The sequence below is a fragment of the Hydrotalea sp. AMD genome (genome assembly GCF_004100315.1).
Lineage (GTDB): Bacteria > Bacteroidota > Bacteroidia > Chitinophagales > Chitinophagaceae > Hydrotalea > Hydrotalea flava.
In genome coordinates, this window is sequence record NZ_SCKY01000004.1 from 115,343 (window position 1) to 230,685 (window position 115,343).

A 115,343-nucleotide genomic window follows, 5' to 3' on the forward strand; every position below is an offset into this window, starting at 1 on the left:
CTCAATTGCGGGTGCAAATTTACAACTATTTTTTATAACTACAATAATTTTAATTGATAAAAGCATTGTTAATATCACTTTTAGGTAATTCTTCGTGTTTATTTAGCTCTTTCATATTGTTTAGGCCATTGAATAGGTTCTTTAAAAGTTTTTGCTGCGAAGAGTGGGAAGTATGGATTCCGCAATATTTCACGGGCCATAAAAACAAAATCTGCTTTTTGTTCCTGTAAAATATTTTCAGCCTGTTCCGCATTGGTTATTAAACCAACCGCTCCGGTTAACATGTGGGAGCCGGCTTTAATAGCTGCAGCAAAAGGCACCTGATATCCAGGCGCCACCGGAATTTTTGCATGTGCCACATTTCCACCGGAAGAACAATCTATAACATCCACACCCCTTTCTTTCAGTATGGAAGCCAATACAATGGAATCATTTAATTGCCAGCCATTTTCAATCCAATCGGTAGCTGAAATGCGAACAAAAAGTGGCAAATCATTAGGCCATTCCTGCCGAACTGCATCAACAATTGCTAAGAGTAATTGAATTCTGTTTTCAAAACTTCCTCCATAAGCATCGGTACGTTGATTACTGTAGGGTGATAAAAACTGATGAATTAAATAGCCATGTGCTGCATGTATTTCAATTACTTTAAACCCTGCTTTTAAAGCACGCCACGCTGCTGATTGAAATTGGGACACAACTTCCTGAATTTGTGGAACGGACAAAGCAATAACAGGAACCTGTTCTTCTTTAAATGGAATAGCACTGGGTGCTAATACTGGCCATCCGCCCTCTGTTTCATTTAGTTGCCTGCCTCCCAACCAAGGGGCAACGCAACTGGCTTTACGGCCTGCATGTGCTAATTGAATACCGGGCACAGCACCCTGTTGGGTAATAAATGTGGTAATGCGTTGCAGCATGGCAATATGTTCATCTTTCCAAATGCCTAAATCACCCGGACTTATTCTTCCCTCCGGGCTCACTGCAGCTGCTTCTGTAAACACTAATCCTGCACCACCTACTGCTCTGCTGCCTAAGTGTACCAGGTGCCAATCGTTTGCAAATCCATCTTCTGCAGAATATTGACACATGGGCGATACCACAATTCTATTCTTAAAATTGATAGATTGAATGCGAATAGGTTGAAATAAAATCGACATATAAATATTTTATGGGTATAACACAAAAGCCCCTACGTTGTTGCAGGGGCTTTAACTATTTTTTTGAAATAATAATTCAAACTATTTTACTTCTTCAAACTGAGCATCTTCTACTGTATCGCCTCCAGCCTGTTTGCCTGAAACATTTTCAGTAGAATTTGCTTCAGCACCGCTGCTCGGTTGTGCACCTGCAGCCTGAGCTTTATAAATTTCTTCGCTGGCGGCAGTCCAGGCAGTATTTAAAGCAGCCATAGCTGTATCAAGATTGTTGATGTCTTGATTTTTATGTGCTTCTTTCAGCTTATTCAATGCTTCTTCAATTGGTGCTTTTTTATCAGCGGGCACTTTATCACCAAACTCTTTTAATTGTTTTTCAGTTTGGAAGATTAAGCTGTCGGCCTGATTTAATTTTTCGATTTTTTCTTTAGCAGCTTTATCTTCTGCTTCATGCGCTTTGGCCTCTGATTTCATTTTTTCTACTTCTTCCTTACTCAAACCACTTCCGGCCTCAATTCTGATTTTTTGTTCTTTTCCGGTGCCTTTGTCTTTTGCACTTACATGCAACATACCATTGGCATCTATATCAAAAGTTACTTCAATTTGCGGAACACCTCTTGGAGCCGGTGGTATGCCATCTAAATTAAACATACCTAAACTCTTATTGTCTTTTGCCAACGGACGCTCACCTTGTAATACATGAATTTGTACACCGGGTTGATTATCACTGGCGGTAGAGAATACTTCTGATTTTCTGGTAGGAATAGTAGTATTAGCAGGAATCATTGGTGTTAATACACCGCCCATGGTTTCAATACCTAAGGTTAATGGGGTTACATCCAATAACAACACATCCTTCACTTCACCGGTTAATACCGCACCTTGTATAGCAGCACCTACGGCTACTACTTCATCCGGATTTACGCCCTTATTAGGTTTTCTTCCAAAGAATTTTTCAACTATCTCCTGAACTTTAGGAATACGGGTAGAGCCACCCACCAATATTACTTCATTGATTTGTGATGCAGTATATCCGGCATCTTTCAATGCAGCTTCACAGGGTTTTAAGCAACGTTCAAACAAACTATCAGATAATGCTTCAAATTTTGCACGTGTTAATTTCTTAACCAAATGTTTGGGAACGCCATCTACTGCAGTAATGTAAGGCAAATTAATTTCAGTTTCTGAAGAGGAACTTAATTCAATTTTTGCCTTTTCGGCTGCTTCTTTTAAACGCTGTAAAGCCATGGGATCTTTTCTTAAATCAATGGCCTCATCTTTTTTAAACTCATCTGCCAACCAATCCATGATTACTTTATCAAAATCATCACCACCTAAGTGGGTATCTCCATTGGTTGATTTTACTTCAAAAACGCCATCGCCTAGATCTAAGATAGAGATATCGAAAGTACCACCACCTAAGTCAAACACAGCAATTTTCATGTCGTGTTTTTTATCTAAACCGTATGCCAAAGCGGCAGCAGTAGGTTCATTTACAATACGGCGTACATTTAGTCCGGCAATTTCACCGGCTTCTTTGGTAGCCTGGCGTTGTGCATCGTTAAAATAAGCAGGTACGGTAATTACCGCTTCGGTAACTTCCTGCCCTAAATAATCTTCTGCAGTTTTCTTCATTTTTTGAAGAATCATGGCAGATATTTCCTGAGGTGTATATAAACGTCCATCAATATCAATACGAACGGTATTATTATCGCCTTTTACCACTTTGTAACTCCAGTGGCTGATTTCTTCTGTTACTTCATCAAACCTTCTACCCATGAAACGTTTTACACTGGCAATGGTATTGTGAGGGTTAGTAATGGCCTGGCGTTTTGCAGGATCACCAACTTTACGCTCTCCATTCTTTAAAAAAGCCACAACAGAGGGTGTAGTTCTACGGCCTTCATCGTTCGCTATCACTACGGGCTCGTTACCTTCCATAACGGCTACACAACTGTTGGTGGTACCTAAATCTATTCCTATAATTTTTCCCATAATAAATAAATTTTATTGCTGATTATTTATTCAATTTTGAATTCGTTATACATTGGCAACGATTATGCCACTGACAGAAAAAATGCAAAATTGTCAGCTAAAAAATATGCTCATTGAATGAAATAAACTAATCAACCGATGAAACTGCCTTGAATGTATAATGTTTTTGAGAGAGGTAACTGAATGCCACTACAAATACCGTGGTAGCAACCTTGGCAGGTGTGGGATACCAGTGCAAAACCTCAATAAACAATTTGAGAAAGATATAATTCAAAAACAAGCAACCCATCACCACCATAAAATATTTACGTAATTGTACCGTTTTTTTGGCTTCGGTTTGTTGAAAAACTACATAACGACTTAAATAAAACCCAACCGGAAAAGTAACCGTAAAACTGAAAAGAAATGATGCAATAGGGGCTGAAATTGAAATAATTGGCGTTTGAACAGGCTTTTTTAAAAAAATATAGTTGTAGGCAATAAAAAATAAAGTGATATCGGTTAATGTATTAAACCCGCCACAGGCAGCATATCGAAAAGTTTGCAATGGCATAATTTTTTTAAACCAGGGATAAAACCAATCAATCAACTGTAACACCGAACCTCTTATATAATTGTGCATACGCCTCATAAACGGCGGCGAAGGTAGTATATAAATCCTTTAGATTTGCAGACCGAAAATGTTAATAATGCATATTGTAGAAACGATTAAAGTACATACTTCAGCAGCACTGCAACAAATATTTCAATACACTACCAACCCCGATCAGGTATTGGTCAATGACACCAAACCTGAATTTACCGGCGATTACACCATTGTATTATTTGCCTTTACCAAAACATTACAAGTTTCGCCCAACCAAATTGGCGAGCAAATTGGCAACTACCTGCTGCAAAACCATGCCGAACTTTTTGCTGGTTACAACATCATTAAAGGCTTTTTAAACTTAACCATTCAACCGGCATATTGGCAGCAATTTTTGAACCATAACTGGCAAAATGTACAATTTGGGCTATCTACCCCTAAACATGAAAAGATTTTGGTGGAGTACTCCTCACCCAATACCAATAAGCCTTTACACCTGGGGCATTTACGTAATAATTTTTTAGGATGGGGCATTGCAGCCATTTTAGAAGCCAATGGATATGATGTAATTAAAACCTGCATTGTAAACGATAGGGGTATTCATATTTGTAAGAGTATGGTTGCCTGGTTAAAATTAGCTAATGGTGCTACTCCAGAAACTACCCATACCAAAGGCGACCATTTTGTGGGTAAATACTATGTTTTATTTAACGATTTATATAAAGCCGAAGTTGAAAGTTTAATAGCCGCCGGACATAGCCGTGAATGGGCCGAAAAAAACGCACCCATTTTGCTGGAAGCACAGCAAATGCTGGTAGAATGGGAAGCCGGCAATAAGGAAGTAATTGCCTTATGGAAAAAAATGAATGAATGGGTTTACCAGGGATTTGATGAAACCTATCAAAAAATTGGCAGCGATTTTCAAAAAATTTACTATGAAAGCAAAACCTATATTCTGGGTAAAAAACTGGTAGAAGAAGGTTTGGCAAAAAAAATATTTTATACCAAAAAAGATGGCAGCGTATGGATTGATTTAACTGCAGATGGTTTAGATGAAAAAATTGTACAACGAAAAGATGGCACTTCTGTTTATATAACGCAAGATATTGGTTTGGCTGAACAACGAGAAGCAGAGTTTCACCCGTCTAAAACCATTTATGTGGTAGGTGATGAACAAAACTACCATTTTAAAGTGCTCAAATTAATTTGCGAAAAATTAGGATTACCCTCTGCCCAACAAATTTATCATTTAAGCTATGGAATGGTTGAATTGCCGCATGGTAAAATGAAAAGCAGGGAAGGTACAGTAGTAGATGCCGATGATATTGTAGCAGAAATGATACAAATTGCCCAACAAAAAACAGAAGAACTGGGCAAGGTAAATGATTTTACCGCAGAAGAATTACAACAATTATATCACACCATTGGTCTGGGTGCTTTAAAATTCTTCCTGCTTAGGGTTGACCCTAAAAAGAAAATGATTTTTAATCCGGAAGAAAGTATTGATTTTCATGGTTTTACCGGCCCGTTCATACAGTATACCTATGCCAGAATTAAAAGCATTTTAAGAAAAATTAACCAACAGGAAGCGCTACAAAATACAAGTGCTACCAGCTTGCAATTAAGTGCACTTGAAATTGAATTAGCTAAATTATTAGAACAGTTTCCCGGGTTTATTGCCGATGCCGCCAATACACTCAACCCATCTGTTGTAGCCATTTATGTGTTCAATTTATCCAAAATATTCAATTCATTTTATGTAGATCATCCCATTGCACAGGAAACCAACCCCATGCAAAAACAGTATAGAATTCAATTGGCTACCTTAACTGCACATGTTATCAAAACATCCTTACGATTGCTGGGTATTCAGGTACCGGAAAGAATGTAGAAATAAAATAATAATAGCCAAAAACTAAATTGCAGGCAAACATTCAAATACTTATTTTTGCGCTCCTGAATACAATAGCTGCGGAGGTGGCGAAATTGGTAGACGCACTACTTTGAGGTGGTAGCGCCTTCACCGGCGTGGGAGTTCGAATCTCCTCTTCCGCACATTTTCTTCAAAACATACCAACCATTGTTGTAACCAACAGTGGTTTTTTTGTGTCTTTATTTTAATAGAAAGCAACCCACCACTTCCCGGCTCCTCTTGAATTATGTTTACATTTGTCCAGGAATAAAAAATAAGCATATATGTCATCTTTTATCATTACTTGCCCCAAATGCAATCATCAGTTCGAGCCCGGCGAATCAATCAGAGAAGAAATTCAAAACGAATTGCGTAAACAAATGGTGGAATGGCAAAAAACAAAAGATCAGGAATACAAAAACAAGGAGGCTACTCTTCAAAAACAATTAGAAAACAGAGAAATTGAATTTAATAAAATTTTAATTGAACAAAAACAAAAATTACAAACAGAATTAGAAAACAGCATTCAACAACGCATTGCAGCAGACTTTGAAAACAAATTGCAATTGTTGCAAAAAAGCGAAATGGAAACCCGCGAAAAATTAAGAATTGCCAACGAAAAAGAAATTCAATTTTTACAAAAAGAACAAGCCTTACAGCAAAAAGAAACGGAATTAGAATTAACCATACAGCGAAAATTGTTAGATGAAAGAGAAAAAATAAAACATGAATTGCTGCAGGTAGAACAGGAAAAAATGAATTTAAAAGAAGAACAATACCAACTGCGGATGAAAGAATTAGAAAAACAAATTGAAGATCAAAAAAAGTTGGTAGATGAAATGAAACGCAGAGCCGAACAGGGCTCCATGCAATTACAAGGCGAAGTGCAGGAATTGTTGTTAGAAGATGTATTAAGAAACACCTTTCCTTTTGATGTGATTAGCGAAGTGGGCAAAGGGGTAAAAGGGGCAGATTGTATTCAAACCGTACGAAACCAAATGGCGAATACTTGCGGAAAAATAATTTATGAAAGCAAACGAACAAAAGATTTTAATAAAGAATGGATTGAAAAAATTAAAATTGACATGCGCAATTTAGGTGCCGATGTTGCAGTAATTGTAACACAGGCAATGCCAAAAGAAATGGACCGCTTTGGTGAAAAAGAAGGCATTTACATCTGCACTTTTTCTGAAGTAAGAAGTGTGGCCTTATTATTAAGAAATGCATTAATCAAAATTGCAGAAGCCAAAAAAAGCCAGGAAAACAAAGGTGAAAAAATGACCATGCTGTACGATTATCTTACCGGGGCCGAATTTGGAGAACAATGGAAGGCCATTAGTGAAGGATTCATTCAAATGAAACTTTCCATTCAACAGGAAAGAATTGCCATGGAAAAACTTTGGAAAGCCAGAGAAAAACAATTGGAAAAAGTTTTGCTAAATGCAGCACATATTAAAGGTTCGGTAGAAGGTATTGCAGGCAGCGGAGCAGTAAACCTGAATTTAATTGACGATGAATTCAACCTCTTATTACCCGATTAAAATTGGATATGACAAAAGAAAGTATAGAAACCGCTGAAAACTTTTATAAACCCAGCAGAAAGAAACCAATTTATCCAATTCAAAAAGAATTAAGGCATTATTTAATGCGCTTTGGTAGAGAATTGCAATTGCCGGCTCTATATAACGATTTAACCCGATTTACCTACACTTTACCCATTAAAGATAAAAGTGGAAATGATACTTTTTGGGAAAGTGCTATTTATGATATGCGTGATTTGGAGCTTTTGAAAGAAAACTTAGTAAAAAATTATGCCATTTTAAAAACCAAAGGCGATTATAGTTTTATTAATCATTTAGATGTTGCAGGTATTGATTTTTGTTATTTTGGCAACAGTCAGCCTTTCCGAATAAGAATCATTAATAAGTTCAACGACAACCAGGATCACTATTATATTAAACAAGCAGATGCCAGCCGGGTATATGGACTTGAATTGGAACATTTGTTATCGCCTAACCGTATTACCTATTTTACCTGTAAAAACACATTAATTGAAGAACATATACCAGGCATTCCAGGCGATAAATTTATTTCCAATTACTTACATGCACCTGATTTAAATGCTATTCGACTGGCAAAGGAATTTGTAAAATTTAATGAACGTTGTTTTACCCATTTATTGGGCGATATGCGCAGCTATAATTTTGTTGTGAATATTACACCCGATATTGAAGGTTATCAATACCGTATTCGTGCAATTGATTTTGATCAGCAATCCTATGAAGGAAGAAAAAACTTGTACCTGCCACAATTTTTTAAAGAAAATAATGCCTTTGTTGCTTTGGTAGCTAAGTATTTGAATAAAGAATCCATTTCGCAATACCAGGCTGAAGAAAAAACACTGATGGCTTTCAGGTTATCTTCCGCTAAATATAGAATCAAAGAATTATTGGATATTATGAGTAATGACATGATTTCAAAACCGGAAAAAATTAACCAGCTGAAACAAGAGTTGAGCGAACATTTTGAACAACCTGTATTCTTAAAAGCACATACAATGGGGCAAATTGTAAAAATGCAACTGAAACAAAACCTCAAAAAAAGTTTGGCTTTAATACCTAGGCAAGCTACTCCCGGAAAATCATTGTAATGCCGGCGTAGTAAGCCATACCATACACAATTGTTGCAAAAAACGATAATGAAGTAATAATGGTTGTGTTATATCCAGATTTTGAAAGTTGGCATGCAGGGTTTGGGTAATACTGTCTGTTGATTCAATACGCAACATTTCTTTAAAATCAATTTTACCCATCCCCCACCATTTGTACATGGCTTCTTTGGCACTCCACAATAAAGTTGTGGTCGCAATTAAATCGCCACCATACCGAACAAATAAAAATTCATCGGGGTGCATGAATTTGGTACTAATGTTTACAATCTTTTCTTGGGGCATTTCAATATCAATTCCTACTCTTTCATACCTGCTAACAATGGCCGCGGCATAATTACCACAATGCGAAATAGAAAAATGGTATTGTTCATCTGGTAAATAGGGCTTTCGGGTATCGGCTATTAAAATTTCATCATAAGGAAAATCATCAAATAAAAAAGGCAGTAAATATCTGCCAGCGGCATGTTGCAGCTGTTTATGTTTATGGGTAACTTTATGCTGAACAGGTATTTCTTTCAAAAAAAAATCCAATGGTTCTGTTATTTGCCAAATGGCCAGTCGGGTATTTTCGTTAATATTTTGTTGATAAAACAAGGGCATAAAAAAAGGAATAGTTCTTCATGCAGAATTACGAATTATATTGCACTATACAATGTAATTAAAACAGGAATGGGTAATTGGCCATTACATAAAAATGCTTTGAATCAACCATTTAAATAGTCAACACACATGATTTTATCGGATACACGAATTTTGGAAGAGATGGAAAAAGGTACTATCAAAATTGTACCCTTCCAACAAGACTGTTTAGGGAGTAATAGTTATGATGTGCATCTGGGCAGTACTTTAGCCACATATAAAGACCATATTTTAGATGCAAAACTACACAACACAATAGAGTATTTTGAAATACCCGATGAAGGCTTTGTATTGTATCCGCATATATTTTATTTGGGTGTTACTGCTGAATATACCGAAACCCATGCTCATGTGCCATTTTTGGAAGGCAAATCATCCACCGGACGGCTTGGTATAGATATACATGCCACTGCAGGTAAAGGAGATGTTGGATTTTGTGGCAACTGGACACTTGAAATTTCAGTAAAACAACCGGTTAAAATATATAAAGGAATGCCCATTGGTCAATTAATATATTTTCCTGTTGAAGGTGATATTGCTGTGAAATACAACCAAAAATTAAATGCAAAATACAGCCACCAACCCAATAAGCCCATTGAAAGTATGATGTGGAAAAACAGTTTTTAGTTTAACATAATAGCTCCGTTCAATATGGCTGCAAAACTTACCCAGGCAATATATGGTATTAATAACCACGCTGCCCATTTTTGAACGAAGCGCTATAAATGATGGTCAGTAAAATAAACAACCGCATCAATAGTATTTCTGCAAGCGCCCATCCGGTTTTATGCAAATAAAAAATATAAATGACCAGGCAATATTTAGCAAGAATTGTATAACAAACAATAATATAGCCTTTTGCTTTTTAGGTGAAGCAGCACTATTTTAAAGCAAATAAAAAGAAACGCCCATAGAGGCATATAAAAATGTCCACACCGGAGCAAACAAACCATTGGGCGGATTAATAAAGGGTTTATTCAAATGGGCATACCAATTTGTGGTGCAGTAACAATGCCACCTGCTGCCCCTAAAACCATAATAGTAATGAGTGCAACAATGAATTTTTAAGCATTAAATTTTTTTATATTTTTTTTGAAAAGCTATTAACAAACCCACTACTTCATTATAACTGTTAATACCGTTCTTTTGTTGATTCGCTCTTAAATAAACATCATACAAATCCATTATCTGTGGGGCAATACTGTTTTGTTCCTGCATAAAAAACCGATTGACCCGCTTAAAATCATTTCTAACCAAGGTATCTAAAGCCGGAGTAGCATCCGGAAAGGTATTTCTCAACAATAATTCATTGTATACATATTTATACAATTCACTGTAACAGGAATAAGCAACATAGGCATTTCCAGATTCTCTGGCAACCAAATAGCCTACAAAATTGGCTTCTTCTTCACCGGCATAACCAATTTGATGTGCCATTTCATGCAATACAGTGTAAGGAATTAATATGCGGGGCATATCGGCCCTTATCTGTGCTTCGCCGGTAAAGGGATTATAATACCCCCCCCATCCAAAATATTTTGCCCACGGTGTAAACAAACTGTTTTTAATACTTCGGTAATGGTATTGAATAAATGGATACAGTTTTGAAGCCTGTTGATAGTATGTTGGTGCCTGCCAATATAAAGTTATTAAATCAGGAGATGGCAATATTGAATCCTGACCTATTTGTTGTCTTAGGCTGTTTAACTTTACAGCTAAACTGTCTCGCAACACACACAATTCATCATTTGTATAAGGATTTACCTGTAAATGTAGCTGATAAGCAATACCCAATCGATGATAATTCAATCCCCAACTCAACATAAACCAGACATAGGCAACCACAACAATTTTCAATAAATTTTTAAGTATTAGCCAAATTTGTGCGCCATTTTTTCGAACCAGGCAGATTTTTATCAATCGAATAACTGAATAACACAAATAAAGACCTATTAAAATATACAAAACATCACCCAAACTAAATGGCAACCAGCCGGTTAACCATCTTAATATTTGGGCATACCCAACATATAGGTGTGTACTGTATAGTTTTTCAACAAAATTTGGATAAAATGTGGCGAACTGAATACTGCCAATCAGAATAATGAGAACATTCCAGATAAAATTTTGCTTTACCAAAAACTGTTTATTTCTTAATTTCATTATCAATTTACCGGGTCACTGAATATGGTATAATAATTTCCTTTTGCTCTTTCAATACGATATTGTACCTTTGCCCACCCTAAAAAACAAACCATGAGCCATAACAGGGAATTTGAAATAGCTTTTGTTGGGTTGAAATCAGGGCTTCATGTTTTTGAATATAGGGTTGAAGATAAGTTCTTTACAGCTTATGGGCATCAGGATTTTACCAATTGCAATGCAAATATCAAACTAAGCCTCAATAAAAAGAATGGCTTTATGCAATTGAAATTTGATATTGATGGCACGGTAGATATTCAATGCGACCGGTGTGGCAACCCACTAACCAAACTACTTTGGGATGAATTTAATATTGTAGTGAAAATGGTGGAAGAACCTGATTTAATGAATCATCAGGAAGAAGACCCGGATGTATTTTATATTGGCAAAGGTGAAAGTCATTTGCTAATTGCAGACTGGATTTATGAATTCATTAATCTTTGTTTGCCCATTCAAAACATGTGTAACCCCGATGAATACGGCGGAACATTATGTAATAAGATTGTTTTAGAACAACTCAAAAAAATGGAAGAACAGGTCAATAACGGAAACAATCCCCTATGGAAGGGATTGAATCAAATAAAAGGTTTAGAATAATTTTTTGAAAGTATAAATTTTAGGTTATGCCCAATCCAAAACGCAGACATTCTCAACAACGTAGTGCAAAAAGAAGAACGCATTACATTGCAGAAACCGTTACTTTAAGTAAAGACACCACTACCGGTGAAACGCATGTACGCCATCGTGCACATGTAAGTGAAGGTAAATTGTATTACAAAGGAAAATTAGTAGCTGAAAAAGCACCCTTAAAAGCTTAATTTTCTATTACATAAATGCATACTGCTACTTGTTTTGTAACGAATAGCAGCTTTTTTTGTTTTTATCAATACCTTTACCGAAGCATATATTGTCTACAAACCTTACAGTAGTAGATTTTCAGCAATATAATATTCATCAACGTTTAAACGTTTAGCCACACAGAGTTCCATAACAGGCATTTCTTGTTGAGCAATAAAACAGACTGAATCAAATGAATATAGGAATAGATTTAATGGGTGGAGATTATGCTCCTTTAGAAGCTGTAAAAGGCATTCAAGAGTACTTGCATTCCGGTAATTATCCGCATAAAAATAATATTACCATCACAGCCATTGGTAACGAGGCCACGATAGCTCCTTTATTATCTGCCCACGAATTAAATAACATTCCTGTTGTTCATGCAGATGAAGTAATTGGATATCACGAACATCCCACCAAAGCTTTAAAAGAAAAAAACAAAAGTTCAATAGCCATTGGTTTTCATTTGCTGGCAACCCAAAAAATTGATGCTTTTATCAGTGCCGGTAATACCGGTGCCATGCTCGTAGGGGCACTTTTTAGCATTAAAGCTATTGAAGGGGTTATCAGGCCAACTATAGCCACCATCATTCCTAAAATAAACGGCAGTACAGGTGTATTGCTGGATGTAGGTTTAAATGCAGATTGTAAACCAGAACATCTGGATCAATTTGCTGTTTTAGGTAGTTTATATGCACAACATATTCTACACATTACGCAACCAAAAGTTGGATTGTTGAATGTTGGGGAAGAAGAAGGCAAGGGAAATATTTTGGCCCAAACTACCTATCCCCTTTTAAAAAACAATCCGCACATCCAATTTTCCGGAAATGTTGAAGGGAGAGATATTTTTGAAGACAAAGCAGACATTATTGTATGCGATGGATTTACCGGCAATGTGGTATTAAAATTAGCCGAAAGCTTTTATGATATTGCCAGTAAAAGAAATTTACAGAATGATGCTTACCTAAAACGCTTTCATTACGAAAATTATGGAGGTACCCCTGTATTAGGTGTTTCAAAGCCGGTAATCATTGGGCATGGCATTAGTAATGCCAAAGCTTTTGCCAATATGATTGATGTAGCTGAAAAAATGATTGAAACTGAACTCTGCAAAAAAATCCAAGCAAGTTTTAAAGCTTAGCCGGATCTTGGGTTCATTCATATATCAGCCTGTTCTGAACCAGTTTCCCAATATTACTGCTTTTCTGTTATAAAAGGAATTTCGTTTTGATTTGCATTGGCCAGATAGATGGTTTGTGATGGGAATGCAAACTCTATCCCCTCTTTTTCAAATTTTTCAAATACAGCTAGATTTATGTTCTGTACTGTATTCATATATATCAAATAATCCGGTGTTTCTATATAGTATACATATTCAAAATTGATTGAAAAATCACCAAACGACTTGAGGTGCGCCCGATCAAAAGTGGCACCTGCAGTGCGTACAATTTCCTGAAGCATACCGGGCAATTGACGTAAATGTACCGTACTGGTATTATACACTACACCAATTGACGATACCACTCTGCGCCGTTCCATCCTTTTATAATTATGTATGGTAGATTTCACCAATTCTGCATTGGGCATTACCAATTGCTGACCATCTAAACTTCTGAGATGAGAGGTTTTGATTCCAATTCTTTCAATCACCCCACCGGTATTCCCTACCACAATAAAATCACCAATTTCAAAAGGTTTATCAAAGAAAATAACCAGATAACTAAATAAATCACTCAAAATATTCTGTGCAGCCAATGCTATGGCAATACCTCCAACCCCTAAACCTGCAATAATGGTGGTAACATTGTACCCCAAATTGTCTAATAACATAATAAACCCTGCACCCCAAATCAATACTTTAATTAAAACCAATACACCATTTAATTGCTTTACGCGTTCAGTCGGTTCATTTTTAATGCTCATATACAACAAAACCAGACTATGAAACAGGTAATTGATTAACCGAACTGCATAATACATGGTTACAACAGACAGGCCGGCAGAAAAAATTTTGTCTATTTTGGGAGAAAGGGTAAGCGTATTAATAATGACATAATTGATAAAAAGATAGCTATAGGGAATTACGAACCTTTCTGCAGCTACCACTATCTGATCATCGAATTTATTTTCTGTTTTACTTGTAATTTTTTTAAGAAGCTGGATGATATATCTTTTACAGATCTTAAAAATCATCCAGACAAAAATCATCCAACCCAGCACAATGGCATAATCCAATACTTTATTTTTCCAGAAAATTTGTTTCAGAAAATCTTGCATAACCAATAGAATTTATCTTCAAAAAATAACCACAGCTCCTGAAGTCAGTTCAACAAAAAGAAATCAACCCCCATCAAAAGCGTTATTGCATTAACCTGATTTATCCAGTGTCATTTTCAAACAAATCAAAGAACTGCAAACCATAGGTAATTAAACTCCAGTTTGCAATACATTAATAGTATTGGGACCTTCGCAGCAAATAATATCAATACAACTTAAATTTTTTTGAAAGCCAATTTTGGCCTCAAAAACCTGCGGATAATAAACAGGTTGATCAATATTTTGGAAATTATTAGGGCTAAACCTGTTTCTGTAATCTGTTACAAAATTAGGGTATTGTGGTAAAAAGCTATCAGTATACGTCAAATTGACAGAAAATTTTAAACACTGAATTGCCCATTGTAGAGTAGCCAGATTCAGTTCAAACAGCAAAGCGTATTCCTGAAAAATTACCTCACGAAGTGAATCGGCATAATATTCAAAAAAGGGAGAACGATTGTAACAAGACACAATAGTTCGCCAATGCTGTTGCTGCCATTTGGAACGATAGTCAATTTTAACCAACTTAAATAATCCTTTTTGATCCCGTCCTTTTAGAACAGGAACTGTTAAGCCAATCAGTCCATTAGCCCCGGCAACCATACTCCGATTGCGAAAACTCATTTTTTGCCAGTTATCGCATATTTCAATTTTAACATTTGAAAAATTAAGTAAAGCCTTAAATAATTCAACGTTTATAAAATACTGATTATCAATTACTAATGTTAATTTATTATTCATTTATTCATATAATTTAATTTTTTGTAAATATTGTTCTTTTTAACATTAAATTACCTATTTTTTATTTCCAGTAAATAATTATAAATAATTTATAAACAAGTATTTATGTTTATTTTTATCAACTAAATTTTATAGCTCTAAATTTTTCAAACGGGTATTGAAAAAAATCTAAATTATTTAGCATCAAAAATAAGCCAAATTTTCTTTCAATTGCGTAACTGAAATTTTTGACTACTTTTCATGCAAAATTGTATAGCGTGAAAAATACCATACTCCTATCCTTTTGCATTTTCCTGTTTTGGAGTTGCCAGCAACCTCAGGCCTTTGTTTTTCGTTCTATCCAAAATGTTGCTATGCTGCCAAAAGCAAAAGATTCAATCGGCGTTCGATTGAATCTGGCATTTACCAACCCGAATAATTTTAATGTGGTACTAAAAAAAGTAGAGGGAAATATTTTTGTGAACGGCAATTTTATTGGCCATTATTGTTTAGATACTTTATTAAAAATTGCCAAAAAGTCAGCTTTTGAATTACCGGCTGCAATCACCATTTCTAAACAAGTACTTTACAAAAATGCCTGGAACAGCCTTTTGCAAAAAGAAATTTTGCTGGAAGTAAAAGGGTCCAGTAAAGTGGGCAAATCGGGAATTTTTATCAATTTGCCGTTCGATTATAAAGGGAACCAGCGCATTCCTTTTTTCTAAAAAAACTATTGTATGGGTTGTATATGGCAGGGTTTTCCTTTTTGCGGGCCGCCCCCATCTGCAGCTCGTTTACAAATAGGCGGTAATTTTTGATAGGCATCCGGTTCTGCTTTTTCATTATCGGCATCAAATCCGGCATTATTTAGAGCCGTTTTAATATCATCCACAGAAACCCTGTCGGGTATGTATTGCACCCTGATTTCGCCGGCTAATAAATTTATCTTCCACTGTATCATCCCTTTTTGCATGTTGGCATTGTTTTCAATAATCAGATATTTATCCAGCTGCTCTTTACATTGCCAGCATTTTAAATTATCAGATTTAATGGTAACCCATTGCGGCCTTGCGGCCATTACCTGACTTTGAGCGGAATGAACAATTAAACTCAAAACAAAAACAAGTGCAATTTTTTTAAGCATAATACGAAAATTTCGATGTGTACATTAACCTTATTATTGTTGCCAGTTGGCCGGATCTGTTCTCCAATTTAGCAATAATTGTTCAGTTGAGGCATCTACCAGCTTTTTTTCGATGGATAGATCAATTAAAACGCTATAATTGGTTAACGAGCGATATACTATTCCAGCTTCTTTAAAAGCTGTTGCTGCTGCTTCAAAACCATAAGTAAATATAGATACCATCCCTACTACTTCCATGCCTGCATCCTGCAGTACTTTTACCACCAGCAAACTACTTTTTCCGGTAGATATCAAATCTTCTACCACCACCACTTTTTTGCCGGGCAGTACAGCACCTTCTATCTGATTGCCCAACCCATGTTCCTTTGGTTTAGGGCGAACATATAAAAATGGTAATTTTAACTGATCGGCTGCCATAGCCCCCCAGGCTATTCCGGCAGTAGCTACTCCGGCAATGGCCTCAGCAGCATCAAATTCACTAAACAATACATTACACAGTTCACTTTTTATAAAGTCACGCTCATAGGGATAAGAAAGTATCTTTCTGTTATCGCAATAAATTGGACTTTTCCACCCACTGGCCCAGGTAAAAGGCTGGTTTGGACTTAATTGTATGGCTTTAATCTGCACTAATTTTTCGGCAACTGCCCGTTCGTTTGTTTGCATATTTACTTTCATTTATTCGCAAAAATCAATCAAATTTTACGCTAAATTAAGCTTAGCCGCCACGATGAAATATTTACCTTGCGTAATATTATTCACATTCTATTAATAAAAGGGATATGAAAAAGAAAATTATAGCTGGTGGCGGATTGATTACCAATGAAGATGATGCAGTTTTAATGATTTACAGAAGAGGTAAATGGGATTTACCCAAAGGCAAGAAAGAAGAAAATGAAACTATTGAAGCTTGTGCACTTCGTGAAATAACAGAAGAAACCGGCTTACAAAATTTGTTAATTGAAGCAGAAATTACTGTTACAGTGCATGAATATATTGATCCATTTTCAGGAGAAGCCATTGAAAAGCACACCCATTGGTTTAAAATGCAAGCCGGTAAAAAGGAAAAATTAGTGCCCCAAAGTATTGAAGATATTGTTGAAGTGAAATGGATTGAGCGCAACGAATTAAATACTTATGTAAAAGAAACTTATCCCACTTTAATAGAAGTATTTCAAAAGGCCGGCTATCTGAATTAGTGTTTTTTAAGAATAGCTACCGTTAACCGGCTGATGCAAATTAATTGATGCTTTTCATTCGTTATACGGATATCCCAAACATGTGTAGTGGCTCCAATATGCAAAGGCGAACAGATTCCGGTAACAAACCCTTCTTTTACCCCTTTTAAATGATTGGCATTAATTTCAATGCCCACGCAAATTTGCTTATCCGGATCAATAATGAGTGCAGAAGCAACGCTCCCCAACGTTTCGGCCAATGCTGCGGATGCGCCGCCATGTAATAAACCATATGGCTGGCGGGTATTTTGATTAACGGGCATGGTAGCTTTCAGATAATCACTACCTACTTCTGTAAATTCAATACCCAACACCTCGCCCATAGTATTTTTACCAAGGCTATTTAAGTTAGCAATACTAAGCTGTTCAAGGTACCAGATGTGCTTTCTCACTGAATTAATGATTAATGGTTGCAATCACTTCATCGGGTAAAAACGGGGCAGCATTTCCGCCATTTTTTAAAATATCGCGAACAATAGTAGATGCTACAGATGTATATTTTGGTTCACCGGTTAAAAAAATGGTTTCAATATTCCGATTCATTGTTCTGTTGGCATCTGCAATTGATTTTTCGTATTCAAAATCGCTAACAAAACGAATACCTCTTAAAATGAAGCGAGCACCAATTATGGCACAAAAATCAATGGTTAGGCCTTCGTAACAAATACTTTCCACTTTGGGTTCATTTTTATAAATGGCTTTAAACCAAGCCATACGTTGTGCTGCTGAAAACATTGGATTTTTTGCGGCATTAATACCTATACCAACAAAAATTTTATCGAATAATGGTAATGCCCGGTTAATAATATCTACATGCCCTAAGGTTACCGGATCAAAAGTTCCGGGAAAAAGACAGATTCTTTGCATAGCATTATTTTTTTCTGAATAAGAATATCTACTCTTTTTCAGTGTTAAGCATTACGGTTCGATAATAAATATAAAGCAGCCATACGCACCGCTACCCCATTTTCTACCTGGTGTAAAATTATTGAAAAGGGACCATCGGCCACATCGCTATCTAACTCAACACCGCGATTAATAGGTCCTGGGTGCATAATCACAATTTCTTTACCCAAATTTTCTAATAACCGGCGATTAATGCCATAGCTTAAATTGTATTCCCGTAATGATGAAAACAAGGGTTGATTTTGCCGTTCTAATTGGATGCGTAACACATTGGCCACATCGCACCACTGCAAAGCTTCTTTTAAACTGTAGGTAACTTTTACACCTAAAGCAGTTGTAATATAAGGTGGAATTAATGTTGGAGGCCCGGCTACCATTACCTCTGCTCCCATTTTGTTCAATAAATAAATATTGCTCAATGCTACACGGCTATGCATGATATCACCAATTATGGCCACTTTTAAACCTTTTAAAGAACCAAATTTTTCAGTCATGGAAAAGGCATCTAAAAGGGCTTGTGTTGGATGTTCATTGATACCATCACCGGCATTAATAATAGCTGCGGGAATATGGCGGGCTAAAAAATGGGGGGCACCACTGGCGCTATGGCGCATCACCACCATATCCACCTTCATACTTAAAATATTATTCACCGTATCTAACAGTGTTTCACCTTTTGCAGCCGATGAACCACTGGCAGTAAAATTGATGGTATCTGCACTGAGCCTTTTTTCAGCCAATTCAAAAGAGATACGCGTACGGGTAGAATTTTCGTAAAATAAATTTACAATGGTGATGTCACGAAGAGAAGGAACTTTTTTTACCGGCCGCTGCAATACCTCTTTAAATTGTGTTGCAGTATGCAGAATAAGTTCAATATCTTCTTTTTGAAGATCCTTAATACCAAGGAGATGTTTGGTAGATAGTGCCATTAAAAAGCGAAGATAATGTTTTCACAAATTAGCTGTCTAATAATTCTACATATTCCTCTTCATCTGTTTCTAACCAATGTACTTTTACCTTTTGGGAAACAATGGTATCAATAGATCGGCCAATATAATCGGGCTGTATCGGAAATTCTCTGCTGAATCTTCTGTCAATCAAGACACATAAAGCTACTTTGGCCGGCCTGCCAAAATCAACCAATGCATCTAAGGCAGCTCTAATTGTTCTGCCGGTATATAGCACATCATCTATCAGTATTACATTTTTGTTTTCAATATTAAAAAGGATATCTGTTTTATTGGCACGGTGCAATTCTTTTCGAATATCGTCCCTGTAAAAAGTAATATCTAATTTTCCATAATGAAATGTTTGTTGTGGCAATAATTGCTGCAATGCCTGCGCTATTTTATTGCTAAAAAAAACCCCACGGGGCTGTAAACCTATCAACACAGTATCCTGCAAATCGGGATAATCTTCTCTAATTTGGCAAGCCAAACGTTGAACGGTTAAATGCAATTGTTCCTTTGTTAGTATTGTTTTCAAACCCTGCTATTTTTTTATAAAAATACGTGTTTCAATTTATCCTGCTTATTTTGCAAATCTATCATGCTTTATTTGAAGAAGATATCATTATTTCAATTTAAAAATTACGGCAGTAACAGTTGGGAGTTTACTGAAGCTGTAACCGGGATATGCGGACCAAATGGTACCGGTAAAACCAATTTGCTGGATGCAATTTATTATTTGTGTTTTACCAAAAGTTATTTTGCCCGACAGGATACATTTTCAGTTCAGCAAGGTAAAAAGGGTATGCGTTTGGAAGGTTTGTTCGAAAATAATAATCAATCTTTTGAAACTGTTGCCATTTTGCGGGAGAATAATAAAAAAGAATTTTTATTAGATCAGGAAACTTATAAAAAATTTTCTGAACATATTGGCCGGTTTCCCTGTGTAATGATTGCTCCCGATGATGCTGCAATTGTTGTAGGACTGAGCGAAGAAAGACGAAGGCTGATTGATACCATTTTATCACAATACAATGCTACTTATTTAGAAGCACTGATTCAATACAATAAATTACTACAACAACGCAACAGTTTATTGAAACAAATAGCCGGCACCGGGCAGCACGATATTACTTTGTTGGAAGCCATTGATACCCAGTTTGTGTATTATGGCAGCATTATTTACCAACACAGAAAAAAATTCACTATTGAATTCATTCCAAAAATTTTGGAAAACTATCAATTAATTGCAGGTAGCGGTGATGGTATTTCAATCAGCTACATCAGCCAATTGAATGAAAACAGTTTTAAAGATTTACTGAAGGCTTCGTTACAAAAAGATATGCTGTTACAAAGAACCAATTCCGGCATTCATAAAGATGATCTTGAAATAACCATGCAGGAAAACAGTTTTAAAAACAGGGCATCGCAGGGGCAGAGAAAAACATTGTTGTTAGCCATTAAGCTGGCAGAATTTTCTGTTTTAAAAGAACAAAAAAAAGTTGCTCCCATTATGTTGCTGGATGATGTGTTTGAAAAATTAGATGAGCAACGAATGCATCAGTTATTTTATATAGTTTGTGTACAGGAAAACTGTCAGGTATTTATTACGGATACGCATGCCGAAAGGCTCAGCAATTATTTAAAAAAAATGCAGGTAAATTTTAGTTTAATTACATTATAACCAAAGTATCTTTACAGCATGGGAGAATTTAGTATTAGAGATGCGCTCCATCAGTTTGTAAATAAAAGCAATTTACGCAATGGGCTGAGAGCCGTTCAAATTACCCAAATTTGGGAAGAAGTGATGGGTAAAACAATTGCTAAGTACACTACAAAAATAGAGATTATTAATAATACATTATTTGTATATACGCCTGTAGGCCCATTAAAAAATGAGTTACAATATCAAAAAAGCCAAATTATTGAACGTATTAATGAGGCGTTGCAGGAAAAACTTATTACTGAAGTAGTTATTCGCTAACTCCAATATTAAGCATAGGTATAATCTTCATTATACTTTAAATGTTGTTCTTCTGCAGTTTCCTTTAAAATGTCATAAATACTTAGAACACCTAAAAATTTATGTCCTTTAAAAACCGGCAGATATAAAATCTGGAAACTGTTCATTAATTCCATACAACGTTCTGTACTATCTTCCGGTTCAACAATCGGGAAATCTTTTATCAAAATATCTTTTACAAAAGTTTTTTCCGGACACAGTCCGTTCAATGCAATTTTATGCAGGCAGTCTTTTTCACAAACAATACCTTTATACTGGTCATCATCCGTAACAATAACATAACTAACATTCGCCACCTTCATTAAAACAAGCGCTTCCAGAACAGTTGCTTTGCTGCTAATATAATTAAATTTAGCAGTTTGTTTTTCTAACAATTCATGTACATTTTTCATACGTAAGAATTTGTTTTATTACATGCGGCATTCACAAATACATATATATATTATTTTATAAAATAAAAATATATAAGTATAGGATTTGTTTAAAAACCACATGTAAGAAGGTGATTGCAGAATTGCATGATAAAGGTAGTAAAAACGATTATGTAAGAAATGATAAAAATCAGTTAATTAGAACTATGTTATTTTACTCTGGGATCAATCCATGCATACAAAACATCGGAGAGTATATTCATTACAATAAAAAAGCAAGCTGTTAACAAAACACTGCCCATAACTACCGGAAAATCAAGTTGTTCCAGAGCATCTACCGTAACTTTTCCAATCCCATTCCAACCAAAAATATATTCCACAAAAAATGCGCCTGCCAGTAATTCCGCAAACCAACCGGTTATGGCAGTAATAATAGGATTCAATGCATTTTTTAACGCATGAACAAATAATACTTTAGTACGAGCTAATCCTTTGGCATATGCTGTTCGAATATAATCCTGTTGCAACTCATTCAATAAACTACTTCTGGTTAATTGGGTAAAAATGGCAAGCGGTCGTATACCCAAAGTAATGGCCGGAAGAATTAAGTTTTTCAAGTCTAGTTGCTTTCCTTTAAAAGGATCAATATAATATAAACTGCCCAGCATGTGCAGACCGGTATATTGAGACAATAAAAAACCAAACAGATAAGCTATTACAATTCCTGTAAAAAAAGAAGGAACAGAAATTCCCAATATGCTGGTAAATACAGTGGTTGTATCTATCCAGCTTCCTTTCTTCACAGCAGCCAAAACACCTAAGCTAATGCCTAACAAAAACGCCATAAGTATAGCCGCAACAGTGAGTAATATGGTATTGGGAAATGCCTCTGTTAAAATTGCTGTTACCGTTTTCCGGCTTTGATAAGAACGGCCTAAATAAGGCAGTTTGATACCAACTTTATAATGGCCACCAATGAAAAAGCCATTTAAATTTTTTTGAAAAATGGCCTTTTCGGGATAAATAGAAAGTGGGGAAACATCATTGATGTAAATTAAAAATTGTTTCCATTTGGGTTCATCCAATGCCAATTCTTTCCGAATATTTTGAATGGTGGCTTTGTCAGCAGTTTGCCCCATGATTAATCTTGCAGGATCACCTAAACCTTGAAACAGTGTGAATACCAGCAACAAAACACCCAATAGTACCAGCATTCCATATAATGATTTTTTTAGAATAAAAATTGCCATTATTCTTTTTTTAGAAAAGCCAATATGCTTTGTGCATCTGCAAAACTTATTTTATTTTTTACAGTTGGACCTTGCATTATAATATAAGTTGGATTTACTCTTGCAGCGGTTTTCATCACTGTTGCATCGCACTGTAATACGTTAACATTTGGGAACAAACGCTTTCCTTCCGCCAGGTCAGCCGTAACGATAAAAACAGGAATATGCATACTGCCAGCATCCTGGTATATTTTCTGAAACATCTCTTCCCACTTTTTTACATTCGAAAAATCACGGGAAAAAAGAAGAATATACCTGCCTTTTGTTTGTAAAAGGGCCTGTGTAGTATCAGATCCATCAGCGGTTTGTAATGCAAAATCGGCAATGGCGGCCGTTAACCCATTGCCTTTTTTAATCAATTTGGCAGATCTGTCAACAAATACATAACTGCTATCTAAATCATCCGGAATACTGTCTTCAGCAAACTCAATCATTTTTCCATCTTTTTGATATTGAAAAGTATAGGTGTAAACATCCGAAACTGCATTTTCTGGTGTTTTCATTTCATCTAACAGATTGTTCCCAATTTTATAGGGCAAACAATCAACAAAGGGTAAATGCCGCAAAACATACCATTGTGTAATAGCTAATATCAGCACTACGCCAATTAATGTAACGAATGCAACGCCTGATGAAAAGAAAGGCTTTACATATTTAGTTGTGAAAACAAGAAAAATAATGAGTATTAATAACAATACGTCCTTCGTAAAAGTTTGAATGGGTGTTAAAGGAATACAATCTCCAAAACAGCCACAAGCTTTTATTTTGCCACTGAATAAGACGTAGCTGGTTAAAAATGTAAAAAATACAATCAGTATCAATAATAACTTGCTAAAAAACCGAGCCTTCCAGCCAATAATAATGGCAACGCCGGCCAGCACTTCCAAAAGATTCATACCAAATGCCATGTACAATGAAAATGAATCGAAAAAATTCCAATGCCATGCCTCAAAAAATTCCTGCATTTTGTAACTTAACCCAAGTGGATCATTGGCTTTTACCAAACCTGAAAAAATAAATAACAGCCCCACCAACCACCTGACAATTATTATTAAATATTTCATGGCAGTAATTTTAATTCGTTAATCTGTTAATAAAATTCAAATGGCAAAATGAAAATTAAAAAATATTTTTATAACCAAGTTTCAAACAACTTGATAAAAGCTAGCTTAATTTATATCCTGTATTTATTCATGCATTAATATTAATGCAAATACGGCATAATTGATAATATCAATAAAATTGGCATCAATTCCCTCGCTTACAATCGTTTTGCCATCATTAAATAAAATCTGCTTGATGCGCATCAATTTCATTAGAATTAAATCGGCAAAACTTTCCTGACTCATTTCTCGCCAGGCCTCACCATAATCATGATTTTTATTTTGCATAATGTTTTTGGCAATCTGTATTTGCTTTTCATACCACTCTTCTACCTGCGTAACCGGAATTTCTTCTACTTTGGCATCTCCAATTTCAAGTTGAATTAATCCAATCACTGCATAATTCACAATGGCTTTAAATTCAGAGGCGATATCATCTGCTACCAATTGTGTTTTTTTATCTTGTATCGTTCTAATGCGCAATGCCTTAATAAATAACTGATCTACCACAGAAACAATTCTTAAAACACGCCAGGCTGTTCCATAATCTGCCGCTTTTTGAACAAAAATTTTTTTACACTGCTGTATTACTGCATCGTACTGCTGGTTAGTAATGTTCATATTCATTTGTTAAAGGCCTGAGTATATAACCCGGTTATTCTATTGAAATAAAGAATGCAATATAATTTTGATGAAAATATCAATTATTTTCAATTAGAACAAACAGACTGCTTTACTATTAATTTTGTTGCAAGATAAATGAAAGCAAAGAATGTATACGCTCAATTGTAATGGAAGGTTATTGGTAATTGAAAAACCCATCATTATGGGCATTATTAATGCAACACCCGATTCTTTTTTTAAAGACAGCCGGCAAACCACCATACAAACAGCAGTTGAGCAGGCAGAAAAAATGACAAAAGAGGGGGCTGTTATTATAGACATAGGCGGACAAAGCACCCATCCTAAAAGTAGTCTGCAAACAGCTGCAACAGAAATGGAACGCATTATTCCGGTAATTACACAAATTCGTAAAACGTTACCTGAAGTTTTTATATCGGTAGATACTTTTTATGCCTCTGTAGCCAAAGCTGCTGTTGAGGCAGGTGCTGATATAGTGAATGATATTAGCGGTGGAAATTTAGACCCGAAAATGATTGAAACGGTTGCAAATCTGCATGTACCCTATATTTGTATGCATATGCAGGGCACACCTCAAACCATGCAAAAGTATACTTCATACGAGGATATTTGTTTAGATATTGTAGACTATTTTATCAAAAAAGCCACGCTGGCAAAAGAGGCCGGAATTATAGATATGATAATTGACCCCGGCATTGGATTCAGCAAAAATATTCAGCAGAATTTTTTATTGATTAAACAACTCAGTATTTTTCAGATACTGCATAAGCCCATTTTGTTGGGCATTTCAAGAAAGTCTTTTTTATATAAAACACTTCAAAAAGAAAATGCCAGTGAGGCACTTAATGCAACAACAGCCATGCACATGGCGGGTTTAATAAATGGTGCAAACATTTTACGGGTGCATGATGTAGCTGCTGCGCAGGAGTGTATTACATTGTACAATGCTTATATGGCATCATAAAAAAAGCCCCCTTTCAGGAGCTTTCAAAAACTGAACAATCTATACTTTTTATTTAACTGGTTTCACTGAACCGGGTAATAACGGAGCAGGTGCTTTTTGTGGAGCTGGTATGGTTACATCCGTAACTTCAATATCAAAAATTAAATTGGTGTATGGAGGAATCACCGGAGGACTGCCCTGTGGACCATAACCCAACATAGCAGGTACCAATAAACGGCCCTTCCCTCCTTTTGCAAAATATTTCAATCCATCATCCCAACCCTGAATTACATTGTGTTTGCCAACAACAAAGGTAAAGGGTGGCTTTTTAGCAGTAGCCGTATCCATATTGCCATCAAATTTTTTCCCATTTTCAAGGTAGCCTTTATAATATACAGATGCCTGCATGCCTGAATCGGCTTTTGGCCCTTGGCCTTCTGTTTGTACCTCTACCAAAACTCCATTGGGTGATTGGATAGTTTTAATATTATTTTTTGCAGCATAGGCCTGTAAATCTTCAATTTCTCTGTTTTTCTCCTCTTCCATTTCTTTTTGGTAATCAGCATTAACTGCTGCATCATTATTGTAAACTTTCAAAATATCCACCCTGCCATCTATAGTACCGCCTTTTTTAAACAGTTCATTGTATTCAGGAATCATGCCCAGATTTTTGAGTGTATCAATACTCATTACAAAATTAATTTTATCGCCCGGAGCACATTGCAATAACACTTCAGTAAAGCTATGTTTACCAAAAGATGCAGTATCAATTTTTACAAATGCAGGAATATGCCCGAAAGTAGAATTCAAGATAGAGTCTTTCCCTCCCACTTTCATTTTGTATTCAATATTAAATTTAATAATATCACCTTGTTTTAACAGCACCTTACTATTGCCATGTATAATTTTATATACCAGGCCCGTTTTGGTTTTGTTGTACTGATGACAACCTGCAAGCAGCAGCGCAACCCCCAGAATTGTTGTTGAAATTTTCATTGGTTTATGTATTGTTATTGTTTACAATTTAGTTAGAACAAATTTTAAAACATTATTGCAGGGCTCCCTTGTAAGCCGGAATAACATTGTAAAAATGTTCTAAAGTTTTTTCTAAAGTATCACTACTTCTGCCCCCGGCTGCATTTTTGTGTCCGCCGCCTTCAAAATGATTACGGGCAAATATGTTCACATCAAAATCTCCCTTACTACGAAAACTCCATTTTCTTTCTTCATTCCTGTCAATTACAATGGCCCCAAACTTAATGCCTTTAATGGTTAATAAATAATTTACCAAGCCTTCCGTATCGCCCGTTTTAATATCATATTGAATGATATCAGCTCTGGGGATTGACATGACTGCCGTATTGTATTCGTACAATACCTCCATTCTGTTCAGTAAAGCATTCCCAATAAAACGAAGCCGATTTTCTAAAAAACTATCATAAATGTTATCATGAATGGGCGTATGCTGTAAGCCTAAATCTTTAAAATGTGCCACCATTCTGTGTACTGATGCTGAAGTTGCAGGAAACCTGAACGAGCCGGTATCAGTCATTGTACCAGTATATAAACAAGTAGCAATAGTTACATCTAATAATTCAGGACGTTCAGATTGCATAATAAAATCATACACCATTTCGCAAGTAGAACTTTTGGCAGTATTACTAATGCCAAATTGAAATGCCGATTCTTGTGGTTGTTCATGATGATCAATCAGTACTTTAATCCCTTCGGCTGCTTCTAAATGTTTTTCGAGGTGTTTGGTTCGGTGTAAAACATTAAAATCTAAACAAAATAAAATTTCAGCAGATTGAATGAGCACAAGTGCTGCATCTTTTTTTGCTTCAAAATCAATAACTTTATCCGCATCCGGCATCCAATCTAAAAAATCTGCCCAATTGGTGGGTGTAATAACAGTAACATCGTGTCCGGTTTTTACTAAAAAATGATATAAACCAAGGGCTGAACCCATGGCATCGCCATCAGGTTTTTGATGTGTTGTAATAATAATTTTTTTGGGCGTTCTCAATAGTGGATAAAATGCTTCAATTGCTTTCATAATCAGGTGGGCAAAAATAGAGTAAATCTATATGCCATTAACAGCTTTTTAAAAAGATAAGCATTTATTTAGCAGGAATATTGGAAGCACTGTAACCTAAATCATTAATTTTGCAGCCAAATTGAATAAAACATTTATGAGTAACAGAACTTTTACGATGATTAAGCCCGATGCAACTGCAAAAGGTTACACCGGTGCCATCTTAAACCAAATGATTGAAGCGGGTTTTACTATTAAAGCCATGAAGTGGACAAAATTAACCACTGAGCAGGCTGCCGAATTTTATGCCATTCATAAAGAACGTCCGTTTTTTGGAGAGTTGGTAACTTTTATGAGTAGTGGTCCCATTGTTGCTGCTATTTTAGAAAAAAAAAATGCAGTGAATGATTTCAGAAAATTAATAGGTGCTACCAATCCGGCTCAAGCGGAAGAAGGTACCATCCGAAAAAAATATGCCGCATCTGTTGGTGAAAATGCAGTACATGGTAGTGACAGTGATGAAAATGCATTGATTGAAGCTGACTTTTTCTTCTCAAAATTGGAAAGATTTTAGTAACCTCCTCAAAGTGGCATGATTTTTTCTACTATTTGAATGTTTTTTAAGGGTTTAGGGTTGAAAAAAGGCTTCTGTAAATTGAAGCCTTTTTGAATAAAGTAAATTGAAGTACTTACTTAATATGCATTTCTTCTATAAGTGCGGGTTTTGGGTGCGAACGGACCACCACCGGGATGGCTAGTATAATATCCGCCAAGAAAAACATTATCTAACCGCACTGAGAAAGTAACCTGAAAAGAATAGAAAGCATCTTTATTATGAGGATTACCACGTGGCATATACAAAGGTGGTTTAGCACCGGGACTTACCTCAATCACCTCTAAACGATAATGAAGCAGCTTCTAACTGACCTGCAGCAATTAATGCGTTGGTTGCATATTTTGGTGTACTTACGTCATCTAAATAATCGGTAAAAAGAATGCGATAATTAAATTCAAAACCAACTGCAAATGCGTCTGTAACCTCATAGCGCACTCCAGCTCCAAAAGGTATATTTAACTGTGTACGATGATACGGTTTGGGATAACCGGGTTGATTTAAATACTGCCCTTCAGTACCAATATCGTGCAGATAAACCTTATTCCCATTTCTGTCATAGGTAGTAGGATTAAAATGAAATAGTCCAAATCCACCAAATACATAAGGCACAATGTTATAGACATTCCTATCAAGGATATCGTATTCCATCATATTAGAAATTTCCCACACAAAACTTTTAAAATTTAAGTTTCTGGCTCTTAAATCGGCTCTTGGGGACAAAGCATCATTCCCTTTTACACCCAATAAAGACAATCCTAAACGATAGCGTATTTTTTCACCTAAATCGTAGGTTGCACCTCCCATAACATCAGGAGAAACTTGTTTTAATGCAGGGGGACCCTGTATTAAATCGCCCAGATAAGCGCTAACGCCTAATCCACCAAAAGCACGAACACGTTGTGCCAAAGAAGGGGAACTTAATGCTAAAAAAGTAATTAGCAGAAATGTGCGATAGGATGCTTTTAAATGCATTAAAAAGAGTTAGTGGTTTGTAATTGATGATGTACCTAACTCAGGTTAATTACTTTTCGAATATATTGATTTTGTACAATTGTTAGCAATAACTGTTCCAATTATTCAAAAAATGCATAGGAATCATAGCTTCATCTTTTCAATCAAAAAAAATAGTATTTCCCCCATCTGTCTGCATTAAAGCTTCGGGGTTGTTTTATTTACTTTTTTCAGCCAGCCATTTGGCGCGACCATACCCTTTTAAAACATGCTTTTCACTATGGTAAGAAGAACGCACCAAAGGGCCACTTTCTACATAATCGAACCCAATTTGATAGCCAATTTCTTTTAATTCAGCAAATTCATCCGGATGTACAAAACGCTGAACAGGCAAATGTTTGGCAGTTGGTTGTAAGTACTGCCCTAAAGTTAACACATCACAATCAACAGTTCTTAAATCATGCATAGTTTGTATCACTTCTTCTTTGGTTTCGCCAATACCTAACATTAAACCTGTTTTGGTGCGCATACCACCTGCTTTTAAAGTTTTTAACACTTCTAAACTTCTGTGGTATTTGGCCTGTACCCGAACTTTTCGGGTCATTCGTTCTACTGTTTCCATGTTATGGCTTACAACCTCAGGTGCAGCATCAATAATTCTTTGTATTTGATTGGATATGCCTCTGAAATCGGGAATTAATGTTTCCAGAGTTGTTGCAGGGTTTAAGGCTTTTATGGCTTTTATGGTATTGTGCCAGATAATGGAGCCGCCATCTTTCAATTCATCTCTGTCAACACTGGTAATTACTGCATGTTTTACTTTCATTAAGTGAATGGCTTCTGCAACCCTTTGAGGTTCATCCCAATCAACCGGTGCAGGCCTGCCTGTTGCTACAGCACAAAATCCACAACTGCGGGTACATACATTACCTAAAATCATAAATGTTGCAGTACCTTCTCCCCAGCACTCACCCATGTTGGGGCAGTTTCCACTTTCACAAATGGTATGTAATTGATGGGTATCAACCAAACCTCGAACATGTTTGTAACTTTCGCCAATGGGCAGTTTTACCCTTAACCAATCAGGTTTTTTTATTCTTATAGCATTTGTTGTTGCTGAAATAACCGGTAATTCTTCCACAAAATCTGTTTTTATAAAATAATTGCAATACTGCTGTTCATTTGCTATTTTAAAATATTTGCTTCCCAAACTTTGTACATGAAGCAATGTATATTTCTGATAGCCGTAAAATGAATCATCCTTCGCTCAAATAAAACAATATACGTAATAAAAGGATGTGCAAATTTACATTACTTTCTTCTTCCAAATACTATAGCAGCATACGCATTAAAGAATAATTTTCTATCAGAACTATTCACCATAATGGGCATATTCTGTGTATAGTATTCCAGATTAACGCCTAACTCTAATGCAGAAAGTAATTCGTTATACCTTCCATAATCAAACCGAAGTGCTGCCCGTGCCTGCACACCGGGAACATATTTTATTTCATTCAATCCTTTACTAAATCCGGATGAGCCTTGAATAAGCGTATAATCGAGAAATGCAGTTGGATTATCTGAATATTTAATATCGTTTACCTGATTGGCATTGTTTGGATCCTGAACCTGCAAATAGTATGGTTTTAACATGCCTAAACTAAAACCACCGCCATAAATTGCTGAAACAGCAACGCCGTTTTTATTACCCTTACCACCAATTAAACGTTGCTGGCCAAATCCTAATTTAAAACAGTAGAAATTATTCTGCTTTCCGTAAATGTAGGGATTACCCAAAAAAACAAATCCACCCCCTACCAATGGTACAGATGTTTTTTCTTCGTGTTTGTCTTTATGCTCACCTAACTCCATCCACCACAAATTGGTTTTAGTAATGGTTTTATATTTTCCATGTTCATAAAAAATACCATACCCATCGGTATTCAATTTCACGCCAAATGCTCCTTGTTTCTGATAAATGAGTGCCCCTTCTTCTTCCTGCTTAATTAAATTATTAATTCTTTCTCTACGTTCTACAGCTTTTTGTTGTCTGCTGGTAAGTGCATTTGTACTTTGTGCAAATAAAAAAACTGGTGCCAGGGCTAAGGTTAATACAATTAATTGCTTCACAAGAATTATTTTAATGCTAATTTAGATAAAAATTTAACCTATGACTTCAATTGTATTGTATAAAGGAAATTTAAGAACAGAATTAACACATTTACAAAGTGGAACGTTAATTGAAAATGATGCACCCACCGATAATCAGGGGAAAGGGGAAAGATTTTCACCAACCGATTTGGTAGCTACTGCTTTGGGTAGTTGCATGATTACAACAATGGGCATTAAAGCCAATACAATGAACATTGATTTAACCGGTACCAAGGCTGAGATTACGAAAATTATGAAGAGTGATCCCAGAAGAATTGGTAAAATCATTACCCATATCATATTTCCAACTTCTTTGCAGCAACTGGATGAAAAACAAAAACAAATTTTAGAAAATACGGCGCGTACCTGCCCGGTAGCAAGAAGCCTGCACCCGGATTTAGAAACAGATATTCAGTTTACTTGGGAATAATTACTGGCTGGTTTGCTTTAGTATTTTATGACCAACCATACAGGATAAACATTTTTTTTCTGAACAATATTGTCGGGATAAATGAATGAATGCCTGCGAATCGAATGCATTTTTGTTAGGAATTTGATATTGTAACCAGTTACTGGTAATCAAATTTTTTTCGGCAGGAAGCAGCGTTAACCATTGAATTACTTTGTTTTTATAATTGTCGTCATTATGATAATGCCCATATGCAAACAACATGGGGCTTACAGTATTAATGATTAAAGTATTGATCATTTGCCTACCTAATTTTTTGGGTAGATATGCAGTTGGTTCATCAGTTAAATTGTAATGATAATGCCAGTAATCATTTGCAGTAACGTTAAATAATGCGCTAACCTGTTGGATAGTAGTGGCTTTCTTTACCGCATCAAACAAATGAAAAGATTGATGAATGAGCATGGCCAATTGTGCCAAACGAACGGTTGGAAAATTTGCAGGTCGCATCCTTAAAAATTTAGGTAATGCATTTGCCGGTTTCAGGGAATATTTTTTTTGCAGAAATAGATACTCCTTTTGCAGCATCTGAACATATTTATCTTCAAAATCATTCCTGTTCAATAAATTGGCCTGACCAAGTAACAGCGCTTCTAATTGTTGAATATTGTTTTTGTGCTTTGCCAATATATTTACAGGTGTTAATGCTGCCATTTCCTGAAACAGCAATGCGTTTTGTGTTAGTCCAAAATTATAAGCCAAAACCTGCCAAAAAACCGCTTCCCAATGGCCTTTGGTTGCATGTAATTTTTGAATGATTTTTTCAGTATTTCCCATTAACTTTTCAACGGCCAGTCTTTCTTTCCATGCCATCCATTCTAAATAACTCAATGCAGGTAAATGAAGTGAACAGGGTATTTTTTGCGGGGTTTGTAATAATTGCTGATAATGTTCTAATAATAGTTTAGACACCCGGTTGCACAAACTTAGCGTGTGCATTGAATTACCGGATGCATCGGGTATTGCTTTGTTATTCTGCCAAACCACATGTAAAATAACATTTTTAAAATGCGGATCATTTTCGTGCTGATGTGCTAACCAATCGGAAGCCTGCACATGAATTTCTACATTACCTACCAAAGTGATTTGATTGATTTGAATAACAGCCTCTAAAAAATCGGGGCCTTGATGGGTATTGTATTGCCCCGGTTTAATAACTTTTACAGGCTCGCCTGCATCTGTTACTAATGATGCAGAATTATAATATTGAAACTGCCATATAAAATGCAGCAAACGTTCATTCAGATATTGAAGCTCAGGCATAAGTTATATCAATTAAACTTCAATATATCCAATAATTTTTATTTACACAACAAGTTGTAAATTTTATTGATGGGTAACCCCATTACATTATAAAAATCACCTTCAATGGCTTTAATACCAATAAGGCCAATCCATTCCTGAATGGCGTATCCACCCGCTTTATCAAATGGTGCATAATTGTCTACATAATAAGCTGCTTCTTCTGGTGTAAATGCATTAAAACACACATTAGTTACTTCAGCAAAAGCAATTTCCTTACTTCCGATTAACAAAACTACCCCTGTTATTACCTGATGCTTGCGATCAGATAAACTTAGTATCATTTGAATGGCTTCTGAGCGGTTCGCCGGTTTTCCTAAAATATCATCATCTACTACTACAATGGTATCTGCTGCCAAAATAGATTTATGATTCAGTTCACCATGAAAATCGGCAGCAATTTTTTCTTTTACTGCAAGTGCTTTATTTCGGGCAATATGAATGGCTACTTCATTTTTAGGAAGCGAAACAGGAAAAGATTCGTCGGTTGTTTTTGTAACAACAATAAAGGGTATCCCCACTTTTTCCAGTAATTCTTTTCTTCGGGGGGAGTGAGATGCTAAAATAATTTCTTCCATAATTTTTTGATATACTGATGCAAATTAAAGTATTACACCATATTTACATGGGATGCCCGAAAAATAACATAGAAACAATACCTGTAAGCATGATGATTTTGACCAAAGTACTTAACCGATGAAAATCGGCAGCTGATTGGGCTTTAATTAATAACCGCACTACTTGCAATAATGGAAGTGTAATACATACAAAGCCATACAAGGCGGTTACCCACCATCCAATAAAAGTTACATATAATTGCAAAAGCAGTAAAGCTGCCAATAACACAATTACCCAAACCAATGTAAATATTTTTGTACTGTTTATTCCCCAAACAATGGGCATGGTTTTACAACCATATTTTCGGTCGCCTTCTACATCTTCCATATCTTTAATCACCTCACGAATTAAAGAAATAATAAATGCAAACCCTGCATATAAAATTGTAAACCGAAAAAATTTATGGGTATCTAAATTTGTTATTGGGGGAAATACAAAAAAATAGCGTTGCTCTGCCCACCAAAGAATTAATACTGACCAGGCAGTGAGTAAAGAAATGAGCACATTACCCAACAGAAATTTTTTTTTCAGTGAAGCGGAATAAATGAACAACAACAAAACACTCAAAAAATTGAATATCCCTATAAAAGAGGACTGGGTTGTCTTATCAATATAAAAACCTAACGCAATGCCCACAATACTTAATATAAAATGCCAGAGTATTACCCAACGGCGGCTTATTGTATTGTCAACAACAAGTCGTTTGGGTTTATTGACTAAATCAATATTTAAATCAAAATAGTCGTTAATTACATAGCCGCCGGCTGCAATGCAAACTGAGCTGAATGCTAAGAGAAAGAAAGCTGAAGTATTTAATACATTATCAACCCCTGCTGCAGTAAATAAAGGCTTTACAATGCAATACTCAAACATTACCTGGGTTAAAAAAATAAACAGCAGGTTGGGCCAACGAATGAGTTGCAGAAATGCGTTGATAATTTTCAATTGATTGAATTTATGCGAATGATATTTTTAAATTTAATTTTGATGACAGCATCACGAAAATAAACGGGCTCAACCCGTTCTTGCTCAAATTTATTCTTAATCTTATACAAGTCTTTCCATTTTCGCAGCAAAAATATTGGAAACATACTGATGTTAAGGAATTTAATGCTACTTAATTAGGATCATACAATTAAAAACAATGGGTTTGTAACGATACTGCAAAGAACAATTGTCCACATGGTTGTACAAAAAAATAATTTGGTTTATACAAAAAAAATTATATTGTGTGTACGTTTACGTTCAATTGCTTGCCAAAAAGTCCCTCACGGTTATCCGTTGAGGGATTTATTTTTTAAAAGTTCGTCACGAATACATTCGGTAAACAAATCATACAATTTTGCATATTGAGGTTTTTGCACCAATAAAGCCTGCTGCTTTTGAATAGTAACAGAATCGTTTCGAATGGCCGGACCCGTTTGCATTGCAAAAGGTTCAATAGAATCATGAATTCTTACAGCAGTTTCATGTATCAAAGGAATTAATAGGGAAAAAGGAATGTTTTGTTCCCTACAATATGCAAATGCCATTTGATATAGATAGTTAGAAAAATTGGAAGCAAATACAGCCGCAAGATGCAATTGCCTCTTTTCTTCATCATTCAATACAACAATTTGTGCATCAGTTAAATCATTACACAATTTCATTAAATCTGATAAAACAGACTGGTTACCTATTGTAATGGCCAACGGAAATTCAGGCAATTTTTCAACATGTGCATTCAGGCTTTGTATTGGCCATAGTACACCAAAACTTTCAGTAAAATTTTTGAATACTGCAGCAGGAATACTGCCCGATGTATGCACTAAAAATTTGTTCTTAAATACCGGATGGGCTGCTGTTTCCTGAATCAAATTATCGGGTAATGCAAATAAATATAAATCGGCCCGGGTATCAACATCTTTAATATTTGTTGTAAATGTTGCCTGTAATTGCATGGCCAATGTTGCTGCATGTGCCGGCGTTTTGCTAACAATTTGCAGAATTTTGTGTTTTTTTTGAAATAGTAATTTACCGAATATAGTAGCTACATTACCAGCACCAAGAATAACAATATCCATATATTTGTTTTAGGATGAACAAGAAAACAAAAACCAAACTAAAGGCAATTTATTATATTGTACTGATAAAATTGATTGCAGTTTTCAGTGCCAGAGCAGCCGCCCTAAAAGCATTTAAGGTATTTTCAACTCCCTATTCGGGAAAACCCAAAAGAATACCACCGGCCGAATTTTCTTTTGCTACCCCACTAACGCTGCCCTTTGAAGGTAAAGTATTAAGGGGATGGCTATGGCAACCTGAACCAGAAAAAAATAATGGAAAAAAAATATTGATTGCACATGGCTTTGATAGTTGCAGTTACCGCTTTGCACATTTTATTCAGCCCTTTCTGCAGCAGGGGTTTACGGTTATTGCCTTTGATGCACCTGCACACGAATTAAGCGATGGTAACACTACCAATGTATTAGAATATAGAAATGCCATTGTAGCCATCAAGAAAAAATTTGGCCCATTTGAAGTAAATGTCGGGCATTCGTTAGGCGGAATGGCCATTACGTTAGCTGCTGAAAAATTACAGGACACTTCAAAGTTAATTTTAATTGCGCCTGCAACTGAAACATTTACTGCCATTCACGCTTTTTCAAAGCTCCTGCGTTTAAACGCAAATATAAAATCTGCCTTTGTTCAACACATCAAAACAATATCAAACCATAGTATTCATTATTTTTCTGTTAGCAGGGCTATTGCACATATTCATGCGCCTGTTTTATGGATTCATGATGAATCAGATATTATTTGTCCTTTTAAAAATGTACTTCCCGTACAGGAAAAGCAATATCCGCATATTTCATTTTATTGCACAAAAAGCCTCGGGCACAGCAATATTTATAGAAGCAAATCTGTTAAAAATGCCATTATTTCATTTAGCAATAATGAATAATCGTTTTTGTGATTTAAAGCTTTCAACTAATATTGCATGTACTTTATTGAAAAAATGGCAAAAAAACCATTATTTAACGATTCATCCATAGATTCGTTCGTATTGTTCACCATATATTAAAAATTAGAATGGCAAAGAATTTATTAATCGTCGAATCACCCGCAAAGGCAAAAACCATAGGCAAAATCTTAGGGAATGATTTTGAGGTGAAAAGTTGTTATGGCCATATCAGAGACCTGGAAAAAGATGATATGGGCATTGATGTTAATAAAAACTTTGAGCCACGCTATATTGTTCCGGATGAAAAACAGAAAGTAGTTAAAGATTTAAAACAATTGGCCGCCAAAGCAGCAGAAGTCTGGTTAGCATCGGATGAGGACCGTGAAGGAGAAAGTATTAGCTGGCATTTGGCTGAAGTACTGGGGTTAGACCCGAATAAAACCAAAAGAATTGTATTTCATGAAATAACCGCACCTGCCATAAAAAAAGCTGTTGAAAATCCAAGACTCATAAATATGAATCTGGTGAATGCACAACAGGCCAGAAGGGTATTAGACCGATTGGTGGGTTTTGAATTAAGTCCGGTTTTATGGAGAAAAATTGGCATGCAACGCAGCCTGAGTGCAGGCCGTGTGCAAAGCGTAGCAGTTCGGTTAATTGTAGAAAGAGAAAGAGAGATTAACCAGTTTATTCCGGAAAAAAGCTTTAAAATAGAAGCAGCATTTACGGCACCTGATATAAACCAAAAACTCGTAATTTTTAAAGCCGAGGGCCCTTCAAAAATTGCTACCAACGAAGCAGCCAACCAGTTTCTACAGCAATGTATTGGCGCTAATTATACTGTTAAGCAGGTTGAAGTAAAGCCTGCTAAACGTACACCGGCCGCACCTTTTACAACCTCTACACTACAGCAGGAGGCCTCCAGAAAATTAGGATATGGAGTTAGCAAAACAATGTTACTGGCACAAAAATTATACGAAAGCGGTTACATTACTTACATGCGTACCGATAGTATTCAGCTTTCTGATACTGCATTAACTGATATTAAAAAAGAAATTAACGAGTATTACGGCAGTCAGTACCACCAGCCTCGTAAATTCAAAAACAAAAACGAAAGTGCGCAGGAAGCCCATGAAGCCATTCGGCCAACCTACATGAGCAGACATACCATAGATGAAGCTGATACCAAAAAATTATATGAACTCATCTGGAAGCGAACCATTGCTTCGCAGATGAGTGATGCCGCATTTGAAAAAACCATAGCTCAAATAGGCATTTCTACCAATGCGGAAACGTTAACAGCCACTGGAGAAACGTTGAAATTTGATGGTTTTTTAAAAGTATATTTTGAAGGACGGGATGATGAAGATGAAGAAGATACAGAAAAAATGTTACCACCATTATCAGAAGGCCAAAAATTAGAATTCAAAGAAATGATGGCAACAGAAAAATACAGCCGCCCTCCGGCAAGATATACGGAAGCATCACTTGTAAAAAAATTAGAAGAGCTGGGAATTGGAAGGCCATCCACTTATGCGCCTACCATTACCACCATTGTTAAAAGAAACTATGTAGAAAAAAGAGACAAAGAGGGTGTACCCCGGCAAATTACCTTACTAAAACTTACACCCGAAAACAACATTGAAAAAAATATTATAACTGAAATTACCGGTGCCGAAAAAGGGAAATTGTTCCCAACTGATTTGGGTATACTGGTTACTGATTTTTTAAAACAGCATTTTCAAAAAATTATGGATTATGGCTTCACAGCTAAAATTGAAGAAAACTTTGATGAAATTGCTGAAGGTAAAATTCAATGGAATAAAATGATTGATAATTTTTATCAGCCATTTCATGTAGATATTGAACATACTTTAGAAAATGCAGAACGGGCTAAAGGTGAACGCGAATTAGGCATAGATCCGGGTACCGGGAAAAAAGTGATTGCCCGAATGGGTCGTTATGGTGCTATGGTGCAAATAGGCACTGCCGAAGAAGAAGAAAAGCCGCGTTTTGCTAAACTAAACCCCAATCAAAGTATTGAAACCATTTCATTGGAAGAAGCACTTGAACTATTTAAATTACCCCGCATTTTAGGTGAATATGAAAATCAGGAAGTGAGTGTGAATATAGGCCGGTTTGGTCCCTATGTTAAATGGGGCGATCAATTTATTTCATTGCCTAAAGGCGTAGATTTAACTGAAATTGAATTAGATAAAGCCATCACATTCATCACACAAAAAAACCAGGCAGATGCACCCATTGCTACTTACAAAGATTTGCCGGTTACTAAAGGAAAAGGAAGGTTCGGTCCCTTTATAAAGTGGAATGATATGTATATTAATGTACCCAAAAAATACAATTTTGATACATTGAGCAAACAGGATATTGAAGAATTAATTGAGGCGAAGATGGAAAAAGAAGCCAATCGCTTTATACAACAATGGCCACAAGAAAAAATTTCAATTGAAAATGGTCGTTGGGGACCATTTATTCGCTTTCAAAAGAAAATGCTGAAGCTGGGCAAAAAACCCGATGGCACAAAATATGAACCAGCAGAATTAGAAACGATTACTATAGACACTGTAAAAGCCATGATTGCAGAACAAGTTCCGAATGCTTTTGCAAAAAAAACAAAGGCTGCTGCAAAAAAATCGGCAACAACAAAAACAAGAAAATAAATACAATAAAAAAACCGGAAGCATCACAGTCTGTTTTTTTACATGTTAATTTTTCTGAAATACTTTAATAGTACCTGCCCATTTTTCTCAAAAAACGAACATGCGCAGCAACAGCACCCCGTACAGTAGGATATTCAATATACTGCAACTGATATTCCTTACATACTGTTCTAACGATTTTACTGATAGCCGGATAATGCACATGCGAAATTTTAGGGAATAAATGATGTTCTATCTGAAAATTTAATCCACCCACCAACCAACTTACTAATTTATTATGGGTGGCAAAATTGGCGGTTGTTTTTATTTGATGCAAAGCAAATTCATCGGGTAATTTACTGCTTACCGGATCAGCTTCAGGAAAATCGGTACCTTCAACAGTATGTGCCAACTGAAATACAATGCTTAAAATAAACCCTGTTACACAAGCCATAGTAAAGAAACCTGCCATCCAGTCTATCCAACCAACAAAATAAATCGGGATAACTACAAATGCCATAAAATGGAATGCTTTGATAAACCAAAATCCAAGATGATCGCATATCTCCATTTTTTTCAGGGCAATATTGCCAATTTTACCGGAAAAATATTTTTTATAATCTGCAAAAAATATCCAGAAAACATACAATAGCATATATAGTACAATAAAGTAAATATGCTGAAAACGGTGTACCCAGTATTTTTTTTGTGTTGGTGCCATTCGCATTAAAAAGCCAACTTCTATATCATCATCTATCCCATCAATATTGGTAAAACTATGGTGAATCATATTGTGTTTTACATTCCACATAAAGTGATTGGCTCCTACCAAATTCACTGAACGTGCAGCTAAGTGATTCAGCCATTTACTGCGGCTAAAGCTGCCATGACTGCCATCGTGCATAATATTAAAACCAATGGCAGCAACTACACCCCCCATTATGATTAACTCAGGAATAGCAAAATACCAGTTGGGGGTAAAAAAAATAAGATGCACATATAAAAAGCCAAAAAACAACATTAATAAAATAGCTTTTGTAAATAAAGCTGCGTTGCCAGTAGCTTCAATACCGTTTGTTTCAAAATATGCATTTACTCTGCGCCTTAGCTCAGCATGCAACGAATCTTTAACAGCAGGAAATTTAGGAATCATTCTATTCAATTTATAAAGTAAAAAACAAACTGCAAGGTACATGAATTAACGCTATCCAATACGTTAAAACGCAATGAACGCCACAAAATCAAAAACATTGTATTCGTGTATAAAAAATATTTCCACAACAATAGAATAACTTCTGCTTAAAAAAACAAAAAAAGAGCTTAGTTTGGTATTGTAATTAAAACATACTGCCATTCAAACAACTACTACGATAGCCTATATGCAACAAACGAAAGAAATAAATGCTTTGTTTTCGCTGATAGACGACCCGGACGAAGAAGTATATCATACCATTGCTGAAAGAATTGTTTCTTTTGGAAAAGGTATTATTCCCAATTTGGAAAATCTGTGGGAGAATACTCCCAATACGGAAGTGCAGGAGAAAATTGAAATGCTGATTCACCAATTGCATTACAAAGACTTAACAAACGATTTTATTGAATGGAATAAAAATCCTTATCACGATATATTATTGGGTGCATTATTAGTGGCAAAATTTCAATATCCCGATTTACACACAACTCCGGTATTACAGGATATAGAAAAAATAAGAAGAAATGTATGGCTGGAACTGAATAGTTATTTAACCCCGCTGGAACAAGCCAATGTATTATCGAGCATTATTTATAACTATTATAATTTAAAGGGCATAGAAATTAGCTATAACCACCCCGATGATTTTTTTCTGCATAAAGTAATAGAAACCAAAAAAGGCAATACCATTACCAACAGTATTATTTATCAGGTATTGTGTAACCTTTTAGAAATTAATGCCCGAATTATTAATATTCCAAGGCAAATGGTCATTGCTTATTTTCATTCAGATTATGACGCAACCACCTATAAAGGCCACCCACAGGAAAAAATTCATTTTTATGTAGACAGTATTAGCGGGCAAGCCTATTCACATGCAGATATTGAAACTTATTTCAAAAAAATTTCAGTACCACCGGTTGCTTCCTACTTTAAACCAATGCCGAACCAACGTATTATTCAAATTTTATTGCAGGAAGTTGCCAAATGCTTTACCCTTCCTTCTAACCAATACAAACAAGATGAATTATTGGCATTAGCAGCCTTATTAGATGATTAAATCATTTTTATTATATAAAATAGTTTGTATATTCCAAAATGATTCATTTTCTATTTTTTAAAATAAGGATTTAAAATTTCACCTACCTAATCCAATACCACTTTGCAATTGAAGCAGCATAGAAGACGAATAAAATTCTAATTGTGAAAATGAAAGCAGCTCATTTCGTAATTTTACTACATATCCATTGTTAGCAATGATTACCACACATCATGAATGAAAATTACTATACATATTACGAAAGTCCGATAGGCTTAATAAAAATAGGGGGCACAGAACAATACATTACCGAATTAAGTTTTATTGATAATAGCCAGCAAATTGCACATGGCATTCCGGGCATCAGTGATTTATTGCATCAATGCACGGAAGAATTAATTGAATTTTTTCAGGGAAGAAGAAAAATTTTTGATTTGCCGGTTTACCAGGAAGGTACTCCCTTTCAGGAAAAAGTGTGGAATGAACTTTTGGCCATCCCATTTGGTAAAACCATCAGCTATATGGATTTGGCAAAAAGAATGGGTGATCCGAAATGCATACGGGCAGCAGCAACTACCAATGGGAGAAATAAAATTGCAATTATTGTTCCATGCCACAGAGTAATTGGCAGCGACAAAAATTTAACGGGTTATTCGGGTGGTTTGTGGAGAAAAAAATGGTTGTTACAGCATGAATTCAAAATTGTACATGGTATTCAAACCCTTTTTTAATGCTACTAAAAACGAACAGCCTTTGGGCATTTTAATTTTTTGGTATTATCATTCCCTCCATAAATACCTGTTTTAACCAAAGAAATTTCATAAGCCCCCTGCGAACCATTATAACCACTTAATGAAGATGTAGTAGCATCATAATTAAACGTAACTTTTATATTACTTACCTGATACCCAATCATGGGGATAGCAGCATCGCCCAAACGATAGTACATTCCCAGAATTAACTGACTGTTTCCATCACCACTTAAATTTCTATTGGCATTCATACCTATTACCGTTTCAGTTACATTACCCATTTTGCTGAAGTACATATTGGGATTGAGTATCCACAAATTTTGAATTTTAATATTCCCATTCATAAAAAAATTGTAACGCGGATCAACGGTATTGTTACTTACTGAAGGAGCAAAAAAACTTTCTTTTGGCCGATTGAAATGTTGAATACTTACACCCAGATTTAAATAAATATTATCAGTTGCAAAATAGGCATAATTAATCCCAGCATTTAGATCCATATAATACACAGATGTATAATAAAATGGCTCGTTAGATGGGATAGCAACATCAAAAAATTTACCATTCCATTGATCATTAAAAGTTAGTTTACTGGCATCTACCCGTTTATTTACACCACCTACACCAAAACCTATACTTAATAACCCATCATAACCCAATACCTGGTGGTAAGCCAAAGATGCATACCCTTTGGTAGAAGTGAGTGAGCCATCTCCGGCAGCATCGGTTAACAACACACCGCCTATACCCACCCACCCATTTTCAAAACGATTGTTAAACAGCTGGGCATCGCCCCACATGCTCATGGTTTTATAAGGGTTGCCAATATTGGCCCATTGGTCCCTGTAATTAATACCGAACCTGTAATCTGATTCAGGATTAAAACCGGTATTTGCCGGATTTATCAATAATGGCGCATTAAAGTATTGGGAAAAGTGTAAATCCTGAGCATACAACTGATGCACTGCTAATACATGTAACATTAGCAGTATTAACAACATTTTATATACAATTTTTATACTACTCATTTCATTACTTTAATAAGGTAATATCGCCCGTTTTTGTATATTTTTTTCCATCTGATGTTTCAATCAACAATACATAATGATACACATCCTGTGGCTGAATTACGCCGTTATATGTACCATCCCACCCCCCCGACTTTGTGAAACCCTGATAAACCAGTTTACCCCATCTGTTATAAATATTCCATTTCATTTTGGTAATGCCATATCCTTGCACATAAATAATATCATTAATACCATCACCATTTGGCGAAAATGCTTTGGGCACATCAAACAAGGGCGCAATTAATGCCTGAACCGGCAGGCATTTTTCATCAACACATCCCGATTTGTTGATAGTTTGCAGACAAGCTGTATAATTTTTGGTTGAATCGTATATATGACTAACGGGGGTGGCTATACTGGTGGTAATGGTTGAATCTCCATCTCCAAACAACCATTTATAACTCAAAGCAGGCTGCGACAGATTAGTAAATTGAATGGGCGTATTAGTAACCGGAGGCTGCGGTGCCACACTAAAGTCAGCAATTGATTTTATTTTCATTTGCACTATTTGAGTGGTAGTGTCTGATTTATTGCAGGTATTTGGATCATTTGCAATTAGGGTAATGGTATAACTGCCTGTATCATTGTATTGATGGGTAGGACTAATGGCTGTTGAGCTGCTACCATCTCCAAAACTCCAAATAAAATTGGTTCCACCAGTTGATGTATTGTTGAATATGGCAGTATAAGGAACACAACCAATAGCCGGTGTTTGAAATGCTGCTTTTACATTGGCAGCAATTCTAATTTGTAAAACAGTGCTATCATTTTGATTACAGTAGCCGGTATCTTGCAGTATTAAACTAACATTATAAATACCCTCTGATGGAAATGTGTGTGTTTGCGGTTGTGTGCCGGTTACAACAGAGGTACCATCGCCAAATTTTAAAATAAATGATTGGCCGTTAAATGGCTTATTGGGAGGTGAAGTAGAAGTATTGTTGAATTGAAAAGTTAATGATTCGCAACCACCAATTTTAGCCGCATTTAAACCCAAAGTAGCCGCATCATTCCGAACACGAATGGTAACATAAGATGTATCACTAACATTACAACTATTCGGATCGGTAGATACCAGCATTACTTTATAAAAACCAATATTTTGAAATACATGCGATGTTTTTGGAGTAGTAGTTGTTACCTGAGTAGAGCCATCATTAAAATCCCACATATAAGTTTTTCCCTGAGCTACTGTATCTGCAAAATCAACATTTAAAGGCACACAACCCGATGTATCGCGGGGAATACCATTGGCTGCAGCCTGCAGGCCTGAAGAAATGCCTGCTAAATTAAAAGCAATTTTAAGTGCCATCATATTGCAATCGGGGCCATTATTAGTTGTAGAAAATACATAGGGTGGGCTGCCGGTTAAAACAGGATTGGCGGGTGGGCCTTGTTTACAAGAACAGATGGTTTGATAAATAATACCATTTTTATCGAAACGGCTGGTGCCACCATCCACATGATCGCCTAATGCACCATTCTGTCCAAAATAGCTGCCAAACAATTGGCTTTGTGCATTTTTTTCTAATACAAAGAAATAAAAATCGGCACCATCTGTAGTGTTTTGCAGATAATTGGGAGTTGACATATTTCTAACCCCACTATTCAAATAACCGTCATCAATATCAATACCACCACCCCAGCCTGATACATATACATTTTCACAACGATCCACCAGAAAAGCTGTTGGGGAGATATTGGGCTGCGGACTGCCGGGTGCTCCAAATGTTGCTGAATAAACAAAATCTGATAAGTCGGGTTTTAATTTGCAAATAAATTGTTTACCATCTGTTTGCCCCTGTGCTTGATTAAAAGGAGAATTAACTACCTGCCATTTGCCATTTGTAGTTCCCATAATATAGGGAAAGCCCAACTTATCGAATTGCACTCCAAATAACATGTCTGCTCCATTCGTGCCAAAATAACTGCTATTGATTAATTTAGAACCATCATTACTGATGACTGCTACAAAACCATCGCAAATACCACCCTGATATGTTGAAAATTTTACATTTGCACCAATACCGGGAAAATTCGTACTGGCAGTTCCACCGGCAACATAAATGTTATTGTTGGTAGGATTGATGGATAACACAAAGGCGGCATCGTTATCATTCCCTCCTAAATATGAACTGAATAAAACCGAACTTAAGTCCGGAGTAGCTTTTATTATTACTGCGTCCTGAAAAAAGCTACTGCCATTGGCACCTCCATTGCTTTTTTGGAAAGCATTTGCAGAAACGGGAAAATCCGTTGACTGTGTACAACCTGCTAAATAAATATTTCCTGCTCCATCAATAATCACTTCGCTTCTGGCATCATCGCCATAATTTAAGCGGGTAGATTGATAACCGGATGTACCTGTATATTTTCCCCGAATATTTACACCATCATCGGCACTACCACCGATAACCAGTGAGCCCACAATGCCGGTACCTGTAGCATTTAGCTTTGTGATAAAAATATCAAATCCTCCACCCGTTCCAACTTTATTGGTAGAGGGGAAATTGGCAGAACTGGTCCTTCCGGCAATAATTAAATTGCCTGCATTATCAGTTATTAAACTATGGGGTTGTTCATTGCCATTACCACCCAAATAGGTGGCATATACTCTGTTTCTGCCGGTTGGATCTAACTTCATAATTGCTACATCATAAGGAGAAAGTTTCCCCTCTCTTACCCCACCCTGAAAAGACGTTTGAAATGCGCCATTGCTCACAGGAAAAGATTGGTTATCACCTGCAAATACAATACCGCCGGCATAAAAATTTCCCGAATTATCGTAAGTGGCAGTATAGCCCCAGTTTTCAGCAGTACTGCCGGAAAAACTGGAAAAAACAAATTGTGGATCAATAACCAGTGTTGCAGCAGGATCTGTTTTTTCAACATTAAACTTTACAATACTACCCTTTATGTTGTAGGTACAAGGCACTATTTGCTTGCCCGATAAATTAACAGCATAACTATAGGGTTTAGCCTCTTTTAAATTTTGTACAGAAGTTTGAATAATGAGTTCACCGTTTTTTTGCTTCAGTCCATTTACTCCATCATAATATAACGCGATTGTATTTACGTTACCACCTGGATTTACAATGATATCATATTTTAAAGTGCCGTTGGTGGTGTAATAACGAACATCAATATTTGGATATATATTTTTGCAGGTAATGGCCTGATAAACTTTACAATTTTGCCCCCATTTAGTGGGGTCATTCCCAATTAAATAATTGTTGGCAGTTGCCAACGGTTTATCAGGAATAATTTCAGGATTGGGATTGGCATTTAAAAACTTTACCTGATATACATGCAATCTGAGTACTTTTTTCCCATTGCCGGCATCGGCTTCAGGGGGTGCGATGGCTGTAGTAGTTTGTCCATTTGCATTTACCTGTTGAATGTATTTAATGGAAGGTCTCGAAAATTGTTGATGGGGAGATAAAGTAGCATAATCTTCAGGACTATATAGTAACATTCTGAAACCACCATCTTTTTGAATGGAAAAAGCTCCGATGGTAAGGTTTCCTCTGTAGGCTATATCATTATTCCACTGACCTTTATTCTCAACAAATTGCAAATTAGACTGCGCTTTACTTTGCTGCAGCAAACCCATTATACAGAAAGCAAAAAGAAAGTACCTTATCCCACTCATACATAATAAGTTTTACTGCCAGAAAAATACATCAACAGAAAGCAATAGTAAGTTACAAAATCCCTACCATATTGTTAAATAACAGGTTGCATTTATAAATGTTTAATCAGGATATTTTACTCCATCCAGTTTTACCCTTTGATGATTGCAAAAACAAACGCAGACAGCTATTTTCCTGGGATTGTAATTCCATATCTTTTTCTACCAATTGTTCTGCCTCCATTCTGGCCACTTCTAACATTTGTCTATCATTCACAATACTGGCTAGTTTAAAATTTACTGCCCCGCTTTGTCGGGTACCTTCAATTTCACCAGGACCTCTTAATTCCAAATCTTTTTCAGCAATCACAAATCCATTATTGGTGGCACACATTATCTTGATACGTTCTTTGGCCTCAGCGCTTATTTTACTACCTGTTAAAAGGATGCAAAAACTTTGTTCGCTACCCCTTCCTACCCTGCCGCGCAATTGGTGTAACTGCGATAAACCAAATTTTTCAGAACTTTCAATCACCATTACAGAAGCATTGGGCACATTTACACCCACTTCAATAACAGTGGTACTCACCATAATTTGCGTTTCGCCTTTTACAAAGCGTTGCATATTCAATTCTTTCTGTTCAACCGGTTGTTTGCCATGCACCATACTAATGCTGAACCTGGGTTCGGGGAAAAAACTTTTAACCTGCTCGAAGCCCTGCATTAAATCTTCATAACTTAGTTTTTCACTTTCTTCAATTAATGGATAAATAAAATAAGCCTGCCTGCCTTTTTCAATTTCAGATTTTACAAAATCCATCACACTGGCACGGGCATGTTCAACACGGTGAACGGTTTTAACGGGTTGCCTGCCGGGTGGTAATTCATCCATTACACTATAATCCAAATCTCCATAGGCTGTCATTGCAAGGGTTCGCGGAATGGGTGTTGCCGTCATTACCAGCACATGCGGTGGGATGGCAGCTTTTTTCCAAAGTTTGGCACGTTGTTCTACACCAAACCGATGTTGTTCATCTATAATCACCAAACCTAAATTTTTAAACTGCACTATATCTTCAATAATGGCGTGGGTTCCTACAATAAAATGGATGGAATCATCCAACAACCCTTTTAAAATTCTTTTTCGTTCTGCGGTTTTAGTACTTCCGGTTAAAAGTGCAATTTCAAACGGCATTTCTTTTAATAAATTACACAATCCTTCAAAATGCTGTTGGGCCAATATTTCAGTTGGCGCCATCATACAACTTTGAAAACCATTATCTGCTGCCAATAGCATGGCTAATAAAGCAACAATGGTTTTACCGCTTCCTACATCGCCTTGCAACAAACGATTCATTTGATGGCCTTTGGCCGTATCTGATCTAATTTCTTTCAATACCCTTTTTTGTGCATTGGTTAATTGAAAAGGCAAATACCTGTTGTAGAAAGTATTAAAATAATCGCCAACTTTTTCAAACAAAACTCCCCTGCTGGCGTTTTGTCTTCTTAGTTTTACTATATGCAAGCGTACCTGTGCAATAAAAAGCTCTTCAAATTTTAAACGGCGCAATGCAGCTTCATAAGCTTCCGGATTGGCAGGAAAATGAATGGCCTGATAGGCTTCAAAACGAGGCACTAATTTTAATCGATTACAAATTTCAGGTGGTATATTTTCGGATATGCAACCAGATGGAAGAATGGAAAATAATTGCTGGGTTAAGTGTGCTATCTGCCGACCACTTAATCCCCTTGCTTTTAATTTTTCAGTTGCCGGATAAACCGGTTCTAAATAATTTTTTGCAGTAATATTTTGTGGCTGTTTCAACTCTATTTCAGGATGAACGAGTTGGGGTTTGCCATTAAAAAAACTCACTTTCCCAAATACAAGATACGTTGCGCCAATTTGCACATTTTTTTGAATCCAGGTAATACCCTGAAACCAGGTAAGTTCAAGCAGTGCACCGGATTGGTCTGATAACTGACCTACCATTCGCCTGGCACGTTTTTCACCAATTACCTCCAATGCAATTAATTTTCCGGCCACCTGAATATATTCAGTATTGAACTGAATGGATGAAATAGGACTAATAACAGTTTTATCAATATGTCGGTAAGGAAAATGGTTTAATAAATCTTCATACACAAAAATGCTTAATTCTTTTTTAAGCAAATCGGCTCTGAGAGGCCCCACGCCTTTTAAATATTCAATAGGAGTTTGTAATATGTTTGTTGTTTGCACGTTAGTTACCACAATTTATTCAACACAAATAACAAAAGTAAATACTAAGGTCGTTCATTTAATATGAATAGCATGCAGTAATCATAAAATACTTTACTTTTAAATTCAAATGCACAAAAACAAACTACAATGGATAGAAGGATTTTTATTAAAAATGGTTCATTAGCAGGATTGGCCATTACTGCTATTGCAACAGAAGCGGCCGTTGCAAATATAAACAATTATACAGCAGCAGATTTTCCTTTAATGGAAACAACTATTGATGCTGTTCAACAAAACATGCAGGAAGGTAAATTAACTGCACGTCAGTTAACTGAAATGTATTTAAAAAGAATAAAAGCCATTGACCAATCCGGGCCGGCCATCAATGCTGTAATTGAGGTGAACCCCGATGCCCTTGCCATTGCAGAAGCATTGGATAAAGAAAGAAAAGCAGGTAAGATTAGAGGCCTCTTGCATGGTATACCTGTTTTAATTAAAGACAATATTAATACCGGTGATAAAATGATGACGACAGCCGGATCATTGGCATTAGAAGGGAATATTGCCGATAAAGATGCATTTGTAATTACACAATTACGAAAGGCGGGTGCCGTTATTTTAGGTAAAACCAATTTAAGCGAATGGGCCAACTGGCGTTCAACCCGATCTACAAGTGGCTGGAGCAGCCGTGGCGGACAAACCAAAAATCCCAACATGCTAGACAGAGGACCTTGTGGCTCCAGCGCAGGTTCCGGAGCTGCTGTTTCTGCTAATTTATGTGTAGTAGCAGTGGGAACTGAAACAGATGGTTCAGTCATTGCGCCTTCTTCTTTCAATGGTATTGTAGGCATTAAACCCACTGTTGGTTTAGTGAGCCGTAGTGGCATTATACCTATTTCTGCAACGCAGGATACCGCAGGCCCAATGGCCAGAACTGTGAAAGATGCTGCAATTTTACTGAGTGCCATGACAGGAATAGATGAGGCTGATGCAGTTACCTTAAACAGCAAAGGAAAAGTACCGGCAGATTATACTCAGTTTTTAGATGCTTCTGCATTGAAGGGAAAAAGAATCGGCATTGAAAAATCTTTTTTAAAAGGCCATGAGGGTGTTGTGGCATTGTATAAAGCAGCCATTGAAACCTTACAGCAACAAGGCGCTACCGTTGTAGAGGTTGAATTGCTGAAATTAACCAACCCTTTAGGCGAAGCCGAAAATATAGTTTTACAATACGAATTTAAAGATGGCGTAAATCGCTATTTGGCAAGCGCCAAAGGCAAAGTTCATTCCTTAAAAGAATTAATTGCATTTAATAATGCAAATGCTGCCACCGTTATGCCCTATTTTAAACAGGAATTATTAGAACAAAGTGAAGCAAGGGGAACATTGCAGGATGCCGCTTATCAGGAAGCGCATGCAAAGTCAACTTCTGCAAGAGCAATCATTGATAACCTGATGAAAACAGAACGCTTAGATGCCATTGCCGGTACCAGTATTGGCCCCGCCTGTTGTATAGACCTAATTAATGGGGATTATGATACCGGATTTTATTTCTGCCCACCTGCAGCCATGGCCGGTTATCCACATATTTCTGTTCCAGTTGGTACTTTGCAGCATCTGCCGGTTGGTTTTTCTTTTATTGCCGGAGCTTTTGAGGAGCCCAAATTATTAAGCATAGCCTATGCTTTTGAACAAGCTACTCAAAAAAGAGTTGTACCGAAGTTTATACCCAACTTTATTCCAACAGCACCTTTGGTTTAATATACCTTGCATACTTCCATACTTTTTAACAACGCCTCGCCAACAATGAGGCTTTGTTATGCTTTTATTTTATAACCACCGTATGCTTTTTAAAACAAAAATTACTTTTCTGTTTTTTCATTATCTTAACCCATCAAAATTTGCCTTACTAATTTTTCATATACCCCTTATGTTTCAATCACTGTTGCATTACGTTCCAAATGATTTACAAATGTTTATACTGGTAGTGGTATTTGCATTCATCATTGGTTTAGAACAGCGGCGGTACCACATCAATGAACCATTTGAAAATTTATTTGGTACCGACAGAACATTTACACTATTAGGCATTCTGGGTTACATTTTGTATATAATTGATAAGCAGCAATTATATACATTCATTATTGGGGCTTGCTTTAATATGCTCTTACTGGGTATTTATTATTTTCAAAAAATTAGTACAGAAAAGAAGTTTGGATTAACCACTATTCTGATTGCATTAATTACTTACACACTGGCGCCTCTTGTTTATACGCAACCACTCTGGCTAACATTTAGCATTGTAATTCTAACTTTAGTAATTACAGAAGCTAAAAAAAGTTTGTTTGCTTTTTCAAAATTATTTGATGAAGATGAATTTATTGTTTTAGCTAAATTTTTAGTTTTAACAGGTGTTATACTTCCTTTATTACCCGCACAGCCTATTTCAGTATCTATTGCAGTTTCTCCTTATCAAATCTGGCTGGCTGTTGTAGTCATATCCAGTATTTCTTATGCCAGCTATTTGGTTAAAAAATTTATATTCCCCAACGCAGGAATTATCATCACCGCAATATTAGGCGGCTTGTATAGCAGCACCGCCACAACCGTTATTCTGGCCAGAAAAAACAGGGAAAACCCCGATGACAGTACTATTTTACCAGGTATATTATTAGCAACGCTCATGATGTACATCAGGTTATTTATAATTGCCTATATTTTTAACAGCACCATTGCATTTGCACTATTACCTTATTTTTTATTTTTTATATTGGTAACATCTATCATCATTGCAGGATTGTTATGGTTACATCGGGAACAGAAAGTAAATAAAACGACTACCTTTCTAACCACCAAGGGCAATCCATTAGAATTTAAAACAGCATTGGTTTTCGCTGCATTATTCATGCTGTTTTCGCTTTTAACCAGCTTTGTATTTCGTGTGTTTGGCAATAGTGGGTTAAATGTTTTGGCATTGGTTGTAGGTGTAACAGATATTGACCCCTTTATTTTAAATCTGTTTCAGGGCAGAATGGTGATAAGTGAAGGCGTGATTGTATTAGCGGTTTTAAATGCTATTGTCAGCAATAATATTTTAAAAATGTTGTATACCATTGTATTGGGTGCGCCACTTCTTCGAAAAAAAATATGGATAAGTTTTGGTATTCTAATTGTATCTGGTATCGGTATTTCTTTATGGTTATTTCTGACTAAAGGCACTTAATACATAAAAATTGCTATTGCTTAGAAAAAAAACGAAGGCAGGAATGTACAAACAGGTTACTTAAATTATCTTCGCCGCTATGAAAAAAGAAACAGTGTTAAGCGGTATACGCCCCACCGGATACTTGCATTTGGGCAACTATTTTGGTGCCATGCGTAATTATGTAAAAATGCAGGATACCTATAATTGTTATTTTTTTGTAGCCAACTGGCATAGCCTAACTACCCATCCCGATACGAAAGCCCTTCAGGAAAGTGTGTACAGAGTAATTGCAGAAAATGTAGCCTGTGGATTAGACCCCGAAAAAGTAGCATTGTATGTACAAAGTGATGTGCCTGAAATTGCAGAGCTCTATTTGTACCTGAACATGTTGGCTTATAAAGGTGAATTGGAAAAAACAACTACTTTTAAAGATAAAGCCAAACTGCAACCCGATAATATCAATGCAGGGTTATTAACCTATCCTGTTTTAATGGCTGCAGATATATTGATACACAGAGCTGTTAAAGTGCCTGTTGGCAAAGATCAGGAACAACATTTAGAGATGGCCCGCAATTTTGCCGAACGTTTTAATTTCAGGTATGGCCATATTTTTCCTGAACCCCATGCTTTTAATTTTGGTGATAACCTGATTAAAATAATGAGCTTAGATGGAAATGGGAAAATGAGTAAAAGCGAAAACCAAATGGCCACCATTTTTTTAGCAGATGAAGATGACATTATTCGCAAAAAAATCATGAAGGCGAAAACAGACAGCGGACCTACTGTTCCCAATTCATTGAAGCCTGACTATATTAAAAATTTATTTACCTTGATGAAAATAGTCAGTAAAGCAGAAGTGTATGATACATTTAATGAAGATTATAAACAATGCAACATACGCTATGGCGATTTTAAAAAGCAACTGGCTGAAGATATGGTAGCCTTTATACAACCTATCAGAGAAAAAGCAGCAGCTATACAAAATGATAAAATTCTTTTACACCAAATCATGAAACAAGGGGCTGAAAAGGCCAGGGAAAGTGCCCATGCCACACTTCAGGAAGTAAGAAAAGCAATTAGAATGATTTATTAAAAACAAGCACTACTTGCTAATTATTTATTACATTCACCGATAAACAGCAATCCATTTCTAATTAAAATATTTTACTATAAATGGCTAAAATAAAAAAACCAAAACATATTGCAGTAGCCGGCAATATTGGTGCAGGAAAAACAACACTTACTGAAATGCTGAGCAAGCATTACAAATGGATTCCGCAATTTGAAGACGTGGACCACAATCCTTATTTGATGGATTTTTATGAAGATATGCCACGCTGGAGCTTTAACCTGCAAATTTATTTTTTAAACAGCCGCCTGAATCAGTTATTAGATATTCAAAGAGGTACCGAAACCGTAATTCAGGACAGAACCATTTATGAAGATGCTACTATTTTTGCACCCAATTTGCACGATATGGGTTTAATGCCTAAAAGAGATTTTGAAAATTATTATACTTTTTTTCAAACCCTCAAAAGCATGATTCAACCACCCGATCTGCTCATTTATTTAAAAGCATCAGTGCCTACCTTAGTAGCTCAAATTCAAAAAAGAGGCCGGGAATATGAAGACAATATTCGCTTAGATTATTTGAAAAAACTAAACGATTATTATAAACAATTTGCCGATAATTATAAAGAAGGTCCTATTTTAATTGTTGACTGCGATAAAAATAAATTTGCTGAAAACGAAGAACATTTGGGTGAAATTATCAGCAAAATAGATGCTACATTATTTGGATTATTTTAAATCAATTGTAAATAATTATCCTACACAAAAAATCCCGCAGAAACAACGGGATTTTCTCATTTGCCAGAGCAATCGAAGAGACCAAAATTTAAAATCAGGCAGTAGTTTTGGGTGCGGCACAAACAATATCCTGAGGAACACCTGATTTGTATTTTTCGAAATTTTGATTAAACAATGCAGATAGTTGATGTGCTGCCTTATCATAAGCATTCCTATCACTCCAGGTGTATCTGGGATGTAATAACTGAACCGGAACACCGGGGCAGGTTTTAGGAATTTGAACGCCAAAAACCGAATGCGTTTCAAATTCTACATGATTGAGTTTTCCAGACAATGCAGCACCAACCATGGCACGGGTATACTGCAAATTCATTCGTTTACCCACGCCATAACCACCACCGGTCCAGCCTGTATTTACCAACCAAACTTTAACTCCATGTTTTTTAATTTTGTTACCCAACAATGCAGCATATTTACCTGGATGCAAGGGCATAAACGGCGCTCCAAAACAAGCACTGAAGGTAGCTTTTGGCTCTGTTACGCCTGCTTCGGTACCGGCTACTTTTGCGGTATAGCCGCTAATAAACTGGTACATGGCCTGTTCGGTACTTAATTTACTGATAGGTGGTAATACACCATAAGCATCGCAGGTTAAAAAGAAAATGTTTTGGGGAATACCGGCAAAAGAAGGTACTAAGGCATTGCTGATATAATGTAATGGATAACTTACCCTTGTGTTTTCTGTAATGGATTTATCTGAAAAATTGATTTGATTGGTATTTGGATAAAATACAATGTTTTCCACTAAAGCGCCAGGTTGAATGGCCTTAAAAATTTCTGGTTCTTTGGCTGCATCCAAATCTATACATTTTGCATAACAACCGCCTTCAAAATTAAATACACTGTTGGCATCCCAACCGTGCTCATCATCCCCTATTAATTTTCTGCTTGCACCTGCACTCAATGTTGTTTTGCCGGTACCGCTTAAACCAAAAAATAAAGCAACATCCTCTTCATCACCCACATTTGCACTACAATGCATACTCAGGGTTTGATGCTGTAAAGGCAATAAAAAATTCAAAACAGTAAAAATTCCTTTTTTTATTTCACCGGTATATGCCGTTCCGCCAATTATAATGGTTTTTTCGGTAAAAGAAATAATAGCAAAATTGCCTTGTCGGGTGCCATCTGTTGCGGGATTAGCCAAAAAATTAGGTGCTTGAATAATGTGCCAATCGGGCTCAAATTCATGCAACTCCTCAGCACTTGGCCGAATAAACATATTATAAGCAAATAAATTACTCCACGGGTTTTCATTGATAACTCTGATTTTGATGCGATAGTCGGGATGTGCACAGGCAAAAGCATCTCTAACCCACAAACTTTTTTGATGGTTACAATAATCAATTAGCTTTTGCTTTAATGCATCAAATTTTTCGGCATCAAAAGGAATATTAAAATTATTCCAGTCAACGGTATGTTCGGTTAAACTGTCTTTTACTATAAACCTGTCTAAAGGACTTCTTCCGGTAAATTTTCCAGTTTCCACACACAACGCACCCGTATTATTTAAAACACCTTCCGATCTTAAGAGTGTTTGTTCGGTCAATGCTTTCGTTGAAAGTTGATAATGTATTTGTAAATTAAGTGAAAAACCAAGTGTGCTTAACTGTTCAGGCAATAGCGATTGGTTCATTGTGGCAATCATACAAACAATCATTTGTTAGTTTTACAAAGATATAGTCATGCATTCCAGTTTAACAAACAACGTGTATCCATTACACTTTTAAAAAAATTTAATTGTTTTCAGTAATAACAATTATTTTTTAAATAAACTAAAGTAGAATTTACATGCACCTGATTAAAACCGTTATTTCTTTTACAGCATTCGAAAAATAAAAAGTTATTTATTTTTTGCATTTCTACATACTTTTTTATCCCGGTTAAAATGATTATCCAGTTTAAAAAGGGGAATTATCTGCATTTGAATTTACCTTTACTACTTTTTTATAAAACCATTTTGTAAATGATGACCCCTGAAATGATTGAAACATTAATTCAGATTGTAGGCAATGAAAATTATATTGTAAATGAAGCAGACCTATTTAAATACGGGCACGATGAAACGGAAACCATACAACAAACGCCTGAAATAGTTGTAAAGCCCAAAAATACTGCAGAAGTTGCCGCAATTATGACTTTATGCCATCAAAATTGCATCCCGGTTACCCCCAGGGGGGCCGGAACCGGTTTAAGCGGTGGCGCTATTCCACACAAAGGTGGCGTAGTATTAAGTTTAGAAAAATTCAATAAAATCATATCTATTGATGAGCAAAATTTACAGGTAACTACCGAACCGGGTGTAATTACCGAGGTACTACAAAATGCAGTAAAAGAGAAGGGTTTATTTTATCCGCCCGACCCCAGCAGCAAAGGCAGTTGTTTTATTGGGGGAAATATTGCCGAAAACAGTGGCGGACCCAAAGCTGTAAAATATGGTGTAGTGAAAGATTATGTATTGAATCTGGAGGTTGTTCTGCCAGATGGTACCATTATTGAAACCGGTGCCAATGTGTTAAAAAATTCAACCGGCTATAACCTTACCCAGTTAATGGTAGGAAGTGAAGGTACTTTAGGAATTGTTACCAAAATTGTATTAAAATTAATTCCCTTGCCCAAATATGATGTTTTAATGCTGGCAGCTTTCAACAATTTACAAAAAGCAGGTGAAGCGGTAAGTGCTATTTTTAGAGCAGGTTTTGTACCCAGCGGACTTGAATTGGTAGAAATTGATGCACTAAAAATAGTAAGTACAATGATGAATAGTCATGCAATTCCGGTAAATGATGCCATTGCTGCACATTTACTGATTGAATTAGACGGCAATCACAAAGACATTTTAATGCAGGAAATGGAAGCTATTGCACTGCTTTTAGAAAATTTTGAAGTAGGCGATTTATTTTTTGCAGAAGATGAAGCACAAAAAAATGAGCTTTGGAAATTAAGGCGCCGTGTAGCTGAAGCTGTGAAATTAGATGGATATACCATTGAAGAGGATAGTGTTGTGCCCAGAGCATTTTTGCCCGATTTAATTTTGGGTGTGAAACAATTGGCACAGCAATATGGTTTTAAAGCCGTTTGTTATGGCCATGCCGGTGATGGTAATTTGCATATCAGAATAAAAGATCCGAATACCACTACCAGCTTTAATCAACCGCATATTCAAAAAGCATTGGCAGATTTGTTTATTTTAGTAAAAAAATTAGGTGGCACCATTAGCGGCGAGCATGGTATAGGTTTAATTCAAAAAAAATACATGCCATTGGTAATGCAGGAAGCGAATTTGCAAATAATGCGCTCTATCAAAAAAATATTTGATCCTAACAATATTTTAAACCCCGGAAAAATTTTTGATATGCATTAAGCACTTAGGTTTGTATTGTATAATTTTTAAAACCATCCAATTCATTTCCATAAAAACACAGGTATGAAAAAAACTTTCTTATTGATGGCATTTTTTACAGTGGCTTTGGGCAGCAGCTTGTCGTTAAAAGCACAACAAAGGCAAATACCTCCTACTTATTCTAATTCGCCTTATACCAGTAGCACAAATGCCCCCGCCGGCACAGGCTTTCAGAAACAAAACATGTTTATTGGAGGAGGTTTGTCACTGGGTTTTGGCACCTATAGTTTTAATATTGGTGGTACACCCGAAATTGGCTACTCGTTCAATGAGTGGTTAGATGCTGGTGTTTCTATTAACCTCAATTATCAATCCATTAAAGCAGATCCTTATTACAATAATGATATCAGACAAAGAAGCTTTAATTACGGTGGCGGACCATTTGTGCGAATTTTTCCCATTAAACAATTGTTTCTTCAGGGGCAATTTGAACAAAACTGGATTAAATACAATTACCTCAATATGACCAATAATCAGGCTACCAGTTTTAACACCAATGCTTCCAGCTTTTTAGCCGGTGTGGGTTATGCACAACGCATTATTGGACAAAGCACATTTTATACGGTCATTATGGTAGATGTATTAAACAGTCCCTATTCACCTTACAGAAGTTACAATGGTGTAACCAGTACCGCTTTACCTATTATAAGAGCAGGTTTTAATTTTTATCTCCATCCAAAAAAGCAATAATTTCTGAAGGAGTAGCAAACTGGTATAAAAAGCTATCCCAGTTTTCATATAAAAATCCATAATGCTGCATATTTTGTAAATGCGCTATCAATGCATGATAATATCCTGCTGAGTTTAGCAGGATTATTTTTTTATCGTGAATCCGTAAATTATTCCAGGTAAGCATTTCAAACAATTCATCCATTGTGCCATTACCACCAGGTAACACAATGGCTGCATCACATAACTCGTACATCATTTTTTTACGGGTATGCATGTTGTCCACTACTTTCAATTCGGTTAAACCCAAGTGCTGCCGCTCCTGTTCCACCAAAAGTTCGGGAATAACACCGGTAACTTTGCCGCCATTTTCCAATACCGCATTGGCCACTGCGCCCATTAAGCCCACATTGCCACCTCCATACACCAAATCCATATTTTTTGAAGCCATTAAACTGCCCAGTTGCCGTGCATGTTCTACAAAAATTGCATTATTCCCATTTTTACTTCCGCAAAACACAGCTATCTTTTTATATTGCATCTTTATTATTTTAAGCACAATATTAATTGCCTTTATTAAAAGTATGAATAAAGCACTGTAAAATATTTATGATATTGTGTTGAATTATTCATTGAAAGTTGCGCTTATGCCACCCTTACTCTTATTAAGTTTTGTTGTTGCCTACTTTATAATATTATTAGCCGTAGCCTGGTATACCGGAAAAAATAGTACTAATGATTCATTTTTCATAGGCAACAGAAATAGTAACTGGATGCTGGTGGCTTTTGGAATGATTGGCACATCGCTAAGCGGTGTAACTTTTGTAAGCGTACCCGGAACAGTTAGTACCAATGGGTTTTATTATATGCAGGTAGTATTTGGCTACTTATTGGGGTATATTGTTGTTGCATTTGTTTTAATGCCGCTTTATTATAAATTACAACTTACTTCAATTTACAACTACCTGCAAAACCGTTTTGGTTTTATTGCCTACAAAACAGGCGCCTTATTCTTTATAATTTCCAGAACGGTAGGCGCCACCGCAAGATTATACCTTGTAATTAATGTATTGCAAATATTTATATTAGACCAAATGGGTATTCCATTCTGGTTAACCAGCATCGTTATTTTAATAATGATTTTATTGTACACATTTGAAGGAGGCGTAAAAACTATTGTATTTACAGATACCCTGCAAACCAGCTTTATGTTGATAGGTTTAGTGGTTTGTGTACTTTATATTATGCACCATTTACAACTTTCTTTTTCAGGAACCATTCAACAACTTCAACTAAAAGGTTATACCCATTTTTTTAATACCGATATCAATAGTAAAGGCTTCTTTTTAAAACAAATAATTGGTGGCGCATTTATTACCATTGCTATGACAGGTTTAGACCAGGAAATGATGCAAAAAAACATTAGCGTAAAAACACTGAAAGGTGCTCAAACCAATATGCTCAGTTTTAGTGTCATTATTGTATTAGTTAACTTTTTGTTTCTATTGTTAGGGGGCTTGTTGTATTTATTTGCTGCACAAAACGGATTAAATTATACCGGAGATGACTTATTTCCCACCATTGCTTTGCACTATTTACCTAAAGCAGTGAGCATGATTTTTATTATCGGACTTATTTCAGCATTATTTCCCAGTGCAGATGGTGCTTTAACTGCGCTTACTTCTTCATTTTGTATTGATATATTGGGCATCAGAAGAGGCCAACTTGCAGAAAATCAGCAAAAAAAAATCAGACAAAACGTACACTTAACTTTCACAATTATTTTTCTGATTTGCATTTTTGTTTTTAAAATAATTAACAGCAAATCCATCATCAACGTAATATTAGATTTGGCCGGTTATACCTACGGCCCACTGCTTGGATTATTTGCTTTTGGTATTTTCAGTAAAAAAATATTGAAAGAAAGTTATGCCATTACTTTTGTATGCCTTATAGCACCAGTATTGGGTTATTTTTTAGAAAAACTGATACCTAATCTTACCGGCGGCTTTAAAATTGGAATTGAGCTATTGCTTATCAACGGATTATTAACCTATTTAGGCTTATGGCTAATTGCGAAACCGGCCGTTAAACAACAAAAATAATCGTATGGAATTATTGAATCCGTTAGCAGAAAAATATGCAGAAAAATTTACCTCTGTTCAAAATGAACATTTGCAGCGAATTTATGCACAAACCAATGAGTTGCATCCGCATGCACACATGATGAGCAACAGCGTGCAGGGACAATTATTATCCTTTCTAAGTAATATCATCCGGCCAAAATACGTTTTAGAAATTGGAGCTTTTACCGGATACAGTGCTTTGTGTTTGGCGGAAGGATTAACAAAAGATGGCGAATTGCATACCATTGAGTTAAGAGCAGGAGATGCAGCAACTGCACAACAAAATTTTATCAAATCGCCATTGGCAAAACAAATACATTTGCACATCGGAAATGCTTTAGACATTATTCCAACCCTTCCTTTTGAATGGGATCTTGTTTTTATCGATGCCGATAAAACCGGTTATATTCAATATTATGAGCTGGTATTACCCAAATTGAAAAAAAATGGTGTAATTATTGCAGACAATGTGCTGTTTCACGGTCAGGTTTTAGAAGAACCCATTAAAGGAAAAAATGCAAGCGCCATTCATGCTTTTAATGAATGGGTAGCCAATGATGTTAGAACCCATCAGGTTTTACTGACAGTTAGAGACGGACTTTTACTAATTAGAAAGCGATAAAAAATGAAGTTTTTGAGTTGTTTATTTTTGTTTTTTGGGCTCCATGCAGCCATTGCACAATCGGATAAAACCCTGGCATATATTAACCAATATAAAGATATTGCCATGCAGGAAATGATTAGAACCGGCGTACCGGCTTCCATTACGCTGGCTCAGGGCATTTTAGAATCATCAAATGGAGAGAGTGACCTTTGCAAAAAATCGAACAATCATTTTGGTATTAAATGTAAAAACGACTGGACCGGCGATCGGGTTTTTCATGATGATGATGCCAGGCACGAATGTTTCAGAAGCTACCCAAATGCAGCCGCCTCTTTTCAGGACCATTCTAATTTTCTAAAATCAAGGTCTAATTATCAAAACTTGTTTGCATTAAACCCAACCGATTATACCAATTGGGCTTATGGCTTAAAAAAAGCCGGCTATGCTACTGAAAAAGATTATGCCCAACGATTAATTGAGCTGATTAACCGTTATAATTTGAACGAATACAGTGTAATGGCACTGACAAAAGGAAAAGAACAACAGGCCAATTTTGCCCAACAAAGTACTGCCACATTCAATAACGATAAAGAAGTGAAAGCTACAATGCCCACCACACCCGAGCCGGCAGCTTCCCCTGCAAAAGCTGTTATGCAAACCAACACCCCGGTTGCATCGGCCAATACCAAATCAGTTGCTGAACCTGAAACGGTTTATCCCGAAGGAATATTTACCATCAATCACCTGAAAGTTGTCTATGCAAAAAAAGGCACAGCCTTATTATCCATTGCCAATCAGTATCAAATTAACTTAAGCCGCTTATTAGAGTACAATGATTTGGAAGATGAAAATATTCTGCAAGCCGGTCAACTCATTTTTTTAGAGAAGAAAATGAAGAAGGGCGATAAAGATTTTCATATTGTAAAAAATACAGAAACCTTATACAACATCTGCCAACAGGAAGGCATTAGAATGGAATACCTGCTTCAATTTAACAAATTGCAAAAAAATATGCAGCCACTACCGGAAGAAAAAATTTATTTGCGCTTTCTGGCTCCGGCATCTCCAAAATATACTACTATTGCTCCTGAAAACAGCAGTACTACATCTCGCTAAATAATACAATGCACATGGCCAATACAATTCAGGTATTAGACAAACATTTTGTACCTTTTATAGATGCAGCTGCCATTCATACAAAAGTGATAGCATTGGCTGAGCAATTAGCTTCCAATTATCAGGATAAAAAACCCCTTTTTATTTGCATTTTAAATGGGGCTTTTATGTTTGCTGCAGATGTATTTAAAGCATTACCCATTGAGGCGGAAATTTGTTTTATTAAATTAGCCTCCTACAAAGGCACCAAATCAACCGGCAATGTTATCACTTCAATTGGTCTGGATGTTTCCATCACCAACCGGCATGTCATTATTCTGGAAGATATTATTGATACCGGAAAAACCCTTCATAGTTTTTTACCCCAAATTTATAACCAGCAACCTGCCTCTTTAGAAATTGCAGTGTTATTGCACAAACCCGAAGCAACAGAATATCCCGTTCCGGTTAATTATTGCTGCTTCTCCATTCCCAACAAGTTTGTGGTAGGTTATGGGTTAGATTATGATGGTTTTGGCAGAAATTTGGGTGCTATTTATCAGTTGGTGGAATAGTTCTGCCCATTTTTAATAGAAGCAAATCATTAATTTTATTTGGAATGATAAGAATCTTTTATCTTTAAGATTCCTATTCACCAACAACTCATGAAGCATTGCCTGCCGGTATGTATATTTTTATGCTTTGCCATTCCTTCATTTAGCCAGTATTTTTTACGTGGCGAAATAAAAGATGAAAAAGGAAGGCAATTAGAAAGGGCTAAAATATTTTTAGCCTCGAAAGGGAATATGCCGTTTTACAGTGGCAATTTTGGTGCATTTGGCATATTATGCCCTTATCCGCAAGATACCATTACCGTTTTTTATGATGGATATGAAGTGTATAAAAAGGAAGTAAATACAAAAGTATTTAATGAATTTATACTGAAAATGCTGCCTGAAACGGCCAGCCTTTATGCCAATAAATTGAGTTCCAGAACCATCAATCTGGAAGATAACGGCGAATCTTATTTTTCTACTTTAGGTGAAAGCTACAGTTCATTAATAGAAAATCAGTTTGTAAATGCCAGGCTATATCCTGAAACAGGTTTTTCACTAAATATTGATAAAGCTTCCTACAGTAATATCCGCCGTTTTATCAATAATGGCATGTATGTTCCATCAAATGCCGTTCGTATTGAAGAAATGTTGAATTACTTTGATTTAAGAAGAACCAATTTTCCTAAACCCAAAGACAGCAGTAGTTTTAGTGCAGCATCTACCATAACCGGCTGCCCCTGGAATGATAAAAATTTTTTATTGTTTGTTCAATTGCAGGCACCTAAAATTAATCTGGATAACATTCCACCCAACAACTTAGTTTTATTAATTGATGTATCGGGCTCAATGGACCACCCCACCAAGTTACCCTTACTGCAATCGGCTTTTAAATTATTGATAGAAAATCTAAGAGTAGAAGATAAAGTGTCGATTGTTACTTATGGCGGAGGCGTTCATGTTGCATTATCAACCACCTCAGGCAATAACAAACAAAAAATCAATAATATTATTGATTCATTGTATGCCGATGGCGATACACCCGGCGAAAACGCTATCAGAACCGCTTACAGCATTGCTAAAACCAATTTTATACCCAATGGTAATAACCGGATTATATTAGCTACCGACGGTGATTTTAATGTTGGGCAAACTACCGAACAGGAATTGGAGAACTTAGTTACTTTTCAAAAACAATCGGGCATATTTTTAACCTGCCTCGGTGTTGGCATGGGCAATTATAAAGACAGCAAACTGGAAGTTTTAGCCAAAAAAGGCAATGGCAATTTTGCTTACATAGACAATATACACGAAGCCGAAAAAATTCTAATAAAAGAATTTACCAAAACCATGTATGCGGTGGCAGTAAACGCGTATGCCAATATACAATTTAATCCGGCTGTAATTAAGAAATACAGATTAATTGGCTTCGATAATAAAAAAACGGCAATTGTTGATACCACCAGTTTATTAGAAGGTGGCGAAGTTGGCAGTGGGCATAACATGATGGCAGTGTTTGAAATTGTACCTGCAGAAACCATTCATACAACAGAAACATTAGCAGGCTCTTTAAACCTAACCTTTCAATTGCCTAAACATACTCAAAAAATTACGCAAAGCTTTCAATTACCCTACCACCCTATTGCATTTAATGATGCGCCTCCGCAAATAAAATTAGCTACTTCTATTGTGGTGTTTGGTTCATTACTCAGGCAATCGAAATTTGTAAAAAACTATACTTTTCAAGATACCATTAATTTGGCACAAACTGCTATTAATCCTGCCAATACTTCAGAGCAAGAGCTTTTGCAGTTAATGCAAAAAGCAAATAATATTTATAATTATCGCAAAAAAAGATAGCGATTTACAAGCATTAAAAGGTATTCGGTTATTTTTTAAATTGAAGGGTAACAATATAGAAGAAACCTTTAAAGAAAAACAGGCTTCTGTATCTTTGAATAAACTATCCGTTCATCCATGTCGAAGAAAAAATTCATTCAAAGAGATATTAGCTGGTTAAGTTTCAATGCACGTGTATTACAGGAAGCTAACGACCCTACCGTTTCATTAAAACAACGTATCCGTTTTTTAGGTATATTTTCAAACAATACAGATGAGTTTTTCAGAGTAAGGGTGGCCACTTTAAAAAGAATGGTAGAATTTAGTGCCAAACGCAAGTTACTCAATATGCACATGGAAGAGCATCCACAAAAAATTTTGGATGAAATACACACCATTGTATTGCAACAACAAAATGAGTTTAACCGAATATGGGATGCAATTCTGGAAGAATTAAAAAGAGAAAAAATTTTTTTGGTAGATGAATCTCATTTAACAAAAGAACAATTGGCTTTTGTTAAAAATTATTTCGATAATACCGTTCGGGTAAATGTAATTCCTTTAATGATTGAAAGTTTGCCGCAAATGCCCTATCTGCGTGATAAAAGCATTTACCTAGGGGTAGTAATGCGAAAAAAAAATTCGGCTTATCAGCAAAAATATGCGTTAATTGAAATACCTGCAAAAGCAGTAGGGCGTTTTGTTTTACTACCCTCAAAAGAGGAAGAAAGTCACATTATGTTATTGGAAGATGTGATTCGGGCTAATTTGCCGAATATTTTTTCATATTTTGAATATGACTATTTTAGTGCACATGTATTTAAAGTTACCAAAGATGCTGAGATAGATATTGACAATGATGTATCTACCACCTTTGTTGAAAAAATTGAAAAAGGTTTAAAAAACCGACGCAAGGGCAAGCCCGTAAGATTTGTGTATGATAAAGAAATGGATGCCGGATTATTAGAATATCTGATTAGACGCCTGAACCTCAACAGAAAAAGTAATATTATACCTGGTGGTCGAATCCATAATTTCAGGCATTTTATGGATTTCCCGGATGTATTTCATCACACTACCGAACGCCGGAAACCCTTTACACATCCTGATTTGCAGCATGCACAACGTATTACAGATGTTATTCTAAAGCAAGATTTAATGTTGCATTTTCCCTATCACTCATTTAACGCAGTAATCGATTTATTGCGTGAAGCTGCTATTGATCCGGATGTAAAATCAATAAAAGTAACTGCCTACAGACTGGCACCAACATCTAAAATCATTAATGCACTCATCAATGCAGCACGCAACGGAAAAGAAGTGGTAGTAATGCTGGAATTAAAAGCACGATTTGATGAAGAGGCCAACTTAGAATGGAAAAAAGTTTTGGAAGAAGAAGAAGGAATCAAAGTACTGTTAGGCGTTCCACGCATGAAAATACATGCCAAATTATGCATCATCAAAAAAAGAGTGAAACATAAAATTATACAATATGGGTTTGTAAGCACCGGCAATTTGAATGAAGATACCGCCAAAGTGTATGGTGATATATGCTTATTTACTACCAACAGAAATGTAATGGCAGATATTAACCGTATTTTCAGGTACCTTGAATTTTGGAAATTGGGTACCGGCAATTTAAAATTGTGCAAAACATTAATGGTATGCCCTACCAATATGCGCAACGAAATTAATGCCCTTATTAATAAAGAAATTAAAAATGCCAAAGCAGGTAAAAAAGCAGGCATTACACTAAAACTAAATTCGTTAAGTGATGCCCCACTCATTGAAAAATTGTACGATGCAGCTGCCGCAGGTGTACCCATTCAACTAATAGTAAGAGGAATATTCTGTGCACAAATGGATTTTGGTAAAATGCGTAAAAATGCAAGCGCCATTAGCATTGTAGATGAATATTTAGAACATGCCAGAGTAATGATATTTCAAAATGAGGGCAATCCTAAAATATATATATCATCAGCAGACTGGATGGTAAGAAATTTAGACCATCGTGTAGAAGTGGCAATACCCGTATTGAATGTAAAACTTCGGCAGGAAATTATTGATATCATCAACATTCAACTTTCAGACAATGTAAAAGCACGGATATTAGACAGTGAATTATCCAATAATTATGTTCCCCATTCAGGGAAAAAACAAATCCGTTCTCAAATAGAAACCTATTTTTACCTGTATAAAAAAACACAACAACAAATTGAGATTAGCAGCAATTGATATTGGCAGTAATGCAGCAAGGCTATTAATAGCAGATGTTATTGAATTCAAAGGAAAAGTTCAATTTAACAAAGTAAATTTAGTACGGGTGCCTTTGCGACTGGGGTTTGATGTTTTTGAAAATGCTGAGATTTCAAAACACAAATGCGGAATGATTTTACAAACCATGAAGGCATACAGCCATCTGCTCAATGTTTATGAGGTACAACACATAAAAGCCTGTGCAACCAGTGCCATGCGTGATTCTAAAAACAGCAGCGATATCATCAGAAAAGTAAAGTTAGAAACCGGAATTGAAATCAAAATCCTTACCGGCGATGAAGAAGCTACCATGATATTCGAAAATCATATTGCAGAAAATTTAGACACACAGCACGCTTACCTGTATATTGATGTTGGCGGCGGCAGCACTGAACTTACATTTTTTGCAGAAGGAAAATTAAAGTACAAGGAATCTTTCAATATAGGCACCATCCGTTTATTAAAAGGACTGGTGGCAGATAATACCTGGTTAGAAATGAAAGAACACCTGAAGACCAATACCAAATCGGCTTTACCAATTATAGCCATTGGTAGTGGTGGTAATATTAATAAAATATTCTCACTAAGCAAAAAGAAAGAAGGAAAACCATTATCAATAGACTTACTGAAAGATTATTACAAAGAATTATCAAATGTGAGCCTAGAAGAAAGAATCAGAATATATAAACTACGCGAAGACCGCGCAGACGTAATTGTTCCGGCTCTACAGATCTACACCAATGTAATGCGCTGGGGAGGCATTAATGAAATTTATGTTCCCAAAATTGGATTGGCCGATGGGTTAATTCAAAGCTTATATGAAGGGCTTACACAGGCTTCAAAATAAATACATGTTCTTATTTCTGTAAAATAGAAAAAATCAATCATCATGTCTCTTCAAAAAGAAATAAAAAAAATAACCACCCACACTTTACAAAAAATGAAAGCCGGTGGAGAAAAAATATCCATGCTTACTGCTTACGATTATTCATTTGCAGGCATTTTTGATGCAGCAGGAATAGATGTAATATTGGTAGGCGACAGTGCCAGCAATGTAATGGCCGGTCATGAAACTACATTGCCTATAACACTTGATCAAATGATTTATCATGCAGCCTCCGTTATCAGGGCAGTGCGCCGTTCGTTGGTTGTGGTAGATCTTCCTTTTGGAACCTACCAGTCTAATAGTGATATTGCTTTGGCTTCAGCCATTAGAATTATGAAAGAAACCGGCGCCCATGCCATAAAATTAGAAGGCGGTGAAGAAGTGCTTGAAAGTATTCAAAGAATTGTAAAAGCAGGTATTCCGGTAATGGGGCATTTAGGTTTAACCCCGCAAAGCATTTACCAGTTTGGCACCTATGCAGTCAGGGCTACTCAAAATGAAGAAGCAGAAAAACTGAAAAATGATGTATTGCTATTGCAACAGGCCGGTTGTTTTGGCATTGTATTAGAAAAAATACCGGCCCAATTAGCCAAAACAGTAACACAATCTGTTCAAATTCCTACCATTGGCATTGGTGCAGGCCCTCACTGCGATGGGCAGGTATTGGTAATGCACGATATGCTGGGCATTAATACAGAATTTAAACCACGTTTCTTAAGGCAGTACCTCAATTTACATGAGCAAATTACACAGGCAGTTCAGCAATATATCCAGGATGTAAAAACCAATGATTTTCCAAACAAAAATGAGTCTTATTAAATTTTTACCGACAGATTGAATATTTCACCCGAAAAAAAATGAACAGACTAAAACTACTGATTAGCTTTATATAAAGCAACCAACTGTATGCAAACGGGTTCAAAAAAATTCATTATTGTTCTAATACATATTGTTGCATGGATTTCATTTTTCATGCTTCCCTATATTTTTGCTCCGCAGCCAAAAGATATTCCCCAACAAGTTAGTCGTTATATCATTACACTGTTTATCACCATCAACCTTTTTTTGCTGGTATTTTATTATTTAAACACTTTGTTATTTATACCCAACCTGCTATTTAATAAGCAATGGATACCTTACGTTCTGGTAATTGCGATATGTATGTATGGATTTTTATATTTGCCACGGCAATTGGCTTTGTGGATGAACAATACCACTGAAACAAAAATCAGAAATGAGTTTAGAAATGATTTTAAAAAAGCTGACTCGGTTATGTTGCAACAACATGGAGCAGGGTATAAAGCAGGCAACAATAAAAAAGCATCCGCACCACCACCTATCCCAAAAAGAAGATCCGGCAGATATTTTCCAGGAAGTTATGCGGTTTTTTTACTGGTATTTGCCGTAGGTACCAGCATTTCTGTACTGCAGCAATGGCTAAAGGTAGAGCGTACCAAAGAAAAAATTGAGAAAGAGATGTTGCAAACAGAACTTTCGTTTCTCAAATCACAAATTAATCCCCATTTCTTTTTTAATACACTCAACAATATTTATTCATTAGCCATTACAGGAAGCGATCAAACACCTTCTGCCATATTAAAGCTTTCGGCCATAATGCGTTATATTTTAGCCGAAACTAAAAACGATTGGGTACCTCTGCAAAATGAAATTGATTTTTTGAACGATTATATTGATTTGCAGAAAGTCAGACTTACACAGAATGTAGCATTAACCTTTACAGTAGATGGCAATATCAGTAATCAACGTGTTGCCCCCCTTATTTTTATTCCATTTGTAGAAAATGCATTTAAATATGGGGTAAGCACAATTGAGCCGTCATTTATTCATATTAATATTGCCATTCAGAACAATACTATTATTTTTTCTGTCAAAAATTCCATTGTTTCTAATGCAGGTAATTCGCTTACAGAAACAACAGGAATTGGAATAAAAAATGTGGAAAGAAGACTTACCTTACTTTATCCGGCCAAACATGAGTTGAAAATAAAAAATGAAAAAAATATATTTAGTGTAGAATTAACACTCGTGCAGGTTGTTTAAACATTTTTTAGCTATCTAACCATAGTTTAAAACAATTAAATTTTCATTTGAAAATACAAATATTCAACATCAAAAATATATGCATATGAAATGTATTGCTATCGATGATGAACCCCTGGCACTCCAAATTATTTCTCAATACTGCGAAAAAATACCATTCCTACAGTTAGAAAACATTTTTACCAATCCGAATGATGCTATACAATATTTGTCAGAAAATAAAATGGATTTGTTGTTTTTGGATATTCAAATGCCCGATATCAACGGATTGCAGTTATATAAAAATTTAACCAATAAGCCATTGGTAATTTTTACCACCGCCTTTAAAGATTTTGCTGTAGAAGGGTTTAATGTAGATGCAATTGATTATTTATTAAAGCCCTTTGATTATAATCGCTTTCTAAAAGCAGCTTACAAAGCAAAAGAATATCAGGAATTTTTATCTTCTCAGGAACTACAATTAAATTCTATTTATGTAAAGGTGAATTATGAAATGATGAAAATTAATTTGAAGGATATTGAATTAATTGAAGCGTTGGATGATTATATCAAAATTCACATAAAACCCTACCCTGTATTAACTTTAATGACCTTAAAAAGTATGCAGGAAAAACTTCCAAACAAAGAATTTGTGAGGGTACATCGCTCCTATATTGTACCCATTAGCAAAGTTGACAAATTCAATAAAAATAAAATTTTAGTAGCCGGTAAAGAAATACCCATTGGCAGTAGCTATTCAGATGTATATGATTTATTATTGAGCCGTCAGCTACAATAAGTTCTCCGATATTTTCTTCCCATTCACCTATCAAATCATAAATTTATTAAAGTTGCTTCGAATTTTACATTCGTTTCAAACTGTTTTATTTTCATGCAGGGTTACATTGAAAAGGTATTGCTGATTGATCACAATCCGGGCAATACCTTTTTTATTTTTACATTTATCTTACCTTGCAGTCCTTAAATATTTATCATGGACTTTATCAGATTGCTGCATATAGAAAAAACCAATCCGGGTACATCGACCGGTTCAGAATGGATAAAAAGTTATGGTGCTGAAATAGAAAGCTTTACACCTGTTAATGGCGCTTCAATTGCTGCTGTAATTAGCACCGACAAAGAAGCTTATGAAGCTGTTGTGCATAAAGCCGCTGCAGCATTTAAAATTTGGCGTAACTGGCCGGCACCTAAAAGAGGCGATGTAGTTCGCCAAATTGGTGATGCAATAAGATTAAATAAAGAAAATTTAGGCAAATTAGTGAGTTATGAAATGGGAAAAAGTCTGCAGGAAGGCTTGGGTGAAGTGCAGGAAATGATTGATATCTGCGATTTTGCCATTGGCTTATCACGCCAGTTATATGGCTTAACCATGCACAGTGAACGGCCTAACCACCGTATGTATGAACAATGGCATCCGCTGGGTATGGTGGGAATTATTTCCTCTTTTAATTTCCCGGTGGCTGTATGGAGTTGGAATACCGCCGTTGCCTGGGTATGTGGAAATGTTTGCATTTGGAAACCAAGTGAAAAAACACCGCTTTGCAGCATTGCCGTTCAAAAAATAGTGGCTGAAGTTTTTGCAAAAAATCATGTACCAGAAGGCGTAAGTTGTTTGATACAAGGTGATAAAACTGTTGGAGAATGGATGAGCCATGATACCAGAATTCCTTTAATCAGTGCCACAGGCTCTACCAGAATGGGAAAAGCTTTGAGTACAGCCATAGCAGCAAGGCTCGGAAAATCAATTCTTGAATTAGGAGGCAATAATGCCATTATTATTTCGCAACACGCAGATTTAGATATGGCTTTACGCGGCTGCCTTTTCGGCGCCGTTGGCACAGCCGGCCAACGTTGCACAACAACGCGTAGATTAATTATTCACGAATCAGTATATGAAACATTTAAAGCCAAACTTGTTGCAGCTTACCAGCAACTTAAAATTGGCAATCCATTGCAACCCGAAAATCATGTAGGACCCTTAATTGACAAAGCTGCTGTACAACATTATTTACATGCTATTGACCAATGTATACAACAAGGCGGGAAGTTTGCAGTGCCAGGAGGTGTAGTAGAAGGTACTGGATACGAAAGTGGTTGTTATGTAAAACCCTGTGTAGCCGAGGTACAACCTGGTATGCCCATTGTTCAACAGGAAACCTTTGCTCCTATTTTGTACATCATGCCTTATACCAATTTAGAAGATGCCATTGCTATACAAAACAACGTACCACAAGGCTTATCTTCTGCAATCATGACTTTAAACCTGCGTGAAGCAGAAGCCTTTTTATCATATGCCGGCAGCGATTGCGGCATAGCCAATGTAAATATTGGTACCAGTGGTGCTGAAATAGGCGGGGCTTTTGGTGGAGAAAAAGAAACCGGAAGTGGCAGAGAAAGCGGAAGCGATGCCTGGAAAGCCTATATGCGCCGACAAACCAATACCATTAACTGGGGAACCCATTTGCCTTTAGCACAGGGCATTACTTTTGAATTATAATAATTATGCCACTTATTCATGTAGCCGAACTGCCTGTTAAAGAAATTGTTCCGGGTTATAAAGCACAGTTCATACATACCGGAACCAATACATTTTCGTATTTACAGGTTACTGCCGGCAGTAAATTAGGCCTGCATCACCATCCGCACCAGCAAATTGCGCATGTATTACAAGGTACTTTTCAACTAACTGTTGATGGAATTGAATATACCTTACAGCCGGGCGAAGTAATGGTCGTTCCACCTAATGTACCACATGCCGGTTTAGCCATTACCGATTGTAGCTTACTGGATGTATTTTATCCGGAAAGAGAAGATTATAAAAAACTGTAAATGCAGCTTTTTACTTAACATTTAGCTAAATCGCATTGTACTGTTGCCTTTATTGCAGGGATAATCAGACATTTGCTAATGGTAGTTACCCAATTGTAAACAAATTATTGCCTTTCATTTCTACTGTATCGCTTAAAATGCACCCCAATGAACAAACGTTATTGCTTCGCTTTATTAGTATCTATTTTTATCCATTCCACAGCTCCTGCACAAATGCGCAATGTACCTGAAGGCTGGCATTTGATGGATGCAACAAAAGACAAATACTATGGCATTAGTTTAAATGAAGCTTATCAATACCTGAAAGCCAATCACATCAAATCAACGCCCGTTATTGTAGCTGTTTTAGATTCTGGTGTAGATACCACCCATGAAGACCTGAAAGGCATTTTATGGCATAACCCCAAAGAAATTCCTGGCAATGGCATTGATGACGACCACAATGGATATGTAGACGATGTGTATGGATGGAATTTTCTAGGAAATAAAAATGGAGAAAATTTAAAAAAAGCCGGAGATGAACGATCCAGAGTATTTTATCAGTTTAAAAATAAATTTTCAGGCAAGAATATTGACACTACCCAATTCAGTCAAAAAGACAAATACGAATACCGAATTTGGAAAATGGCAGCCGATGAAATGAATAAAGGCAACGACGATCAGATGGAAATTGCTTTTTTAAACATCACCCTGAACTCTATCAAAAAACACGATTCTTTAATACAAAAAGAAATGGGCACTAAAGTATACAATTGTGCCCAGTTAGAAAGCTTTGAACCTACTACGCCTGAAGGAAAAAAAGCCAAATTCGGGTATCTTACTTTAATGAAAATGGTGGGAATTGATCCCGATGAAAAGAATACAGCAGTAATCAGCGAATTAAACGATTATATTGAAGGGAAACAGGATGCACTCAATGAAAAAGATACACCACCCATTAATTACCGTAGCAAAATAGTTCAAGACAATTATAACAATATTCAGGATAAATATTATGGCAATGCAGATGTAATGGGCCCAGACCCTATGCATGGCACGCATGTAACCGGCATTATTGCTGCACAGCGCAACAATGGCATTGGCATGGATGGCGTTGCAGACAATGTAAAAGTAATGATGGTAAGAGTTGTTCCCGATGGGGATGAATACGATAAAGATATTGCCTTAGGCATTTTTTATGCTGTAAATAATGGAGCCAAAGTAATCAATATGAGTTTTGGAAAATCTTATTCGCCCCAGAAATATTGGGTAGATAGCGCCGTAAAATATGCCGAGCAAAAAGATGTTTTAATTGTGCATGCTGCCGGGAATGAATCGGCAGATATAGATACAAAAGAAAATTATCCCAATCCTCATTTTCTATTTCAAAACAGTACAGCCAATAATTTTATTACAGTAGGCGCCAGCAACGACCCGTCAATGGGTCAGGGTATGGCTGCAGATTTTAGTAACTATGGAGGCAAAGAAGTAGATGTATTTGCCCCGGGTGTAAAAATATATTCCACCTTACCCAAAAAAAATGAATACGGCAATTTACGGGGAACCAGCATGGCAGCTCCTATTGTAACCGGTCTTGCTGCAATGATTCGATCTTATTTTCCGAATTTAACTGCAGTAGAAGTAAAACAAATTATCATGGCTTCTGTTCTGCATCCTGATAGCACACTGGCCGATTTTAAGCCCGGAACACAACAAACCATTCCTTTTGCAGCTCTTTCAAAAAGTGGGGGTATTATCAATGCTGCCCATGCAGTAAAACAAGCAGAAGATTTGGGAAGGAAATGGGCTGCAGAAAAATCGAGTGCCGATAAAAAAACCGCTACGCAACTGAAATAAAGATATTATTAACCCTACAATCATCGTATATGAGCAGACCACTCCCCGGAGAATATCCATCTTATTATGAAGATTACATTCAACAAACAGCAGGTTGCAATAACCTGAAAGAACTGGTTACAACATTCAGCCATTCCATTATTCAGTTCTTTTCAGGTATTCCGAAGGAGAAAGAAAATTTTATTTATGCTCCAGGCAAATGGACACCGAAAGACATCCTGCAACATATTATAGATACAGAACGTATTATGGCGTATCGCATGCTCACCTTTGCAAGATCAGACAACAAAAATTTACCCGGCTTTGATGAGCAATGGTACGCTGAAAGAGCGATTGCCAATAACAGAAGTTTAAAAAATTTGTTGGATGAATTTATTGCACTCAGGCAATCAACCGATTATTTTTTACAATCACTGCCGGAGCCAACGCTCTCATTATCGGGAACTGCTAATAATTATCCCCTAACTGTAAATGCCATCGGCTTTATCATTTTTGGGCATTTGCTCCATCATCAGCGGGTTTTAGAAGAAAAATACTTACAGTAAATATTTTTTTAATACCATAAATACCAGTATAAGCACTACAAAAACCTTAACTTCGCATCCTAAATAGTTACGTATGAATTTACATGAATTTCAGGCGAAAGAATTATTAAAAAAATACAATGTACCCGTTCAAGACGGTATGGCGGTAGATACAGTAATGGCTGCTGAAGAAGCATACAGACAAATTAAAACACAAACCAATAACAATTTTGCGGTTGTTAAAGCGCAAATACATGCCGGCGGTCGCGGAAAAGGAAAAATTGTAGGCTCTGAGCAAAGAGGAGTTGCCGTTGTCAAGAGTGCAGAAGATATTACCAATATTGCCAAAAATATTTTAGGTGGTACATTGGTTACCATACAAACAGGACCTGTAGGAAAAAAAGTGAATAAAATTTTTGTTGCTCAAGATGTTTACTATCCGGGCCCCAATCCTGTAAAGGAATTTTATTTATCGGTTTTGTTAGATCGTGCAAAAGGTCAAAATGTAATTATGTACAGCACCGAAGGCGGTGTTGATATTGAAGAAGTAGCCCACAAAACTCCGGAAAAAATATTTAAAGAATGGGTGCATCCTTCCGGTGGATTACTTCCTTTTCAGGCCAGAAAAATTGCCTTCAATTTTGGTTTAACCGGCGAAGCATTTAAAAATTGCGTAAAATTTGTAACCAATTTATACAATGCATATGTGGGATTGGAATGTTCCATGCTAGAAATTAATCCACTCTTCAAAACCAGCGATGATAAAATAATTGCGGTAGATTGTAAAATGAATTTGGATGATAATGCTTTAATGCGCCATTCAGATTTAGCGGCCTTACGCGACATTACAGAAGAAGATCCTACAGAAGTAGAAGCCGGCCAATACAACTTAAATTTTGTAAAATTAGATGGCAACGTTGGTTGCATGGTAAACGGGGCCGGATTGGCGATGGCTACCATGGATATGATTAAATTAAGCGGTGGTGAACCTGCCAACTTTTTAGATGTAGGTGGAACTGCCAATGCCCAAACCGTTGAGGCTGGGTTCAAAATCATCATGAAAGATCCCAATGTAAAAGCCATTCTTATCAATATTTTTGGTGGCATTGTTCGCTGTGATCGGGTTGCTGCCGGAGTAATTGAGGCTTATAACAAATTAGGCAATATTCATATTCCCATTATTGTTCGCTTACAGGGAACCAATGCGGCAGAAGCCAAAAAATTAATTGATGAAAGCGGACTGAAAGTTCAATCTGCCATTGAATTAAGCGAAGCTGCTGCTTTGGTAAAAAAAGCAGTTGCATAAATATAAATATATTTCAAATTATTGTAAACGTTGGATGGTTTTACTGTTCAACGTTTTTTTATTGTGCTGCATACAATTTCACTTCACAAATAGCGCTGAAAGCATACCTTAATCCCGATTGCACTTCCACACATTCATATCGCTTTCTTCGTTTATGCCCCTTTTTAAATAACCGGCCATTTTCAGTAATAAAAACTGCACCCTCCGGCACATGCGCCAACAGCAACACATCTGTTGTTGAAACTGTGTTATATTTTCGTAATACAATCAGCAATTCTGTTTCGCCATTTGCAGTAGCTGAAGGATTGCGAATGCTTTTCTGCAATGCCAATACAATATCTTCGGGAAATACCTGCTGTTCAGTAAAGCGAAGCAATAACTTGCTGTAAAATTGTTTCCATTCTTTACCATGTGGTTCTACCTTATGGCCAAAGGTTTCAAATGTAAGTAAATGCGCCAATTCATGTAAAAGTGTTATCAAAAACTCATATTTATTCAAATTTCCATTAATAGTAATGGAATGATTTCTATGTTGCGATGCATGCCTGTAATCGCCCAATACCGATTTCCGTTTTCGGGTAATGGTTAAATGTACTTTATAGTGGTTTAGATAATCTGCAACAGGTTCAAAACAGCCTTCGGGTAAGAACTCTGCCAGTATATGCATTGGATGTTGCGTAACAGCCATATCTATTTGTTATTTCCATTAATTTTAGCCGCAATGTATACTTCTAAAAAAGTATACATCAAATACAAAACCATGCCAACAAAAACTGCATAAACACTTCTGTTTGGACCGGCTAATACCAAATATAAAATAGCAGCTCCTCCCAATACTAATAATTTCATAAGTGTTACCATCATTACATTACTTACTGATGCCATGGGTGTTTTTTTATGGGCCGCCTGTATATGCAAGGCAAGGCTCAAAATGCTGATTACAAATAAAATGCAATTGGCAGAAAATACTACCCACACATCTATTTGATGCGTATACATTATTTTTTTAAAGAAAATAAGCAAACTATTTACCGATACGAATAAAATAAATAAAGGCAAAATGTTTTTTGAGAAAGAAAAGGGGGTTTGTTGCATATTATTTTCTGCTTGTGTCTTTAATAACTTTTATAATTAAAACAATAATAACAATTAAAGGTAATAGCCAAACCAATAAAGGAATAGCGAATGAAAATTTTACATCCATCCACCAACCAGAATAAACTGAAATGGCAATGGCAATAATCAGTTCGCCGGTTAATGTAGCATATTGAAGCAATAATTTCTTATTATCTGGCTGCTCGCTCATTCTTTAATTAACTCTTGTTTAGGAATTATTAAACTGGCGGTATCTTTCTGTGCAGGCATATTACCCGAAAGCACTTTTTTCAGATTTTCTAAATACTGATCTTTATATTGAATAGATTTCTCTAATGAATCGGTACGCATTTGCAAAAGTTGTAATTCTGTTCTGCTTTCCCTTGAACCATAACCGGGAATGTAATATTTTAGCGGGGTAAAAACAATCAGCGCTACCGTTAAACTAATCAATAAAACAAATGCAGTACTAAAAACAACATATACACTTAAACGTGATAATTTAAAAGTTACCAGCTCTTCATAAGTATCATCATTAATTAATACAAGCCGGTACTGATTTCTTAATCGTTTAAAAGTGTTAGTTTCAAAAGTTTGTTTTGCCATGCTACAAAATAAGGTTAAAGGTACATAACAAGGGCTGTTTTGCCACATTTATTAGAAAATAACTGTACTTTTAAACAGTTTAGATTTGTGTTGAATTATGCCTATGAAGCAGAAGTATTTTTTGATGTGGTTCCTTTTCTTCCCTGCCCTGCTGTTTTACCAGACCAAGGTATGGGGACAACCCAATACTACCATTAATTTAGATAAAGAAAAACCCGCTCAATACCAGGATCGGCAACTGGCTTCTGAAAAAACAGGCGAAAAAAAAATAGGATTTGTAAAGCGTACTTATCAGGATATGGTAAGCCATTACAACTATTTTTTTAATGCCAACAATAAATTAAACCATATTATTGAACTGGCACAACAAATGCATACGGATGATTATAGTAAACTTCTGCCATTCTATAATTACAGCCTTTCGGTTACTGCTTTAGATAAGCGGGATATTGATTCCATTATTTACAAGTGTTATGCAGGTATTCTGTTACATGATTTAAGATCTGACTGGGTAGATGATTTTTATTTGTTGCTGGGCAAAGCGTATTTACTACGACAAAATTTTGATTCTGCCGCAACTGTTTTCCAATACATCAATTACATATATGCGCCAAAAGATGATGGATATGATATTCCAATAGGTAGTAATGTAAGTAACCAACAAGGTATTTTTACCGTTGCAACCAATGAAAACAGAAGTCTGCTGAAAAAAATTATCAAAAAACCAACCACCCGGAACGACAGCTTCATCTGGCAAATCAGAAATTATATAGAAAGCAACCAATTAGACAAAGCCACCGGTTTAATAGCTATTTTAAAAGCTGATCCCTTCTTTCCGAAAAGATTAGAAAAAGATTTGTTTTTGCAGCAAGCTTATTTGTTTTATAAACAAAATGTTCACGACAGTGCTGCTACCTATTTAAGCAAATCCATTTCAGAAGCTTCCAATAAACAGGAACAGGCAAGATGGGAGTTTTTAACCGGCCAGCTTTTTCAATTGGCACATCAAAACAAACCTGCCATCCAGGCATTTGAAAAAGCCATCCATCATACCATTGATCCCTATCTGGAAGTGTATGCCCGCCTGAATATTGTGGCACTTTCTGATACTGCAAATGGCAATCATTCATTGCAAAACAATTTGAAACAATTGTATCAATTGGCCAGAAGAGATAAATATGCTGATTATCGAGATATTATTTATTATGCTGCAGCTTCGCTTGAAATTAAACAACAGCATTTTAAAGAAAGTATCAATAATTTATTGAAAAGCATTGCATTCAGTGTTAACAACCCGGCACAAAAGCAAAAAAGTGTGTTATTACTGGCATCAACAGCCTACAATATCCGCCAATATCCGCTTGCTTCATTATATTATGACAGTGTGCAGGTTAATCAGTTAGATTCTTCCCTGCAAAATGAAATTACTAACCGAAAAAAAGCTTTAAAAATTATTACGAAAAATCTGGCATCGCTCCAATTACAGGATAGTTTATTGCAACTAAGTAATTTGAATGAAGCGGCGCGGCTGGCTGCTGTAAAAAAATTATACCGCCGATTACGCAAAGAGCAAGGCCTGGCAGATGAAAGGGAAGAAATTGATTTTGGCAGTACCAATTCCACCACAAACGCAGCAAGCAGTGGCTTATTTGGCAGTACCACCACGAATAGTGCCAGTGATTTTTATTTTGCCAATACTGCACTTAAAACACAAGGTTACAAAGAGTTTAAACAAACATGGGGTAACCGGCCCAATGTAGATAACTGGCAACGTCAATCTGCTATTAACAACAGCATGCGGTTGAACAATAACAATGTAACCACAACAGCCAATGCAACTCCCGAAGCCGTTAAAACCAATGCTTCTACTGCCTTAACCTTGAAAGGAATGCTGGAAAATGTTCCACTTACCGAAAAGCAAATTGGAGATACACATAATACAATTATTGACGACTTATATAAAAATGCGCAAACTTTCCAAAACGATTTAGAGAAATATCCTGACGCAGTAGATGCTTATGAAACCCTTATGAAACTGTATCCGGAAAACAAATATGAAGAGCCCGTTTTATTCAATCTAATATACTGTTACAACCAATTGGGTTTATTGGCAAAATCAGATTCAGTAAGGAAAAAATTAATGCTTGCTTTTCCGAATGGCATCTATGCTGAAAAAATAAAAAATACAGGTAAACCCACCATTCAAGACAAAGCAACAGCACAATACGAACATATTTATGATTTGTTTATTGAAGGAAATTTTAAGCAGGCATTAGCAGAAAAAGAGCAGGCCGATAAAATATTTGGGAAAAATTACTGGGGCCCGCAATTAATGTACATTCAGGCCGTATACGATGTAAAACAAAAAAATGACAGTACTGCCATCCAAACTTTGGAAGCATTGGTACACCAGTTTCCCCAATCGCCAATGGTTGAAATGGCCAATACCCTCATTAGCGTAGTAAAACGTAGAAAAGAAATTGAAAATTATTTAACCAATTTGGTGATTGAAAAAAATGAAGACAATGTTGTGGGCAATATTGACCTACACCCGGCCACCATTGCAAAAGCACCTGTTAAAAAAATAGTAGATACTTTATCAACACAAATCCATAAACAATTAGATACCACTGCATTGGTTCAGGTACCCGTTAGCAATCCGGTAATACAGGCTGTAAACAATTATGCATTCAATCCGGCCGATTCGCAATACATTGCGGTAATATTACATAAAGTTGATCCCGTTTTTGCCAGTGAAGCCAGAAATGCATTTTACCGTTTTAACCTAGAAAAATTTTATACACTACGTTTAAAAGTTACCGGAGAAAAATTAAATGATTCAACCACAATTGTACTAATTGGCCCATTTGAAAATGCCGGAGATGCAGTTGAGTATTTAGATAAAACCCGCCCAATGGCTACCGGTAGAATTATACCCTGGCTTAAACCCGATAAATATGTTTTTAGTATGATTAGTCCTTTAAACTTACAGTTGTTGCATACTAAAAACAATATTACAGATTATATTCAGTTTATGAAAAACACTTTACCCGAAAAATTTTAACTACTTGGCAGGGTAACATCTGCCGTAGATGCTTAGTTTTACAACCTTAACCATACCTTGTTTATGTTGCGTTCAGTAAAAATATTTTGGAAAGCCTTTTTTATAGCTGTTGCTGCTTTTATTTTATTTCTCCTGCTTTGTAATTGGGGCGTTTTCGGAAAAATGCCCTCTATTGAAGATATTCAAAATCCTTCAGCCTCATTATCCAGTCAGGTATATGCGCAAGATGGTACCTTAATGGGTAAATATTATTTAGAAGATAGAGTAAATGTTGATTATAAAGATATTAGCCCCAACATTGTTCATGCATTGGTGGCAACTGAAGACCAGCGTTTTTATGAGCATAGTGGCATTGATTTTATTTCTTTATTGCGTGCTTTAAAAGGATTAGGCCGCGATGGCGGGGCCAGTACTATTACTATGCAAACAGCCAAAAACTTATTTACTGAAAACTGGGCAACCCGAAATTTTTTACTCCGTGCCATACAAAAAGTTAAAGAGTCAATCATAGCCGTAAAATTGGAAAGAAATTTTACCAAAGAAGAAATCATTAATCTGTATTTGAATACCGTTGCTTTTGGCGATAATGTTTTTGGCATTCGCAATGCCGCTAAAACCTTCTTTCAAAAAGAGCCGGATCGGGTAAATGTAAATGAAGCAGCCGTTTTGGTGGGCATGATTAATGCGCCTACGTTATACAATCCCAGACGCAATCCCAAACAGGCTTTAGAACGCCGTAACCTGGTTTTAAACAGAATGGTTACCAATGGTTATTTAACAGCACAGGATGCGGCAAAAATTAAAATGGAACCTATTGAATTAAATTATAAAAAATTAGATGAAACAACAGGTTTGGCTCCTTACTTCAGAATGATTCTGGGCGAGTACATGAAAGTATGGTGCAAAAACCACAAAAAAAGTAATGGTGATGAATATAATTTGTATACAGATGGTTTAAGAATTTATACAACCCTCAATCCACGTATGCAAATCTATGCCGAAGAAGCAGTAGCCAAACACATGAGCTACATGCAGCAAATTTTAAATCAACAAACCAACATAAAAAAAGGAACTGTATGGGATGGGCATCAAAACATTTTAGAATCGGCCATGAAACAAAGTGACCGCTGGCGTAATTTGAAAAAAGATGGAATGAATGATGCAGACATAAGAAAAACATTTTTTGTGCCTACACAAATGCGGGTTTTTGCCTGGAATAATAACCGGGAAAAAGATACGACCATGACGCCAATGGATTCTATTAAATATTCCCGCCAAATGATGCAGGCCGGTTTTATGGCATTAGACCCTTTAAGTGGTGAGGTTCGTGCATGGGTAGGTGGCATTGATTTTAAAACCTTCAAGTTTGATCATGTGAATTACAATACCAAACGGCAGGTGGGCTCTACTATTAAACCATTATTGTATAGTTTAGCTATTGAAGATGCCGGTTTTACACCAAATACAATTGTGCAGGATGTTCAACAAAGTTTTGGCGCATATGGAATGGTGCCTGCTACTTCTACCTCTTGCACCGGAGCCTCTATTCCTATGGCACAAGCCCTTGCATTTTCCAGAAACTGTGCCACTGCTTATATTATGAAGCAGTTAGATCCCAAGGGCAATAATGCAGCCATCCGTTTTGTTGATTTTCTAAAAAACAAGTGCGGCTTACAAACCAATATAGAACCACACCCCTCCATTGCTATTGGTGCATGCGAAATTTCATTGTATGAAATGATGCAGGCATACAGCATGTTCCCGGGAAGAGGATTCAATGTAAAACCACTATTTATTACCCGTATTGAAGATAGAAATGGCAATGTATTGGAAAATTTTGCACCCATTAGAAAAGAAGTTATCAGCGACATTACTGCTTATTCTGTTATTAAAATGATGGAAGGCGTGGTTGAATTTGGCACAGCCCGTGGCCTTAAAATGCAATTTGATGTTAGTGGGAATATTGCTGGCAAAACGGGAACTACCAATGATAACAGCGATGCCTGGTTTATGGGCTACACACCGCAATTATTAGCAGGTGCCTGGGTAGGTTGCGATGATCGGTTTATACACATCAATAGTAGTAGCTATAATGGGCAGGGTGCACGTGCTGCCATGCCTATTTGGGGTTATTTTTATGAAAAAGTTTTGAAAAATGCAAACATTTTAGGCATTGATGCAAATGTTGACTTCTCTAAACCAGAAGGTATGGCCAACGACATTGAATTGGATTATTCCAATCCCACACCCAATGTGCCTATTGGTGTTGAGGGCGACCAGCAATTAATGGGAAATGGCACCTCTCAGGATTATGTACCAGCCGATATTAAACCGGAAGATCTGGCACCCGAATCACAAATAGATACCAATAAATTACCGGGATTATCTCCCAATAAAAAAAATAATAATACACCAAAATTACCTGCTCATCAGCAACCCATTCCAAAAGCTATTTTGCCCAAAAAAGTAGGAGGAAATCATTAATGTAATTAAGAAAACAAATTTTAAATATTTTTTCCGGTTAACATGGGAACAAAAGAAAATAAATCAAAAGATTCTTCTTTGCAGGCATCGGCAAAAACTTTGGTAATGCGCAGCATTCTTTGAGAAGCACCTTCATCAACAGGTATTACCATTATTCCGCCTACTTTTAATTGTTCTATTAGTTTAGGAGGAATAAATGGCGCCGCTGCTGTGATGAGAATTTTATCGAAAGGTGCAAAAGTTGGCAGGCCTTCAAAGCCATCGCCAAAAAAGCATTTGATATTGGGGTATTTATTTTTAAAACTAAACTGCTTATTTAAATCAAATATTTTTTTCTGCCGTTCAATAGTATACACCCAGGCACCCATTTCTGCCAATACACAAGCCTGATACATACTACCGGTACCAATTTCCAATACTTTATCCGATTTTTTTATTTGTAATAATTGTGTTTGATATGCAACTGTATAAGGTTGAGAAATGGTTTGACCTTCAGCAATGGGAAATGCACGGTCTTCATAAGCAATTTTATCGAAAGCAGAATCTAAAAAATAATGACGTGGTACATTTTGTAACGCTAATAAAACAGCCTCATCGGTAATACCTTTTTGTTTTATCAGTTCTACCAACTGTTTACGCAGTCCTTTGTGGCGATAAGTATCTTCAAACTTTCTCATAAACCATACAAAGCTAATAGTATCGGCACATTTTAAAGCATAAATTCATTACATGGGGAAATTAAAATGCCGTGCATTTTTTTTGCACAGCATTTTAAGAAAAGTTGTTTAAGAAACTGCTTCACTTTTATGGAATATTTGTTCACACTGTAAAAGCTGCAGTTAAGCGTATTAAGACAATTGCATGGATGCAATGATACCCGAAATTTTTTGCTTCAGTTCTTCTAACTTTTTGTCAAATTCATTTTTATTGGGAAGCGTAGTATGTACACTAAAATAGAATTTTATTTTAGGTTCCGTACCCGATGGCCGGGCCGAAATTTTGCTGCCATCTTTAGTAATAAATTGCAGCACATTGCTTTTAGGTAGTTGAATTGCCCATTGCTCACCTGTTAATAAATTAGTGCCTTTTTGTAATTCATAATCTAACAATGTTACTACCTGACTATTGTTAATGAATTTAGGTGGATTAGATCGGTAACCTTCCATCATTGCAGCAATCTCTTTCTGGCCATCCATTCCCTTTTTGGTAATACTGATTAGGTTTTCATAATAAAAACCATATTGCATATACAGTTCAATCAATTTATCAAACAAGGTTTTACCTTGCTGTTTTTCATAAGCTGCCATTTCACATAATAAAGCTACGGCACTGATGGCGTCTTTATCACGTATCTGGTTGCCAATCATTAATCCAAAACTTTCTTCGCCACCAATTACATAGTTTTCTTTACCTTCTTTTTCTTTTATTAGTTCGGCAATCCATTTAAAGCCTGTTAATACATTGTAGTAAGCTACATTATTTTGACGGGCAACTTCATTAATCATTTCAGTGGTTACAATTGTAGTGATCACCATATCATTGGGCTGTGCAATTCCCTTTTTTCTTCGGGCTTCAATCAAATATGCAAAAGCAAGTACTGCAGTTTGGTTGCCATTCATTAATATCCATTCTCCTTTGTGGTTTTTTACACCAACACCTACCCTGTCTGCATCCGGGTCGGTACCTAACAAAATATCTGCATCTAATGCTTTTGCTTTTTCAAGGCCCATTCGCATGGTTTCACTTTCTTCCGGATTGGGATAAGCAACTGTAGGAAAATTGCCATCGGGTGTGGCTTGTTCTTCCACAATATGTACATTGGTAAATCCGAATGCCGATAATGCAGCAGGTACTAATTTAATACCACTGCCATGTATGGGCGTATAAACAATTTTAATGTCTTTTTGCTGTTGTATTACTTCCGGATACACACTCAGGCTTTTCACCATTTTTAAATATTGTTGATCCATCTCTGCGCCAATTATGGTAATATTGGCATTACCTCCACTCCATTTCACATCATCAATACTTTGGATGGCTTCCACCTCTTTAATTACGTTTTTATCGTGTGGTGGTACCAATTGGCCGCCATCATTCCAATAGGCTTTATAACCGTTGTACTCTTTTGGATTATGTGATGCGGTACATACCACGCCTGCATTACAGTGTAAAGAACGAATTGTAAAACTCAGTTCTGGTGTTGGGCGTAAATCTTCAAACAAAAACACCTTAATACCATTGGCTGCAAAAACCTGTGCTGTTGTTTCGGCAAAAAAACGGCTGTTGTTTCTACAATCATGTGCAATGGCTACCCGTATGGTTTGGTTTGGATAGGTTTTCATCAAATAGTTGGCAAAACCCTGTGTAGCCATTCCAACCGTATATTTATTCATTCTGTTGGTACCCACACCCATAATGCCACGCAGGCCACCGGTACCAAACTCCAAATTTTTATAAAAAGCTTCCATCAGCTCATTGGGATGGTGGTTAATCAATTCCTGTACTGCATTTTTTGTATCGGCATCGTAATTTCCATTCACCCAACTCCGGGCTTTTTCTAAAATAGCTGTATCCATGTTATATTTTTTAATGATGAAATTTTGGCAATTGAATATGCTGCACTATGATAGAAAAAATGGGTTATAACAAATAAGCTCCTATTATTTGATGATCATCCATTTCCACAACAATATGTTCCTGAAGTGTAGTAGCAAGAGAAAGGCCAACATAATCGGGTTTTATCGGAAATAATTTATGCATTCTTTCTATCAATACCATGGTTTGTATACGTTTAGGGTATTGTTGCAGTAATGGTTTTAATGCATACAACAAAGTTCTGCCCGTATTGGCCACATCATCAATTAACAAAATACATTTGCCATTTGCAGAAAATGGAACATCTAATTTTATTTCTTCAGGTTTTTGTTTATTCATGGCAATACCATTTACTTCCACTTTTTGCTGAAAATAGGGTTGTATAAGTGCAGCCATCGTATTTGCCATTATATAGCCATTGTTCCGTATACCTATCAAAACAATATCTTCTGGTTCATCCCCCAAATTTTCGGCCACTTCTAATGCCAGCCGCTCTAATTTGAATTGAATAATTTGTTGCGATAATATTTCCTTCTTTTCTTTCATTCGCCCCGAATTTAATGCATTGTGATTTTTATCAATCAATTCTTATGAAAAACTGTATACGCAATCTGTTGTTCAAAATTCGAATTAATTTGTTGGAATTAGCTTTTCCTAAAAAATATTTTTTAAAATATTTCTGTAATGCTTTCATGAACCAGAAAGGCCAATTATTGTATTATCTGTCATAAATGTATGATTTATTGCGTTAACTATATTCACTTAACTATTAATTTAGCATTACAAGAAAACCACTATGCATATTATTTCACAACTTGTTTTCATATTAATACTGGCTGCAGGCATATATCTTTTTTCTGCAAAAGTAATCTATATCAGAAAAAATATTTTAATGGGAAGAGATGAGTCTCGAAACGACCAGCCTAAATTACGTTGGCGCAATGTTTTATTGTTAGCATTTGGGCAAAAAAAGATGTTTAAAAACCCCTTAGTGGCAGTGATGCATTTTATTATTTATGCAGGTTTTATCATTATTAATATTGAAGTGCTCGAAATTATATTAGATGGAATTTTAGGAACCCACAGGCTTTTTGCAGAACCACTTGGCTACATCTATACACTGCTGATTAATGTATTTGAATGCCTTGCTGTTGGCGTTATAGCTGTTTGTATTATTTTTCTTATCAGAAGAAATATTTTACATATTCAGCGTTTCATAAGTAAAGACCTAAATGGATGGCCAAGAAGCGATGCCAATTATATATTAATTACCGAAATTATATTAATGAGTCTCTTCCTCACCATGAATGCAACAGATACCCTCCTGCAAAACAGGGGTTATGGGCATTATGCTGAACATTTAACCGGTAATTTTTTGTTTTCAGGAAATCTGCAATCACTTTTTAACGGGCTATCTTCTGAACAGCTTGCCACTATTGAACGAAGTGCCTGGTGGTTGCATATTGTTGGTATTATTGCATTTTTAAACTATTTGCCCTATTCTAAACATTTGCATATACTTTTGGCATTCCCCAATGCATATTATGCCAGTTTAGAGCCTAAAGGCAAAATGCACAATATGCCCGACATTCAAAAAGAGGTACTGTATGCCATGCAACCGGAATTAATACCTGCCAATGCTCCGCAAGCAACAGCCCATAAATTTGGTGCCAGAGATGTGATGGATTTAAGCTGGAAAAACCTGTTAGATGCTTATGCCTGTACAGAGTGTGGCCGTTGCACTACCGCATGCCCTGCTAATATTACCGGCAAATCACTCAGCCCCAGAATGATTATGATGAAAACCCGCGACCGTTTGGAACAAGTGGGCCAAAAAAGCAAAGCCATGCAAAACTGGCAGGATGATGGAAAATCATTGCTGCACGATTATATTACGGAAGAAGAATTAAGAGCTTGTACAACCTGTAATGCATGTGTAGAAGAATGTCCGGTAAGTATTTCACCACTCGATATTATTTTGCAAATGAGAAGATACCTGATTATGGAAGAAAGCAATGCACCACAAGAGTGGAACAGCACATTCAGCAATATTGAAAATAATTTTGCACCCTGGAAATTTTCGCCGGAAGAAAGAGATCAATGGGCCAAAGATTAGTGTTATTATTATTATATTACAACATAGACAAAAACAACATTCTGTATAATTGAATCATTGCCGCAAATAAGAAAACAATACCCATAATAATATTTAAAGTTCGGGCACCGGCATTCATTTTCTTAATCAGCCAGTTGCCACCATGCATGTAAAATGCCAGTCCCGTAATCGTTCCAATGCCACATCCAATGGTAAATACGTTTAATGAAAGTGTATTTACTTGCAGAACTTTTGCATTTATTAGATAGGTGCTCCATATAAACCAAAAAGGTATTTGTGCCGGATTCAAAGCACTCATACTCATGCCTAATACGAAGCGGTTCAACTTATTTTGCAGTAATATGTTTTTTTCATTCGCTTTATTTTTAATTACCATTACAAAACTAATAATAGCAAATAAAAGAAAAAAAACAACTGTTAACCATCCTATAATAGTAAACAATAATTTGTGTGCGTATATCCACTGTACACCAACCAATACCAGCCTTAAATAAAGAATTTCAATCAATGCAACACCAATGGCATAGCGCCAGGCATTTTTAAAACTTTCTAAAATAGCAATATGGGTAGCAGTAATGCTCATGGTACCTAATGGCAATTGACCCAAAAAACTAACAAGCCAACCCATTAAAAGTATAAATAAAAAATGCATGCAAAAAAGTTAGTACAGTAATGCTTTTTAAAACAGTGAAAATAACATGTTTATTCAAAATAACCACTCAAAATAAATTTACAGTACATTCGTAAAAAGGTTATGTATGAAGGTACCTGTAATGGCAGATTTAGCTGCAAATGGAACCATCCCCGAAATATTATTCTGGGTAGGTTGCTCCGGCAGTTTTGATGTTCGGGCACAAAAAATTACCCGTGCATTTGCCTCTATTTTAAATAAACTCAATATTCAATTCGGTATTCTGGGGAAAGAAGAAGCCTGCACAGGCGATCCGGCACGCAGAGCCGGCAACGAATTTTTATTCCAAATGATGGCATATAACAATATCCAAATATTAAATGGATATGGCATCAAAAAAATTGTGACTACCTGCCCTCATTGCTTTAATATTTTTAAAAATGAATATCCGGAATTGGGTGGAAGCTATGAAGTAGTGCACCATACCGTTTTTTTACAACAACTGATTGATACCGGTAAAATAGTGATGAAAGAAGGTGGCCCTTTTAAAGGAAAAAAAATTACTTACCATGATAGTTGTTATTTGGGGCGTGCCAACGGCATATATGAAGCCCCAAGAAAAGTTTTAGAGGCATTAGATGTTGCACTAACCGAAATGAAACGCTGCGGCAGTAAGGGTTTATGTTGTGGAGCGGGTGGCGCACAAATGTTTAAAGAAGATGAGCCCGGCAATAAGAGAATTAATATAGAACGAACCGAAGAAGCACTGCAAACCAATGCCAGCATTATTGCAGCAGCCTGTCCGTTTTGTAATACCATGATGACTGATGGTGTAAAAAACAAAGAAAAGGAAACAGAGGTTCAGGTATTAGATATTGCTGAATTAATTGAGCAATCGATGGTATAATCAGGCAAAGCGCAAACCATTTATCAGGCATTTCATCATACTTTCATGTAATTACACTTCAATTTTAAAAAATTTTTGATGGCTGCCATCATTTTATTTCCAATACTGCTGTTTATGGATGCAGCACATGATTGGTTATTTCATGAATGGGATGTGCATGCTTTATTTTCAACAGAAAACATGCTATTTAAAGGAATTGTGGCGGGTATTGGCATTGGCGGCTATTTTTATGTTGTGCTTACCCAAAGAAAGAACACTGAAAGTTAAAATAAAATACTTAGGCTTAAATATGAGCAGGTTATAATAATTTTGCAGCATGAATACGCAAGTTGAAAACTTTATTCCCGCTGATTTTTCAGATCATTCAAAAGTTTGGGTATATCAATCCAGCAGATTGCTCACCATTCAGGAGGCCATGCAATTAGAACCATCGCTTTCAAATTTTACAAAGGAATGGCGCAGTCATGGTGATCCGGTTAAAGGATATGCCAATTTATTATACGGCCAGTTTATTGTATTAATGGCAGATGAAACCTATACGCAGGTGGGTGGTTGCAGCACCGATTTCAGCGTGCACTTTATTCAACAAATAGAAAAACAATTCAACATTCAATTGTTTGACCGCCAGATGCTGGCTTTTATTATTAAAGACAAAGTGGAGTTATTGCCTTATTCACAATTGGAATATGCCATACAAAACGGTTTTATCAATCAGCATACCCTTTATTTTAATAATCTGATTGCAACCAAGAAAGAGCTGATTCAAAACTGGATAATTCCGGCAGGTAAAAGCTGGCTGGGCAAACGTTTCTTTAACCTCCAACCCGCTTCATAATGTTGTATCAGGTATATGGTATACCCAATTGTAATACCGTAAAAAAGGCATTAAACTGGCTAACAGTGCACCATGTGCCACATACCTTTCATAACTTCAAAAAAGAGGGTATTGCTGTATCCGTTCTAAAAGAATGGAGCAGTCAGGTGGGTTGGGCTGTTTTATTGAACAAACAAGGTACTACCTGGAAAAAATTAGATACATCCATACAGGAAACCATAACTACTGAACAGAAAGCCATAGCCCTCATGCAACAATCAGTCAGTATTATTAAACGACCGGTGATTGTAAAAGATGGTACCGTTGTAGTGATAGGATTCAATGAAACACTTTATCAGCAAATTTTTAATTCCAAAACTTATTAGCACTTTTTTTAACAAAAATGAACATAGTGTTTATTTGGTAAATAATTTATTGAATTACTTCTTCTAATTTTTGTTTCAGTTGTTCACTTCTCAACCCTCTGGCAATGATTATTCCATTGGGATCAATCAACATATTATCTGGAATGGATTCAATATGGTATAAACGGGCAACTGCATTATTCCAAAATTGCAAATCACTTACATGTGTCCAGGTTAAACCATCATCATGAATAGCTTTTATCCAATTATCTTTTTGTTGATCTAATGACACACCTAAAATGGTAAAATTTTTATTTTTAAATTCATTGTACACTGCAACAACGTTCGGATTCTCCATACGGCAAGGCCTGCACCAACTGGCCCAAAAATCAACCAACACATATTTTCCTTTAAAAGATGCAAGTGATACGGGTTGATTGGCAGTATCGTTTTGTGTAAAATTAATGGCCTTAGTTCCAATTGCACCCACTTTTGCAGCTGCTACTGTTTGAGCAATTAATTTTCCATAAAAACCATCTTTGGCTGTTGGTGCCAATTGATTGTATTTATTTTCCAATTCATCCGGACCTGAAAAAAGAGGGTTTACTGCATATACCACAAAAGCACTTACCTGTGATGCAGGCTTTTGTTTGATAAAGGTATCTACCTGCCGAATCACCATATTTTTATACACCCCAAAAGAAGTAATGAGTGAGTCACGCTTTTCGCCGGGTTTTTCGGCATTAATGGCGGTTACTAATTTGGCTAATTTTTCTTTGAGCGGATTAAATCCTTTTAAATACTGCACATAATCGTTTTGCAAAGCAGAACCTGAAAAAACCAAATCTTTTAAATGTTTTACATCGCCATTTACAAATACCTGATCATTCTGCATAAACACTTCAGGTGTTTCATTGTACCCAATAAAATTTAATTGATAGATATCGGCATTTTCAAGATCGCCTTTTAAAGTAAAACGACCATTTTTTGAATAATCTTCAGCAATTGATTTTCCGGTTGCCCCGCTTACCAAAAATACCAGCGTGCTATCTTTCAAGCCTTTCACATCACCTTTCATCACAAAACCTTTTTGTGCAATAACACTAAAAGGTAACAACATAAATAAAATTAATTTTTGCATAAATGCGTTTATTTTAAAATTCAAATTAACCAACAAAAATATATTTGAACATTTGAATGAAATGCTTCATTTATTGTGCATGTCTTTCCTGCAACACTTTTATAACATCTTTTAACGAATAATTTTTAGCAGCCAGCAGCAGTAAATAATGAAACAACAAATCGGCAGATTCGTTTAAAAATAGTGTTTCATTGTTGTCTTTTGCTTCTATTACCATTTCTACAGCTTCCTCGCCAACTTTTTGTGCAACTTTATTAATGCCTTTTCCTATCAATCGGGCTACATAAGATACTTCAGGTGAAGTCTGACTTCTTAAACGAATGACCTCTTCCAGATACAATAAAAAATTGTCTGAATGGTTCTTTTCACTCCAACAAGTATCGGCACCGGTATGGCAAACGGGCCCATTGGGTATTACCTTTATAAGTAAAGTATCATTATCACAGTCGGGTGTAATGCTCTTTACATCCAAAAAATGGCCACTCTCCTCGCCTTTTGTCCATAATCGTTGCTTACTTCTGCTATAAAATGTTACTCTTCCGGTTTGTTCTGTTTGCTGGTAGGCTGCTTCATTCATAAACCCAAGCATTAATACTTTAAGGGTGTTGTAATCCTGAATTACTGCGGGCACTAATCCATCACTGTATTTTTTAAAATCAATTTGCATGTGTAATCTATCTAAATGAATCTTATTTTTCAGTCTTTGCAAAATTACCTATAAATACCCGATTGAAAATGCAACAACTTACTTAAATGCTGTTTTAATTTAGCTTTTCCAATACATAAATAACTGAACTGCACATTTTAACATCCTGCCACATTTTAAAAGCAGAGCGTAAACCTATCCAGCCTGCATTCATAAGGTTGGTGCTTCCATGTTTATATTTTTCGCTTAACAAAGCCACATAAAAACTATCGAAAGGCATAGAGCGGTATTGTAGAATTTTAAATTGGCTTTGAGCAGCCAAAACTGCCATGCTTTCCGGAGAAAAATGATACAAATGGCGCGGCACATCATAAGCTGCCCAATATTGCTGATAATAAGCTGCATCGTATGATGTATAATTAGGTACAGCAATCACTAATTTGCCATTGACAGTTAACGACCGATAAAAAATTTGCATATATCCATGCAAATCATGCACATGTTCTAAAACATGCCAAAGCGTAATAATGTGAAAAGATGCCGGAGAAATTTGGTACAAATATTCAGGTAAATGAAAGTTGAGTTTGAATTTTGAGGCTGCAATGTTTCTGGCTCCTGTATCTACTTCAACCCCACTCACCTGCCAACCCGCCTGTTGCATAGTGAATGCAAAAGCTCCTGTACCGGCGCCAACATCTAAAATTGTTTTGGCTGCACCGGCTGATAATTGCTCAATAAAATTTCTTTTTCTTTTTAATGTAATAGAACGAACAGAATGGTATAGCTGATTGATGAACCCCTTTTTGGTATCACTATGCGAAATATAACTGTCCGATTGGTAATAGGCAGCAATTGCGGAAAGATCGGGTACATCCTGTGTAAACCGGCCATTACAGTGGTTGCAATGCCAAATTGCAAACAGCTCATGCGATACGGTAAAATCTTCAGCAAAAAAGGAAGGTTGAATTGATGCACTGTTACAAATAGGACAATGGGTATAGTGTATTCTGTGGTTCATTCAATCAAAAATTACAAAAATGCAATAAATAGTGCAGCCAAACCAATCACCGTTAAAATAATGGCATAAATCCACCATTTATCTTTTGTTTCATTTTCAATAGAAGACTCTGCCTCGGTTGCTAAAGTTTCCGCAGCAGGAATATTATCTAAAATTGAAATGGGCTTTGATGTGGAAAGAGGAACAGCAGTTGTAATATGCATGTGGCTAAACGAAATATTTTTTAATAACCTATTGTTTTGGGGAACCGGCCTGAAAAACACTTCCCCATCCGGATTGAGCAGTAAAGTACCTATACCCGGCAATAAAGCGCCACCTTGTTGCAACTGCTCTTTTAAATGATACACAAATTCAGTGAATTGTTGAATGGCCACAACTTCCGAAATATTTAATTGTTGGGCAACGGTTCGGTAAAAGGCATGATCGGCTTCCATCGTTTCGGGTACAAAACTGATTTGATGTACCGGTGGGTGTACCGTTTTTTTTCCCCAATCAACAGAAGGCGCTGTTCTTATCAATTGAAAACAACCTATGCCCGGTATGCCCAAACGTTGATGCACCATTAAATATGGGAACAAAAGTTCATTCATCTGGTTTCATTAATGGAACGAATATACGATTCCTCCCAGAACATTAAAGCCCAAAACCTGGTATTGACTCCAACGTTGGTATTTATTATTAAAAATATTATTGAATTGTAGCCATATATTCAGGTTTTTATGCACTGCAAATTCGGCACCGGCATTCAAATCAATTGCAGCGGGTAATTTGCGGGAGGCAAGGGAAACGGGGTCACGGTATTGTGCTCCATCCCATAAAAATAAATCAGACTTCAACGAGAAATCTTTGGTGAGTTTATAAAGTAGAGTTCCGGTAACATCTAAAGGCAATAAACCCCAGGGCTTATCATACACCTGTTGCTGGGTATATTGGGTATAATCTATTCCGGCAATAAAAGACAATTTTTCCTGATCGGTGTAAGTAATTTCGCCATGCAATTTTAAAGCCTGCAATTTTGGTTCATTCAACACCACAAACCCCTGCGATTTTCCTGCAGCAGTATCATTAGCAAATAAGGGCTGGTTATCGATTTGTAGGAAAGAGACTTTTGCCAGGTAAGTGAAATGTTTGCCTGCATTACCTTTTAATCCTGCATATTGTTCCGTGAATTTTGTATTCAATAAAGTAGTAGGCTGTTCAATAAACGGATTAAAAGCAGCCAGACTCTGGTAAGTATTTTTATGAAAGTATCCCTGCCATCCTGCCAATAATATCAACCGATTTTCTGCAATATTTGCCTGAAGGGTAATGTCGGGTAGCAAAGAGAACTGACTATTGTCCCAACTTGGCTGCATACCAGCTTTAATTTGCACATTGGGTACTTTAAACTCTAAAGCTGGTGCCACATAAAACAAATTATTGTTGATAGTAGTGGTATTCAGTGTTTGCAAGTGTGTAATATCGGCCAAACCTGTTACATGAAACGTAAGCAGTTTGCCCAATGTTTTACTGATGGGGGCTTTGATGATAGCATTCATTTCATTGGCCTGGCGATTATCAAAAAAAGAGGAGAATCCTACCTCGGGATGATAAGCAATACCATAATCGTTTGGCATGGTAGTTTCCAAACCTAAATTACCACCAATGGTATTAAACTGCTGCTGCAACTGATCTTTAGTATAATTATTGCTTCCGGTAAATCCATATAAATATTGTGTACTGTTATCAAAATAAATTTTTCCGGTTAACTGTTGCTGATTGGGTAATGCAAAAACACCATTGGCATCAATACCGCCCTTTGTAAAATTTTGATAAGGTAAATTACCTTTTGAAGAAGTATATTTTCCATGCAATAAAATGGCCGATTTTTGTCCATCGCCCAATGCAACACCTGCTTCTGCATAAGGTGTAGCATAGTTCCCATAACCTACTTTAATATATCTGTCTTTATTCCAGTGCAGAGCAGTATCTACCATTAATGCCAGCGGTTTAATAGCTACAGGATGATAAGAGAAGGTTAAATTTTCTGCAGGAATACTATACATTAAAGGTATTATTGATACTTCAGCAGGTGCAGTTGCAGCCGTTAAATTTATTTTAGCAGCACTTCGCAAAGAAGGTTTAAAAACGGAAGTAACCACAACCACTTTAGGGGCAGTAGTATCCAGCAATGAAGCCACAGAAATTACTGTTTTTTGAGCACTTGTTACCGGTTTTACAATGGTTTGAACAGAATGTATAACTTTTTTATGTACCGCAGTTTTTTTTGCAACGGTATGCTGTTTGCTTTTTGCTTTTTTCTGGAAAGCATGATGACGTGAGGCCAATGCAGATTGCAGCATACTACAAAAAACAAAGGTTGTAAATAATATATTCAGACAATATTTTTTCATCATCATTTGATTGATTAAATGCATTACTGATTGGTTTGTGGTAATTTATTTTTTGCAGCCTGAACCATTGCCAGTTTTTGTACTGCAATGTTTTTTAATGCTTCAATGGTTGCATTTTCGGCAACACTTTTAAATGTAGCTTCAGCGTTAAACAAATCATTCTCTTTAAAATATATATCGCCCAATAACAGGTAACTGTCGGTTACCCAATAATCATAAGAACCATATTTTTTAATCACTTCAAAAGCAGCTTTTTCAGCAGCCGGTAATTGATTTTGCAGGCATAATATCTGAGCAATTCTATATTGCGCTTCGGCACTGTATTCTGATTTGCCTAATTTAATAACCTGTTGATAAACATTTGCCGCTTCTGTTAATGAGCTATCTGCCTGAAAATTTTTAGCTACAATCATATTGGCTATCATCCGGTCATCTTCTGCAGCACCTTTTTCCTGTAGTATATCCTGTGCATTGGCTACTGCAGCTTTCCATTGTTGTAATTTATACTGGCAGCGCAATAAACCACGCATAGCTTCTAATTTGTTTTCCTGTTGTGTTGCAATAGACTTTAGTTGTTCATAATAAGATGCCGCTTTTGTATAATCTTTTACATCAAAATATTCAATACGGGCACATTGCAGTACACTTCTTTCTGCATAAATATTGGGAGCCTTTGCAGCTATTGCAGCATAATAAGGCAAAGCCTTTTGCGGATCTTTATTAACAAGATAAATTTCTGCTGTAAAATAATTGGCTTCAATATTATATTGTCCATCGGGAAATTTTGCCAGATAATTGGTAAACCCTTTCATTGCCGCAGGCAAATTTCCGGCATCATAAAAAAGTTGCGCTGAACGGTAGGTCAATGAATCTTCTTCACTATACGATACCGGCTTGCCGTTTTGTTTCATGAACGCAACAAAAGCATCGGGCTGATGATTTTCTAAAAATATATTCCGAATGTACTCTATTGCCTCATCACTTTCAGGCGAATTGGGATAGTGAGAAACCAATTGTGTAAATTGCTGCAATGCCTGATTATTTTCATTTAAATTAAAGGTGCAAACGCCTAATTTTAAATATATTTTAGGCCACAAGGCAGTAGCTTCATTATTTTGCAAAATGGCTTGTAAATATGGAATAGCTGCACTGAAATTTTCAGCAGCCATATAAGTATTAGCAATTTCAAAATTGGATTCATTGGCTAGGTCAGAATGCGAATATTGTTTCACCAAACTTTGTAATAAACTAATTTTTTCATTGTTCTTATTATATGCGCCTGCAATGATGGCTTTCTGATACAGTGCATAATCGGCACCCTTCGCATTCATATCAATAATTTTATCATAAATAGCCAGTGCCTGTTTGTAATTTCTATTCATAAAATAACAATCACCGGAACGGATGTAAGCATCTAATTCAATGGGTGTTGGATTGAAAGATATATTACGGGCAACCTGTTGAAAGTTACTCAGCGCTTCACTGTACATTTCTTTTTTCAATAAAGCATAACCCAAATTATAATGTGCATTCACCAGATTTACTTCACCCAATGCTACCGGATTTTTTAAATAAGCATTATCGTATTGTATAGCCTGATCAATATTCCCATTCCGATAGGCAATTTCGCCTTTCCAGAAATAAGCATATGGTAACTGCGTTTCATTATAAGGCACTTGTAAAATGCGGGTAAGCAATGCATCGGCTTCATTGGTATGCTGATCGTTCAGTAACTCTACTGCCCTTCCGTATAAAATTCGCGGATATATTTTTTTTACATTTTCACTTTGTACTGGCAAACTTTCAAACAATAACAATGCATCTTTATAATTACTGGTATTGGCTAAAACACTTACTTCAATTTCTTTTGCTTCCTGCATATAAGGCGATGAAGGATAGTTATTGATGAAATTTTCCAGTTCGCGTTGGGCAATATCAAAATATCCCAATTCATAACTTAATTTGGCATAATTAAATATAGATACCTGTTTTTGAGTTGGATTGGAATTGTTGGTAGCACAAAATAAAAAAGCGTTTCTGGCATTGGCCTTCTGGCCTGTTTTTAAAAATGCATCGGCCAATAAATACATGCTATTTTGTGCCAGCGAATCTTCTTTACCGCCCAACTGCTTAAATCCTGGAATACTTTGCTGATAGTTTCCGGTTGCATAATAGCAGTACGACAATTCATAAACATCCTCACGATTAGGCGTTGGCGTAGCGTTAATGTAAGCTTCTAAATAAGGCCTTGCTCTCTCATAATCTTTTTTATCAAAATACAAATGCCCTATCAATTGCTTGAGCTGCAACTCGTAGTATTGATTACCGGTTAACAATGCAGCTTCAGCATACAGTAACGCTCTATCATAATTTTCATTAAAATAATAAATTTCTGCTATATAAAATGGAACAATATTTTTATAAGTTTTATTTTTTTCGATAATGGTAAAAGCCTGTAATGCAGCACTATAATTTTTGTCATAAAAACAAATAAACCCATAATAATAATTGGCATCAATATAATTAGGGTCTGATTTTATTTGTCTGATTACATCAAATAATGGCTTGGCTTCTTTAAATTTTTGCAAAGTAAAATAAGCGTAGGCCATATGAAACTTTAAAGCAGAAATTTGGTTATTGCTTAAATTTTCGATACCTGCTTTTTGATAGTAGGCAAGTGCATCGGTATAATTTTTTTGTTGAAAGAAATATTCTGCTAAATAAAAACTCATCATTTGTACCAAAGGTGTGCTCGTTTCCAAACTAACAAATTCTATGGCCTTGTTAGCTGCACCTAAACTTTTTAAGTGTAATTCACAAATAATTACATAAAATTTTATTTGTTCCTGAATGGCGGCATCTATTAATGTAGCGCCATATTCGGGCTTTTGCAAATTTTTAAAAACAGGATAAGCCAAACTATATTCATCATTTTGAAAATATTCTTTAGCCTGTTTAAATTGTGTGGTGGGGTCGTTGTTCATTTTAGTAGCCTGTGCATATAAAGAAGATGCGGCTAAGCTAAACAACACAACGAAAGTATATTTTTGTATTAAACGCATATGCATGAAACGTGTATGATGAGCAAAGATTATGTTATGAATCTTAAATAAAAGTAAAATTAGCCTAAAGTTACTACCCGCATACTGTAACCAAATACCATTCCATAATTTGTGGATAAAGAGCAAAGCTTAATACCTTTACCAACAAATTTTAAAAAAAATGTACGAAAGTGTTACTCAGGTTCGGGTTAGATATGCAGAAACCGATCAAATGAATGTGGTATATCATGGAAATTATGTTCAGTATTTTGAAGTGGGCAGAACAGAAAGTATACGGCAATTAGGATTTACCTATAAGGATATGGAAGCCATGGGCATTGTAATGCCCATTGTTGAAGTACATGCTAAGTATTTAAGGCCCGCACATTATGATGACCTCCTTACTATTAAAACCATTTTAAAAGAATTGCCTACCCATCATAAAATTGAATTTCATCAGGAAATTTATAACGAAAGCAATAAATTAATTACAGTAGGGCGTGTTGTTTTATATTTTATCAATGCTACAACGAAAGAAAAAACAACGATGCCTAAGCATTTGTATGAAAAGTTAGCAGTATATTTTAAACAGTAACCAATACCCCGATCGTTTCAAAAAATATGCATCAGTTGTTGAAATTTTAGTGCAACATTTCTGCAAAAGGAAAATGATTGCTATTATTTTACTATTTACTGTTTTACTTTGCATGCAATTTGAAATTTATGGATACAGTTTCAGCATCAATTATTACCATTGGAGATGAATTATTGATTGGGCAGGTAATTGATACCAATAGTGCCTGGATGGCACAAGAATTAAATAAAATTGGCATTCCTGTTCATCGCAGAATAGCAGTTGGTGACAATTGGGATGCTATTTGGAATGCATTGAATCAGGAAAGTGCAGTATCAAATATTATTTTAATTACAGGCGGCCTCGGGCCCACTTCTGATGATATCACCAAACCCCTACTTTGCGAATACTTTGGGGGAAAATTAGTACTACACCAACCTACCTTGGAGCATGTTACCTATTTATTTGAACATGTTTTTAAAAGGGGCCTCCCTTTAGCAGAAAGAAATATAAAACAAGCAGAAGTACCCGACAATTGTACTATATTAAAAAACGAACTGGGTACCGCACCCGGTATGTTATTTGAAAAAAATGGATGTTTGTTTTTTTCCTTACCCGGCGTTCCGCACGAAATGCAGGGATTAATGAAGCAGGAAGTGATTCCGCTACTGCAAAAACGCTTCACTACGGGTTGTATTGAACATCGCACACTTTTAACAGCCGGAATTGGTGAATCGATGCTGGCAGATCGGTTGGTTGATTTTGAAGCGGCATTACCCAAAAACATTTCATTAGCTTATTTGCCCAATTTTGGAATGGTACGTTTACGTTTAACAATGTTTGGCAACCACCATGATGAGGTCAATCTATCAATTAACGAACAGTTTGCGGCCTTGAAATTGCTGGTAAAAGATGTGTTAATTACAGATAAGGATGAAACATTAGAGGCTATTATTGGCCATTTATTAACCGAACAAAAGAAAACCATTGCAACTGCCGAAAGCTGCACCGGTGGATATATAGCGCATTTAATTACATCCATTGCAGGCTCATCTGCCTATTATGAAGGCAGTGTAATCAGTTATTCGTACGAAGTAAAAGAGAAAGTACTGCAGGTCAAAAAAGAAATCCTAGAAAAATATGGAGCAGTGAGTGAACAGGTGGTTACGGAAATGGTTAAAAATGTACTTGCACTCATGCAAACAGACTACGCCATTGCAGTGAGTGGTATCATGGGGCCCGCCGGCGGCACTCCCGATAAACCGGTGGGGACCGTTTGGATGGCTGTGGCCGGCAAAGAACGGTTGATTACTAAAAAAATGCATTTCAGGTTTAACCGGCAGCGCAATATTCAACTTACTGCTGCCAATACTTTGCTTTTAATGCGACAATTAATGGTTGAATAATGATGAAGCAACGTTATTAAATTATTGGCATCTGTCAAAAAACCTTCGTATGTACCATTGTAAAATACTATTTTTGACGCGAATTAATGTATATTGAAATTTATAGGGTTGCTGCCATTGATCATACAAAATAATTTTTTCAGGAACACCCTTTCACAAAAAAAACAATTTTATGGCCTTAGCAGATTTAGTGATGCCCAAAATGGGTGAAAGTATTATGGAAGCCACCATTTTACGCTGGCATAAAAAAGCAGGTGATTTTGTGCAACAGGATGAAACCATCTTAGATATTGCCACAGACAAGGTTGATAGTGAAGTGCCCAGTACCGTATCAGGCATTATTAAAGAAATTTTATACAATGTAAATGATGTGGTACCGGTAGGGGCTGTATTAGCTAAAATTGAAGTGGCCGATACTGCCGGCAGTGAACCTCAAAAACCGGAAACACCCGCTACACAAATGCCGGAAACAGGAACGATGCAGGTTACAGCCAATGGTATTTACAAACCTTTAGAACCGGCTTTATCAGAAGAACCTATCACTGTACCCTATACGCCTGCTGCAGTTTCATCTGCTGCAACCGGCGGAAATAATAGGTTTTATTCACCATTGGTATTAAATATTGCCAACAGTGAAGGTATTAGTATGGCTGAATTGGAAAATATTCCCGGAACAGGTGCAGAAGGCAGGGTTTCAAAAAAAGATATTTTACAATATCTGGCCGATAAAAAATCAGGCAAAATAATAGCAGCACCAACAACTGCTGCACCAATGCCTGTTAAAACAATTGTACAGGAAAATGTTCAACCCATTACAAATACAACAGCAACTACCCAAGTGGCGATAGCACCGCAACAAAATGTTGAAATAATTGAAATGGACAGAATGCGGAAACTCATTGCCAAACACATGGTTGACAGCAAGCATATTAGTCCGCATGTTACCAGTTTTACAGAAGCAGATGTTACCAACATGGTGCTATGGCGCAATAAAATAAAAGACAATTTCGAAAAGGTAGAAGGTACCAAAATTACTTTTACCCCTATGTTTATAGAGTGTATTATAAAAGTGCTGAAACGTTTTCCCATTATCAATAGTTCAGTAGATGGTGATAAAATCATCATTAAAAACTATTTTAATATTGGAATGGCTACTGCCCTACCCAACGGCAACCTGATAGTGCCGGTTATTAAAAATGCCGAGAGCCTAAGTTTGGTTAGCTTAACCAAAACCGTCAACAATTTAGCCGAAAATGCCAGGCATAATAAACTAAAACCCGATGATACGCAGGGTGGCACCTTTACCTTAACCAATGTAGGCACATTTGGCAGTTTAATGGGTACGCCCATCATCAGTCAGCCGCAGGTTGCTATTATGGCTGTTGGTACCATTAAAAAAAGGCCGGTAGTAATAGAAACCGAAAAAGGTGATTATATTGGTATTCGCCACATGATGTATTTATCTATGAGCTACGATCATCGCATTATTGATGGAAGTATTGGCGCCAGTTTTTTACACGAAGTAGCCAAAGAGTTTGAAGCCTGGGATGTTCATCGTGAATTAAAACTGGTGGTTCAGGAACATTATATTGATTAATTTTTTATAACAAGTTATTATACCAAGCGAGGCTGCCTCCATTCTGGAACAGCCTTTTTTTTGTTAGGTTTAAAATGAAATAGAATTAGTTGGTTTCCAATCCCCAATCTCTTCCTTTTAAAACGGCGGGTACACCTTCTGTTAACCATTTTGCAGGTTGATCGCCTTTCAATTGCCAGTCAAAAAATTGTTGTTCTCTTATTTGAATATCTTTTCTGTTTCGGCGTTCTACTAAATTATGTGCTTCACCATTATATACCAATAACCAAACCGGTTTATTCAATCGCCGCATGGCCGTATAAAACTCAATACCCTGATACCATGGTACGGCGCCATCTGCATCATTACTCATAATCACCAAAGATGTATGAATTTTTTTCAGGTGAAACAATGGCGAATTTTCTATATATAAATCAGGTCGCTGCCAAATATCAGCCCCAATTCTGCTCTGTGTTTTTTCATATTGAAATTGGCGGTTTACACCTGTTTCCCACCGAATACCACCATAAGCACTAAACATGTTGACAACCGGAGCACCGGCCCATGCTGCTTTAAAAAGATTGATTCTGGTAATTACATATGCGGTTTGATAGCCTCCCCAGCTTTGCCCCTGAATTCCAATTGTAGTACTGTCTACAAATCCTGATTTTACCACAGCCCTTGCACCGCTTACAATATAATCGTATGCACTTTCGCCGGGATGCCCTTTTCTATACCAAATATCAGGCACAAAAACCACATAACCCTTGCTTACAAAAAATGAAATATTTAAGCGGGATGGCGTTGGTGCAGGTGGAATGTAATTATATAATGTTTGATTGTTGCGTTCATAGAAATAAACAATCATGGGATATTTTTTTGTACTATCAAAATTCTCAGGTTTATAAAGAATTCCTTCTGCCATTTTACCATCATAAGCTTTCCATTTAAACAGGTGTGCAGTTCCCCAATTATATTGCTGTTGCTGCAGATTGAGTTCAGTTAACTGAACAGGCAAAGATTTTAACTGATAAAATTTTGGCTCATTGAGAATAAACACATTCGGACTGTTTGTATAATCTTCCATCGTGAAGAGTAAGGAATGTAAATTTTTATCGGGTTCTACTCCATTAACAGATTTGGGAACATTTAGAACCATTTCATTTTTACGCTGCATAGTGGCATTAGATGGAGCACCAGGAAAAGAAAGTGCAAAACCGCTATATTTATTTTGTTCATTGAATACTTTTAACCATGCTGGTTGATTTGAAACAATAAAAGGTTCATCTTTTATGGCAATATAGCGGTATTGGGTTTTTGTACCTCTTCCATTTGTGATTTGAATTGAACGGGCTTTTCCCATCGGATCTACCTGCCAAATATCAAAACGATCATACAACCAAATAAATTGATCATTTTCTGTAAACCCAGCTACGCCATAATTATAGGGATCATCCGGCACATCATTGGTTTCATCATAAAGTGCAACATTAATATCTTTCCCAACGGTATAGTATTGCTGTGTTTCAGCATTGTAGCAGTTGTATTTTTTCAAAATTTCATTATATACCAAAAGAAATTGACCATTTACAGACGGATACATACGCATTTTAATATTAAAAATAATTTTATTTCGATGGCCGGTATTGGGATTGATGACATAAACATCTTTAAAAGTAAATCCCTGCCATTGTTTTTGTACGCGTTTGCCGGTATCGGTATATGCATAAAAATAGCGGCCATCACCCTTTTGGGTCTCCATTACATTTTCAAAAATTGTATTGGCCAATTGTACAACAGTATCTGCCTTAAAATCGTATCGGGCTAAATAATTTTTGTGCAGTGTTCTTTCTAAATTTTTTAATTGTGCCGGCATAATATCTTCATCGGCATAATGCCAAATATCCAATCCTGCCTGCTCAAATGCAGGTGTGGCAGTATCTTTAGGAGGTAGTATGGGTGCAGTTCCAAAAAACAAACGTTTACCCGACTCGCTAAAATGATTGTTACTATATTGACTTACTGCCCAATTTTTTTGAACACCTTTTGTGTATCGATGAACAATTAACCGGGCACTGTCATCTCCATTTTTATAATAGTACAGGTTAAAAAAACGCTGTAATGCTTTACTACTGCTGTCTTTTTCGGCAACAAATGCCAATTGGGTGTCTTGATCATCAATTGTTAAGCCATTGATTTCATGCAGGTGTTGTGCAATGCTGTTACTTTGTCTGTATGTAGTTTGATACCAATACACAGCAAAATTTTCGGAAGCCATCCAATGGTCATATGCAATGGTGTTACCTGATTTAGAAAGTTGTACATGTTGTACTTTAGGTATAACCTGCGGCTGCATATCGGGTAAATGAAAAATGTATAAATCAGTTTTTACACCCGGCTCATTCATTTTATTACTATTCTCTGAAGTTTTGGCAGAATAGGTATTGAAATATTGAAAGCCCTTCTCCTCTAAAAGCCGAACCTGTTTTTTTAGGCTGTCTTCTAATTTTTGTGTACCATTTAACTTCTTTTTTAATTGCATTAAAACGGTTGTAGAATCTGAGGCAACAGGTTCATGCGCAGGCATATTTTCTTTCAAACAAACCAATATACCATTGCCTTTTTCAGGCAACATAAATGTTTGCACAGCCGCTATTTTTGTTACCTGACCGGTAAGTATATTAATGATGGCCATACTGTCTTTAGGCATATTTTCCGATTTTACCTTTTGAATTTTTGCCTGTCGTATTTGTTGATACAAAGGTTTTATTTTACAAACCACAAAGGCCGCATCGTTCGATATTTTAGCCTGATAGCCACGTGGGATGATTGTAACAGTATCCCACCTGTTTTGCTCTTTTAAAAAATTTCTTATCCATAACTGCCCATCTCCTTCTTGTGGTACAATGGTGTACACCGCAACTTGCCCATCATTACTGATTTGTTTTTCGCCAATACTTTGCCATTCATCGTATACGGAATGATCTAAAACTTTTTTTTGAGCAGAAGCTGCTAAAGCAGTAGTAACTGCGCATAGCAGGAATACATATTTTCTCATATACATTTCATTCAATGATTGCTAAGATAAATAAATACGGACTAATCCAATGCAAAGAATGACTAATAGCCGAATTGCCATGAAGCGAATGCTAAAACCGAATAAGTTGTAATTAATTACTCCATATACACTTAGAATAATATCCAGAAAAATGGTGTAAATTTTTTACAGAAAGGCATATTTAATTGAATCAGTGTTTACGACCTTTTACAATTCGCTGCATTTGTATGGCAACAGAAAATACAATACAGGCCATTCCAACATAAAAAGTATTTTGCAGGTATCTGTTTTCATGAAAAATAATAAAAGCCAGTAAAATACCATAAACCGGTTCCAGATTCAAAGTTAAATTTTGCGTAAAGGCCGATACGTTATGCAAAGCTTTCAGCATCAGTTCCATGGCTAAAACCGTACAAAACCATGCCAAAATGAACAACCAAAAAATATCAGCAAATGAAGGAATCCATTTGGCATCAGGAAAACACAATACATAGCCGGGCAACAACAGCGTTAAAAACAAAAAACCACCACCCATTTCAAATAACATGATGGTTTGAGGAGCAGCTGTGGTAATATTTTTCTTATTCAGAACTGAGAATAAAGCTGCAATGAGCGCTGAACTTAATCCAAATAAAATACCGGTTCTGTATCTGATATCAAATTGAAAAATGATATAAATCCCTAACAGACTCAACAATCCCAACAACAATTCAGCTTTCTTCCATTGTGTGTTGTTCAACAATGGTTCTATCAATGCCGTAAATAAACTGGTTGCGGCAAAACAAACCAACCCAATTGATACATTGGCAAATTTTATGCTGGCATAAAAAAGTACCCAATGAAGTGCAATTAGCATACCAATACCAATTAGTATCATTATTTTACGAAAGGCTAATTGCAGTTTTTGTTTTCGAAGTACAAGAATAAATATTAAGGTAATGAAGGTTATGCCCATTCTGTACCATACTAAGGGCAATTCATTTAACTGAATTAAAACGCCGAAAACGCCTGTAAAGCCCGCTAATAAAACAGATATGTGCAGTTGAATAAGCGATTGCTTCATGTGCCAGTACTAATAAAATAAAAACGGAAAAATAAATACTAATGAACGTCTGTAACCTGTTTAGATATACCGGATGATTGTATTGCAGCCACTTTTTTACGGTAATTTTTAAACATGCTGAGCCATTGAATTTTAATAACACCAAATACCCCTTCCTTTAAAATGCCTTTACTCATTTTACTGACGCCAATTTTTCGGTCGATAAAAGTGATAGGTACTTCTTTGATGGTAAATCCCAGTTTCCATGCTGCAAATTTCATTTCTATTTGAAAGGCATACCCAACAAATGTGATAGCATCAAAATTAATGGTTTGCAATACTTTTCTTTTATAACAGATAAAGCCTGCCGTTGGGTCTTTAACCGGCATAAAAGTAATGAGCCTTGTATAAATTGCACCGCCTTTTGAATAGATGTGTCTGTCTAATGGCCAATTTTCAACCTTTCCGCCTTTTGTATAACGGCTACCAATTGCCACATCGGTACCATTGAATTTACAGGCTTGATACAACCGTTCCAAATCGGCAGGATTGTGAGAGAAATCCGCATCCATTTCAAAAATAAATTGATACCCGTTTGCCAATGCCCATCTAAAACCATGAATATATGCGGTACCTAATCCTAATTTACCCTTTCGTTCTTCTAAAAATAAAGCACCGGGATATTTTGAAAAAAGATTTTTTACTGCATTTGCAGTTCCATCAGGCGAGCCATCATCAATCACCAATACATGATAGTTTTGGTTTAAAGCAAAAACAGTTTCAACAATTGAAACAATATTTTCAACTTCATTGTAAGTGGGTATAATAACGATTTTTTCCAACTGTATAAATACTTAAACCTGAAAATACAAAGTTCCTGCAAATATGAAGTGAAATGATTTACTAATTTTTATAAATACTGAGGCATTTTTAATTTTTATCCTTTTTTAAGTAAGTTCTATTGAGTATTTCGGTAAACTTTTGCTTGGTATTCATCGGAAAATCGCCTTTCATCATCCAATCGTAATACTGTGGTTCTTCTTTTAGTACCTGTGTTACCGGTTTACCTTTGTGTTTGCCAAAATTGAATACTTCCACTCCATTCACTTTAATAAATCTACGTGCAAAATCTACCATATCATCTTCACCTGAAAACTTTGCTAATTCATCGGTAGTTTTACCAATATCCGGATAACGTTCTACCTGTGCCTCCAGAATTTCCCAGGTTGCCATTGCATCCACTTCGGCACCATGAGCGCCATCTAATTGTTTATTGCAGTAAAATTTATACGCTGCACTCAGGGTTCTTTGTTCTTTTAAATGAAATATTTTTTGAACATCAATAAACTTTCTTCCTTCAATTGAAAAGTCAAGCCCCGACCGTGAAAATTCTTCAATTAGCATAGGTATATCAAACCGGTTGCTATTATAGCCACATAAATCGGCATTGCCAATAAATTGTTTTATTTCGTTGGCTACCTGTTTAAAAGTTGGTGCATTTTTTACCATTTCATCTGTAATGCCATGCACATCTGATGCGCCTTTTGGAATGGGCATTCCCGGATTGATGAGTTTACGTTTCACCTGCCGGGTACCATCGGGCATTATTTTAACAATGGCAATTTCTACAATTTTATCGGTGCCAATATTAATACCGGTTGTTTCTAAATCAATGGTAGCAACAGGTTTGTTCAATTGAATGTTCATAAATAACGTTTAAAACTGCAAAGAAAAGAATTGATTGTAAACGAAAGTAATACAGATTAGCCTGTTTACCTTGTATTCTGTTAAAATGTTTGTTGAATGATCACTTGAATGCTTTTTGCAATTCATTTAAATTCAAACCATCAAAATTGCCACTGCTCATCAATAATATATTTACATGATGTTTAGGCTGTTGGTGTAACCAATTTTGTAATGCTTCTTTGTTATGAAAAATGCATACCTCCGGTTTTGCAAAGCCTTCTTTTAATAATGCTTCGTTAATAAGCGGCATTTTTTTAATGGCTAATGCATGTTCTGCATAAAACACCGCACAGGAGTCGGCCATTTGAAAAACGCCCTGATACTCTTTGAAAAAAGAGGCGTTGAGGCTACTATAAGTATGTAATTCAAATACTGCCGTTAAATGTCGGTTCGGATATTGTTGTTTTACTGCCTCAATGGTTGCTTTTACTTTACTGGGTGCATGTGCAAAGTCCCTGAAAATGGTTATATCATCTGTTTGCATAATAACTTCCAATCGCTTGCTGGCACCGGTAAAACTACACATGGCAGCTAAAAAAGCGGCTGCGTTAATACCCAGCGCTTTGCAAACAAAATAGGCAGCATTTAAGTTAAAGAGATTATGATTTCCAAAAACCTTTAATGGCGTGGTAATGCCTTCAATTGTAATATAGGTAATACCATCCTTCACTTCGTGTTCAGGCAAAATATAAGGAATGTATTGAATATCATTTCGGGGATGTTTTTCAACCAAATCTTTTAATACGGCATCGGCAGCATTGTAAACCAGTATACCATGCTGTTCTATTTTCGATATAAAAATTTCGAACTGTGTTTTATAGATTTCAAAAGTTGGAAATACATTGATGTGATCCCATGCAATACCTGTTATTACAGCTATGTGTGGGAATAAGAAATGAAATTTAGGCCTTTTATCTAATGCACTTGCCGGATATTCATCGCCCTCACAAACAATAACTGGCGCATTGGTCAGTTGAACGGATTGCTCAAAACCATTGAGTTGAGCTCCAATCAGGTAATCAAATTTTAATTGTTGTTGTTGCAAAACATGCATAATCATGGCAGTTGTGGTGGTTTTACCATGACTACCCCCTATCACTACCCGCTTTTTATTCCGGCTTTCATTAAAAATAAATTCGGGAAATGAATAAATTGGAATACCTAATGTTTTTGCCTGCATTAACTCCGGATTATCTTCCCTGGCGTGCATACCTGCAACCACTGCATCTAAATTATTTGTAATTTTTAAAGGAAACCATCCCAGCGCATTGGGTAATAAACCTGCAGCTTTTAAGTTAAAAAGTGCCGGTTCAAATATTTCATCATCCGAACCTGTAATGGTATACCCTTTTTTGGCAAGCGTAATGGCCAATTGATGCATTACATTTCCTCCAATGGCAATAAAATGAATATTTGGCATAAAATTTATTACTTGTTTTAACGTTTAAGTGCATAGGTAAATAAAAAAACAGCATTAAAGCAACATTTTGTAACGAATTCTTATCTTTGAATTTTGGTAAACAGCCAATTTGAACAAACACATTTTTTATGAGAAAAATTATTATTGCGGCAACACTTTTAATAATGGTAGCTTTTACCGTTAGTTCCTGTGTGTCATCCAGAGGACGTGGTTGCCCTACTACCAACAAAAATTACTTTAAACCATAACTGCTTTTTTTTGTTACTTTGCATAAAAAAGTGCGTATGAACTGGAAAGTGCTTTCCACAGAAGATCAATTAGCGCAAATAAAACAGGCCTCATTCAAAACTCCTCAGGTAATATTTAAGCATAGCACCCGTTGCAGTATTAGCAGTACGTCACTCAACCGATTAGAACGTGCAGCAATGCCAGAAGGCGTTGATTTTTATTTTTTAGATTTAATTCAATACCGTTCACTCTCTGCAAAAGTTGCCGACTATTTTCAGGTTCAACACGAATCCCCACAAATACTTTTAATTAAGAACGGAAGCTGCGTGTACGATGAAAGCCACATGTCTATTTCTATGGATGAGATAGTAGAAAATGCATTTACACAATAATCTACTATTTTTGTAGAAAAATAGAAAATATGTTGCACTGGCTTCAACAACCCTGGCCTTGGTATGTTTCCGGGCCTTTAATTGGTTTAATGGTTCCGCTATTGTTGTTATTGGGCAATAAAGTATTTGGCATCTCATCCTCTCTCAGGCATATATGTGCAGCATGTTTACCTGCCAAGCTGCCCTTTTTTAATTATAACTGGAAAGCTGAACAATGGAATTTATTTTTTGTGGGCGGAGTAGTTATAGGTGGATGGGTAGCATCCAATTGGCTAACCAACGGGCAACCCATAGTTATAAATCCGGTTCTACTCAATAACTTAAGCTATTACCAAGTACAGGAAAACAATAGTTTAATGCCTGCTGCCATTTTTAGTTGGCAGGGCTTATTAACGCTAAGAGGATTTATTATGATGGTGGTGGGCGGATTTTTAGTTGGGTTCGGTACCCGTTATGCCGGAGGATGCACATCAGGACATGCCATTAACGGACTCAGCAATCTGCAATTACCTTCATTCATTGCCACCATTTGTTTTATGATTGGCGGATTTTTAATGGCCAACTTTATTTTACCTTTTATTTTACAATTATAACCATGCAAAACACAACAACCATACAAAAAATAGATACAAATACTGATTTTGAAGTTCGTTCATTAGATGCTATGTGCACCAATGACAGTAGTTTACAACATCCCTGGTGGTATAATTTAAAATATGGGATTGCCGGAATTATTTTTGGCATTATTTTAATCAAAGCAGAAGTGATTTCCTGGTTTCGGATACAGGAAATGTTTCATTTGCAAAGCTTTCACATGTATGGGGTAATTGGCTCTGCAGTAATTACAGGTGCAACAGGTGTGTTCCTCATCAAAAAATTACATTTAAAAACCATTCATGGAGAGCCCATCGTTTTTATACAGAAAAAATTCAGCAAAGGACAGGTTTATGGTGGCATTATATTTGGTTTAGGATGGGCGATGACCGGTGCCTGTCCGGGTCCGCTTTTTGTACTGATTGGTTCGGGTATTACCGTAATATTGGTAGTTTTATTTAGTGCCATTGTGGGAACCTGGGTATATGGTGCCATTCGCGAAAAACTTCCGCATTAGCATACTCGCCATCAAAATTACCAGCGTTGCTTTAAGTATTACCAACTGCGGTTTGCATTACCCAATCCAACTGAACATCCTTTCCTAAAATAAACTGTTGCTCACCTGCTATGGTAAAACCCTGCTTTTCATAAAATGAAATAGCCGCATAGTTTTGTTTCCATACAATAAGCCAAAGCAGGCTGCATGCATTTTGTTTAGCAACATTTTTAGCCAGTTCAATCAACTGTTTGCCAATTCCCAGGTTTTTGTAATTGTTCACAACATACAACCGGGCAATTTCAAGTGCATGAGTAAAATGCAAGGTATCTGGTTGTGTATGGCGTGCCAATTTGCAATAACCAACAGGTGTGCTACCTAACCAGGCAATATAAAAATAACAATCGGGATTTTTTTTCCATTCCTGAAAAATGGTTTCATCATTCAAATTGGCATCTAAATATAACTGCATATTTTCTGCAGAATTATAAGCATGATAGGCATCAAAAAAAGTACTGCGACTCAGTTCAACCAATTGTTGTAGTTCTGATTGTAATACCTCGCTTATAACAATAGTAGCATTTTCACTACCGGATATTTTTTTGTTCATACCATTAAGAGAAAGATGCATTCGCAGATAGAGGAATATCTGTTACTTGCCCTCGTTCGGTTTTTAACATACGTGAGGGGTAACGATTAATCACAATAAAATCGTGGGTGGCCATGATTATGGTGGTACCATAGTCTTTCGCAATTTGAAACAACAACTGCATAATTTCATCACTGGTTTCGGGATCCAGATTTCCGGTAGGTTCATCTGCTAAAATTAATTTAGGAGAATTGAGTAGTGCACGGGCAATATCAACTCTTTGTTGTTCGCCTCCGCTAATTTCAAAAGCCATTTTAAAGCCTTTGCTTTTTAAACCAACTTTATCTAAAACATCATTAATTTTTTCATCCATTAAACGTTCATCTTTCCATCCGGTTGCTCTTAATACAAAACGAAGATTTTGATGAATATTTCTATCGGTTAATAATTGAAAATCCTGAAAAACAACACCCAGATTTCTTCTTAAATAGGGCACTTTTTTCCAATTCATCTCACGCAGGTTAAACCCTACTACGTTACCCTGCCCTTCCCGAAGGGGTAATTCGCCATACAAGGTTTTTAATAAACTACTTTTACCGGTTCCGGTTTTACCAACCAAATACACAAATTCTCCTTTTTCAATGGTAAAATTTACATCCTGCAGTATTAAAGTAGATCCCTGATATATATTGGCATTACTGAGTGTTACAACTGGTTCCATGATAGCGCAATAATTTTTTGTATTACAGATGCTTAAAATTAAGTAAAAAGGGCTTTCAATTGTGTTAATAAGTATATTGAATAGAGCCAAATGCACCTTGAATAAATAATTCATTTTGCCGGGCTGCTTCGGTATGGCCAATAATTGCAGCTTCAATATTAAACTGAGCAGCCGTTGCAATCATTTGTTGAGCAGCTTTTTCATTGGTAAAAACTTCTAGCCGATGCCCCATATTAAATACTTGAAACATTTCTTTGTTATCAGCTCCTGAATTTTGTTGAATCAATTGAAAAACTATTGGTATGGGCAACAAATTATTCTTCACCACTTTCAAAGGTCTGGGCAGGTATTTCATGCATTTGGTTTGTCCGCCGCCGCTGCAATGAATTATTCCATAAATATCTTCAAATTGTTGTTCTAACAATTGTTTTACCAACGGTGCATAAGTACGGGTTGGCGATAATAATAATTGGCCTACTGTATAATTTTTTTCATCAATGGCAATGGTATCTGTTAATCTTTTATTGCCGATATAAACTACATCATCGGGAAGGGTTGGTTCAAACGTTTCGGGATAATGTTGTGCATACCATTTACTCAATACATCATGCCTGGCGCTGGTTAAACCGTTGCTGCCTAATCCACTATTATAAGTTGTTTCATAAGTTGCCTGGCCACTGCTGGCAAAACCAACAATTACATTTCCGGCATCAATTTTATTGTTTGTAATTAATTTGTTTTTAGGCCATCGTGCAGCAATGGTTCCGTTAACGGCAATGGTGCGCACCACATCGCCCACATCGGCCGTTTCACCTCCTAAATAGTGTATGTGAATGCCATAAGCAGCTAATTGATTAAAAAAATGCTGTGTGCCATTGATTAGTTGTTCTATAATTGCCCCATCAATCAAATGTTTATTTCTATCAATTGTAGAAGCAAAAATCATTTTATCATAAATGCCAATACATAACAGGTCATCAATATTCATGGCTACAGCATCCTGTGCAATGCCCTTCCAAACATCCGTATTACCAGTTTCTTTCCAATACAAATAAGCTAAAATTGATTTGGTGCCCGCACCATCGGCATGGCTTACATTTATCATTTGCTCATCACCACCCAGGTAATCAGGATATATTTTGCAGAAAGCATTGGCATATAATCCCTGATTCAAATTTTTGATAGCCTGATGAATTTCTTCTTTTTGGGCAGAAACGCCCCTTTGAGCATATAATGACATGAAAAAGATTTAATGTACACAATCGGGGCAAAGTTAAACAAAGCTTACATACAATTGTGCTAACGAATTTTTGTAGCAATGCTTTGTATTAAATTTGCATACCTGAAAAATCAGTTGCTTTAGCAAAGCACATCAATGGCATACTAAATAAGCCTTATGCAAGTACACAGAAATCTCACTTCATTACCCAAATTTCATCATGCAGTGGTTACCATTGGCACGTTTGATGGTGTGCATATTGGCCATAGAACCATTTTACAGCAATTAAAATCGGAAGCTGCTACCGTAAATGGGGAAACAGTGGTCATTACTTTTCATCCGCATCCCAGAAAAATTGTGGGCGATGTGCCGGATATTAAAGTATTATCTACGCTTGAAGAAAAAATTTTTTTAATAGAAAAAGAAGGTATTGATCATTTGGTAGTGGTTCCCTTTGATGAAGATTTTTCTAAATTAAGTGCTGAGTCTTATATTAAAAATTTTTTATTTGAAAAATTTCATCCGTACACCATTATTATTGGCTACGACCATCATTTTGGGCACGATCGTACCGGAAACTTTGCATTATTGGAAAAATACGGTAAAGCATTAGGATTTTTCGTGAAGGAAATACCGGTTCAATTAATTGAAGCCGCAGCCATTAGTTCAACCCGCATCCGGAAAGCATTACTGCAGTGCGATATTGCAACAGCTAAGCATTTATTAGGGTATGATTATTTTTTTGCAGGCACTGTAATTACCGGCGATCAGTTGGGCAGAACCATTGGTTACCCTACTGCTAATATACAATTAGCCCATCCTGATAAATTGGTACCGGGTGATGGGGTGTATGCCGTGCATTTTTATTATAAGGAATCAGCAGCCAACCAATCTGCTGCCATAGCTTTTAAAGGTATGATGTATATTGGCAGCAGGCCTGTAGTAAATGGCAAACGAAGAGTAATTGAAGTAAATATTTTTGATTTTAACCGCGATATTTATGGCG

General features: G+C 36.2%; 108 protein-coding genes, 1 tRNA gene and 2 pseudogenes (1 of these 111 cut by a window edge). 54 read left to right on the top strand and 57 right to left on the bottom strand.

Features of this window, described 5'->3' with window-relative positions:
- Positions 1 to 98: 98 nt before the first annotated feature.
- The 3 genes from namA to EO766_RS03500 all read right to left on the bottom strand — a co-directional run bounded on the left by namA (position 99) and on the right by EO766_RS03500 (position 3,774).
- The gene (namA, locus tag EO766_RS03490; protein ID WP_074419354.1) at positions 99 to 1,160 is read right to left on the bottom strand and encodes an NADPH dehydrogenase NamA; all 1,062 of its coding nucleotides are present in this window, start codon (positions 1,158 to 1,160) and stop codon (positions 99 to 101) included.
- Positions 1,161 to 1,241: 81 nt separating this feature from the next.
- Positions 1,242 to 3,152, bottom strand: coding sequence for a molecular chaperone DnaK (dnaK, locus tag EO766_RS03495; protein ID WP_074419355.1), 1,911 nt, complete (start codon positions 3,150 to 3,152; stop codon positions 1,242 to 1,244).
- A 127-nt stretch (positions 3,153 to 3,279) separates the two neighbouring features.
- On the bottom strand, positions 3,280 to 3,774 hold the full coding sequence (locus EO766_RS03500) for a GtrA family protein (RefSeq protein WP_228733064.1): 495 nt from the start codon (positions 3,772 to 3,774) through the stop codon (positions 3,280 to 3,282).
- A gap of 67 nt (positions 3,775 to 3,841) precedes the next feature.
- Between EO766_RS03500 and argS the strand changes: the two genes are divergently transcribed.
- The 4 genes from argS to EO766_RS03520 all read left to right on the top strand — a co-directional run bounded on the left by argS (position 3,842) and on the right by EO766_RS03520 (position 8,300).
- Positions 3,842 to 5,629 (top strand): arginine--tRNA ligase, encoded by a 1,788-nt coding sequence (gene argS, locus EO766_RS03505; RefSeq protein ID WP_074419356.1) that lies wholly within the window; start codon positions 3,842 to 3,844, stop codon positions 5,627 to 5,629.
- 80 nt (positions 5,630 to 5,709) lie between these two features.
- Positions 5,710 to 5,793: transfer RNA gene (locus tag EO766_RS03510), tRNA-Leu, on the top strand.
- 141 nt (positions 5,794 to 5,934) lie between these two features.
- Positions 5,935 to 7,191 (top strand): DUF2130 domain-containing protein, encoded by a 1,257-nt coding sequence (locus EO766_RS03515; RefSeq protein ID WP_074419357.1) that lies wholly within the window; start codon positions 5,935 to 5,937, stop codon positions 7,189 to 7,191.
- Between the two features lie 8 nt (positions 7,192 to 7,199).
- Positions 7,200 to 8,300 (top strand): hypothetical protein, encoded by a 1,101-nt coding sequence (locus EO766_RS03520; protein ID WP_074420260.1) that lies wholly within the window; start codon positions 7,200 to 7,202, stop codon positions 8,298 to 8,300.
- On the opposite strand, the gene EO766_RS03525 is transcribed toward EO766_RS03520, so the two are convergent.
- Complete coding sequence (locus tag EO766_RS03525) at positions 8,292 to 8,921, bottom strand: 4'-phosphopantetheinyl transferase family protein (RefSeq protein ID WP_074419359.1); 630 nt, start codon at positions 8,919 to 8,921, stop codon at positions 8,292 to 8,294. The genes EO766_RS03520 and EO766_RS03525 overlap by 9 nt on opposite strands.
- A 129-nt stretch (positions 8,922 to 9,050) precedes the next feature.
- Between EO766_RS03525 and dcd the strand changes: the two genes are divergently transcribed.
- Positions 9,051 to 9,587, top strand: a complete 537-nt coding sequence (gene dcd, locus EO766_RS03530; RefSeq protein WP_068241373.1) for a dCTP deaminase — start codon at positions 9,051 to 9,053, stop codon at positions 9,585 to 9,587.
- Here dcd and EO766_RS18375 read toward each other — a convergent pair.
- The 3 genes and pseudogenes from EO766_RS18375 to EO766_RS03535 all read right to left on the bottom strand — a co-directional run.
- Positions 9,584 to 9,661 (bottom strand): annotated as a pseudogene (locus EO766_RS18375) (tryptophan-rich sensory protein); the annotation flags it as partial. The gene dcd and the pseudogene EO766_RS18375 sit on opposite strands and share 4 nt — an antisense overlap.
- 52 nt (positions 9,662 to 9,713) lie before the next feature.
- Positions 9,714 to 10,022 (bottom strand): annotated as a pseudogene (locus EO766_RS18380) (TspO/MBR family protein).
- 9 nt (positions 10,023 to 10,031) lie between these two features.
- The gene (locus EO766_RS03535; RefSeq protein WP_074420964.1) at positions 10,032 to 11,123 is read right to left on the bottom strand and encodes a DUF3810 domain-containing protein; all 1,092 of its coding nucleotides are present in this window, start codon (positions 11,121 to 11,123) and stop codon (positions 10,032 to 10,034) included.
- 93 nt (positions 11,124 to 11,216) lie between these two features.
- On the opposite strand from EO766_RS03535, the gene EO766_RS03540 reads away from it, so the two are divergent.
- The 3 genes from EO766_RS03540 to plsX all read left to right on the top strand — a co-directional run bounded on the left by EO766_RS03540 (position 11,217) and on the right by plsX (position 13,143).
- Complete coding sequence (locus EO766_RS03540; protein ID WP_074420963.1) at positions 11,217 to 11,759, top strand: YceD family protein; 543 nt, start codon at positions 11,217 to 11,219, stop codon at positions 11,757 to 11,759.
- A 26-nt stretch (positions 11,760 to 11,785) separates the two neighbouring features.
- Positions 11,786 to 11,980: a 50S ribosomal protein L32 gene (rpmF, locus tag EO766_RS03545; protein WP_068241381.1), complete on the top strand. Its 195-nt coding sequence runs from the start codon at positions 11,786 to 11,788 to the stop codon at positions 11,978 to 11,980.
- A gap of 212 nt (positions 11,981 to 12,192) precedes the next feature.
- Positions 12,193 to 13,143 carry a phosphate acyltransferase PlsX gene (gene plsX, locus EO766_RS03550; RefSeq protein ID WP_074420962.1) on the top strand — a complete coding sequence of 317 codons (951 nt, stop codon included), beginning with the start codon at positions 12,193 to 12,195 and terminating at the stop codon, positions 13,141 to 13,143.
- Positions 13,144 to 13,196: 53 nt separating this feature from the next.
- Here the strand turns inward: plsX and EO766_RS03555 are convergent, their stop codons facing one another.
- A complete protein-coding gene (locus EO766_RS03555; RefSeq protein ID WP_074420961.1) occupies positions 13,197 to 14,279 on the bottom strand; it encodes a mechanosensitive ion channel family protein in 1,083 nt (360 codons plus the stop codon).
- 150 nt (positions 14,280 to 14,429) lie between these two features.
- On the bottom strand, positions 14,430 to 15,059 hold the full coding sequence (locus EO766_RS03560; protein ID WP_074420960.1) for a WbqC family protein: 630 nt from the start codon (positions 15,057 to 15,059) through the stop codon (positions 14,430 to 14,432).
- 353 nt (positions 15,060 to 15,412) lie between these two features.
- On the opposite strand from EO766_RS03560, the gene EO766_RS03565 reads away from it, so the two are divergent.
- Positions 15,413 to 15,763 (top strand): LEA/WHy family protein, encoded by a 351-nt coding sequence (locus tag EO766_RS03565; protein ID WP_074420959.1) that lies wholly within the window; start codon positions 15,413 to 15,415, stop codon positions 15,761 to 15,763.
- 5 nt (positions 15,764 to 15,768) lie between these two features.
- On the opposite strand, the gene EO766_RS03570 is transcribed toward EO766_RS03565, so the two are convergent.
- Both EO766_RS03570 and pyrE read right to left on the bottom strand, forming a co-directional pair.
- Positions 15,769 to 16,182 carry a heavy-metal-associated domain-containing protein gene (locus EO766_RS03570; RefSeq protein WP_074420958.1) on the bottom strand — a complete coding sequence of 138 codons (414 nt, stop codon included), beginning with the start codon at positions 16,180 to 16,182 and terminating at the stop codon, positions 15,769 to 15,771.
- 33 nt (positions 16,183 to 16,215) lie between these two features.
- Positions 16,216 to 16,848, bottom strand: a complete 633-nt coding sequence (pyrE, locus tag EO766_RS03575; RefSeq protein ID WP_074420966.1) for an orotate phosphoribosyltransferase — start codon at positions 16,846 to 16,848, stop codon at positions 16,216 to 16,218.
- Positions 16,849 to 16,964: 116 nt separating this feature from the next.
- Between pyrE and EO766_RS03580 the strand changes: the two genes are divergently transcribed.
- Entirely contained in the window at positions 16,965 to 17,381 is a 417-nt protein-coding gene (locus tag EO766_RS03580; RefSeq protein WP_074420957.1) for an NUDIX hydrolase, read from the top strand.
- Here the strand turns inward: EO766_RS03580 and EO766_RS03585 are convergent.
- Genes EO766_RS03585 through pyrR form a run of 4 tightly spaced genes read right to left on the bottom strand, consistent with a single transcriptional unit; the run spans position 17,378 to position 19,814 of the window.
- Positions 17,378 to 17,812, bottom strand: a complete 435-nt coding sequence (locus tag EO766_RS03585) for a hotdog fold thioesterase (protein WP_353744815.1) — start codon at positions 17,810 to 17,812, stop codon at positions 17,378 to 17,380. The two genes, EO766_RS03580 and EO766_RS03585, sit on opposite strands and share 4 nt — an antisense overlap.
- Positions 17,813 to 17,816: 4 nt before the next feature.
- Positions 17,817 to 18,287, bottom strand: a complete 471-nt coding sequence (gene coaD, locus EO766_RS03590) for a pantetheine-phosphate adenylyltransferase (protein WP_074420956.1) — start codon at positions 18,285 to 18,287, stop codon at positions 17,817 to 17,819.
- A gap of 44 nt (positions 18,288 to 18,331) precedes the next feature.
- Positions 18,332 to 19,258 (bottom strand): aspartate carbamoyltransferase catalytic subunit, encoded by a 927-nt coding sequence (locus tag EO766_RS03595; protein WP_074420955.1) that lies wholly within the window; start codon positions 19,256 to 19,258, stop codon positions 18,332 to 18,334.
- 28 nt (positions 19,259 to 19,286) lie between these two features.
- Positions 19,287 to 19,814, bottom strand: a complete 528-nt coding sequence (gene pyrR / locus EO766_RS03600) for a bifunctional pyr operon transcriptional regulator/uracil phosphoribosyltransferase PyrR (protein WP_074420954.1) — start codon at positions 19,812 to 19,814, stop codon at positions 19,287 to 19,289.
- A 63-nt stretch (positions 19,815 to 19,877) separates the two neighbouring features.
- On the opposite strand from pyrR, the gene recF reads away from it, so the two are divergent.
- Together recF and EO766_RS03610 are read left to right on the top strand one after the other, a co-directional pair.
- Positions 19,878 to 20,960: a DNA replication/repair protein RecF gene (recF, locus tag EO766_RS03605; RefSeq protein ID WP_074420953.1), complete on the top strand. Its 1,083-nt coding sequence runs from the start codon at positions 19,878 to 19,880 to the stop codon at positions 20,958 to 20,960.
- A gap of 18 nt (positions 20,961 to 20,978) precedes the next feature.
- On the top strand, positions 20,979 to 21,260 hold the full coding sequence (locus EO766_RS03610; RefSeq protein ID WP_074420952.1) for a DciA family protein: 282 nt from the start codon (positions 20,979 to 20,981) through the stop codon (positions 21,258 to 21,260).
- An 8-nt stretch (positions 21,261 to 21,268) separates the two neighbouring features.
- On the opposite strand, the gene EO766_RS03615 is transcribed toward EO766_RS03610, so the two are convergent.
- The 4 genes from EO766_RS03615 to EO766_RS03630 all read right to left on the bottom strand — a co-directional run bounded on the left by EO766_RS03615 (position 21,269) and on the right by EO766_RS03630 (position 24,683).
- Positions 21,269 to 21,691 carry a CBS domain-containing protein gene (locus EO766_RS03615; RefSeq protein ID WP_074420951.1) on the bottom strand — a complete coding sequence of 141 codons (423 nt, stop codon included), beginning with the start codon at positions 21,689 to 21,691 and terminating at the stop codon, positions 21,269 to 21,271.
- A 188-nt stretch (positions 21,692 to 21,879) separates the two neighbouring features.
- Positions 21,880 to 22,920, bottom strand: coding sequence for an ABC transporter permease (locus EO766_RS03620; RefSeq protein ID WP_074420950.1), 1,041 nt, complete (start codon positions 22,918 to 22,920; stop codon positions 21,880 to 21,882).
- The gene (locus EO766_RS03625) at positions 22,920 to 24,023 is read right to left on the bottom strand and encodes a BT_3928 family protein (protein WP_287100681.1); all 1,104 of its coding nucleotides are present in this window, start codon (positions 24,021 to 24,023) and stop codon (positions 22,920 to 22,922) included. The genes EO766_RS03620 and EO766_RS03625 overlap by 1 nt, the downstream gene beginning before the upstream one ends.
- A gap of 123 nt (positions 24,024 to 24,146) precedes the next feature.
- Positions 24,147 to 24,683, bottom strand: a complete 537-nt coding sequence (locus EO766_RS03630; RefSeq protein ID WP_218330324.1) for a DUF1599 domain-containing protein — start codon at positions 24,681 to 24,683, stop codon at positions 24,147 to 24,149.
- A 151-nt stretch (positions 24,684 to 24,834) separates the two neighbouring features.
- On the opposite strand from EO766_RS03630, the gene folP reads away from it, so the two are divergent.
- The gene (gene folP, locus EO766_RS03635; protein ID WP_074421285.1) at positions 24,835 to 25,668 is read left to right on the top strand and encodes a dihydropteroate synthase; all 834 of its coding nucleotides are present in this window, start codon (positions 24,835 to 24,837) and stop codon (positions 25,666 to 25,668) included.
- Positions 25,669 to 25,716: 48 nt separating this feature from the next.
- On the opposite strand, the gene EO766_RS03640 is transcribed toward folP, so the two are convergent.
- Together EO766_RS03640 and EO766_RS03645 are read right to left on the bottom strand one after the other, a co-directional pair.
- The gene (locus EO766_RS03640) at positions 25,717 to 26,643 is read right to left on the bottom strand and encodes an FKBP-type peptidyl-prolyl cis-trans isomerase (protein ID WP_074421284.1); all 927 of its coding nucleotides are present in this window, start codon (positions 26,641 to 26,643) and stop codon (positions 25,717 to 25,719) included.
- 52 nt (positions 26,644 to 26,695) lie between these two features.
- The gene (locus EO766_RS03645; RefSeq protein ID WP_074417758.1) at positions 26,696 to 27,703 is read right to left on the bottom strand and encodes a DHH family phosphoesterase; all 1,008 of its coding nucleotides are present in this window, start codon (positions 27,701 to 27,703) and stop codon (positions 26,696 to 26,698) included.
- Positions 27,704 to 27,839: 136 nt separating this feature from the next.
- Here EO766_RS03645 and EO766_RS03650 point away from each other — a divergent pair, with 136 nt between their 5' ends.
- Entirely contained in the window at positions 27,840 to 28,256 is a 417-nt protein-coding gene (locus EO766_RS03650; protein ID WP_068241422.1) for a nucleoside-diphosphate kinase, read from the top strand.
- Between the two features lie 119 nt (positions 28,257 to 28,375).
- Here EO766_RS03650 and EO766_RS03655 read toward each other — a convergent pair whose 3' ends face one another.
- From EO766_RS03655 to EO766_RS03670, 4 genes are all read right to left on the bottom strand, one after another.
- Complete coding sequence (locus EO766_RS03655) at positions 28,376 to 28,576, bottom strand: hypothetical protein (RefSeq protein ID WP_074417757.1); 201 nt, start codon at positions 28,574 to 28,576, stop codon at positions 28,376 to 28,378.
- Complete coding sequence (locus EO766_RS03660) at positions 28,569 to 29,270, bottom strand: DUF6089 family protein (protein WP_074417756.1); 702 nt, start codon at positions 29,268 to 29,270, stop codon at positions 28,569 to 28,571. The genes EO766_RS03655 and EO766_RS03660 overlap by 8 nt, the downstream gene beginning before the upstream one ends.
- Positions 29,271 to 29,466: 196 nt before the next feature.
- Positions 29,467 to 30,390 (bottom strand): lipoyl synthase, encoded by a 924-nt coding sequence (gene lipA, locus EO766_RS03665; protein ID WP_081301400.1) that lies wholly within the window; start codon positions 30,388 to 30,390, stop codon positions 29,467 to 29,469.
- A gap of 170 nt (positions 30,391 to 30,560) precedes the next feature.
- A complete protein-coding gene (locus tag EO766_RS03670; RefSeq protein ID WP_074421037.1) occupies positions 30,561 to 31,379 on the bottom strand; it encodes a hypothetical protein in 819 nt (272 codons plus the stop codon).
- Positions 31,380 to 31,419: 40 nt separating this feature from the next.
- On the opposite strand from EO766_RS03670, the gene EO766_RS03675 reads away from it, so the two are divergent.
- Positions 31,420 to 31,830: an OsmC family protein gene (locus EO766_RS03675; RefSeq protein ID WP_074417754.1), complete on the top strand. Its 411-nt coding sequence runs from the start codon at positions 31,420 to 31,422 to the stop codon at positions 31,828 to 31,830.
- Here the strand turns inward: EO766_RS03675 and EO766_RS03680 are convergent, their stop codons facing one another.
- The 4 genes from EO766_RS03680 to EO766_RS03695 form a co-directional block, all read right to left on the bottom strand.
- The gene (locus EO766_RS03680; RefSeq protein WP_228733063.1) at positions 31,831 to 33,132 is read right to left on the bottom strand and encodes a DUF2851 family protein; all 1,302 of its coding nucleotides are present in this window, start codon (positions 33,130 to 33,132) and stop codon (positions 31,831 to 31,833) included.
- A 38-nt stretch (positions 33,133 to 33,170) separates the two neighbouring features.
- The gene (locus tag EO766_RS03685) at positions 33,171 to 33,749 is read right to left on the bottom strand and encodes a Maf family nucleotide pyrophosphatase (RefSeq protein ID WP_074417753.1); all 579 of its coding nucleotides are present in this window, start codon (positions 33,747 to 33,749) and stop codon (positions 33,171 to 33,173) included.
- A gap of 43 nt (positions 33,750 to 33,792) precedes the next feature.
- Complete coding sequence (locus EO766_RS03690) at positions 33,793 to 34,734, bottom strand: geranylgeranylglycerol-phosphate geranylgeranyltransferase (RefSeq protein ID WP_074421038.1); 942 nt, start codon at positions 34,732 to 34,734, stop codon at positions 33,793 to 33,795.
- Between the two features lie 329 nt (positions 34,735 to 35,063).
- Positions 35,064 to 35,852 carry a Rossmann-like and DUF2520 domain-containing protein gene (locus EO766_RS03695; RefSeq protein WP_074421039.1) on the bottom strand — a complete coding sequence of 263 codons (789 nt, stop codon included), beginning with the start codon at positions 35,850 to 35,852 and terminating at the stop codon, positions 35,064 to 35,066.
- A gap of 14 nt (positions 35,853 to 35,866) precedes the next feature.
- Between EO766_RS03695 and EO766_RS03700 the strand changes: the two genes are divergently transcribed.
- Together EO766_RS03700 and topA are read left to right on the top strand one after the other, a co-directional pair.
- Entirely contained in the window at positions 35,867 to 36,733 is an 867-nt protein-coding gene (locus tag EO766_RS03700; RefSeq protein ID WP_074421040.1) for an alpha/beta hydrolase, read from the top strand.
- Positions 36,734 to 36,861: 128 nt separating this feature from the next.
- Positions 36,862 to 39,414 carry a type I DNA topoisomerase gene (gene topA / locus EO766_RS03705; protein ID WP_074421041.1) on the top strand — a complete coding sequence of 851 codons (2,553 nt, stop codon included), beginning with the start codon at positions 36,862 to 36,864 and terminating at the stop codon, positions 39,412 to 39,414.
- Between the two features lie 64 nt (positions 39,415 to 39,478).
- Here topA and EO766_RS03710 read toward each other — a convergent pair whose 3' ends face one another.
- A complete protein-coding gene (locus EO766_RS03710) occupies positions 39,479 to 40,546 on the bottom strand; it encodes a fatty acid desaturase family protein (RefSeq protein WP_074417746.1) in 1,068 nt (355 codons plus the stop codon).
- Positions 40,547 to 40,772: 226 nt separating this feature from the next.
- Between EO766_RS03710 and EO766_RS03715 the strand changes: the two genes are divergently transcribed.
- Both EO766_RS03715 and EO766_RS03720 read left to right on the top strand, forming a co-directional pair.
- The gene (locus EO766_RS03715) at positions 40,773 to 41,645 is read left to right on the top strand and encodes a transglutaminase family protein (protein WP_074417745.1); all 873 of its coding nucleotides are present in this window, start codon (positions 40,773 to 40,775) and stop codon (positions 41,643 to 41,645) included.
- A gap of 212 nt (positions 41,646 to 41,857) precedes the next feature.
- The gene (locus EO766_RS03720; RefSeq protein WP_074417744.1) at positions 41,858 to 42,355 is read left to right on the top strand and encodes a methylated-DNA--[protein]-cysteine S-methyltransferase; all 498 of its coding nucleotides are present in this window, start codon (positions 41,858 to 41,860) and stop codon (positions 42,353 to 42,355) included.
- 5 nt (positions 42,356 to 42,360) lie between these two features.
- Here EO766_RS03720 and EO766_RS03725 read toward each other — a convergent pair whose 3' ends face one another.
- From EO766_RS03725 to recG, 3 genes are all read right to left on the bottom strand, one after another.
- Positions 42,361 to 43,404 (bottom strand): PorP/SprF family type IX secretion system membrane protein, encoded by a 1,044-nt coding sequence (locus EO766_RS03725; protein WP_081300457.1) that lies wholly within the window; start codon positions 43,402 to 43,404, stop codon positions 42,361 to 42,363.
- A 4-nt stretch (positions 43,405 to 43,408) separates the two neighbouring features.
- Complete coding sequence (locus EO766_RS03730) at positions 43,409 to 47,098, bottom strand: DUF7948 domain-containing protein (RefSeq protein WP_074421042.1); 3,690 nt, start codon at positions 47,096 to 47,098, stop codon at positions 43,409 to 43,411.
- Between the two features lie 106 nt (positions 47,099 to 47,204).
- Entirely contained in the window at positions 47,205 to 49,316 is a 2,112-nt protein-coding gene (recG, locus tag EO766_RS03735; protein ID WP_074417742.1) for an ATP-dependent DNA helicase RecG, read from the bottom strand.
- A gap of 129 nt (positions 49,317 to 49,445) precedes the next feature.
- Between recG and EO766_RS03740 the strand changes: the two genes are divergently transcribed.
- From EO766_RS03740 to EO766_RS03755, 4 genes are all read left to right on the top strand, one after another.
- Positions 49,446 to 51,059 carry an amidase gene (locus EO766_RS03740; protein WP_074417741.1) on the top strand — a complete coding sequence of 538 codons (1,614 nt, stop codon included), beginning with the start codon at positions 49,446 to 49,448 and terminating at the stop codon, positions 51,057 to 51,059.
- A gap of 169 nt (positions 51,060 to 51,228) precedes the next feature.
- The gene (locus EO766_RS03745; protein ID WP_074421045.1) at positions 51,229 to 52,521 is read left to right on the top strand and encodes an MgtC/SapB family protein; all 1,293 of its coding nucleotides are present in this window, start codon (positions 51,229 to 51,231) and stop codon (positions 52,519 to 52,521) included.
- A gap of 79 nt (positions 52,522 to 52,600) precedes the next feature.
- Entirely contained in the window at positions 52,601 to 53,596 is a 996-nt protein-coding gene (trpS, locus tag EO766_RS03750; RefSeq protein ID WP_074417740.1) for a tryptophan--tRNA ligase, read from the top strand.
- 80 nt (positions 53,597 to 53,676) lie between these two features.
- Positions 53,677 to 54,312 (top strand): deoxynucleoside kinase, encoded by a 636-nt coding sequence (locus EO766_RS03755; protein ID WP_068241453.1) that lies wholly within the window; start codon positions 53,677 to 53,679, stop codon positions 54,310 to 54,312.
- 94 nt (positions 54,313 to 54,406) lie between these two features.
- On the opposite strand, the gene pckA is transcribed toward EO766_RS03755, so the two are convergent.
- Positions 54,407 to 56,020: a phosphoenolpyruvate carboxykinase (ATP) gene (pckA, locus tag EO766_RS03760; protein WP_287100682.1), complete on the bottom strand. Its 1,614-nt coding sequence runs from the start codon at positions 56,018 to 56,020 to the stop codon at positions 54,407 to 54,409.
- A gap of 318 nt (positions 56,021 to 56,338) precedes the next feature.
- Between pckA and EO766_RS03765 the strand changes: the two genes are divergently transcribed.
- The gene (locus EO766_RS03765; protein WP_287100683.1) at positions 56,339 to 57,736 is read left to right on the top strand and encodes an FAD-binding oxidoreductase; all 1,398 of its coding nucleotides are present in this window, start codon (positions 56,339 to 56,341) and stop codon (positions 57,734 to 57,736) included.
- Between the two features lie 63 nt (positions 57,737 to 57,799).
- A complete protein-coding gene (locus EO766_RS03770) occupies positions 57,800 to 58,465 on the top strand; it encodes a hypothetical protein (protein WP_218330315.1) in 666 nt (221 codons plus the stop codon).
- Here the strand turns inward: EO766_RS03770 and EO766_RS03775 are convergent.
- On the bottom strand, positions 58,434 to 58,985 hold the full coding sequence (locus EO766_RS03775; protein WP_218330314.1) for an LOG family protein: 552 nt from the start codon (positions 58,983 to 58,985) through the stop codon (positions 58,434 to 58,436). The two genes, EO766_RS03770 and EO766_RS03775, sit on opposite strands and share 32 nt — an antisense overlap.
- A gap of 106 nt (positions 58,986 to 59,091) precedes the next feature.
- On the opposite strand from EO766_RS03775, the gene EO766_RS03780 reads away from it, so the two are divergent.
- The 15 genes from EO766_RS03780 (at position 59,092) to sucC (ending at position 76,360) form a co-directional block, all read left to right on the top strand.
- Positions 59,092 to 60,549 carry a sodium:solute symporter gene (locus tag EO766_RS03780; RefSeq protein WP_287100685.1) on the top strand — a complete coding sequence of 486 codons (1,458 nt, stop codon included), beginning with the start codon at positions 59,092 to 59,094 and terminating at the stop codon, positions 60,547 to 60,549.
- A gap of 4 nt (positions 60,550 to 60,553) precedes the next feature.
- Positions 60,554 to 61,192 carry an O-methyltransferase gene (locus EO766_RS03785; RefSeq protein WP_218330312.1) on the top strand — a complete coding sequence of 213 codons (639 nt, stop codon included), beginning with the start codon at positions 60,554 to 60,556 and terminating at the stop codon, positions 61,190 to 61,192.
- A gap of 12 nt (positions 61,193 to 61,204) precedes the next feature.
- Entirely contained in the window at positions 61,205 to 62,290 is a 1,086-nt protein-coding gene (locus EO766_RS03790; protein ID WP_218836924.1) for a glucosaminidase domain-containing protein, read from the top strand.
- 14 nt (positions 62,291 to 62,304) lie between these two features.
- Positions 62,305 to 62,844, top strand: coding sequence for a hypoxanthine phosphoribosyltransferase (gene hpt / locus EO766_RS03795; protein ID WP_074420851.1), 540 nt, complete (start codon positions 62,305 to 62,307; stop codon positions 62,842 to 62,844).
- A gap of 90 nt (positions 62,845 to 62,934) precedes the next feature.
- The gene (locus tag EO766_RS03800) at positions 62,935 to 64,683 is read left to right on the top strand and encodes a vWA domain-containing protein (protein WP_074420850.1); all 1,749 of its coding nucleotides are present in this window, start codon (positions 62,935 to 62,937) and stop codon (positions 64,681 to 64,683) included.
- Positions 64,684 to 64,800: 117 nt separating this feature from the next.
- The gene (ppk1, locus tag EO766_RS03805; RefSeq protein WP_074420849.1) at positions 64,801 to 66,897 is read left to right on the top strand and encodes a polyphosphate kinase 1; all 2,097 of its coding nucleotides are present in this window, start codon (positions 64,801 to 64,803) and stop codon (positions 66,895 to 66,897) included.
- Positions 66,878 to 67,765, top strand: coding sequence for a Ppx/GppA phosphatase family protein (locus tag EO766_RS03810; RefSeq protein ID WP_074420848.1), 888 nt, complete (start codon positions 66,878 to 66,880; stop codon positions 67,763 to 67,765). Before ppk1 ends, EO766_RS03810 begins: the two co-directional genes overlap by 20 nt.
- A gap of 42 nt (positions 67,766 to 67,807) precedes the next feature.
- Complete coding sequence (gene panB, locus EO766_RS03815) at positions 67,808 to 68,623, top strand: 3-methyl-2-oxobutanoate hydroxymethyltransferase (protein WP_074420573.1); 816 nt, start codon at positions 67,808 to 67,810, stop codon at positions 68,621 to 68,623.
- 87 nt (positions 68,624 to 68,710) lie between these two features.
- The gene (locus EO766_RS03820) at positions 68,711 to 69,865 is read left to right on the top strand and encodes a sensor histidine kinase (RefSeq protein WP_074420847.1); all 1,155 of its coding nucleotides are present in this window, start codon (positions 68,711 to 68,713) and stop codon (positions 69,863 to 69,865) included.
- 85 nt (positions 69,866 to 69,950) lie between these two features.
- The gene (locus EO766_RS03825) at positions 69,951 to 70,643 is read left to right on the top strand and encodes a LytR/AlgR family response regulator transcription factor (protein ID WP_081301369.1); all 693 of its coding nucleotides are present in this window, start codon (positions 69,951 to 69,953) and stop codon (positions 70,641 to 70,643) included.
- A 195-nt stretch (positions 70,644 to 70,838) separates the two neighbouring features.
- The gene (amaB, locus tag EO766_RS03830; protein WP_074420579.1) at positions 70,839 to 72,362 is read left to right on the top strand and encodes an L-piperidine-6-carboxylate dehydrogenase; all 1,524 of its coding nucleotides are present in this window, start codon (positions 70,839 to 70,841) and stop codon (positions 72,360 to 72,362) included.
- Between the two features lie 5 nt (positions 72,363 to 72,367).
- A complete protein-coding gene (locus tag EO766_RS03835) occupies positions 72,368 to 72,694 on the top strand; it encodes a cupin domain-containing protein (RefSeq protein WP_068241480.1) in 327 nt (108 codons plus the stop codon).
- A gap of 147 nt (positions 72,695 to 72,841) precedes the next feature.
- Positions 72,842 to 74,530 (top strand): S8 family peptidase, encoded by a 1,689-nt coding sequence (locus tag EO766_RS03840; protein ID WP_074420845.1) that lies wholly within the window; start codon positions 72,842 to 72,844, stop codon positions 74,528 to 74,530.
- 29 nt (positions 74,531 to 74,559) lie between these two features.
- On the top strand, positions 74,560 to 75,075 hold the full coding sequence (locus EO766_RS03845; RefSeq protein ID WP_074420844.1) for a DinB family protein: 516 nt from the start codon (positions 74,560 to 74,562) through the stop codon (positions 75,073 to 75,075).
- 73 nt (positions 75,076 to 75,148) lie between these two features.
- Entirely contained in the window at positions 75,149 to 76,360 is a 1,212-nt protein-coding gene (gene sucC / locus EO766_RS03850) for an ADP-forming succinate--CoA ligase subunit beta (RefSeq protein ID WP_074420843.1), read from the top strand.
- Positions 76,361 to 76,418: 58 nt separating this feature from the next.
- Here the strand turns inward: sucC and EO766_RS03855 are convergent, their stop codons facing one another.
- From EO766_RS03855 to EO766_RS03870, 4 genes are all read right to left on the bottom strand, one after another.
- Complete coding sequence (locus EO766_RS03855) at positions 76,419 to 77,048, bottom strand: SprT-like domain-containing protein (RefSeq protein WP_074420842.1); 630 nt, start codon at positions 77,046 to 77,048, stop codon at positions 76,419 to 76,421.
- Positions 77,049 to 77,050: 2 nt separating this feature from the next.
- Positions 77,051 to 77,359, bottom strand: coding sequence for a hypothetical protein (locus EO766_RS03860; protein ID WP_143439542.1), 309 nt, complete (start codon positions 77,357 to 77,359; stop codon positions 77,051 to 77,053).
- A gap of 97 nt (positions 77,360 to 77,456) precedes the next feature.
- Positions 77,457 to 77,666, bottom strand: a complete 210-nt coding sequence (locus EO766_RS03865) for a hypothetical protein (RefSeq protein ID WP_074420840.1) — start codon at positions 77,664 to 77,666, stop codon at positions 77,457 to 77,459.
- Complete coding sequence (locus EO766_RS03870) at positions 77,663 to 78,061, bottom strand: hypothetical protein (protein WP_074420855.1); 399 nt, start codon at positions 78,059 to 78,061, stop codon at positions 77,663 to 77,665. The genes EO766_RS03865 and EO766_RS03870 overlap by 4 nt, the downstream gene beginning before the upstream one ends.
- Positions 78,062 to 78,164: 103 nt before the next feature.
- Here EO766_RS03870 and porW point away from each other — a divergent pair, with 103 nt between their 5' ends.
- The gene (porW, locus tag EO766_RS03875; RefSeq protein ID WP_143439540.1) at positions 78,165 to 81,125 is read left to right on the top strand and encodes a type IX secretion system periplasmic lipoprotein PorW/SprE; all 2,961 of its coding nucleotides are present in this window, start codon (positions 78,165 to 78,167) and stop codon (positions 81,123 to 81,125) included.
- 63 nt (positions 81,126 to 81,188) lie between these two features.
- A complete protein-coding gene (locus EO766_RS03880) occupies positions 81,189 to 83,609 on the top strand; it encodes a penicillin-binding protein 1A (protein ID WP_074420838.1) in 2,421 nt (806 codons plus the stop codon).
- A 20-nt stretch (positions 83,610 to 83,629) separates the two neighbouring features.
- On the opposite strand, the gene EO766_RS03885 is transcribed toward EO766_RS03880, so the two are convergent.
- The 3 genes from EO766_RS03885 to EO766_RS03895 form a co-directional block, all read right to left on the bottom strand.
- The gene (locus EO766_RS03885; RefSeq protein WP_074420837.1) at positions 83,630 to 84,286 is read right to left on the bottom strand and encodes a protein-L-isoaspartate(D-aspartate) O-methyltransferase; all 657 of its coding nucleotides are present in this window, start codon (positions 84,284 to 84,286) and stop codon (positions 83,630 to 83,632) included.
- 171 nt (positions 84,287 to 84,457) lie between these two features.
- Positions 84,458 to 86,185, bottom strand: a complete 1,728-nt coding sequence (locus EO766_RS03890) for a phospho-sugar mutase (protein WP_074420836.1) — start codon at positions 86,183 to 86,185, stop codon at positions 84,458 to 84,460.
- Between the two features lie 64 nt (positions 86,186 to 86,249).
- A complete protein-coding gene (locus EO766_RS03895; protein WP_074420854.1) occupies positions 86,250 to 86,750 on the bottom strand; it encodes a phosphoribosyltransferase family protein in 501 nt (166 codons plus the stop codon).
- 346 nt (positions 86,751 to 87,096) lie between these two features.
- Between EO766_RS03895 and EO766_RS03900 the strand changes: the two genes are divergently transcribed.
- Entirely contained in the window at positions 87,097 to 88,320 is a 1,224-nt protein-coding gene (locus EO766_RS03900; protein WP_287100692.1) for a 4Fe-4S dicluster domain-containing protein, read from the top strand.
- A 16-nt stretch (positions 88,321 to 88,336) separates the two neighbouring features.
- Here the strand turns inward: EO766_RS03900 and EO766_RS03905 are convergent, their stop codons facing one another.
- A complete protein-coding gene (locus tag EO766_RS03905) occupies positions 88,337 to 88,972 on the bottom strand; it encodes a LysE family transporter (RefSeq protein ID WP_074420834.1) in 636 nt (211 codons plus the stop codon).
- A gap of 106 nt (positions 88,973 to 89,078) precedes the next feature.
- Here EO766_RS03905 and EO766_RS03910 point away from each other — a divergent pair, with 106 nt between their 5' ends.
- From EO766_RS03910 to EO766_RS03925, 4 genes are all read left to right on the top strand, one after another.
- Complete coding sequence (locus EO766_RS03910) at positions 89,079 to 89,858, top strand: (Fe-S)-binding protein (RefSeq protein WP_074420833.1); 780 nt, start codon at positions 89,079 to 89,081, stop codon at positions 89,856 to 89,858.
- 78 nt (positions 89,859 to 89,936) lie between these two features.
- Positions 89,937 to 90,125: a hypothetical protein gene (locus EO766_RS03915; RefSeq protein WP_074420832.1), complete on the top strand. Its 189-nt coding sequence runs from the start codon at positions 89,937 to 89,939 to the stop codon at positions 90,123 to 90,125.
- Between the two features lie 49 nt (positions 90,126 to 90,174).
- Positions 90,175 to 90,693, top strand: a complete 519-nt coding sequence (locus EO766_RS03920) for a hypothetical protein (RefSeq protein ID WP_074420831.1) — start codon at positions 90,175 to 90,177, stop codon at positions 90,691 to 90,693.
- On the top strand, positions 90,693 to 91,058 hold the full coding sequence (locus EO766_RS03925; RefSeq protein ID WP_074420830.1) for a Spx/MgsR family RNA polymerase-binding regulatory protein: 366 nt from the start codon (positions 90,693 to 90,695) through the stop codon (positions 91,056 to 91,058). The genes EO766_RS03920 and EO766_RS03925 overlap by 1 nt, the downstream gene beginning before the upstream one ends.
- Before the next feature lie 46 nt (positions 91,059 to 91,104).
- Here the strand turns inward: EO766_RS03925 and EO766_RS03930 are convergent, their stop codons facing one another.
- The 6 genes from EO766_RS03930 to EO766_RS03955 all read right to left on the bottom strand — a co-directional run bounded on the left by EO766_RS03930 (position 91,105) and on the right by EO766_RS03955 (position 99,297).
- The gene (locus EO766_RS03930; RefSeq protein WP_074420853.1) at positions 91,105 to 92,178 is read right to left on the bottom strand and encodes a TlpA disulfide reductase family protein; all 1,074 of its coding nucleotides are present in this window, start codon (positions 92,176 to 92,178) and stop codon (positions 91,105 to 91,107) included.
- A gap of 70 nt (positions 92,179 to 92,248) precedes the next feature.
- Entirely contained in the window at positions 92,249 to 92,845 is a 597-nt protein-coding gene (hisIE, locus tag EO766_RS03935; RefSeq protein WP_074418297.1) for a bifunctional phosphoribosyl-AMP cyclohydrolase/phosphoribosyl-ATP diphosphatase HisIE, read from the bottom strand.
- A 94-nt stretch (positions 92,846 to 92,939) separates the two neighbouring features.
- On the bottom strand, positions 92,940 to 93,842 hold the full coding sequence (locus EO766_RS03940; protein ID WP_074418292.1) for a class I SAM-dependent methyltransferase: 903 nt from the start codon (positions 93,840 to 93,842) through the stop codon (positions 92,940 to 92,942).
- A gap of 11 nt (positions 93,843 to 93,853) precedes the next feature.
- Complete coding sequence (locus tag EO766_RS03945) at positions 93,854 to 94,432, bottom strand: hypothetical protein (RefSeq protein ID WP_143439538.1); 579 nt, start codon at positions 94,430 to 94,432, stop codon at positions 93,854 to 93,856.
- A gap of 9 nt (positions 94,433 to 94,441) precedes the next feature.
- On the bottom strand, positions 94,442 to 96,259 hold the full coding sequence (locus EO766_RS03950; RefSeq protein ID WP_143439536.1) for a TonB-dependent receptor: 1,818 nt from the start codon (positions 96,257 to 96,259) through the stop codon (positions 94,442 to 94,444).
- Positions 96,259 to 99,297 (bottom strand): tetratricopeptide repeat protein, encoded by a 3,039-nt coding sequence (locus EO766_RS03955; protein ID WP_074420524.1) that lies wholly within the window; start codon positions 99,295 to 99,297, stop codon positions 96,259 to 96,261. Before EO766_RS03955 ends, EO766_RS03950 begins: the two co-directional genes overlap by 1 nt.
- 160 nt (positions 99,298 to 99,457) lie before the next feature.
- Here EO766_RS03955 and EO766_RS03960 point away from each other — a divergent pair, with 160 nt between their 5' ends.
- The 3 genes from EO766_RS03960 (at position 99,458) to EO766_RS03970 (ending at position 102,853) form a co-directional block, all read left to right on the top strand.
- On the top strand, positions 99,458 to 99,871 hold the full coding sequence (locus EO766_RS03960; protein ID WP_074418644.1) for an acyl-CoA thioesterase: 414 nt from the start codon (positions 99,458 to 99,460) through the stop codon (positions 99,869 to 99,871).
- 128 nt (positions 99,872 to 99,999) lie between these two features.
- Positions 100,000 to 101,256: a CinA family nicotinamide mononucleotide deamidase-related protein gene (locus tag EO766_RS03965; protein ID WP_287100693.1), complete on the top strand. Its 1,257-nt coding sequence runs from the start codon at positions 100,000 to 100,002 to the stop codon at positions 101,254 to 101,256.
- A gap of 172 nt (positions 101,257 to 101,428) precedes the next feature.
- Complete coding sequence (locus EO766_RS03970) at positions 101,429 to 102,853, top strand: dihydrolipoamide acetyltransferase family protein (RefSeq protein ID WP_074418294.1); 1,425 nt, start codon at positions 101,429 to 101,431, stop codon at positions 102,851 to 102,853.
- An 85-nt stretch (positions 102,854 to 102,938) separates the two neighbouring features.
- On the opposite strand, the gene EO766_RS03975 is transcribed toward EO766_RS03970, so the two are convergent.
- From EO766_RS03975 to EO766_RS03995, 5 genes are all read right to left on the bottom strand, one after another.
- On the bottom strand, positions 102,939 to 105,890 hold the full coding sequence (locus tag EO766_RS03975; RefSeq protein WP_074420263.1) for an alpha/beta hydrolase family protein: 2,952 nt from the start codon (positions 105,888 to 105,890) through the stop codon (positions 102,939 to 102,941).
- A gap of 190 nt (positions 105,891 to 106,080) precedes the next feature.
- Complete coding sequence (locus EO766_RS03980; RefSeq protein ID WP_074419634.1) at positions 106,081 to 106,953, bottom strand: DMT family transporter; 873 nt, start codon at positions 106,951 to 106,953, stop codon at positions 106,081 to 106,083.
- Positions 106,954 to 106,991: 38 nt separating this feature from the next.
- Positions 106,992 to 107,774, bottom strand: a complete 783-nt coding sequence (locus EO766_RS03985; RefSeq protein WP_074418296.1) for a polyprenol monophosphomannose synthase — start codon at positions 107,772 to 107,774, stop codon at positions 106,992 to 106,994.
- Between the two features lie 88 nt (positions 107,775 to 107,862).
- Positions 107,863 to 108,639: a 3'-5' exonuclease gene (locus EO766_RS03990; protein ID WP_074420262.1), complete on the bottom strand. Its 777-nt coding sequence runs from the start codon at positions 108,637 to 108,639 to the stop codon at positions 107,863 to 107,865.
- A gap of 100 nt (positions 108,640 to 108,739) precedes the next feature.
- Positions 108,740 to 110,098 (bottom strand): UDP-N-acetylmuramate--L-alanine ligase, encoded by a 1,359-nt coding sequence (locus EO766_RS03995; protein ID WP_074419454.1) that lies wholly within the window; start codon positions 110,096 to 110,098, stop codon positions 108,740 to 108,742.
- Positions 110,099 to 110,382: 284 nt separating this feature from the next.
- Here EO766_RS03995 and ytxJ point away from each other — a divergent pair, with 284 nt between their 5' ends.
- The 3 genes from ytxJ to EO766_RS04010 are packed head-to-tail and all read left to right on the top strand — an operon-like array spanning position 110,383 to position 111,829.
- On the top strand, positions 110,383 to 110,718 hold the full coding sequence (ytxJ, locus tag EO766_RS04000) for a bacillithiol system redox-active protein YtxJ (protein WP_074419455.1): 336 nt from the start codon (positions 110,383 to 110,385) through the stop codon (positions 110,716 to 110,718).
- 29 nt (positions 110,719 to 110,747) lie between these two features.
- On the top strand, positions 110,748 to 111,311 hold the full coding sequence (locus EO766_RS04005) for a YeeE/YedE family protein (RefSeq protein WP_074419456.1): 564 nt from the start codon (positions 110,748 to 110,750) through the stop codon (positions 111,309 to 111,311).
- A 2-nt stretch (positions 111,312 to 111,313) separates the two neighbouring features.
- Positions 111,314 to 111,829 carry a DUF6691 family protein gene (locus EO766_RS04010; RefSeq protein WP_074419457.1) on the top strand — a complete coding sequence of 172 codons (516 nt, stop codon included), beginning with the start codon at positions 111,314 to 111,316 and terminating at the stop codon, positions 111,827 to 111,829.
- Between the two features lie 31 nt (positions 111,830 to 111,860).
- Here EO766_RS04010 and EO766_RS04015 read toward each other — a convergent pair whose 3' ends face one another.
- The 3 genes from EO766_RS04015 to EO766_RS04025 form a co-directional block, all read right to left on the bottom strand.
- Positions 111,861 to 112,418, bottom strand: a complete 558-nt coding sequence (locus EO766_RS04015; RefSeq protein WP_074419458.1) for a GNAT family N-acetyltransferase — start codon at positions 112,416 to 112,418, stop codon at positions 111,861 to 111,863.
- Between the two features lie 4 nt (positions 112,419 to 112,422).
- A complete protein-coding gene (locus tag EO766_RS04020; protein WP_228733060.1) occupies positions 112,423 to 113,118 on the bottom strand; it encodes a cell division ATP-binding protein FtsE in 696 nt (231 codons plus the stop codon).
- Between the two features lie 64 nt (positions 113,119 to 113,182).
- Positions 113,183 to 114,358, bottom strand: a complete 1,176-nt coding sequence (locus tag EO766_RS04025) for an AIR synthase related protein (RefSeq protein ID WP_074419459.1) — start codon at positions 114,356 to 114,358, stop codon at positions 113,183 to 113,185.
- Positions 114,359 to 114,514: 156 nt separating this feature from the next.
- Between EO766_RS04025 and EO766_RS04030 the strand changes: the two genes are divergently transcribed.
- Positions 114,515 to 115,343, top strand: the 5' portion of a protein-coding gene (locus EO766_RS04030) for a bifunctional riboflavin kinase/FAD synthetase (protein ID WP_074419460.1). 122 nt of this gene lie beyond the right edge of the window; only the first 829 of its 951 coding nucleotides appear in the window; its start codon is at positions 114,515 to 114,517; the stop codon falls past the right edge of the window.

Coding starts and splice junctions, on each gene's coding strand:
- EO766_RS03675 (WP_074417754.1), top strand. CDS start 31,420: ATGACTTCAATTGTATTGTATAAAGGAAATTTAAGAACAGAATTAACA.
- EO766_RS04005 (WP_074419456.1), top strand. CDS start 110,748: ATGTTGCACTGGCTTCAACAACCCTGGCCTTGGTATGTTTCCGGGCCT.
- EO766_RS03800 (WP_074420850.1), top strand. CDS start 62,935: ATGAAGCATTGCCTGCCGGTATGTATATTTTTATGCTTTGCCATTCCT.
- ytxJ (WP_074419455.1), top strand. CDS start 110,383: ATGAACTGGAAAGTGCTTTCCACAGAAGATCAATTAGCGCAAATAAAA.
- EO766_RS03995 (WP_074419454.1), bottom strand. CDS start 110,098: ATGCCAAATATTCATTTTATTGCCATTGGAGGAAATGTAATGCATCAA.
- EO766_RS03900 (WP_287100692.1), top strand. CDS start 87,097: ATGGGAAGAGATGAGTCTCGAAACGACCAGCCTAAATTACGTTGGCGC.
- EO766_RS03905 (WP_074420834.1), bottom strand. CDS start 88,972: ATGCATTTTTTATTTATACTTTTAATGGGTTGGCTTGTTAGTTTTTTG.
- EO766_RS03780 (WP_287100685.1), top strand. CDS start 59,092: ATGCCACCCTTACTCTTATTAAGTTTTGTTGTTGCCTACTTTATAATA.
- EO766_RS03885 (WP_074420837.1), bottom strand. CDS start 84,286: ATGAGAAAGTTTGAAGATACTTATCGCCACAAAGGACTGCGTAAACAG.
- EO766_RS03525 (WP_074419359.1), bottom strand. CDS start 8,921: ATGCCCTTGTTTTATCAACAAAATATTAACGAAAATACCCGACTGGCC.
- EO766_RS03775 (WP_218330314.1), bottom strand. CDS start 58,985: ATGCAATATAAAAAGATAGCTGTGTTTTGCGGAAGTAAAAATGGGAAT.
- pyrE (WP_074420966.1), bottom strand. CDS start 16,848: ATGCAAACAAACGAACGGGCAGTTGCCGAAAAATTAGTGCAGATTAAA.
- EO766_RS03970 (WP_074418294.1), top strand. CDS start 101,429: ATGGCCTTAGCAGATTTAGTGATGCCCAAAATGGGTGAAAGTATTATG.
- EO766_RS03710 (WP_074417746.1), bottom strand. CDS start 40,546: ATGATTCCTAAATTTCCTGCTGTTAAAGATTCGTTGCATGCTGAGCTA.
- topA (WP_074421041.1), top strand. CDS start 36,862: ATGGCAAAGAATTTATTAATCGTCGAATCACCCGCAAAGGCAAAAACC.
- EO766_RS03610 (WP_074420952.1), top strand. CDS start 20,979: ATGGGAGAATTTAGTATTAGAGATGCGCTCCATCAGTTTGTAAATAAA.
- EO766_RS04015 (WP_074419458.1), bottom strand. CDS start 112,418: ATGAACAAAAAAATATCCGGTAGTGAAAATGCTACTATTGTTATAAGC.
- EO766_RS03535 (WP_074420964.1), bottom strand. CDS start 11,123: ATGAAATTAAGAAATAAACAGTTTTTGGTAAAGCAAAATTTTATCTGG.
- EO766_RS04025 (WP_074419459.1), bottom strand. CDS start 114,358: ATGTCATTATATGCTCAAAGGGGCGTTTCTGCCCAAAAAGAAGAAATT.
- EO766_RS03990 (WP_074420262.1), bottom strand. CDS start 108,639: ATGAACATTCAATTGAACAAACCTGTTGCTACCATTGATTTAGAAACA.
- EO766_RS03870 (WP_074420855.1), bottom strand. CDS start 78,061: ATGGCAAAACAAACTTTTGAAACTAACACTTTTAAACGATTAAGAAAT.
- EO766_RS03860 (WP_143439542.1), bottom strand. CDS start 77,359: ATGTATACGCATCAAATAGATGTGTGGGTAGTATTTTCTGCCAATTGC.
- EO766_RS03975 (WP_074420263.1), bottom strand. CDS start 105,890: ATGAGAAAATATGTATTCCTGCTATGCGCAGTTACTACTGCTTTAGCA.
- EO766_RS03620 (WP_074420950.1), bottom strand. CDS start 22,920: ATGGCAATTTTTATTCTAAAAAAATCATTATATGGAATGCTGGTACTA.
- EO766_RS03515 (WP_074419357.1), top strand. CDS start 5,935: ATGTCATCTTTTATCATTACTTGCCCCAAATGCAATCATCAGTTCGAG.
- EO766_RS03565 (WP_074420959.1), top strand. CDS start 15,413: ATGCTGCCAAAAGCAAAAGATTCAATCGGCGTTCGATTGAATCTGGCA.
- EO766_RS03680 (WP_228733063.1), bottom strand. CDS start 33,132: ATGCCTGAGCTTCAATATCTGAATGAACGTTTGCTGCATTTTATATGG.
- EO766_RS03645 (WP_074417758.1), bottom strand. CDS start 27,703: ATGAAAGCAATTGAAGCATTTTATCCACTATTGAGAACGCCCAAAAAA.
- EO766_RS03755 (WP_068241453.1), top strand. CDS start 53,677: ATGGCTAAAATAAAAAAACCAAAACATATTGCAGTAGCCGGCAATATT.
- coaD (WP_074420956.1), bottom strand. CDS start 18,287: ATGCAAAGAATCTGTCTTTTTCCCGGAACTTTTGATCCGGTAACCTTA.
- recF (WP_074420953.1), top strand. CDS start 19,878: ATGCTTTATTTGAAGAAGATATCATTATTTCAATTTAAAAATTACGGC.
- hpt (WP_074420851.1), top strand. CDS start 62,305: ATGGCCAATACAATTCAGGTATTAGACAAACATTTTGTACCTTTTATA.
- pckA (WP_287100682.1), bottom strand. CDS start 56,020: ATGATTGCCACAATGAACCAATCGCTATTGCCTGAACAGTTAAGCACA.
- EO766_RS03715 (WP_074417745.1), top strand. CDS start 40,773: ATGCAACAAACGAAAGAAATAAATGCTTTGTTTTCGCTGATAGACGAC.
- EO766_RS04020 (WP_228733060.1), bottom strand. CDS start 113,118: ATGGAACCAGTTGTAACACTCAGTAATGCCAATATATATCAGGGATCT.
- EO766_RS03865 (WP_074420840.1), bottom strand. CDS start 77,666: ATGAGCGAGCAGCCAGATAATAAGAAATTATTGCTTCAATATGCTACA.
- EO766_RS03595 (WP_074420955.1), bottom strand. CDS start 19,258: ATGGCACTATCTACCAAACATCTCCTTGGTATTAAGGATCTTCAAAAA.
- rpmF (WP_068241381.1), top strand. CDS start 11,786: ATGCCCAATCCAAAACGCAGACATTCTCAACAACGTAGTGCAAAAAGA.
- panB (WP_074420573.1), top strand. CDS start 67,808: ATGTCTCTTCAAAAAGAAATAAAAAAAATAACCACCCACACTTTACAA.
- namA (WP_074419354.1), bottom strand. CDS start 1,160: ATGTCGATTTTATTTCAACCTATTCGCATTCAATCTATCAATTTTAAG.
- EO766_RS03920 (WP_074420831.1), top strand. CDS start 90,175: ATGAATACGCAAGTTGAAAACTTTATTCCCGCTGATTTTTCAGATCAT.
- EO766_RS03570 (WP_074420958.1), bottom strand. CDS start 16,182: ATGCTTAAAAAAATTGCACTTGTTTTTGTTTTGAGTTTAATTGTTCAT.
- amaB (WP_074420579.1), top strand. CDS start 70,839: ATGGACTTTATCAGATTGCTGCATATAGAAAAAACCAATCCGGGTACA.
- EO766_RS03945 (WP_143439538.1), bottom strand. CDS start 94,432: ATGAATGAACTTTTGTTCCCATATTTAATGGTGCATCAACGTTTGGGC.
- ppk1 (WP_074420849.1), top strand. CDS start 64,801: ATGTCGAAGAAAAAATTCATTCAAAGAGATATTAGCTGGTTAAGTTTC.
- EO766_RS03840 (WP_074420845.1), top strand. CDS start 72,842: ATGAACAAACGTTATTGCTTCGCTTTATTAGTATCTATTTTTATCCAT.
- EO766_RS03940 (WP_074418292.1), bottom strand. CDS start 93,842: ATGAACCACAGAATACACTATACCCATTGTCCTATTTGTAACAGTGCA.
- EO766_RS03725 (WP_081300457.1), bottom strand. CDS start 43,404: ATGAGTAGTATAAAAATTGTATATAAAATGTTGTTAATACTGCTAATG.
- EO766_RS03625 (WP_287100681.1), bottom strand. CDS start 24,023: ATGAAATATTTAATAATAATTGTCAGGTGGTTGGTGGGGCTGTTATTT.
- EO766_RS03950 (WP_143439536.1), bottom strand. CDS start 96,259: ATGCATTTAATCAATCAAATGATGATGAAAAAATATTGTCTGAATATA.
- EO766_RS03580 (WP_074420957.1), top strand. CDS start 16,965: ATGAAAAAGAAAATTATAGCTGGTGGCGGATTGATTACCAATGAAGAT.
- EO766_RS03910 (WP_074420833.1), top strand. CDS start 89,079: ATGAAGGTACCTGTAATGGCAGATTTAGCTGCAAATGGAACCATCCCC.
- EO766_RS03825 (WP_081301369.1), top strand. CDS start 69,951: ATGAAATGTATTGCTATCGATGATGAACCCCTGGCACTCCAAATTATT.
- EO766_RS03745 (WP_074421045.1), top strand. CDS start 51,229: ATGTTTCAATCACTGTTGCATTACGTTCCAAATGATTTACAAATGTTT.
- plsX (WP_074420962.1), top strand. CDS start 12,193: ATGAATATAGGAATAGATTTAATGGGTGGAGATTATGCTCCTTTAGAA.
- EO766_RS03880 (WP_074420838.1), top strand. CDS start 81,189: ATGTTGCGTTCAGTAAAAATATTTTGGAAAGCCTTTTTTATAGCTGTT.
- EO766_RS03730 (WP_074421042.1), bottom strand. CDS start 47,098: ATGAGTGGGATAAGGTACTTTCTTTTTGCTTTCTGTATAATGGGTTTG.
- EO766_RS03890 (WP_074420836.1), bottom strand. CDS start 86,185: ATGGATACAGCTATTTTAGAAAAAGCCCGGAGTTGGGTGAATGGAAAT.
- EO766_RS03955 (WP_074420524.1), bottom strand. CDS start 99,297: ATGCGTTTAATACAAAAATATACTTTCGTTGTGTTGTTTAGCTTAGCC.
- EO766_RS03855 (WP_074420842.1), bottom strand. CDS start 77,048: ATGGCTGTTACGCAACATCCAATGCATATACTGGCAGAGTTCTTACCC.
- hisIE (WP_074418297.1), bottom strand. CDS start 92,845: ATGCAAATTGATTTTAAAAAATACAGTGATGGATTAGTGCCCGCAGTA.
- EO766_RS03640 (WP_074421284.1), bottom strand. CDS start 26,643: ATGAAAATTTCAACAACAATTCTGGGGGTTGCGCTGCTGCTTGCAGGT.
- EO766_RS03965 (WP_287100693.1), top strand. CDS start 100,000: ATGGATACAGTTTCAGCATCAATTATTACCATTGGAGATGAATTATTG.
- EO766_RS03615 (WP_074420951.1), bottom strand. CDS start 21,691: ATGAAAAATGTACATGAATTGTTAGAAAAACAAACTGCTAAATTTAAT.
- EO766_RS03700 (WP_074421040.1), top strand. CDS start 35,867: ATGAACAAGAAAACAAAAACCAAACTAAAGGCAATTTATTATATTGTA.
- EO766_RS03895 (WP_074420854.1), bottom strand. CDS start 86,750: ATGAAAGAAAAGAAGGAAATATTATCGCAACAAATTATTCAATTCAAA.
- EO766_RS03960 (WP_074418644.1), top strand. CDS start 99,458: ATGTACGAAAGTGTTACTCAGGTTCGGGTTAGATATGCAGAAACCGAT.
- EO766_RS03720 (WP_074417744.1), top strand. CDS start 41,858: ATGAATGAAAATTACTATACATATTACGAAAGTCCGATAGGCTTAATA.
- EO766_RS03540 (WP_074420963.1), top strand. CDS start 11,217: ATGAGCCATAACAGGGAATTTGAAATAGCTTTTGTTGGGTTGAAATCA.
- EO766_RS03845 (WP_074420844.1), top strand. CDS start 74,560: ATGAGCAGACCACTCCCCGGAGAATATCCATCTTATTATGAAGATTAC.
- EO766_RS03630 (WP_218330324.1), bottom strand. CDS start 24,683: ATGAACATTACTAACCAGCAGTACGATGCAGTAATACAGCAGTGTAAA.
- EO766_RS03915 (WP_074420832.1), top strand. CDS start 89,937: ATGGCTGCCATCATTTTATTTCCAATACTGCTGTTTATGGATGCAGCA.
- EO766_RS03930 (WP_074420853.1), bottom strand. CDS start 92,178: ATGCAAAAATTAATTTTATTTATGTTGTTACCTTTTAGTGTTATTGCA.
- trpS (WP_074417740.1), top strand. CDS start 52,601: ATGAAAAAAGAAACAGTGTTAAGCGGTATACGCCCCACCGGATACTTG.
- porW (WP_143439540.1), top strand. CDS start 78,165: ATGAAGCAGAAGTATTTTTTGATGTGGTTCCTTTTCTTCCCTGCCCTG.
- EO766_RS03820 (WP_074420847.1), top strand. CDS start 68,711: ATGCAAACGGGTTCAAAAAAATTCATTATTGTTCTAATACATATTGTT.
- EO766_RS04010 (WP_074419457.1), top strand. CDS start 111,314: ATGCAAAACACAACAACCATACAAAAAATAGATACAAATACTGATTTT.
- EO766_RS03785 (WP_218330312.1), top strand. CDS start 60,554: ATGGAATTATTGAATCCGTTAGCAGAAAAATATGCAGAAAAATTTACC.
- EO766_RS03685 (WP_074417753.1), bottom strand. CDS start 33,749: ATGGAAGAAATTATTTTAGCATCTCACTCCCCCCGAAGAAAAGAATTA.
- EO766_RS03740 (WP_074417741.1), top strand. CDS start 49,446: ATGGATAGAAGGATTTTTATTAAAAATGGTTCATTAGCAGGATTGGCC.
- EO766_RS03650 (WP_068241422.1), top strand. CDS start 27,840: ATGAGTAACAGAACTTTTACGATGATTAAGCCCGATGCAACTGCAAAA.
- EO766_RS03560 (WP_074420960.1), bottom strand. CDS start 15,059: ATGAATAATAAATTAACATTAGTAATTGATAATCAGTATTTTATAAAC.
- argS (WP_074419356.1), top strand. CDS start 3,842: ATGCATATTGTAGAAACGATTAAAGTACATACTTCAGCAGCACTGCAA.
- EO766_RS03980 (WP_074419634.1), bottom strand. CDS start 106,953: ATGAAGCAATCGCTTATTCAACTGCACATATCTGTTTTATTAGCGGGC.
- EO766_RS03695 (WP_074421039.1), bottom strand. CDS start 35,852: ATGGATATTGTTATTCTTGGTGCTGGTAATGTAGCTACTATATTCGGT.
- EO766_RS03770 (WP_218330315.1), top strand. CDS start 57,800: ATGAAAAAAACTTTCTTATTGATGGCATTTTTTACAGTGGCTTTGGGC.
- dnaK (WP_074419355.1), bottom strand. CDS start 3,152: ATGGGAAAAATTATAGGAATAGATTTAGGTACCACCAACAGTTGTGTA.
- EO766_RS03520 (WP_074420260.1), top strand. CDS start 7,200: ATGACAAAAGAAAGTATAGAAACCGCTGAAAACTTTTATAAACCCAGC.
- EO766_RS03660 (WP_074417756.1), bottom strand. CDS start 29,270: ATGCATTTAAAAGCATCCTATCGCACATTTCTGCTAATTACTTTTTTA.
- EO766_RS03500 (WP_228733064.1), bottom strand. CDS start 3,774: ATGCACAATTATATAAGAGGTTCGGTGTTACAGTTGATTGATTGGTTT.
- folP (WP_074421285.1), top strand. CDS start 24,835: ATGTATACGCTCAATTGTAATGGAAGGTTATTGGTAATTGAAAAACCC.
- dcd (WP_068241373.1), top strand. CDS start 9,051: ATGATTTTATCGGATACACGAATTTTGGAAGAGATGGAAAAAGGTACT.
- EO766_RS03835 (WP_068241480.1), top strand. CDS start 72,368: ATGCCACTTATTCATGTAGCCGAACTGCCTGTTAAAGAAATTGTTCCG.
- EO766_RS03765 (WP_287100683.1), top strand. CDS start 56,339: ATGATGACCCCTGAAATGATTGAAACATTAATTCAGATTGTAGGCAAT.
- sucC (WP_074420843.1), top strand. CDS start 75,149: ATGAATTTACATGAATTTCAGGCGAAAGAATTATTAAAAAAATACAAT.
- EO766_RS03555 (WP_074420961.1), bottom strand. CDS start 14,279: ATGCAAGATTTTCTGAAACAAATTTTCTGGAAAAATAAAGTATTGGAT.
- EO766_RS03925 (WP_074420830.1), top strand. CDS start 90,693: ATGTTGTATCAGGTATATGGTATACCCAATTGTAATACCGTAAAAAAG.